The organism is Undibacterium sp. Di26W, from assembly GCF_049340265.1.
Classification (GTDB): Bacteria; Pseudomonadota; Gammaproteobacteria; order Burkholderiales; family Burkholderiaceae_D; genus Undibacterium.
Genome location: NZ_JBMPOR010000012.1, coordinates 1 through 115,343 on the forward strand (window position 1 = coordinate 1; position 115,343 = coordinate 115,343).

A 115,343-nucleotide genomic window follows, 5' to 3' on the forward strand; every position below is an offset into this window, starting at 1 on the left:
GCGGAACCTTGAATGATAGGCAGGTCGTCGCCCGGGAATTCGTATTTGGACAACAATTCGCGAACTTCCATTTCAACCAGTTCCAGCAATTCAGCGTCATCTACCATGTCGCACTTGTTCAGGAACACGATGATGTAAGGAACGCCAACCTGGCGGGCCAACAGGATGTGTTCGCGGGTTTGTGGCATAGGACCGTCTGCTGCGGAGCAAACCAGGATCGCGCCATCCATTTGTGCCGCGCCGGTGATCATGTTTTTAACATAATCAGCATGGCCTGGGCAGTCAACGTGGGCGTAGTGGCGAGCGGCTGTTTCGTACTCAACGTGGGCTGTATTAATTGTAATACCGCGCGCTTTTTCTTCTGGTGCTGCATCGATCTGGTCGTAGGCTTTTGCTTCGCCGCCGAATTTTTTCGACAGAACTGTCGCGATCGCTGCTGTCAGTGTGGTTTTGCCGTGATCAACGTGACCAATTGTGCCTACGTTTACGTGCGGCTTGGTGCGCTCGAACTTACCTTTTGCCATTTTGGACTCCTAACGATTTTGATGAGAATGCTCAGGCACGCGCCCGACAAATCAGACTTGAAAACACCAGACTAAACTTTGGTGCCCTTGACGTGGATTGAACACGTGGCCTCTCCCTTACCAAGGGAGTGCTCTACCACTGAGCTACAAGGGCAGCTTGTTTGCGCAAAAAAACCGCGCAAGTAAAACTGGAGCGGGTGAAGGGAATCGAACCCTCGTCATAAGCTTGGAAGGCTTCAGCTCTACCATTGAGCTACACCCGCAAAGGCCACCACTTCAGCCGCTAATTTCTAAATTCAATTCTTTACCTGTGGTGGAGAGGGCTGGATTCGAACCAGCGTACTCGCAAGAGAACAGATTTACAGTCTGTCGCCTTTAACCACTCGGCCACCTCTCCGCAGGGAACCCCGAATTATGGAGATGTCCGACCAAACTGTCAACACCTATTTGAGAATTTGCACCTCAATCCCACTCCAAACGGGTCAAAAATTGCTCTTAAGCATATGATTTTATTCATTTTTACCACAAGATACCGAATTACCATCTTTTGCAAAAAATCTCAGCTGCTATTTTTGGTCTGTTTTTTTGGGCTATCGGCACGGATGATCAACAGGAAGTTTTTCCCGCCGCGCCGATGTCGCTGTATCATGCAGGCAAATCATTTGCATATTTACCATGGCGCGCACACAGGCTTCCGACCACCAATTGCAACGCGATGAAATCCTGGAGCGGGCGGCGCAGGCCTTCGCCAGCCACAGCTATCCCGGCACCTCGATGAGTTTGCTGGCACAGGCTTGCGGCACCTCCAAAGCCAGGCTATACCACTACTACGTCAGCAAGGAGGCGATACTCTTTGATCTGCTGGACCGTTACACCAAAGTACTGATCCATCTGGCAGAAACCCATATTGAGCTGACCGAACTGATTGCCGCCTTTCTGGCGGAATATGAACATTCGCAGACCAGGCATATTGCCCTGCTGAACGATGTGAAATTTCTGGAAGAACCGCAAAGACTGCTGATACTGGATGCCCAGAGAAACATCGTGAACCTGTTCGCCCTAGCCATACAGCGCCGCTTTCCGCAACGGACAGATGCGCAAAACCGCAGCGCCATCACCATGCTGCTGTTCGGTATGATCAACTGGACCTTTACCTGGCTGAAACCGCAGCAGGAAAGCGACCAGATGTCCTATGCAGACTTTGCCGTACTGGTCACCCGGATTTTCATACACGGCATGGAAGGCTTGCCAGAATTACCGGCGGATGATCAATCAGCCTGAGCGGCTGATCCGGCATCCTGCTGTTATTCCCAGACATATCAGGTTAGGCTAATTTCTCGCATGAGCGAGATGGTAATTTTCTATACCGTCAAACGCCCCTAGTTCCGTCGCCAGCCCGCTCAAACGGGTGGCCAGCTTGCGGCTGATGGCCACGGCGACGAAACGCCACTCTATACGCCCTTCCTTGCAACTGATGGTCAGTGTACCGACGGCAATTTCATAGCCACGCGCCAGTGCCAGTCTGCGCAAAGCATCTTCATTCGGATTAAAGCCGGGCCGGAATTGCATGGTGATAGATACCGCAGGCCTGGAAGGTAACCAGGATTCCAGCTTGTAGACCCAGATCATGCAGGCCGCCGACAGCATTGCCAGCAAAATGGCTGCCGCATAAAAACCGACCCCGACCAGCACACCGATGGCAGATGAAGCCCATAAAGACGCTGCCGTCGTCAGGCCACTGATGGTGAAGCCTTCGCGCATGATGACGCCGGCCCCCAGAAAGCCGATACCAGTCACCACGCCCTGTATGGTGCGCGAAGGATCAAGATTCACCGGCGACAGTGCGCGTCCGCCAAACCAGAAATCAGGGTAACCCGCAATCACCACCAGCGCTGCGGATGCCATGCAGACCAGGCCATAGGTGCGCATCCCGGCCGCGCGCCCATGGTAGGAACGCTCATACCCCACCAGGAACCCGAGCAACATGGCACCTGTCAGATTCATGAAAATGATCAGGTTGGCATGCAGCTCGGACTGAGACCAGAAATGCATGGCATAGCTATAAAATGATTCCATAAAATATTATCTATATAATTTATCAAGTCATGGCTCCCAGTGTAGCAAGTCGCCCAGAGATCAGCCAGACAAACAACGACTGTACACCCAAAATTCCAACGGGGTTCACCACGGCAAGGTTTGCCCCAGATTGCGAAATAAGCGCCAAGCTGCGTTATAACGTTATAATGCGCCCTCACATTCATTGGGGAGTAGCCTGCTTCAGCTGCGGCTGAAGAAAGCGCATCAACATACTTGGCCGGCTGGCCATGGTGCGTTTAGGCCCGACAGTAAGTCGCTGTCAGGTTGGGGCAAGACCTTTGATAGTTATATTCTGCTGACCAGGGATGGGGCGGGATATGGCTGTCATTGGTTAAACGGCCCCATCCCGCACATCATCATGGAAGCTTTCCTCGTCTCTACTCTGGCCGTCACCATAGGTGAAATTGGCGACAAGACCCAATTGCTGGCCTTATTGCTGGCAGCCCGTTATAAAAACCCCTTGCCTATCGTGCTGGGCATACTGGTTGCCACGCTGCTCAATCACACCCTGGCCGGTTTGCTGGGGCAATGGGTCGCCAGCCAGTTTGACCCCACCCTGTTGCGCTGGCTATTGGGCCTGTCATTTCTGGCGATTGCCGCCTGGACCCTGAAGCCGGACAAGATGGAAGATGAAGGTATCGGCGAGCAGCCCTATGGCATCTTCATGCTGACCTGCATCACTTTTTTTGTGGCTGAAATCGGTGACAAGACACAACTGGCCACCGTCGCCCTTGCAGCCAAATACAGCAACCTGCCACTGGTCATTGCCGGCACCACGCTGGGCATGCTGATCGCCGATGTGCCCGCCGTATTTCTGGGCAAGATTGCAGCACCCAATTTTCCTTTTAAACTGCTACGCTGGCTGGCGGCAATCGTGTTTGCCATACTGGGCGTGCTGGTCCTGGCAGGCATAGGTCAGGGCTTTTATTGAAAAACACCATCGTGGCAGGCAGCGACACATAAGGCTGCGGCACACGGTGGATTTACCAGGAACGACACCTATCAACGATGATAACGATTTACCATAATCCACGCTGTTCCAAATCCCGCGAAACGCTGGCTTTGCTGACCACCATTGGCGAAGAACAGGCACTTGCCTTAAATGTCATTGATTATCAAAAAAATCCTCTAAATTTTGATGAACTGCAACAAATATGCATCGCACTGGGCGACAATCACGTGCAGGCCATGTTGCGCAATAATGAAGATGAGTATGCACGCCTGAAGCTGGATCATGCCGATACGACAACGGCCTTGCAGGCCATCGCTACTCATCCACATTTGCTGCAAAGACCTATCGTGACTTACCAAAATAAAGCGGCTATCGGACGTCCGCCGGAACACGTCCTGTCCCTGTTCAAGAAAGCCTGAGCCGCCATGTCAGAATTTAAACTTGCCGCTGGCAGCCACGTCAAATACGGCTGCATCTCGACTGAACTGTATCCCATCCTGCGCCAGGGTCTGGCGGCAGATATGCCCAGGCAGGGTTTCGATCAAGCCACAGCACCGGCACAGGAAGCTATACCTGCGCGTGGCATCATGGTCGGCGAACTGATGGCGTATTTTGCCGCCTGCGCCGCATTTTGCAAGGCCACCAGCGCACTGCATCAAGACAACGAACAAGTCATGGGAAGCTTTGTCAATGCCCTGCAAAGCCAGCATGGCGAAAAACCGCAGATGGCAGAACTGGAAAACATTGCTTTGACCGCAGGCTTGCCGGTCATACTTGAAATCGAGCTGGCAGAAGACTGCATCATCGAGGCAGACCATCAATTCACAGATGCAAGCGAAGCCGAAAAAAGCTGGAAACTCTGGCGTAGTGGTGCATTGCTGCGTGAAGGCGGGATACCGGCCAGCTGGATCAAGAAATTCTATTTTCCGCGCCTGCTCGACTATCGTGACGCCACCAGCTCAAAGAACCCGCGTACGCTGGAACAGACTACCGACTGTGCGTTGATGGTGGGTGGCCTGATGCAGGTATGGCATAAAGACACACCAGCCGATTTGCTGCATGCTTTTCGCAAGCAATATGGCCGCATCAATTTCTCGCAACACAGTAATTTTGATGACACGGCGCTGGAACGTTTTTTCAATCTGAATTCCATGCTCGATCCTGCCACTCGCCTGTTGAATCAAATGACAATCTGGCAAGATATCGATGCGCTGGCAAAAAAACAGCAAATTCCTTTGATGTAGACTTGCAGCGTCGCCGCTGGCTAGTCAGGCTAGCCAGCGGCCATTCTTATGCGCTTAATTGGCAGGACTGCGCTTCACAAAAAACAGCGCAGTACCTATTGCCATCAGGATGCCGCCAAAGAAACGGTTCTGGCTTTTCAACCATTTCGGATCACGGAAATAGCGCTGCATGCTGGAAGCGGCGTAGGCATAACCGTGCATCACCACCAGGTCTATCGCACACATCGTCACACCCAGTATCAGCAGCTGTGGCAGCAAGGGTGCGCCATGGGAAATAAACTGCGGCAATACCGCCACCATGAAAATAATCCCCTTGGGATTGGTGGCATTCGTCAGGAAACCGATGAGGAAACGTTTGGACATGGCCGGTGCCTGGGTGCTGGTGACCTGCTCGGTTTCTGCCTCATTCACCACATCCACCCGTGCGCGCCATTGATTGATGCCGAGATAAATCAGGTACAGCGCACCCACCGTCTTGACAATGCTGAATGCAAATTCGGAAGCCATCAACAGGGAACCGACGCCAGCCCCGGCGATGGCCAGTATCAACAATAAACCGGCCTGCAAACCCATGATGGTTCCGGATGCTTTTTTCACCCCATAATTCAGGCCATGCGACATCGACAACACCGCGCCCGAGCCAGGTGAAACCGCGATGACGCAAGCGGCAAAAAAGAAGGTGAGCCAGGTAGTGAACTGCATGAAGTGCCCCGTGAAAAGTAAACGCCAGCCATTGTAACCCGTAGGCTGACAGTGTGCTTTTCGTCATCATGAATGGCAGGATGGCTACCTGCTAACCGCGCATCATGGCAGCCAGCAATTGGCTCTTGAGAGTCTTGATCAGCGCGGTCTCATCCGGTGGTACGCCCTCATCTGCACTCACTGCACGGTCTGCATAGAACAGGCCCAAGGGTTTTTTCTGTATCACCAGCGGCAGGATGATGAAGCTACGCGCATCGGGCAGCAAAGTGCGATGCCATTCAGGCAGTAAATTCTGTATCTTGGGTACCGAGGCATCGGAAATCATCAGGTCGACATTATTCACCATGGCCAGATGAAACAGGTTCTGGTCAGGCTTGCCGGGAAAAGCAAAACCCTTTTGTCTTTCCACATAGTTTTCACCTATTGCCAGGCGAGCGACATAGCGCACTGATTGCAGATCACGCAGGCACACCGTGGCAAAGCGGAAGCCCATGCTGCTGTACAGGGTTTCCAGCACCAGCAGTATCAGGTCATTCAGTTTGAAGGATTCGGACGCCAGCATCTGGGTCACATCCTGCACGCCTGCCAGCAGCAAATCACGCGCATGGATGGGCTTGCCGCTGGGGTGACGCTGGTCGTTCTGAATCTCGCCGCTGTCGTAATCCTGCATCAGCAATTCATTCGGCACACCATTCAAATCCGAACCGTCGCTGTCACCGGTATGGATGTCAGACATGGCAATGTCCATGCTCTTGGCCAGTTGGCGTGTTTCCAGCTCCACCCTGCCCAGCATCTCATCCAGCATGGCCTGATCCAGTTCCAGGGCTTTGCCATAACGCTGCAACAGGGGGCGTGCTTTTTCCGTCATGTTGCCGCCCCCGGCAGTCATGATCACGGATGCCAGGGCATCACTGAAGCTGGCGACCTGGCGCAGCCATTCGGCACGGTTATTGACTTTTTTCAGTTCGCCGGCTGGCAAGGGTGCCAGCGATTGGATGATGGTGTCGGGTATTTTCCATTCCTGCAGGGCCAGTTCACCAAAACGCTCGTAGCTGCAGCCAAGTAATACGTCACTGGCCTCCTGGGAGCTGGTCTTGCCGGTTTGCAGCATCGCCTGTATGCGGCTATATAAAGGATGATCGAAAGAAGCCACCAGGATTTTTCCGACATTTTTGAACAGGGCAGCAACCGCTGCTTCTTCCCCATCCTGGAAACGCCCACGCTGGGCCATTTCACGCCCGACTATGCTGGCGCACAGGGCCTGTATCAACTCACGTCTGACACTGTTGGCGTGGCTTTTATCCTTGAAACAATCGACCAGCAACATCGCCATGGCACTGGTTTTGATACTGTTAAAACCGAGCAGGAATATGGCCCTGGAAATGGTAGTGACCGGTGCGCCAGAACTGGTGCGGTAATGGATGGTATTCGACAGACGCAGGATTTTCTGCGTCAATGCCACATCGGCAAGCACGAAATGCGCGAGTTTGGCGACTGGGTCTTCGCTGGAAGAAGTAATTTCCACCACTTTGGTAATTGACACTCCCAAAGTAGGTAAATTGCTCTCTTCATTGATTTTTACCAGTAAACGGTCACGCGCAGATTCCGGCGCATGCTCGTCGAGGTGAACAGAAGGTTGAATTGCCATGATCTCCGCAGTTGCTCTTCGCAGTTGCTATTTGCAGTCGCTATTATTTCAGAACCCGTTCCTGCTGGAGGAATGAATTCCAAATACGTTTTTATTTGGCCATGCGTACTGTAGTGATGCCGTACTTCTTCTGTAATTCATCATACAAGCCGCGGATTGCCTTCAGACGCGGATTCATGGGGTCGAGCCGACGTGCCGACTCAATCAGATTACGCGCCTGCTCACCGGTAGCCTGATCCCAACCCATGTTTTCCAGACATTTCAGGGCAGCCAGTGCCGCATTCAATACTACCTGCGGATTGTCTGGTGATTTACGGGCAGCAGCACTCATCAGTTCGACCGAGCCACGGAAATCGCCCTGCTTAGCTTTTTGCACACCCAGGGCCACCAGGTCCATCACCTCTCGCTGACTGCGTTGCGCCAGTTCCTTGCCGATATGGCCCTTGCCAGCGCTTTCAAACACCCCCATCGCACGCGACATGACGTTTTGGTCACTGGCGTTTTTCATTACATCCAGAATAATTTCGGACGCATTATCTTCCAGATCATTTTCGAGGCAACTTTTTGCCAGACCCAGCTTGGCATCGGTGGACAGACCAATGTCTTCTCGCGAAGCGACTACCGCTGCCCCCAGTTCTTCTGCCAGCCGCACATCGCCGGTCTTGGCATGCACCATGGCAGCAGAAATTGCTCTGACGGCGGCAGTTTTCTTCAGGCCCGACATGTTTTTTTCCAAATCGCGTATAACAGACTTGGCCTGCTCGGTATCGCCTTTCTTGACCAGGGCACTGACCAGGTTCATATGATCTTCAGGATCACGGAACTCGGAAAACTTGGCCTTGCTAACTACTTTTTTCAAGACATTTTCAGCAGTTTCTATATCACCGGTTTCCAGCGCGATTTTGCCCAGCTTGCGCAAACGCCGGACCGCGTGGGGCGAAACGCCGACAGCAATATCCAGAACATCCTTCGCCTCAGGCAACTCACCAGCCACTTCATGGGTCTTGGCCAGCCAGTCATAGGCATCCATGTACTTGTCGTTTTCAGCCACCAGGTTTTTCAGTATTTCTTCGGCTTCCTGGTATTTTCCCTGCATGAACAAGGTCTTTGCCAGACCCAGGCGAGCCCAGGCGACCGCTTTTAACTCAAATAAATATTTATATAATTCTTCGGCTTCTGTCGCTTCACCGTGAATGACATGCAATTCCGCCCGCAGGCGCATGAAGTCAATCGCATATTTGGGATGGTCGCGCTCGCCGTGGTGGCAGGCCATGATGGCTTCGGCCACAGCGCCCTGCTCCATCAGGTTATGCACGTCGACAAAGGCCTTGCGTTTTTCCAGTGCACGGATGACACGCTCCAGCAGCATGTCGGCAGTAAAGGGTTTGAGCAAATAATCAGAAGGTGCCAGTTCAGCCGCGCTGACGACCTTGGCATACGAACGTTCTGCCGTCACCATGATGAAAATCGTGGATAAGGGAGCCAGCTTGTGGTGGCGCATGTCTTCCAGCAGTTGCTGGCCATCCTGGCCAACGCCAAGATCGTACTCGCACAGAATCAGATCAAAGACCTTGGCTTGAATCGCGCGCACTGCCGTACCGGCGGACAACCCATGTTCTATCTTGGTAATGCCGCACAGATTCAGCATATTGTGCAAACTGACCCGCATGCCAGCATGCGGTTCAATGAGCAATGCCCGAATGTCGCTGAGTTCGCTCATTTCAACCTTTAGCGTAATTATTGTTTAATTATTATTTTATATCGCTGTCAGGCATGCCGCCCCCATCTCCCCGGGTCAGCACAGCCTCCAAATAGAAAGAAGTCTATTTCATTATATTAAAGTGACGGCGCATTCATATGGAAACTTTACCCCCAAGCAGCGACATTATTGCAAGGGTTTAACATATTTAATAGATTTGGGTGCGCCACGCACGCTTTTGCAACAGCTTCTTATTTGAAGATCTTCGCCAGCAGCAAGACCAGTAGAGAAATCAGGATGGTCGAGGCGAAAGGAAATGAAAAAGTCCGGCCAAACAGGCGGAAACGCAGATCACCCGGCAGGCGGCCTATGCCGAATTTTTCCAGCCATGGCAATAAGCTGGAAAAGACAACGACGACAATGAAGATGGTCACAACCCAGCGCAGCAAATGAAACTCCAGATCAAATTGTTTTGCACACTTATCGATAAATTTCCATGCGGAAACCTACCAGAAATATTTTTGACGACAGCCCATCATAAGCGATGGCTGCGGTCCAGGCGCAGTAAATTTTCCGGCAGTTCCAGCTGGTGGCCTACGATCAAAACTTTGAACAACTCACCCATTTCTGCCGGCGAAACCAGTTTTTGTAATGCGTTTGCCAGTGGCAGATACTGCATGGCCTGTTCTGCCGGGGTCCGTGCCAGCAAATCTGCAATACCCGTGCTCATCAAAAATCCGGCCTGGCTGCTGTAGTTCAGCAGTTCCAGTCCGCCTTCCAGTGCGGCCCTGGCCATGGCAGTAAAATCGACGTGGGCAGTAATATCCTGCAGGCCGGGCAGGTAAAATGGATCGGGATGGGCATGATGCCGGTAATGGCACATCAGGCTGCCTTGCAGTCGTTGCGGATGATAATACTCTGCAGCCGGAAAACCGTAATCGATGAAGATGGCAGCCGTAGCGCCCTGGCTTTTAGCCAGCATCCTGGCCATACTGCGCATGAAACCACTGGCCACCGCATGTACTTCAGTCAGGTAACCGACCGGCAGTGCAGCGGCATCCGGGATTTGCGCAATCTTGTCCGGATGACAAACCTGTCCTGCCTGTTCACGATAAATCAGCCTGGGGACGCTATCTTCATCGACCACTGCGACGCCAACCTCACGCCAGCCATCCGCAGTCTTGATGACCAGGTCCACCGGCATGGCATCCAGCACCTCGTTTCCCAGTACCAGACCGGAAAAAGAGTCTGGCATTTCTTGCAACCAGGCCACCTGCGGGAAGTCTTTCAACAATTCTTCCTGACGTGCACGCAGCTCACCAGACAATTCCACGATAAAATAGCGATCTATCGCTATTCCAGATAATTGACATTCCGACAAAAAATCGAGCGCGAGCTTACCTGTACCAGCGCCGAATTCCATGATTTCGGGCCGGGTTTGGGTAAAAATGTGGCTCGCCAGTGTAGCCAGCGCTGCACCAAACAAGGATGACATTTCCGGTGCAGTTGTAAAATCACCGTCTTTGCCCAGTTTGGTGGCACCACCGCTGTAATAACCCAGGTCCGGCGCATACAGTGCCAGTTCCATGTAACGCGAAAATGCTATCCAGCCCTGATGCTGGCGGATGTCGTCGATAATCAGTTGTTGCAGCGCAGATGAAGCAGCCAGGGCATCATCGCCCGGCACAGGTAGAGATAATTTATGCATAGCCGCATTGTATTAAAAACGCACTAACTTCTGTTAAGAATTTCCATGAGTGAATTATGACCAGCAATAGCCAGGCAAGCCGCACAGCACTGATTACAGGTGCCGCCAAACGCATAGGGCGGCATATCGCCCTGCATATGGCGCAGCAGGGCTGGGATATTGTTGTCCATTATGGCAATTCGGCGGAAGATGCGCAGACACTGGTGACAGAAATTCAGGCACTGGGCCGCTGTGCCCACGCCTTGCAGGCCGACCTTGCCAATGAAGCAGCAACACGGGCCCTGCTACCGGCCGCAATTGCCGTCATGGGCAACATCGACTGCATCGTCAATAACGCCTCGCTGTTTGCAGAAGACGACGTGCACAGTTTCAGTCAGTTGAGTCTGGATAAGCATATGCACGCGAATCTGGCAGCGCCGCTGATCCTGGCGCAGGCACTGCATGCAGCCACCGCAAGCGACCGGCAAGCCTGTGTCATCAACCTGCTGGACCAAAAACTGGTTAACCTCAATCCCGACTTTTTGTCTTACACCCTGTCCAAGGCCGCCCTGCAATGCGCGACCACGACGCTGGCACAAGCGCTGGCACCGACCGTACGGGTAGTCGGTGTGGCGCCCGGCATCACCATGGTTTCCGGCCACCAGAGTACGATGGACTTCCAGCAGGCGCATCAGGTGACGCCGCTGGGCCGATCGAGTACGCCGGAAGATATTGCCCGTACCATCTGTTTTCTGGCTGACAGCCCTGCTATCACCGGCACCACGGTACTGGTGGATGGCGGCCAGCACCTGATTCCCTTGCAGCGCGACGTCATGTTTCTGGCGACTGCCAACAACCCTATTCCATCTTAATCATCAGGACCATTATGTTATCCATCCTGCACCATCCCCAGCTCGCCGATTGCCGCCGCCTGTTTTTGCGTGATTATGAAATCTCCATCAACATCGGCGTGCACGAGTTCGAGAAAAAAGGCGAACAACGTGTGCTCTTCAATGTAGACCTGTATATCCCGCTGGCCTTGTCCACACCAAAAAATGACCAACTGGAAGAAGTCGTCGATTATGATTTCATGCGCTGCACGATCGCAGACCGCATTGCCAAGGGCCATGTACATTTACAGGAAACCCTGTGTGATGATGTTGCCAAGATCATGCTGGCGCATCCGCGCGTACGCGCAGTACGCATCTCCACCATGAAGCCCGATGTCTACCCTGATTGCGAAGGCGTAGGCGTGGAAGTATTCCAGATCAAAACCGATATTTAAGTCCGAATTTAAGCCCGAATTTAAGCCTAATCTAAAACCTATCATGCAAGCTCTGACTGAAACATTGATGGAAGCCCCGGTGGAAGTAAAAACCACGGCCAAATCACAAGAAAAAATCACTTACGAAAACAATAAGCTGCACAAGCGCTTATGCCGTCTGGTTGGCCAGGCGATCGGTGATTTCAATATGATAGAAGAGGGCGACAAGGTCATGGTCTGCCTGTCCGGTGGCAAGGACAGCTATGCCCTGCTGGATATCCTGATGACCCTACGTGAACGTGCGCCGATCAACTTCGATATCATCGCGGTCAACCTGGATCAGAAGCAACCCAACTTCCCCGATCATATTCTGCCAGCCTATCTGGAAAAACTGGGGATTCCCTACCATATCGAAAATCAGGATACCTACAGCATCGTCAAGCGCCTGATACCGGAAGGCAAAACCACCTGCTCACTATGCTCACGCCTGCGCCGCGGTATTTTGTACCGCGTGGCGGATGAACTGGGTGCGACCAAAATCGCCCTCGGCCATCATCGCGACGATATCCTGGAAACCTTTTTCCTGAACATGTTCTTCGGCGGCAAACTCAAGGGCATGCCGGCCAAGCTGCAATCCGATGACGGCAAGCACATCGTCATCCGTCCGCTGGCCTATGTGAAAGAATCTGACACAGAACGCTATGCCGAAGTGAAAAACTTCCCCATCATCCCGTGCGACCTGTGCGGCTCGCAAGAAAATCTGCAACGCAAGCAGATCAAGGGCTTGATGCGCGAATGGGACAAGAAATTTCCTGGCCGCGTGGATAATATTTTTGCTTCGCTGTCTACCGTTGCACCTTCCCATTTGATGGACAAGAAGCTGTTTAATTTTACTGATTTGAAAATTGATGGTGAAGCAAATCCAAATGGTGACATCGCTTTTGACGACGAACCTTGTGCGACACCGGCGAGCGGCGTGATTTCTCTGCATCTGGATCAGGATTGAAATAATATTCAAAACTGATTCCCCTGAAATATTGAAATATTGAGATACGGAATTATCTCAGTTTTTCTCTGATTTTTCCTCAGCAAGCGACGAAGACCGTACGAATCGTACAGCTTATGCCAACAGCGAGAACTACAATACAAAGCGGTATTCTTTTCGTAAGTCTAAAAAAACAGCAGATTACCTTACGGAAAATCTGCTGCTGAAGGAGGCCCGAGGGAACGGGAAATCAATTCTTTCTTGCTCAGCCTTTACGAGCATCCAGGCTCCAGCCACCGCTGCCGTGTATCAGCACATACAAGAGGCCGCCGCTCATGGAGATATTTTTCATGAAATGTATCATCTGGTTTTGTGCTGCATCGGCCGGCACACCCCAAAAGCCATGGAAGATGAAGGCAGCAGCCAGCGTGAACAAGATCATTGCTGCGGCCGCCCAGCGTGTGCGCCAACCGACGATGACCATGATGCCACCACCCAGTTCCACCACGATGGCAGCAATTGCGCCCAAGGCAGGCAAAGGCAAGCCCTTGCTGGCGATATAGCCGACAGTCTGTTCAAAGCCCGCAATCTTGCCCGCACCGGATGCCACGAAGATCAGGGCAATCAATACGCGGGCGATGAAGGAACCGAAGACGGGTCCTATGGTTTCTGTTTGTTTCATTTTTTTTCCTTATATGTAGATTCTTATTTCGTTGATTCGTCATAGTAAAAGGCAGTTTCGTAGGTTGGGCTGCGGGGTATCAGCCCAACACTCGGCCTCAAAATAACGTATACGTTTATTAAACGCCCAGTGTTGGGCTGGTAAACTCTAGCCTAGCGAGGTCCGGCCCAACCTACAACGACAAGTTCCTTCGTCCGTGAAAATAAGGCTTAACTCTTATATCAGGCAACATCCGCCAACTTACCCTCACGAAAATCACTGATCGCTTTAAAAATTTCCGCCTGGCTATTCATCACAAACGGACCATACTGCACAATAGTTTCACCAAGCGGCTGACCAGCAATCAGCAACAAGCGGCTATCCACCTTGGCCTCAATCACCACACCATCTGCATCCGGTGATTTTTTCAATATCGCCATACGCTGTACGGGTACATCGCGCCCGGCTATCTGCACTTCACCTTCATACACATACACAAAGGCATTAAAGCTGGCAGGCAGGCTTTGTGTAAAACTGCTGCCGGCTGGCATATGGATATCCAGATACAGCGGCTGAGTAACTTCACGCTGCACGGCACCTGCCACACCATGGCTGCTACCGGCGATGACACGTACTTTGACACCGGCTGCTGTCAGCAACTCAGGGATGCTATCGCTTTGAATATCGCGGTACCAGGGCGCTATCATCTTGTCCTTGGCGGGCAGGTTCAGCCATAACTGGAAGCCTGCCATGCGACCCTCTTCCTGTTCCGGCATTTCTGAATGAATCACACCACGACCTGCGGTCATCCATTGCACACCACCGTTTTGCAGCAAGCCTTCATTACCGGCACTGTCGCGGTGGCGCATGCGACCAGCCAGCATATAGGTAACAGTTTCAAAACCACGGTGTGGATGGCTGGGGAAACCGGCGATGTAGTCACCTGCCTCATCACTGCCGAAGGCATCCAGCATGAGGAAGGGGTCCAGCCGGTACTGCAGTGGCTGCGTCAATACCCGTGTCAGCTTGACACCGGCACCATCCGAAGTAGGCTGCCCTGCTACCAGTTGCTCTACCGTGCGTGAATTTGTTACTTGTTCCGCCTGTTGAACTGCTGTATTGCTTGCGACTACATCTGTCGTTTCCATGATCCATCGTCCTTATAGGTTACCTGTCAATTGTCAATTAATTAGGCAGGCAGTAAATCATTAATTTGTTGGTGTGCTGAAGCCAGTGAGGCTTTTTCTGCATCCGGGCCCATGGCCAAACCTTCTGCATAGACAAACTCTACATCGGTCATGCCCAGGAAGCCAAAGAAGGTTTTCAGGTAAGGCATCTGTGTGTCTTTTGGCGTATTGCGATACAAACCGCCACGTGTCAATACCACATACACTTTCTTGCCAGTCAGCAAACCTTCAGGGCCATTGGCGGTATAACGGAAAGTCACCTGGGCGCGGGATACTGCATCGATCCAATTTTTCAATTGGGCTGAAATACCAAAGTTATACATGGGTGCACCCAGTACGACCACATCGGCAGCCTGGATTTCTGCAATCAATACATCATCCAGAGCAACACGGGCTTGCTGTTCTGCCGTTCTTTGCTCTGCAGGTGTGAACAGGGCTTGCAATGCTGTTTCATCAAGTATCGGGTGAGGATTGCTACCCAGATCACGTACATTCACGGTAGCACCGGATGTGGATTCCAATAAAACCTCCACCAGGCTATTTGCCAATTGCGTGGAATGAGAGGCTTGGGCACGGGCGCTGGAGTTAATTTGCAGGATGTTCATTTTGTGTTCCTTTCAGAAAAAGAGTTGATGGACGTACTTTAGTCGTTCCAAAAATATTTCGGAAGACGTTAAAATGGATATCATTGTTCCAAAAATAGGAAAATAGCGTGAAGAAAAGAATGGAGAATAGACCATGACCCTGGAAGCCAATGACCTCTTGCTGTTTGCCCGCGTGGTCGAAGAAGGCAGTTTCAGCAAAGCCGCTGAGAAGCTGGGGGTGCCGAAATCGACACTGTCACGCCGCATCTCTGCCCTGGAAGCGCAATTGGGCGAACGTCTGATCTTGCGCACCACGCGTAAACTGGCGGTGACGGACCTGGGTCAAAATGTTTTGCTGCATGCACAACATGTGCAGGAAGAAGTGGATGCCACATTGGCGCTGACCCAGCACAGGCAGGCGGAACCAAATGGGAGGCTGAAGGTGTCCATGCCCGCCGATTTTGCCAATCATGAAATGAGTGAGCTGTTGTCTGATTTCATCAGCAAGTATCCTGCGGTGAACCTGGAACTGGATTTGTCACCGCGCAGGGTGGATTTGATAGGCGAAAATTTCGATGTCGCCATCCGTGTCGGCGACTTGCCCGATGATGCCTCACTGGCCGCACGTGGACTGGTGCGTTTCAGCATAGGTCTGTATGCCGCACCCAGCTATTTGCAGACACATGGCACACCGGCAGAACCTGAAGCCCTGATGGAACATGATTGCCTGCGTCTGACTGCTCGCAATGGAGAGTTGACCACATGGCGCATGGCAAAGGATGGCGCAGTGTGGGAAGGTATCCCGCCTGGCCGCGCCAGCGCCAATTCACCCGAATTGCTGACACGGCTGGCGGTACGCGGTAATGGCATCATCATGCTGTCTGACCACTTTGCCGATCACCATGTACGTAGCGGTGCTTTGTTGGCTTTGCTGGAAGACTGGAAGCTACCCGACGTCAATGTCTGGGCTGTATTTCCTGGCCGTCGTCTGATGCCGGCACGCACCCGTGTCTTTCTGGACGCCCTGCAGGCTGAATTTTCAGGTCCGCGCTGCCTGAAAATGCAGGCTCAGGTTGACGCTTGCAAGACGGAACACCGGACCTTAAAGGCGTTTTGACTATATCTGTTGCATATTACATATCGCATATTGGATATGCGCATCAAGTTTCAGTGCTGACTTTATCCCAGTCATTTTCTTCTTCATACTGGCACAGCCAGTTAGCTGCCTGATGCCATTCACGCACTGCATCTGCATTCAAATTGCCAGGTGCATCACGCCCGGTGATATGTGCATGACGGACCGCCCAGTGCAGACGGTACAATAAATCCGACCAATCCAGTACCTGGCCCTTGCGCCGTGGCTTCAGGGCCGCTTGCAAACGCTCAGGTGCTTCCATCGCATGTGGGAAAAATTTCAAGACTTGTTTCAGATTCGCTGCTTGCGTAGGCACAGCCAGCTTATCCGTCAAACCAGCGGCCCATGCCAGGAAATACAGGGATTCCTGCCTTTGCGCACATTGCGCACGCAGTTCTTCAGACGGTTCATCGGAAAATAAAAATGCGTATTCCTGCGCTGACAAACAAGCGCTCAAACCATGTGATTCGAGGTAATTGCGATAACTCGCTACATCGCCGCCAGTTGCAGCCCCAGTTACACCCCACAAGGCCAGCATGCGTTGCATCACTTCATCTGGCGTCCGCAATTCCACTTCTTCATCCGACTCAATCACGTGCAATTGCACATTGATACGGATACCACGTTTATGCAATTCCAGTTCGGAAGCTTCTTTGCGTTGCTCTGGGCTCATCATTTCTTCAATTTTATTAATCAATTCACTCGCTTAGAACGGGCAGGCAGATTATCCCAGATTTTTCATCCTTAAGGCTGGCAAGAACGGGCAGCTCCATGTCTCAACAGGCATTAGAATGTCTATCTGTTACCTGTCATTGCAAAGCGTATATGCCTGAAACCAGATCCTTCCCTGTGCTGCACACTCCACACTATCAGCTCCGCCAAATCGTCGCCTCTGATATGTCAGCAATTTTCCAGGGCTTATCCGACCCGCGCGTCAGTGATTATTATGGTGTCAGCTACGATACCCTGGCATCAACCCAGGCACAGCTGGATTGGTATGAAGAAGTCTGGCAAGTCGGTACCGGTATCTGGTGGGGCATTTGCAGCAAAGAAGCACCGGACCACCTGTTAGGCACTTGCGGTCTGCATGAATGGGAACAAGAACACCATTGCGCCGAAACCGGCTTCTGGCTGTCACCGGACCATTGGGGCAAGGCCATCATACCCGAATGCCTGAACGTCATGATCGCCCACTGCTTCCAGCACCTGGGCCTGCATCGCCTGCAAGCCATGGTCGAACCAGAGAATATTGCCAGTTGGCGTTTAATAGAAAAACTGGGTTTCCAGCTGGAAGGAGTACTGCGCGAATGTGAATACAAACATGGCCGCTATGTCGACCTTAAATGCTATTCCATGCTGGCGGCAGAGTTTCGTTCAGGCCAGGATTAAGACAAATTTGCAAGAACGGCAGGCCAGTCTTGGTATGGGAAGCAGCATCCTTCCCTGTTTGTGCATGCAGAAAGCAAGCAATCTTGAGGTTTGACCAGGTTTAAGAAGGATCAAGAAGGTTTGAGTATGTCATCAGGAAATCGATTAAAATCGGCGCATCTGCATCCCAGATGCTTATCTCACAACACGACAGCCAAGATTGGATACGCAATTGCCCACTGCCGCTCTGGATACCAGCCAGTTACAGAATTGGCTAGCCGCCGTCGCCCGTAAAGACGCGCAGGCATTTAAATCTCTGTATGACGCCACTTCGGCGAAACTGTTTGGCTTCGCGCTGCGTATATTAGTTAAGCGTGAGTTGGCAGAAGAGGTTTTACAAGAGAGTTTTGTCAACATCTGGAATAACGCAGGCAGTTATCAGGCCGGTCTGGCAGCGCCCATGACTTGGATGACAACTATCGTCCGCAATCGCGCTTTCGATCTCTTGCGTCGTGTCGGTCACGATGTGGAAATTGATGCTGATAATTTTGATATGGAAATCATGCAAGCCATGGAAAGCAGTGAACCGACGCCAGCGCAGACGCTGGAATTGACACAGGATGCCAAGGCACTGGCTTCCTGCATGTCACGTCTGGAAGGTTTGCACAGACAGGCGATGGCGATGGCGTTTTTCCATGATTTGTCACATAGCGAAGTGGCGGAACATATGAAACTGCCCATAGGGACGGTAAAAACCTGGATCAGACGCGGACTCGACAAGTTGCGCACCTGCCTCACTCGTCTGGAGGCATAATGAATTTGCAGCAAATCAAAAATAATCCGGGCCTGCAAGAAAAACTGGCTTCTGAATATGTGCTGGGAACCCTGCGTGGTGGTGCCCGTCGTCGCTTTGAAGCCTGGCTGAAACAGGACGCCGCCTTGCGCCAGGTAGTGGGGCAATGGGAAGCGCATCTGGTACCCATGGCTGAATTTGCACCTGCAGTCGCAGTACCGGCAAGCATCTGGCCCGCGCTGGAAAAACGCCTGAACCTGAACATCACCAAAGACCCATGGGCGTACTGGCGTAACTGGGGAAAATTGCGTGAAGACCTGGCTTTCTGGCGCGGCCTAGGCATGTTCTCGACCGCGCTTGCAGTGGTCTTGATATCTGTCTTGCTCAACAAGCAGGTAGACCAACCGGCAGCGCCACAAACTGATTATGTGGCGACCTTATCGGATGAAAAAGCACAGGCAATAGCCGTCATTACCGGTGACAGCAAACGCGGCCAGTTGCAGATACGCATGGTGACAGCGCAAAACATCGCCGCCGACAAGAGCCTGGAACTATGGGCAGTCGGCAAGGATGGCAAAGTCAAGTCGCTGGGCCTGGTAGCCGACAAGGGCATTATCACCCTGCCCATGCCTGCCAACATGACCACCGATAGCGTACCTTTGCTGGCAGTCACGCTGGAGCCAAAAGGTGGTTCGGGTAACCCTGAAAAACCATCGGGACCGATTATATTCAAGGGTAATTGGGTGCAGATTTAAGAGCGGGGGCTGTCGACACGGCAATCGTAATCCCGTCGCTCCTGCACAGGCATGAGAGACAAAACCACGAATACGTGTTTGATAAGCACAGTGTTGGGCTGATAAGACGTAGCCCAACCTACGTTGCTGGTGCTCCAGCGGCGTTCGTTGCATGTCGTACTTTAATTAAAACGATTGCCCTTCGTAGAACCAAGCCGGGTCTCGGCCCGGCGGCCGAATTCCTTTCTTTGCTTCGCCAAAGAAAGGAATCAAAGAAAGGCGACCGCAGACTCGCCCTTCGGGTGCTTACGCTGCGCTTCAGCATAATTTGTGCATCACAAAAAATGGGAATATCCGCAACTCGCCTGCGGCTCAAACATCGGATCTTCTTTTTCCATTTTCTGTGAAGCACAAATTACATCGTCCCAAGCGGTTGAAGGTCAACGGCAGCAGCAACGGCAACAGCAACAGCAAAGTCAAAACCAACGTCAACACAACCGCATTCACATTTATTTGAATGCCGTCGATCAACCATGGTGTTGGGGTTGTCGTTGTTTTTGAATTTGTTGTAGATTTTGACGTTGGGGTTGTTGTTGACTTTTATCCGCTTGGGACGAAGCCATTTGTGTAGTGCAGAAAATGGAAAAAGAAGGTCCGGTGTCTGAGCGAAGCGAGTTTCGGACCTTCCCATTTTTTTCGCTACATAAATGGGCACTCCCGAAGGGAGCGAGTCTGCGGTCGCCTTTCTTTGATTCCTTTCTTTGGCGAAGCAAAGAAAGGAATTCGGCCGCCGGGCCGAGACCCGGCTTGTGTCCACGAAGAGCAATCGTTTCAATCAAAGTACGACATGCAACGAACTCAACTGGAGCGCCAGCCCGGTGGCCTCCTGCCTTCGCTGGAGCGACGATAACTAGAGCACGGCGACTTAAATCCTGGCAGGCAACAAAGTTCCCACCACCTCACCAAACCCAATCCGCGCACATCCCTCTTTCTGTGCCCAGCCGCGCATCACAATGGCATCCCCATCTTCCATGAAAATACGCTGCTCACCATTTGTCAGCGTCAGCGCCTTTTTGCCCCCTCCCGTCAATTCCAGCAGAGAGCCGGCCTCTTCTGCCAAGGGACCAGATTGCGTACCCGAACCCAGCAAATCACCAGGATTGAGATTGCAACCATTAACCGTATGATGGGTAATGAGTTGCGCCACAGTCCAGTATGAATGGCGGAAATTCGACAGTGACAAACGTTCGGCAGATGCGCCTGCTGTACGCATTTTTTCTGTTTGCAACAAGACTTCAAGCTGTATATCGAAGGCACCGCTATCGCGCAAATCCGGGGAGTCCAGATAGGCCATGGGTTGCGGATCTTCGACATCGCGCGTCCAGGCATGGCGATAAGGTGCGAGTGCTTCCAGCGTCACTACCCAGGGCGAAATGGTGGAGGCGAAATTCTTGGCCAGGAAAGGGCCAAGCGGCTGGTATTCCCACGCCTGCATATCACGCGCCGACCAGTCATTCAACAGGCACAGGCCAAATACATGGGATTCGGCCTTCTCCATCGTGATGACATCACCCAAGGCATTACCGGGGCCGACGAAGATACCGATTTCCATTTCATAATCCATGCGTTTGGCTGGACCAAACACCGGTGTCTCGGAAGCAGGTGGCTTGGTCTGGCCGACAGGGCGGCGGAATTGCTGGCCAGATACGCCGATGGATGATGCGCGACCATGGTAGCCTATAGGCACCCACTTGTAGTTCGGCAACAAAGGATTATCCGGGCGGAATAATTTGCCGACAGCCGTTGCATGATGAACGGACGTATAAAAGTCAGTGTAATCACCAATCTGCGCCGGCAAGGCAAATTCTGCCGCGCTTTGCGCCAGCAGGCAGGCTTGCAATGCACCTTGCAGGCCTGCGCCTTCACGCAAGACACGCGACAACGCCAGACGCAATGCGGACCATACTGGTGCACCAAGCGCCATAAGGGCATTCAGGTTACTGGCATTGACCGCATTGGTAAAATGCCCACCCTGCAATTCGGTGTAACCGGCAAAGGCATGGGTGGCATGGGCCGCTGCCAGATCGAGTATCTGGTCACCGATGGCAATGCCGATGCGATAAGACTGGTTGCTGCCCTGCCGGCGGAATACGCCATACGGCAGGTTTTGCAAGGGGAAATCCGTGTCAGCCTGGTTGGCTGAAGCTACCCAGCTGCGCAAGCCTACGTCATGGGTTTCGTTAAGTTGTACCGTCATTTATTTTTGCTCCGGATTAAAATTTTTCTTGATGCCTTGCCAGCACTGGTAATAGTCAGCCTGCAGTTGTGCGGCTTCCATCGCCGCACGCGTTGGTTTGATGATAGTACGCGTTTCTATCATGAAGGCCATCGTATCATCGACTTTATGTGGCTGAGTGGTATCTGCTGATGATGCCTTGTCAAAGGTCGGGGCATCCGGACCATGGCCGCTCATGCAATTGTGCAGGCTGGCACCACCAGGGCGAAAGCCGGTCGACTTGGCATCATACTGACCATGGATCAGGCCCATGAATTCACTGGCGATATTACGGTGGAACCATGGCGGGCGGAAGGTGTTTTCTGCCACCAGCCAGCGTGGCGGGAAAATCACAAAGTCTATGCTATCCACACCGGGCGTATCGCTGGCTGCCTGCAAAACCAGGAAGATGGAAGGATCAGGATGATCGTAGCTGATAGAGCCTATGGTGTTGAAATGACGCAGGTCATATTTGTAAGGCGCGAAATTGCCATGCCAGGCGACGACATCCAAGGGTGAATGGCCTATTTTTGCTGACCACAAATTGCCGCTGAACTTGGCCAGCAATTCAAAATCACCTTCCCTATCTTCATACCAGGCAACAGGCGTCTGGAAGTCACGCGGATTGGCCAGACCGTTGGAGCCGATGACACCCAGGTCAGGCAACTTCAATATGGAACCAAAGTTTTCGCAGACATAACCACGTGCCTCGCCATCTGCCAGATGGACCTGGAAGCGCACGCCACGCGGTATCACGGCGATTTCTTGCGGCTCTATGTCGAGCAAACCCATTTCGGTACGGATATGCAGGCGGCCTTGCTGGGGAATGACGAGTAATTCAGCATCGGCGTTATAAAAGAAACGCGTCGTCATGTCACGGTTAGCCGTGTAGATATGGATCGCGCAACCATTCTGCACATCTGCAGAACCATTGCCGGCCATGGTCATCCAGCCATCAATGAAGTCTGTCGCTTCTGTTGGCATGGGCATGGGATCCCAGCGCAATTGATTCGGTGTACTTGGCATCGTGCCAAAATCATTGGTCATACGACCATTGCTGGTTTGCTGAAAAGGCTGGTGCATGGCTGCCGGGCGTATGCGGTACAACCAGGAGCGGCGATTCGCATGGCGCGGCGCAGTGAAGGCTGTGCCAGAGACTTGTTCGGCATACAGGCCATAAGCACATTTTTGCGGGGAATTCTGGCTCTTGGGCAAGGCATCTGGCAGTGCCTCGGTGGCGAATTCATTTGCAAAACCGGTCTGGTAGTGAAGTTGAACTTCTTTTGCGTCGTGCTTGCTCATGTCGGTTCCTACCATGTGAATATAATCAGAACCTGACTTTAATGCAAAGCTTGCCGTTTTACGATATAAATACAAAAATGTACTACATTCATAGTATCAATAATACTGGAATATTATGCTGGAACCCAAAGACATAGACCTGAACTTGCTGGTGGTGTTCCAGGAAGTCTATCAAGACCGCCAGATATCTTCTGTGGCCCGCAAGCTGAACCTGTCGCAGCCTGCAGTCAGCAATGCCCTGGCCAGGTTGCGGCGCTGTTTTGATGATGAACTGTTTGTACGGACAGCAACAGGCATGCAACCCACGGCACTGGCAGAACAATTGGCGGAACCCGTGGCGCTGGCCCTGACGCATATCACCCAGGCGCTGAACCGCCAGGAGAACTTCGACCCCGCCAGCAGCAAGCGTCACTTCACCATCGCCATGACCGATGTCGGCGAAGTGTATTTCATGCCTATACTGGCGGAACACCTGCATACCCAGGCACCGCTTGTACAACTATCGACAGTGCGTGCCAGTGATATCGACTTGAAAACGGAAATGGAATCAGGCCGGGTTGATCTGGCCATAGGTGCTTTTGATCATTTGTCAGATGCCTGGTATCAGCGCCGCCTGTTCCGGCAAAACTATGTCTGCCTGTTCCGGCAAAGCCACCCGCTGGCGGCAGACAAGCTGGACATGAAGGATTTTCTGGCCGCACGTCATTTGATTGTTGCGTCCAGGGAAAACCCGTATGCCAAAGTCAATCAAAGCCTGGAAAAGGCTGGTATCAGCGCCGCCAGCCATTTGCGTGTGCCACATTTTGTTGCCGTTCCGTACATTGTCAGTTGCAATGATTTGCTGGTAACGGTACCGCAAAAGTTGGCCGAACGCGCTGCCGCCCCCTTTGGTTTGCGCTATGTCAAATCGCCGTTGCGTTTACCGGCCCTGCAAACCCATATGTTCTGGCACCGCCGCTACAATCAGGATGCAGGCAACCAATGGATGCGCAGTCTGATATCTGATCAATTCCTTGAGTAAATAGGCGGTTTTCGGGCAGATATCATGAATGATGCTGAAAATCCTTCATCATAAGTCTGAAAGCTTTTCCGCCATGGCATTCTGCTTATCCTCTACACTTGCCGTATTGTTCAATTAGCTGGAGTAACCCCCATGCCCGTCATTACCTGTGTAGAAGACCTGCGCCTGCTCGCCAAAAAGCGCGTACCCAAAGCTTTTTATGATTACGCCGACAGCGGCTCTTACACGGAATCGACTTACAAAGCCAATACCAGCGACCTGGCCGCCATCAAGTTAAGACAGCGCGTCGCCATCAATGTTGAACACCGTTCTACCCGCACCACCATGATAGGCCAGGAAGTCAGCATGCCAGTGGCGATAGCACCGACCGGTTTGACAGGCATGCAATGGGCCAATGGTGAAATGCTGGGTGCGATTGCGGCAGAAAAATTCGGCATCCCGTTCACGCTGTCCACCATGAGCATATGTTCGATAGAAGATGTGGCCAGCGTGACCACCAAGCCTTTCTGGTTCCAGCTATATGTCATGCGTGACCGTGGATTTGTGAAAGAGATGATACAGCGCGCCAAGGATGCAAAATGTTCGGCCCTGGTATTGACGCTGGATTTGCAGATTCTGGGGCAGCGTCATAAAGACATGAAAAACGGCATGTCGGTACCGCCGAAACTGACACTGGCGAATATCCTTGATCTGGCCACCAAACCGGCCTGGGCCTTGCGTGCACTGTCTGGTCGCAAAACCTTTGGTAACCTGGTCGGTCATGTCAAGGGTGGAGACGGCATACTGACGCTCAGTCAATGGACCGCCAGCCAGTTCGACCCCACCCTGAGCTGGGACGATGTTGCCTGGATCAAGAAGGAATGGGGCGGCAAACTGATACTGAAGGGCATACTGGATGTCGAAGACGCAAAGCTGGCGGTAGCCGCCGGTGCCGACGCCATCGTCGTCAGCAACCATGGTGGCCGTCAACTGGACGGTGCCATGTCATCGATACAGGCGCTGCCAGCAATTGTCGATGCCGTCGGCCACCAGACCGAAGTCTGGTTTGACGGTGGCATACGTACCGGACAAGACATACTGAAGGCCACCGCGCTGGGTGCCAAAGGCAGCATGGTGGGCCGCGCCTTTTTATATGGTCTGGGTGCCATGGGCGAAGCCGGCGTCACCAAGATGCTGGAAATCTTGCAGAAGGAACTGGATGTCAGCATGGCATTGACGGGTACCAAGGATATTCGGGACGTGAATACTTCGAACATTATCCGGACTTAAGGTTTTAAATTTTCAAAACGCCACTTCTGTCCTCAACCCCGCTACCCAGGCTTTCTTCAGGCTGGCATCCATATTGGGGTTGAAGACGCATTGCACTACTGGCTGTATCACCAGCCAGGGGCGCGCTTGCATTTTATAAGTCGTCTCGACGATGGATTCATAATTATCCGATTTGTTCAGCAAGCGGTGTTTTTTGCTGGCATGGGCATAGGTCATACCTATGGCTAACTGATCTTCGTCACGGCCAGCAAATGGCCCCACATAATTCAATCCCAGATTGGCTGACCAATCAGATTGATTGACATTTTTTTGCGCCGTACCAAAACGCAGGAAACCCTGCAAGCCTTGACCAGGATGCCCGGCTTTGGGTAGTAGCGTGCGTTCAGTTAGCACATACCAGCCAAAATTCTTGCGCTGCAGGCGTTTGCCATGTGCATCCACACTACTGAGGTCATCATAATCTGCGCTGTAACGCCACATGCCTATAGCAGTCTTATGAATGGCTTTTTCATCAGCACCAGGCTTTTCACCAAAATGACCAAGCTCTGCCATCAGCAAGACGCCATCCCCTTTATCAAACTTGATGTGGCTGCCACGCGGATTGGCAGGGTCGCCTGGCACACCATCCAGCAGCGCCAGTTGAGCGTAGCTATTTTTGTCTGGGGACTTATAACGCAGACGCGTGCCAAAAGAAGCCATCGGGTAGATAGGCGGGCCATTTTTGCCAGTTTGTCCGACTGAAATATTCATTCCCATGGCGGGTTGCAGGAATACACCGGAACTGTCGGTGACATAAAATTCTGAATCGATGGCATACAGTCCAACGAGAACAGCAAGTCTGTCATCGAGCATGTTCTTTTCCAGCCACAGTTCAGAAAACTGAGCGGTGTTGGTTTTGACTTCGATATTGTCGACACCGATAAAGCTGCCGACTTTTTGCATATTCGGCTTGCCACCCAGCTCGCTGTGATATTGGATATAGGCAGCCCAACCCTCCCACCCTGACAATTTGTTCAAGTCGAGACGTATCCTGGCATCGGTATACGACAGCCATCTGGCGCCGGTGGCGATACCACCATTTTGATTGCGCACGATGTCGCTACGATGTGTGAAATCCAGACTGATGCCCTGGTCCAGCCAGGTTTGGCGCTGACCATTCCAGTCGCCAGTGAGTGTAGTCAGATTCAAGTCTGCGCCCTCCTCCACTGCCAGTGCAGGGGAATGAACGGCACAGTTCAGACATAGCAGCAGTCCCATCGAGAAAATGCCAGACTTCGGGGTCTTTCTCATAGGCAGCTCTATAAATTATTCAGGTCATCAACACGTCACAAGAATGTGCTTTTTAATTCAAGTGGAATGTGAGCTAAGTTATTGATTTTCGGCGCTATTCTACCCAAAAAAGAATACCTTGCCTGTAAAATTTTTATAAAAACCAATTATGATTTTTTTTATCCATTGTGACTTCAGATTATGACTTCAGAAAATAAGAAAGCATGGGCAAGCCCATGCTTTCTTATTTCATTTTTGGAAATCTAATCCGCACGTTTGCGCGGATCATGTTTATTGTCTATAGGTTATGCGACCTGACGTTGCAACTGATTTTGCGACTCTACCAATTGCAGATTATCGGCATCAATCAGGATGCGGCGTGGTTTGTGTGCTTCTGGAATTTCACGCACCAGTTCGATATTCAGCAAGCCATTGTCCAGACGGGCACTGATGACTTTGACGTGGTCGGCCAGGCGGAAACGGTGTTCAAAATCACGTGAGGCAATGCCACGATGCAGGAAGTTGCGTGTGCCTTCGACTTTTTGACGGCGACCGACGATTTTCAGGGTGTCACGTTCGGTTTCGATGTCAATTTCGCTGCGGTCAAAGCCTGCAACTGCCATGGTGATCGCATATTTATCTTCTGCAATCAGTTCGATATTGTAAGGGGGATAGCTGGGTGCGGTTTCAGCACGTTGAGCATCATCAAATAACTGGGCCAGGCGGTCAAAACCGATAGCGGAACGATACAGAGGAGCGAAGTCAAAATTGCGCATGATAATATCCTTTTAAATTGAAGCGATATAAATTAAATGTTTAGAAACTATTTTTTAAAACGGTTACTTCTGGACTGCTGCAGCAAACCTCCTGTTCGAGCATCTGCTGAGTAGAAAATGGCGCTGAGCCAAATAGTTTCAAGACCCCGATATCAAATTTTTTTTGCTTCAATAAAATCAACAATAAACCGACTGTTCTCACCAGCAACACTTGCAACAGTTTTAAGGAAACACGCATGGCCAAGCTCTACTTCAGATATTCAGCAATGAACGCAGGAAAATCCACGGCACTTTTACAAGTAGCCCACAACTATGAAGAACAAGGACAAAAGGTCCGTCTGTACACGGCAGCCATAGACAATCGTTACGGTGCCGGCAAAGTCACTTCACGGCTGGGGCCGCAACGACAGGCTGAAGTCTTCGATCCGCATTATGATTTTCTGGCAGAAATACCGAAGGTCAGTTGCGTATTGGTGGATGAAGCACAATTCCTGTCCGCCGATCAGGTCAGGCAATTACATCAACTGGCGCAAGTACGTGGTGTGCCGGTCATCTGCTATGGCTTGCGCAGTGATTTTCTGGGTGAACCTTTCGCCGGTTCAAGCTATCTGCTGGCGCTGGCCGATGACATAGAAGAATTGAAAAACATCTGTGGCTGCGGGAAAAAAGCCACGATGAATATCCGCGTCGATGCCAACGGCAAGCGCATGAAAACCGGCGAGCAGATTGATATTGGTGGTAATGAACGCTATCAGCACGTGTGTGGGCGCTGCTTCTACGCCGGTTAAATCCGGACTCACGCAAAACCAGCCCGGCTGGGTTGCAGTGGCAGGTCTAAAAACAAAAGAGCAGACTCAGAAGTCTGCTCTTTTTGTATCTGAAAAACTGTTTCAGAGCACCTTCAAGAACTCGGTCAGATCGACAATCTCCTGTGGCGTCAATCCGATATTGAAACGCTTGTCATAGAATTTCACGACATCGGTCAGCTCTACCATGCCGCCATTATGGAAGTAAGGTGAACGTGCTTCGATGGCGCGCAGGCTGGGTACTTTGAAGCGGCCGATATCCTGCCATTTGCCGGTGTTCATGGCCCTGCCGGGATCGGTGGTTTCCATGATTTCACCTGTCAGTTTATTTCTCAGCGTGTACAGGGGCATGTCTGGTGTGCGCAGGCTGGCGTCGGATACGCCGGTATTGAACAGCCGTGGCACTGAATGCGAGCCGACATTCCCTACGCTATGGCAACTGGTGCATGTTGCCCTTTGCAAGGCCACCCGCAATTCACCATTGAAACCGGCAACACCGGTGACATTGAAGGGTTTATTGTTAAAAATCTGCTCACCTCTGGCGACGGATGCCCTGGCAATATTGATGGCTGTTGGTGATTGCCCTGGCTGACCCGGCTGCCCTGCCCGTCCCGGACCTGGCGGGATTGGTGGGCTCGGCCTGTCGAGGCCACGCCATGCGGTAAACATGGCCATGACATTGCGATCAAATGGCGCACCGCTTACATAGTCGCCCGCATCGATATCATTGATCCCAAAATAAAAATTATTCTTTGCCAGTTCAAGCGGGCCGCCTTTGGCACCAGCATCAGTCAGATTGCCAGCGGCCAGGCTGGTGATCTGTGCGGTGAACAAGGTCTTTTCAAAATCCACGATGCTGCGCTGTTCAGCCGCGGTCAGGCCCTGAGCCGCTTGTGCATGACCGGTCACGGCACTGTTAGACTGATGCAGCAAATCAAAATCGGTAGTCGCAAAACATTGCAGGGGGCGGCTATTGCGTATGCACAGATTAGATCGTGCTTCGGCGAAAGTTTCGCGCGCATCCCACATCACGGTGCTGAGAAATTTCAGGTTGGTGGTTGGCATGGGGCGACGGAATAGCGACAATTCCTTGGCACTGGCATAACCATAGGGATCATCCACCTTAAGCAAAGTAAATTCTGCATCGGCAGGAATAGCCAGGCCCACCCTGATAAGACCCTTGGTCAACAGCATGCTATATGCCAGACGTTTTTGGTCTATGGTCGTGGCCAGGGCAGTGGGAGAATTCGCGCCGTCATTCAAGGCGAAAACCGGATCACTGCCACTGGTTTGGGTAAATCTTTCCTGCAAATTATCCGGGCGCATGCTCCAGCCCTGGCTTTCCTGATGACAGCTGGCGCAACTGCGACCATTACCGAAGGCTTTGAAGAAGGCATTGTTCTTGTCTATGCTGCCGGTAGTCGACACCGTCAATGCCGCCCCCTCTCCATTGGCAAGAGGTACCAGTGAAGGTGCTTCAACCGGCGTGGCGGGTGCAGGTGCGGGTGCCGCCAGCGCAGATGTGGTGCTGACTGGCGGTACTGCCTGCGGACCGGTAGTTGATCCCGTGCTGGCAGTGCCGGTATCACCACCGCAGGCAGCCAGATTGAATGCCAGGAGTATGGCAATGGATAGTTGCACTCTGCGACGGATGTCATACAGGTTCAATACCGCGCTTGATGCAGTATTTGATGCTGTCCGTGATTTCATTTTGAAGCCCTCCTTCGAGTTGGTTTTTTTACTCAGGAAGCCTGGCATTCTCTGCACGAAGTTCTGAGACTGGAGACAGGATGAAACCCGAATATGGAGAAAAAATGAAGATAGGGAGGTTTTTTTTGAAGACAAAAAAATAAAACCGCAGCAAATATTTATTCGCAGAATGACTTGTTTACTTCATGATTGCTCCATAATTGACTGGCAATATGGCAAGTTGATACCATTCTCAGCAAGGTTGTTACCGCATGCGTCTGACCATAGCCCGCAAATTAGCCCTGGCCATTACTGCCATTGTGATCATCAGCATAGGTACGCTGGCCTGGGTGACCAGTCAGAATCTGAAGAGTGGCTTCATTGCGTATCTGAGCGACCTGGAAAAACAGGACCTGGTCCGGCTCAGCAATATGCTGGCAGAAGATTACCGACAATACGGCAACTTTGACCGTTTCCAGGCGGACCGCCGCCCCATGCGGGATTTGCTGGATCAATTACGCAAGCCACGGCCTGAAAATGAAGACCCACAGCCCCCTCCTCCCAGACGGCGTCAGGCAGTTGAAGACGATGACAGACCGCCTCCACCACCGCCAGTCAGGTCCGGGGAAACACCACCGCCACCACCACCTCAGTCAACAGGGGATGCTCCGCCGGAGCAAAGGCCGCCACTGGATCCCATGCGGTTTGGGCAACGTCTGTCACTCATAGACAAGAATGGGCATGCACTGATCGGCCCGGCCGATGCACCGGGCAGCGTACAAGCCATTATGCTGGGGCCAGAAAAAGTCGGCAGCCTGCGGCTGGCACCTTTAAGACAACTATCCAATGCCAGCGCCATCGATTTTGTCAGTGTGCAGATACGTCATACGCTGTTGCTGGCAGGCGCGCTGATACTGGTTGCAGTCGGGTTTTCATTATGGCTGGCCAGGCATTTATTGCGACCGTTGAAATCCCTGCATGCAGTGACAGCACGCATTTCCAAGGGACAGTTTCAGGCCAGGGCCGACATCATCAGCCAGGATGAGCTGGGTGACCTGGCGCAGGATATCAATATCATGGCGCAAAACCTGGAAAGAAATGAGGCACAAAGAAGCCGCATGCTGGCGGATATATCGCATGAATTGCGAACCCCGTTGACGGTGATACAGGGGGAGATAGAAGCCCTGATCGATGGTATACGCAACATCTCGCCCGCCGCATTGGAATCCCTGCACGCCGAAGTGCGGCATCTGAACAAGCTGGTGGATGATATACGTCAGTTGACCCTGGCCGATGCCGGTGACCTGCATTATCAATTCCAGGCCATGGATTTGCGCCCCTTGCTGCAGGATATGTTGCAACGCTTTGCATTGCGCATCGAGCAGGCTGACTTGCGCCTTGAAAGCCATCTGGGCGAGATGCCAGCCTGGGTCAATGCCGATGGTGGCCGCCTGACCCAGGTGCTGGGTAATTTGCTGGAAAACAGCATACGCTATACCGATAGTGGCGGCGTGATCTTGTGTACACTGACACGCAATGCTGGCATGCTGGAACTGCGGCTGGAAGACAGTGCACCCGGTGTTCCTGACGCCAGCCACGCTTTGCTGTTTGATCGCCTGTACCGGGCGGACAGTGCACGCAGTCGCGCCAACGGTGGTAGCGGCCTGGGCCTGGCTATCTGCAAAGTCATCGTGGAAGCCCATGGCGGTTTGATCAGCGCCATCCCTTCAGCCCTGGGTGGGGTAAAAATAACCGTACAATTGCCCTACATCAGCCCCAGGAACCTATAGGACATCAACATGGACAGCGGTGCCCGCATACTCATCGTTGAAGATGACCAGAAGATCGCCGCCCTGCTCAAGGATTATTTGCTGGCCGCCGGTTATCAGGTCAGCCATGAAGCAAATGGCAGGCTGGCGCTGGCGCAGCTCAGGCTGTCGCAACCTGACCTGATCTTGCTCGACCTGATGTTGCCTGAACTTGATGGCATCAGCATCTGCCGGGAAGTGCGTCTGTTCAGCCAGGTACCCATCATCATGCTGACCGCCAGGGTGGAAGAAGTAGACCGCCTGCTGGGTCTGGATACCGGGGCGGATGACTATGTCTGCAAACCCTTCAGCCCGCGTGAAGTGGTGGCGCGCGCCAAGGTTCATTTACGCCGCAGCATGGGCAGCCATCCTGCTACGGGGTCATCCCGCTTTATCATCGACAAGCAGCAATTGCGCATACTGGTAGATGCCCAGCCTTTGAATCTGACACCGGTAGAATTCCGCCTGCTGTCCGAATTCATCAGTCATCCTGAACGGGTATTTTCACGTCAGCAATTACTCGACTTTGCGCATGAAGACCAGCGTGATATCAATGACAGAACCGTGGACACACATATCAAGAACATACGCAAAAAGATACAGGGCAAATTGCCAGGCAATGAATGCCTGCATTCTGTCTATGGCGTCGGTTATCGCTTTGAATTACCATAGCAGGCCATACAATCAAACCAAGCGGCGTTTTGCAAAACCAAAACACCGCTTTCCTGCACGATGCACAAGGCGAGTAAGGGTTTGATTATTTTGACGCAAGATAGCATCCCAACCATCCTGCATCAGGATAATCAGTTTGCCTTAAAGAAATAGTAAGTGGCTTTATAAGGCGTGCGCGTTTCTGCACCCAGTTGAAAATCCGAGCAGCCGGTCAATGGTGCTTTGCCACCCACGGTTACCACGCGCTGTACGCTGGTGATAGCGGAAAATGTCCCCGTGTCTGAGCTGGATTTGGCTTTCAGCAATAACCAGGGGATGGCGTTGGTATCCATACTCTCGCTTTTGGCGACAACTTCTGCCACCACTTTGCTGCCATCATTCGCTTCCCAGGTCGGGCCTTCATAGTGCTTGCCCAGCTTCACGCTGGTCACGTCGTGATTGGCATACAACTCAGCCAGAGGGGCGCGGAATACCCATTCAAATTTTTTGGGGCCGCCTTTGTTGGCCCTGCAATCATAAATCTGTACGCCTGTTGCGGCCATTTGAAATGCCAGCACTTCGCCAGCAGGTGCTTTCAGATTGACAGGTACGCTGACCACCTGGGCGGCTGGAGTAGCTACAGTCGCTGTTTGCTTGACAGGTGCGGTCGAGCAGGCGGACAAGACAGCAATGGCAGACAGGCCGCCGACAATAGCGATTTTCTTCATTTCTTATACCTTTCAATAAGATGTTCAAGGCGCGCCATTACCGCAACTTCCAGGTAATGTTTGATATATCCCAGGGTTTGACACCGCATCACACGCTGGCACGAGCATACGCTGTAATGAAACTTGCGGGGACAAAGTTGGAATGCGCAGATTTTAGCAATAGTGTTTCAAAATACATAAAACACTTACGGAATTTTACAACCTCGTCATGGGCATACAAACCCCCAGTTCTTCCATATGCCCGACAATAATTGCCTCAGATAAATAAGGTTCATTTTCTGACAAACGGTTATTCGCCCTTCATGGGACAATACTGGTCCAGCATCCTGCCTGAATCTCATCGGGCATTGCAAATTTGTGGATCAGGCTTCATGAGCGACAAAAACAACAAAGAAAAAAGAAATCAGACTGCCGGACAATTGCTGCATCCACGCAATCGTCATCAGGGCAGGTATGACTTCGCCGCCCTGATCAAGGCAGAACCGGCATTGCTATCGTGCCTCACGGAAAATCCGGCAGGTGAAGCGACCATCAATTTTGCCGATCCGCTAGCGGTCAAATTGCTCAACAAGGCTTTGCTGCAAAGCAGTTATGGGGTACGTGAATGGGATATTCCACCTGAAAACCTATGCCCGCCCGTGCCAGGCAGGGCTGACTATGTGCATTACCTGGCCGACCTGCTGGCGGGCAGCAATCAGGGACGTATCCCCAAAGGCAGGCAGGTACTTGCTTTGGACATAGGCACCGGTGCCAGTTGCATTTATCCCTTATTGGGGGGCAGCGAATATGGCTGGTCATTTTGCGCCAGCGATATCAATGCGGATTCACTCCTCAACGCCCAGACCATACTCGACCGCAATCCTGGCTTGGGCACGCAAATACAACTGCGTCATCAGGCCAATCCACAGGCCGTGTTCAGAGGTATCATCGCGGATGACGAATGGTTTGATGTCAGTCTGTGCAATCCGCCCTTCCATGCTTCTGCGGCAGAAGCGCAGGCGGGCAGCATGCGTAAATGGGAAAACCTGAAGAAAACCAGCCACCTGGACCACACTGGACCTGTATTGAACTTCAGCGGTCACGATGCTGAGCTCTGGTGTGAAGGTGGGGAGCTGGCGTTTATCAAGACCATGATCATGGAAAGTGCGGCTATATCCACAAAAATATTGTGGTTTTCCACCCTGGTGTCAAAGTCGGCCAATTTGCCAGCAATTCATGCGGCCTTGAAGCAGGTCAAGGTCAATGATCAGAAAACCATTATCATGGGCCAGGGGAATAAAGAGAGCCGCCTGGTCGCCTGGACCTTCCTGAATGCCAGCCAGCAAGCAGCCTGGGCCAAATTGCGTTGGTCAAATAACAAGAAATAAAACACAGACCAAGGAAATTAAACGCTGTACAGAATATAATTTTACCTGTGTGGGCAAGGGCTGGCTTACAATCTCGTTCGTCTTCCGGATTGCAGCCCGGATCGAGCAATGAATAAGCAATAAATAAGCAATGAATAAGTAAGTATGTACGTCGCGTGATTTACTTTTGAGCAAAATGTGTCAAGGATAACAATGAAACGTGTAGATGATTTCCGTCTGAAGCTGGGCAAAGATGAGCTGGTTCCTATCATGATCGGTGGCATGGGCGTCGATATTTCCACTGCTGAACTGGCTCTGGTTGCTGCACGTCTGGGTGGGGTTGGCCATATTTCTGATGCCATGGTGCAGGATGTCTCCGACCGTCGTTTTGACACCAGCTTCGTCAAGGAAAAGACCAAATTCTACAAATACAATATTAACAACTCCGACAAGACTGACATCAAGTTCAATCTGGAGCAACTGGCCGAAGCCACGCGTATGCACGTAGGCAAAACCATGGAAGCCAAGCAGGGCAAGGGCATGATCTTTGTCAATTGCATGGAAAAGCTGACCATGAATGGCCCGCGTGAAACCCTCAAGGTGCGTCTGGAATCGTCATTGGATGCCGGTATCGACGGCATCACCATGAGCGCCGGCCTGCATCTGGGTTCCTTTGGTCTGATCGCTGATCACCCTCGCTTCCGCGATGCCAAGCTGGGCATCATCGTTTCTTCAGTACGCGCGCTGCAATTATTTTTGCGCAAGAATTCCCGCCTGAACCGCCTGCCTGATTATGTCATCGTCGAAGGCCCGCTGGCTGGCGGTCACCTGGGTTTTGGCATGGATTGGGCCGAATACGATTTGCAGACCATCATGACTGAAATCGTTCAGTACCTGAAGGCAGAAAACCTGGATATTCCTCTGATTGCTGCCGGTGGTATTTTCACGGGTAGCGATGCCGTGTCCTTCATGGAAAACGGTGCTGCCGGCGTACAGGTGGCCACCCGCTTTACCGTCACCAATGAATGCGGCTTGCCTGCCAGTGTGAAGCAGGAATATTTCAAAGCCAGTGAAATTGATATCATAGTCAACAATATCTCGCCTACCGGCTACCCCATGCGCATGCTGAAGAACACGCCGGCAATTGGCGATGGCATACGCCCAGGCTGCGAATCTTATGGTTATCTGCTGGACGGCAATGGCAACTGTGCCTACATCACCTCGTATAACCGTGAAGTGGCAGCGCATCCCGAAGCCAAGAAAGTCTCGGTCATGGACAAGACTTGCCTGTGTACCCATATGCGCAATTTCAATTGCTGGACTTGCGGTCAGATGACATACCGCCTGAAAGACACGACCCGCAAATTACCGGATGGCACCTATGCATTGCTGAGTGCAGAACATGTATTCCGTGATTATCAATTCAGTGTTGATCACCAGATCGCCTTGCCAGTTTAAATTGCTGATCTGAATACAAGACGCCGCTTTGCCTTCTAAGCAACGCGGCGTTTTTCATAGTTAAACGCCCTGTTGTGCGACTCAACCTGGAACGGGTGGCTGCCGTCAGTGGAATACGCATATACTGTCAAACTACGATTGTTGACGGGGATGAATGCGGTGACCCAGGAGCAGGAAAAAAACAGCATGTTTGAAAGTGGTCTGACACCGCCTCAGCCGCGTGAAGCTTGCCTGGACGCGCTGGCCCGCGTCCTCGCCAGCCAGACCTTTGCCAAGAGCGCGCGACTGTCGTCGTTCCTGCGTCATGTCTGCGTCACAACCGTGGAGGGGCAAGCGGTGGTGCTGTGCGAGCAGCATATCGGCGTGGCCGTGTTCGGCCGCCCCGAGCACTTCAATCCCGCCGACGACACTATCGTACGCACTACGGCACGGCTGCTACGCCAGCGCCTGGCTCAATACTATGCCGAAGAGGGTAACGCGGATGCGCTGCGCATCGCGATCCCGCGCGGCACCTACGTTCCTGTGTTCGTCCTGGCCACTGCGATGCCGTCGCCAACCGCGGAAGAGCCGGCCTTGCCACTGGAACTTTCTGTCGCAGCCACTTCCCCTAAATCCGCTCCGGTCCTGCGCGACCGCAGACTGACACTGGGTATCGCCGCGCTGGTAGTGGTGATAGTGGTGGTAGTGCTGGCAGGTGCGACGGCTTGGCTGGGCCAGCGTGGTCCGTCCGGCGTGACAACCTTCTGGACCGCGCTACTGCCGGCCGACCGCGATGCCCTGCTGGTCGTGTCCGACGCGGGACTGGTGCTATACCAATTAGAGACCCGCAGCCAGGTCAGCCTCGAGGCTTATGCAGCCAAGCGGGTGGGTGAGCCCTTGGTACCGCCTGACTTGGGCCATGCAGAACATTTCCGTGCACGCCGCTACACCGGCATGTCCTCGGTCCAACTGGCGGCGGAGCTGGGCAAGCGCGCCATCGCTGCACCGCAGCGCCTGCATCTGCGCTTCGCGCGTGACCTTCAACTTGGCGATCTGAAACGAGCCAACGTGATCCTGCTCGGGGTAGCGCAGGCCAATCCTTGGTGGGCTCTATACCGCAGTCAACTGGATTTCCATATCGACTGGAATCCTCAGCAGCCGGACCAGTTCTTGATCCTGAACGACCATCCCCGCAGCGGAGAAGCTCTGGGGTATGCCTTCAAGATCGACGATCCGCAACGGCGCGGCTTTGCCACCATCGCTTACACCCGAGGGTTGGGCGGTGACGGGCATGCCCTGCTGATCGGCGGCACCACCTCGGCGGGGACGGAGGCGGCTATCGAGTTCCTGGTCGATCCGGCACGGCTGGCCCCTTTACTGAAGCAAGCCTCGCTAGCGGACGGTTCAGTCGGCAGCTTCGAAATCCTGCTCCAGTGTGTGCTGCAGGCAAACGGCAGCACCGACGTGCGCATCCTCGGTTTTCACCTGCACCAGAGCTGATTTCTCCTCGGTTTCACCGGGAAACTTCACCGTGAAACGCCTTACGGTGCCAAGTGCGCCCCCTATACTGCGCTGCAATCCGGCCTAGTCCGGTAATCACAACAACCAGCCAAGTCGAGGAAATCCGTGGTGAAGAATAAACAGAGAGACCGTAGCGCATTATCCATGCTCCTGCTCGGAGCAATCAGTATCAACGTCCAGGCGGCCGATGCGCCGATACCAGAACTACCCGCGTCGCAAGACAAATCCGAAACCGCTCAGCAAGAAGTCGTCGTGACCGGCACATCCGGCCGCAAGAAGAAATTCGAGACGCCGTACGCCATCTCCACCATCAGCGAGGCGGAAATCCAGCGCAAGGACCCCAAGAGCACGGTCGACTTACTGAAATCTGTCCCTGGCATCAAGGTAGAAAACTCCGGCGGCCAGGGCGGCGGCGAGAACGTGGTAATCCGCGGCCTACCGTTTTCCGGCTTCCGCCTGATGGACATGCTGGAAGACGGACTGCCCCTGTTCGAATCGAACTTCGAGCGCCAGTTACAGATCGACGAACTGTACCGGGTCGACCTGGGTACCGTCGGGGCCGAGATCGTGCGGGGCGGCACGGCACCGGTGTATAGCAATAACGCGTCCGGGGGCGTGGTCAACTTCCTGTCCAACTTCGGCACGACCGAGCCGGATCATGCCGCTAAGCTGACGGTGGGCCAACACCATCAGGTACGCGCTGACCTGGCAATGTCCGGCCCAGTCAACGACCGCCTGCTGTATAGCTTCAGCGGCTTCCTCCGCCAGGGCGATGGCTTGCGCGACCCGGGTTTCAGCAACGCCGACCGCGGCGGCCAGATCAAACTTGGCGCGACCTATCTGCTGGGTGGTGGCGACAAACTGTTTGTCAGCCTGAAGCACCTGGACGATCGTGCTATTTTCTACACCAGCATCCCGCTGACGGATACCCGCAACGGCAATTCGCTGGCCAACCAGATCGACCCGCACACCGGCACCCTGGATTCGGCCAGCTTCCGCCAGGTGCGCTATCGCGTGCTGGATGGGCAGGGCAGCAGTGGCTACGCGAACCGCGACCTTGCCGACGGCATCCATCCCAAAGTCACCACGCTGACGGCCGGCGTCGACTTCACGCTGCCAGGCGGCTGGAAACTGAGCGACAAGGCTCGCTATACCAGCGGCGAGGTGGGCTTCAACGCGCTCTTGAATGGTGCTCCATCAGACGCGGGGGCGCTGCTTCAAGCCAACCTGAGCACGGCCCAGAAGGCGTTCGCCGGCACCACGTCACTGCGCTATCTGTATGCGGGCAGCGGCCAGGTGTTCGACCCGGCTGCCACCGCCGGACTGACCATGACCAACACCTGGTCCAGTACCATCTCAACGATCCGCAACGCGGTCAACGACCTGCGCGCCAGCAAGTCCTTCGCCCTTGCCGATCTGGGTACGCACGACGTGGCGCTCGGCCTAAGCCTGAGCCGTTACAGTCTGGAGCAGCAGCAGATCGGTAACACCATCCTCACCAACGTCAAGAACAATGCCGACCTGTTGGACATCCAGGCACTGAACGCCGCTAGCCAGCCGACCGGCATGGTCACAGAAAACGGCTTCACCACCTATGGCAGCGGCGACCTGATCGGCCGCGTACACGGCCTGGCCTCGGCCGTCTACGCGGCGGAAAACTGGCACATCTCCAAGGATTGGCAGGTCGACATCGGCGTTCGCCACGAGGTGCGCCAGGAACGCGGCGAGCGCGGCGTCATCGGCAAGCAGGCCCTGTCCAGCACCGGCCCGTTGGCCGCGCAAAGCGTGACCGGCCTGACTGGCTACGTGCCCTACAGCGTGACCCAGCATGGCACGGCCTGGACCGCCGGCTCGCTGCTTCAGATCAGCGAGCCACTCAACGCCTTTGTGCGCTATTCCAGCGCCTACAGCTTGCCGCGTCTGAGCGATTACTGGGCCAACATCAACAACGGCGTGGCTGGCACCTTGCCCAACGGCCAGCCGGTGCCGGTGACACCAGTGCGCCAGGCCGAAGTGGGTTTGAAGCTGTCACAGCCGCAACTGCAGCTGGTGCTGATCGGTTTCTACAGCAATTTCAAGAACCTGAATTCGTCGACCTACTTCGCCGATGCGACTGGCGTGCTCACTAATCAGCCACTGCTGATCAATACCACCACCAAGGGCCTGGAGCTGGAAGGGACATGGCGTCCCTCCAGCGCGTTCGAAGTGAACGGTTCAGTCACCTTGCAACAACCAGATGTGAATGGCGGTGTGACCTTCACCACTTTGTCCGCCAACAGCCTGGCCGGCAAGCAGATCCCGCGCGTGCCGCGCACCATGGCCACGCTCAGTCCAGCCTGGCTGTTCAAGTTTGACGACCGGAGCGGACGCCTGTACGCCACCTTCAGCGCTGTGGGCAAGAGCTACCAGGACTTTGTGAATACCAGTATTTTGCCGGCCTATCGGACGGTGGACCTGGGATTCCAATACCGCCTGACGCCGGGAGTCAGCCTGCAATTAACGGTTTCTAACCTGACTAATTCCGCCGGGCTTACCGAAGGTAATGCCCGCGCGCCGTCCGGCAACGCCTTCAGCGTCGCGGAGGCGAGCACAGGCCGCCCGATCTTCGGCCGCAGTGTCGCCGCGTCGATCATGGTCCAGTGGTGAATGCCATGAACGCTCAAGCAAACGGTCAGCTAAGCTGGTCCCGGCGGCGCGCCCTGGCGCTGTTGCTGCAGGGTGGGATGGCGCTTGGTGCTGGCGCGGTGAACGCCGCGCCGAGTGCGACCACAGTGGCACCGAAATTCAACCCTGATGGCAGCGAGGCGCACTGGCCCGGTAACTCCATCATCTGTCATGTGGACAAGCGCAGCGAAACCTTCATGGCCTTGCTGGACATCCATCAAAACCTGATGCGCAGCGGCATGCTGCACCGGATTGCCGTACTGCCACCAGCCAGCTACCACATGACAGTCTTCAACGGTATCTCGTATCCGGCGCGGCATCTGGACTTTCCTACGGATATCCCGCCGGATGCCGATGAAGCCTTCTGCAACGCCTGGTGGCTGGCCAAGCTGAAGGTCTTCGATCTCGGGTGCGAGCTGCCGTTCCGCCTGCGTGTGTTGCCAGTGGAGCAGCAGACCAACTTGTACAACATCCAGTTCGAGCCGGTGGACGCAGCGGAAAACCGCAAGATCCGCAAGTTGCGCGACCGGCTGGCGCAAGCGCTGAACTACCGTCTGGCCGACCACGACAGCTTCCGCTTCCACATCACGCTGAACTACTTCTATTCGACGATGACCAGCGAAGAGCAGCGCCGCTTCTTCAAGCTGCACCAGGTGCTGGCCGGGGAGTTGATCCGGCGCGCGCCGGTGGTTGAACTGCAGAATCCAGAGTACGTGTATTTCGACGGGATGTACGAGTTCCGGCCCCAGTTGCTGTTACAGAATCAGCGTCCGGCATAGCAGCAAAAAAGCAAAGTGTACGCGGTCGAATTCATGGCCAAGCTTGGGCTGGAGGCAGTACGTGGGGTGAGACCAGGGCGATGCAGCACAGGATGGCGAAGTTCTGCGCTGCCTCACCCACACGAATGCCATGATCTCATTACTCTTGTCTGCGGCGCGGACTTGGCCCAACGTCAAACTGCTGATTTGAATACAAAACGCCGCTTTGCCGTCTCAGCAAAGCGGCGTTTATCATGGAGTCACGCGCAATACACGACCGGCATGCCTGCCATCCCTTTAGAAAACGGCTTAGCACCTTGGCCGTGCAAAGTCATGCCTCACGGTAATATTTGCTTACATTTTGGTGCGTGCATGCGCCATCCCCACCTTCACTGGTGGCACAACTCCCTCAAATAGCCAGCAACGACATCAAATCCACTGGTATCAGCCTTGGCATGAAAAATGCTGCGTCGCACACGATAATCGCAAACACTATTTGCAAACAATCTTGTGTGTCATTGACGATGTTTTTTGAAAAGGCCAGCTTTGATGAAAATACGCGTACTTTCCAACTTATTGCTTCCTCTTTCTTTCAGCCTGTGCCTGCTCAGTGGCACCTGTAACGCACAGGCTGAGCCGCCTGCCGCAGCTTCAGTCACGGCAGCGACCACAGCGGCCCCTGCTTCTTTGCCCGCTACAACCCTTGCTACACCCCTTACTCCTGCAGAAGCCCCGCCTGCAATGACCAAGCCTGGCATGATCGCTGCTGACAAGATCAGTGCGGGTGACACGGCCTGGATGCTGACCTCGACTGCACTGGTATTGCTGATGACCATCCCTGGCCTGGCCTTGTTTTATACCGGCATGGTGCGCAAGAAAAATGCCCTGGGCACGATGGCGCACAGTCTGGCGACCACCTGCATCGTCACGATCTTGTGGGTGGTGCTGGGTTATAGCCTGGTGTTCACTGCAGGTTCGCCTTATCTGGGCAGCATGGACAGGTTCATGCTGCATGGCGTGAGCTTTTTGAAAGAAGCCGGTCAACTTAGTGTGCATCAACTGGCACCGACGATACCGGAAAGCGTGTTCCTGATGTTCCAGATGACGTTTGCGATTATCACCCCGGCTCTGATCACCGGTGCCTTTGCCGAACGCATGAAATTTTCTGCCTTGCTGCTGTTCATCACACTGTGGTCATTGCTGGTGTATGTGCCGGTTGCCCACTGGGTATGGGAACCGGCGGGCTGGCTGGCGGCACGTGGCGTGCTGGACTTTGCCGGCGGCACAGTCGTGCATATCAATGCCGGCGTGTCTGGTCTGGTGGCTGCACTGATCGTCGGACCACGCCTGGGGTTCGGCAAGGAACCCATGCCACCCCATAATCTGTTGCTGACAGGTATTGGTGCATCCCTGTTGTGGGTGGGCTGGTTCGGCTTCAATGCAGGGTCTGCTGGTGCAGCAGATGGCAGGGCCGGTCTGGCGATGCTGGTCACACAGGTGGCAACGGCAACATCGGCACTGGCCTGGATGTTCGTGGAATGGCTGCGACGTGGCAAACCCTCGGTACTGGGCATCGTTTCTGGTGCCGTCGCCGGCCTGGTGGCGATCACCCCCGCTTCCGGCTTTGTCGATCTGACCGGCGCGCTGGTCATTGGTGCCGTTGCCGGCGTGGCCTGCTACTGGGGCGCGACTTCACTCAAATCCATGGGGGCTTACGATGATTCACTGGATGTATTTGGTGTGCACGCCATCGGCGGCATCGTCGGCGCCCTGTTGACCGGCGTGTTTGCGCTGAAGAGCATAGGCGGAGCCGATGGCAGCCTGGCGACGCAGGCATTTGGTGTCATCGTTACCGTGATTTATTCGGGTGCTGTGACTGCCATCATTTTATGGCTGGTCAAAGTTACCGTCGGCTTGCGCGTCACTAAAGAGCAGGAAAGAGAAGGGCTTGATCTTGAACTTCACGGGGAGCATATCTTATGAGCACCAGCACCATAGTCCAGAACGCCATGTCAGACAATCTTGCGTTTTCCCTCATGGCACGTCTGCATGTTATTTTGCGGCGGCAAAATGGCCGCGTCACTGATATTGAATACATGCGTGTCAACCCGGCATATTGCCGTGCGATACTGGATCTGTCGATGGGATTGCCACATGCCGATCTGCACGAAATTTGCCTGAAGCTGGAAGACATCTATTTTGGAGAAGACGGCCTGTTTGTTGCACCCGCGCCCGCTGGTCCTTTGCTGGCAAGACTGTCCGCCACGCAAAAATTGCGCCCCAAAGTCGCCAGCCTGGATGATGACAGTATCATGCCAGTGCCCATGCCTTTGCCTGACCACAATGCCATGGTCGATCAGACCTACATAGGCAGGCTGCGCTAAACCACGCAGGCGATACAGAACCGAGAGGCTTGCACACAAGCCTCGGTCAGGCTGATTTCAGGACACCTTCTTGTCCTGCATCACACGGGCCACGCTATATTCAATGTCATCTCTTGCCTGCTCCAGAACATTCGGCGCAGCAGGCGGTCCGTGCGGGGCCAATCACCATCAAGCCACATCAGTGGAATCCAGCCTGAGACTGGAAAGCGACCTGGTGGCAGATGTTATCGCTCAATGATTTCATACGACCCGGACTGGCGTCGCCCTGCGTCGAAAAGTAGGCGAATAAACTACAAAAATGCAATTCAGATAAGTGATACGTCATCATACAACATACGTATGATGACTTGATGTAAAATCAGTGCATCTTCGTAAGGCCAAACTTGACACAATGGAAACTCAACATATAGCCAATACCCCCCCCAGCGTAAGGCGCCACAAGAGTCTGTCTCAAGGGCTGGTTGAGAACATTACGAACAATATCAAAAATGCCGTGTTCAAACCCGGTGAAAAGCTTCCTACCGAATCCGCCATCATGCAACTGTATGGCGTCAGCCGGACTGTCGTGCGCGAGGCGATTTCTCACCTGCAGGCAGCCGGACTGGTACAGACGCGGCATGGCATAGGCACTTTTATACTTGAACCTGCCAGCAGCACCCTGGGTATTTCGCGTGAAGCCATTATTACCGTCAGGGACGTGCTCGACATACTGGAATTGAGGATCAGCCTGGAAACCGAAGCCGCCTGGCTGGCAGCATCGCGCCGTACAGAAGAACAACTGACCGAACTGGCGGCAGCCTTGAATGATATCCTGACCAAGAAAACCAGGGATACCGAATCGGTGAATGCCGATGTCCGCTTTCACCTGCTGATTGCACAGGCCACAGGCAATCGTTATTTTGTCGATATCCTCAGTGATCTGGGCACCACCATCATTCCACGCGCCAGACTGAATTCTACGGCGCTGAATCTGGGTACCACCAGCAGCTACATAGATAAGGTCAATCACGAACACGAAGATATCTATAGTGCCATCCTGCGCAAGGACCCGGAAGCGGCCCGCGCTGCCATGCGCACCCACTTGAGCAATAGCAGGGAAAGACTGCGCCAGGCACAACTACGCATGGAAGAAGAGGCCTCTTCCGGCCAGACGGAAAATCAAGCGACTTGATACCGTCAACATATTGGTATGGGCAACATACCAAATATGTAGTACTCCACCCCCAAAGCACGGCCATAACTACTGCAGATACACGGTAGTTATGGCAAGCCTGACAAGAATTCCCCTATACGCCCCTGCGGACTGAAAAGGCCACCAGGACGGCACATAAAATAAATCACCATAAATAAAAACGATGCTTGCAGTCTTTGATTTTAAGTTGTACGATGACGTACATCTTGACAAATATCTTCAGCATCAGGGCAGAAAGCATGCATCTGCGCTGGGCAAACCAATGAATAGGTGTCAAATTTGCTTCACCGACAGGCATCACCCAAAGATTATGCAAGACGAATACCTTTCCAACCGAATTCATCCTTATTTCACACTTATCGCTATTTAGCTACTTACTTTCAGGAGACATCATGAACCCACAAGATCTGAAACAGATACTTTCCGCTGGCCTGCTTTCTTTCCCATTGACCGACTTTGATGCGGCTGGTGATTTCAATGCAAAAACTTATGCAGAGCGCCTGGAATGGTTGTCTCCATACGGTGCCAGCGCCCTGTTTGCTGCTGGCGGCACAGGCGAATTCTTTTCTCTGACAGCCAATGAATACTCGGACGTGATCCGTGTAGCGGTCGATACCTGCCGCGGCAAGGTGCCTATCCTGGCCGGTACCGGTGGCCCTACACGTCAAGCCATCGCTTATGCGCAAGAAGCACAACGCCTGGGTGCCCACGGTATCCTGTTGTTGCCACATTACCTGACTGAAGCCAGCCAGGACGGCCTGATCCGTCACGTGGAAGAAGTCTGCGCGTCCGTGAATTTTGGCGTGGTTGTCTATAACCGTGGTATCTGCCGCCTGACTGCTGATTCCCTGGAAATACTGGCAGCACGTTGCCCTAACCTGATTGGTTTCAAAGACGGTATCGGTGATATCGAACTGATGGTTTCCATCTGGCGTCGTATGGGCGACCGTTTCAGCTACCTCGGTGGTTTGCCTACAGCTGAAGTGTATGCGGCCGCTTACAAGGCACTCGGCGTTCCGGTCTATTCATCCGCCGTATTCAACTTCATGCCAAAACTGGCAATGGACTTCTACCACGCCGTTGCAGCGGACGACAGCACTACGGTCAACCGCCTGATTGATGATTTCTTCCTGCCTTATCTTGAAATCCGCAATCGCAAAGCCGGTTATGCTGTCAGTATCGTCAAGGCCGGTGCGCGCCTGGTTGGTCATAGCGCCGGACCAGTCCGTGCACCATTGACAGACCTGACAGCAGCAGAAGATGAAATGCTGCATAAACTGATTTTGAAACAAGGTCCACAATAAGCTGTATAAAGACGAAGCTGCGCGGCGTGTGCTGTTGCAGTTTCGTTTTTGCGTTTGCAAAACCCATCATTACCACCATGCTGTCATCCCTGCATCTGATGCAGGAAAGAAGGAGAACATAATGCAAATTACCGGCAAAATGCTTATCGGTAAAAATTCGGTGTTTGGCCTGGCTGGCAACATTAATGCCATCGACCCATCCACCAACCAGCAAATCGAACCCGTATTTGGCTTCGCCACCGCTGAAGATGTGCAGCAAGCTTGCGCCCTGGCTGAACAGGCATTTGATACCTATCGCGAAACCAGTCTGGAGCAACGCGCCAAGTTCCTGGAAACCATCGCCACCGGCATCATGGATCTGGGCCCTGTCCTGATCGAACGCGCAGCACAAGAAACCGGCCTGCCAGTAGCACGCCTGGAAGGCGAACGCGGCCGTACAGTCAATCAGTTGCGCCTGTTTGCCAAAGTCGTACGCGATGGTTACTTCCTCGATGCGACCATTGATTCTGCCTTGCCAGAACGCGCCCCGCCACGGCCAGATCTGCGCCTGCGTAAAATTGCGCTGGGTCCGGTCGCGGTATTTGGTGCCAGTAATTTCCCGCTGGCTTTTTCCGTTGCAGGCGGCGACACCGCCTCTGCACTGGCTGCCGGTTGCCCGGTCGTCGTCAAAGCCCACAATGCCCATCTGGGTACTGCCGAACTGGTTGGCCGCGTCATTCAAAAAGCCGTCGCTGACTGCGGTCTGCCTGAAGGCGTGTTTTCCATGCTGGTCGGTGCTGGTAGCCAGGTTGGTCAGCAACTGGTCGGCCATCCTGCCATCAAGGCAGTCGGCTTCACCGGTTCACGTTCAGGTGGCCTGGCGCTGGTACGTACCGCCAATCAACGAAAAGAACCTATCCCTGTGTATGCAGAGATGAGCAGTATCAATCCGGTTTTCCTGCTGGATGATGCACTGAAAACACAGACCGCCCAGTTGGCACAAAACTTTGTTGATTCGCTGACACTCGGTGCCGGTCAGTTCTGTACCAATCCTGGTCTGGTTATCGCCATTGATAGCAACGCTGCGCGCAGTTTCCTTGAACTGGCAGGTCTGGCACTGGAGAAAAAACAGGCGTCCACCATGCTGACGCCAGGCATACACCAGGCTTACGTCAAAGGCAGCAGCCACCTGGCAAAAATCGCCGAGCTGACTGTAGTCGGCAAGGGTCAGCCAGCAGAATCTCCATGTGCGGCACAAGCCTTGTTATCGGTGTGCAGCGGTAGTACTTTCCTGACGACAGCAGCATTGCAGGAAGAAGTCTTTGGTCCATCATCGATCGCCATCCTGTGCAAAGACTTCAATGAAGTCCTGCAAGTGTCGGAATCGCTGGAAGGCCAATTGACCGCTACCGTGCATGCCACTGCAGCAGACCATGACCAGGCGAAGAAGCTGTTGCCAGGACTGGAAAGAAAAGCGGGACGCATTTTGTTCAACGGTTTCCCTACCGGTGTCGAAGTGGCGCATGCCATGGTACACGGCGGACCTTTCCCTGCCACATCCGACAGCCGCAGTACGTCGGTTGGTGCAACGGCCATAGACCGCTTCTTGCGTCCTGTGTGTTATCAAGCGATCCCTGCCGACTTGTTGCCGGCAGCATTGCAGGATAACAATCCGCTGCAACTGACTCGTATGATAGATGGAAAACTGACTTTGGCATGATGCCGGGCCGGGCTGGCCCAGGTGCCTATGCATCACAGGCCAGCCCGGCCAGTAAGTCGCAAGCAAGGACAAAAATGAACACGCGAGCACACAAACAAGATGTGCCCATCATGAACAACGACAAGGAGACGCTCAGATGAGCCAGCAATCCGTAGGCAAATACCGGTGGACCATATGTGCCCTGCTATTTTTCGCCACCACTGTAAATTATCTTGATCGTCAGGTACTCAGCCTGCTGGCACCTGATCTGTCCAAAGAATTTGGCTGGACGAATACTGACTATGCCAACATCACTGCTGCATTCCAGTTCGTGTATGCGATTTCCATGTTGTTTGCAGGTCGCCTGATCGACAAAATAGGTACCAAGAAAGCGTATCTGCTGGCGATTGCCGTGTGGTCGCTGGGTGCGATCATGCATGCCTACTCCATCGCTGTGGGTCAAAGTGTGGCCAATGCCTTTGCCGCATTGGGTCTGGCTGCTGTCCCGGTGTCGGTGGCCGGTTTCATGATTTCACGCGCTGTACTGGCCTTTGGTGAAGCGGGTAACTTCCCGGCAGCCATCAAGGCGACGGCAGAATATTTCCCTAAACAGGAACGTTCGTTCGCGACTGGTATTTTCAATTCCGGCGCGAATATCGGTGCCATCCTGGCCCCACTGACAGTACCGTGGATTGCAGCAACCTGGGGTTGGGAAACCGCCTTCATCGTCATCGGCGCCATCGGTTTTATCTGGATGATTTTCTGGAACATGTTTTATGAAAAACCAGAAAAACAGAAATACCTGTCGGCTGGCGAACTGGCTTATATCAACAGCGGCGACGTACAGAATCCTGAACCAGTCGTTACTGAAGAAACACCTGGCAAGAAAATCTCATGGATGAAACTGTTGTCGTATAAACAGACTTGGGCATTTGTCATCGGCAAGTTCATGACTGACGGTATCTGGTGGTTCTTCCTGTTCTGGCTGCCAAAATATCTGGAAGCGCAGTACCAGATGCATAAAACCGATATCGTGATACCGCTGGCTGTACTGTACAGCATGACGATGATAGGCAGTATTGGTGGCGGCTGGTTCCCCAGCTATTTCATGAAACGCGGTTATAGCGCCTATGATGGCCGCATGCGTGCGATGCTGGTGATTGCCCTGTTCCCGCTGGTGGTATTGTTGGCACAACCGCTGGGCTATCTGGGGCCATGGATACCGGTGCTGTTGATAGGCATAGGTACCTCTGCGCATCAGGCTTGGTCCGCGAATATATTCACTACCGTGTCTGACATGTTCCCGAAAAAATCGGTTGCTTCCATCGTTGGTATCGGTGGTATGGCCGGTGGTATTGGTGGTGTGCTGGTATCGAAAATCGGCGGCTGGTTATTCGATTACTACGGTAAGCTTGGCCATATACAAACTGGTTACACCATCATGTTTACATTCTGCGCAGTGTCTTATCTGCTGGCGTGGAGCATGATGAAGTTCCTGGTGCCTACCTATAAAGAAATCACCGACTTATAAAATCACGCGTCATGACTCAGCATTCAGCTCAACTCACCTCTCCGTTTCCAGATCTGGAAGCCATACCGGCAATCAGCTGTGCCGTGGGCGAAAGCCCCATGTGGCATGCACAGCAGGCTGCCTGGTACTGGGTGGATATCCCAGCGAAAACCATCTGGAAGCTGGATGCGGGCTCTGGTGAACTGCGCTCATGGCAGACCACTGAAATGGTTGCCTGCATTGCGTTGAAAGACGATGGTGATTTTATCGCCGGTATGGAAAGCGGTATCTTCAATCTGAATCTGGGTGCAGGGCCGCGTGCACTGCAAACCCGGCTGGCAGCACCAGATACACTCGGGGCCGGCATGCGCTTCAATGATGGCCGTTGTGACCGCCAGGGCCGGTTCTGGAGCGGTACCATGTTCATGGACATGGCTGCCGCCAAAGCGGTCGGCCAGTTGTATCGTTATTCACAGCAGCAAGGTTTGTCCACAGCTTTCGTCAGCAATCTGTTGACGCAAAATGGTCTGGCCTGGTCACCGGATGGAAAGACCATGTATCTGTCAGATTCCCATCCGGCCAGCCAGACCATCTGGACATTTGATTATGATGTGGATGAAGGCGTGCCACATGGGCAGCGTGTGTTCATGGACATGAAACCGCTGGCCGGACGCCCGGATGGCGCGGCCATGGATGTCGATGGTTGTTACTGGATATGCGGCAATGATGGCGGTTGTCTGTTGCGTTTTACGCCCGCAGGCAGGCTGGACAGAACCATTCCTTTGCCTATGGCAAAACCATCGATGTGTACGTTTGGTGGCACGAATATGGATACCCTGCTGGTGACATCCATCGGTGCCGGCAAGGCTGAACATGATCAATGGGCTGGCAGCCTGATATTGGTGCGCCCGGGCGTATGCGGTGTACCGGAAACCCCTTTTGCAAGTATCCTGAACTGATTTTTTTGCACATCGGGCCGACTCGTAATAATACAGCCTGTAGCAATCACTGCTTAGCCTTTGAATGCCGCCGTGCAGATAATCGCCCGGCGGCATTTTTTTCGCTAGAACCTATTTACGATCTGTAGCGAGCGAATGTGCGTGCATCAGCGGGGTAAAGAGCCGCGTAAAAAGCGGAATGTACACTAAGACCATGAGCATTTTGAGCAGCGCATGAGCCCGCGTGGACTCCATTGCGCTCGCGCTTAAGATCGTAAGCAGGTTCTTAGACGGACAGGATGCTGTTATGCAGCTTATCGCCTATCTTCACATTCTTCAATTCCAGACCCTTGACGTTGTACAGATACAGCGGGCTGTCGGCATTCACCGGCGTACCAAACTGGCAATCACTGATGGTGACATTGGTCACCGGGAATACCAGGGGATTTTTGTCGTCACCGTTATAATCCGAGGCAACCGGACCAAGGATCACGATGGCCTGGTAACAGGAAAACTGGCCTTTCTTGGTCGCCACGTTACCTACCGTGACATTCGAGATATGCACATTGTCAACAACGGGGGCGCGGGTTCTGACATTGTCGCTTACTGGCGCATAGTCACAGTCAAAGGTAATGACCGCACCAGCTGCGGTTGCCACGGTTTTTGAATGGATAGGTGAGTTCGGCAGGGATGTGTAGAAGGATGGACTGGTCTGCACGCCGTTCGGAATCGAGATATTGCGAACAAAGAAATTCTTCAGGTAACCGCCACGGTTCATGTTGGTCTTCAGGCGAATCGCAGTGTTCAGTGGATCCGTGTCCCAATGTACGTTTTCAAACAACAGGTTTTGTGCATAGACATTCTGTATGCCACCCGCCATTTCGCTGCCCAGCGTGACTGCGCCATGACCGCTTTGCATGGTGCAATTCTGGATCACGATATTTTGTGAAGGTCCATACTGGGTATCCAGGTTTTTACCGGCCTTGATGGCGATGCAATCATCACCTGAATCAAAGGTACAGGATTCGATCAGTACGTGATCGCAGGCTTCCGGATCAAAACCATCGCTGTTTGGGCCATGGCTTTTCGCCTTGACATTGCGGATGACCACGTTGCAGCAATGCACAGGGTGATGTTGCCAGAATGGCGTATTGTTGACCTGGTAACCCTGCATCAGCACATTGGTACAGCCAATGAACTGTATCATCGGTGGGCGCAGGTTATGACCCAAGCCAAAAATACGCTTGCCGATAGGCACCCCGGCTTCGGACAAGGCTGGCAAATAACTGCCGTCAGCGCGCCATTTATCGCCTTCACCCTGGATACGCAATCTCTGTTTTTCATCCAGTTGCGGTGCCAGTTTTTCCAGGGAAGCTGCATTCAATTCATTCGGTGTATTTTCCGACCGCTTGCCGCTCTTGTAATTCGGTGTGGAACCTTGTCCCACCGAATTGATGGTTTTTTGCTTGCCTTTCCAGGTCCACCAGCAATCACCACTGTCGTCAAAGGGGACACCCCCCTGGCCATCAAGTATGCTGGTCCAGTCATCACCTGTCAGCGCAATATGGTCTTGCGCATAGGCATACACCATGGGCGAAAAATTCAGACAATCATTACTTTGCCAGCGTGAAATCGTCAGCTTGCCATTCAGGCCGCAATCAAAATTTCCATATTTGGCATAGTCTTCCGGATTATTGCTGAAGTAGATATGCGCACCAGACTGCAAATGGACATTCACATTCGACAGAAAAACGATGGGGCCAGCGCAAAACCAGTTACCGGACGGCACAATGACACGGCCCCCACCAGCCTTATGGCAAGTGGCAATCGCTTCGGTGATGGAAGGGTAAATATCTTTGGAATTTGCTACCGGCGTCGACAGATTGTCTTGCGCCTCAAATGAAATCCAGGCTTTGACGGTTTTCAATTCACAGGGAAGGGCACCGAAATCGGTAATCCGGTAGTCTGCCCGGCGGAATTTGAGTGGCACCGACAGGCGGTCAACTATCGCCTGGGCTTTCAGCCACGGGTCTTCTATCAAGGGCGCGGCCAGCGCCTGTCCAACCGGCAGGGCTGCACCGGCGCTAAGCGATAATCCTGTCAATGACATTTTTTTCATGAAATCCCGACGGGGGGACGATGTGCCTTCGGTTTGTGTTGCGTATTTTTTCATTATAGTGTCTCTGTTCATTAAGTTGTCCAGTATCTTGGCCTGCTGTACTCGCCAGGCTCATTCATCGGTATTATTCAATTCTGCGAGGAACACGCGGCTCGGCGTCATCGGTCCGGCATAGCCCAGTTGCTTGACTGGATCTATCTTGCTGGCCTGCAGATTCGCCCAATAGTCATCTGAAGAATACTGGGCGGGGCGATAAGGCAAAGTGCCATACTTATTCCAGTCAGACCAGGGTTGCAATGGATTGATGTGGGCACCAATGACAGAATTCATGACCACCATTTTGCCGACTGATTCCAGCGTTTTTTTGGTGATAGTGCCGTTCGGTGCTACATATACGTCGACCTGTCCGAGCTGGCAGTCATAACCAGCAACTGGCACTACGCCATACGGTGTGCAACGTTCGTTATGGAACCACTGACGCGCCAGGTGAAATTTACCTGCCAGGGAATTGGCGCTGCCATCATGGGTAAAGCGGCAGTGATCAAAGACAAAGCCATATCTGGAATTGATATTGGTACTGGGTGCGGCCATATAGGCATTCCCACGATCCCCCAGCGCCTTGATTTCAGACTGGTAGAAATACGCCGTCGCATCACCGAAAATGAAATCGACATCGCCTTCCACATACGCATGATTAAAGAAATACCTGGCAGTCTCACCACCGGCACCTGATTTCATGTACAGGGTATCCTGGAAGCCCAGCATGCGCACGCCATCGAAATGTGTTTTATCTGCACCATCAAGCATGACTGCCAGCGCCTGGTGATGCACCATCTGCGTCTGCGCATAGACACCGGCATCAGGGCAGGCACCAGCCGGACAATCCGCCCGTGCATTGCCTGTGTCTTTGTTGTAGGCATTTTCTATGGTCAGATTCTTTGCTTCGAAACCTCGGCTCTTGACCCACAATACACCAGTACCAAACGTACCAAGCGCTGGCCGGTCTTTCAGGCTTTCATACATGGCGGTAATGCTGGCATGGGTCTTATTGAACTGGCTGGTAAAGCGTGACTGATAGACGGCACCTGTCAGCGCTGCATCCAGGTTGGCGCTGATTTTGGTCTTTGCCGCATCCGTACCATAAAGGGTAATGGGGCTATCTGTGGCTGGAACATAGACCAGCTCACGATACATGCCCGGTTTGATCAGGATATAAATGCGCTTGCCCTTGTCGGCTTTTTTCTCGATATCAGCCATCGCACGGCTGACGGCATCCTGTACACGGTTGAATACATGTACGTCATCGGCCTTGGTACTGGCATCAACCACATAGTCAGGCAGCAAATCAGGGTTGGCAGCAATCGGCGATGACAAGGGATCCCAGGGGGCGATCTGTTCATTGCCAGGTGTACCGGCATATTTTAATACCTCGGCATAAGAAAATTGCCGGGCTGCCGTCGCATCCAGTTGAGGTCGTTTAACTGTCACGACATGGTCAGGGAAAGCAGCAAATGCCTGTTCGCATTGTTTGGAATTAACCGATTCTGCATTGAAGCCAGATTGTGCCGCATCTGCGGTCTTGCCCGATGCGTCGTTCAACAACTGCACATGTTCACGCTGTATGGTACTGCTAGCATCAATCACCACGTCCTGCAAACGCACGGCCATGGGGTGACCCGCATCATAGCCTTGCAGGATGATACGGCCCGCTGTCAATACCTGCACATGTTCCAGCTTGATGTCCTTGTACTGGGGTATCTGCGATCCTTTGGCGTCTTTGCCGTAGTGGGTATCAAAATCTATCGGCGCCTTGACATTGCGGATGCAGACATTGCGATAACTGATATTCTGCACCAGCCCGCCGCGCGATATATCACTCTTGATACGCAAGCCGGAAGTCGTACCATCCATACTCAGGTTATCCACCAGCACGTTACTGACGCCGCCATTGGTTTCGCTGCCTATGGACATGCCGTGGCCAGAATAGAAATGGTTATTGCGTATGGTGATGTTTTCCGTCGGGCCATTATTACCCGCCTTGATGGCGACATTGTCGTCACCGGTACGAATATAACTGTTGGCAATGGTAATGTTGCGCGAAGAAATCGGGTCTATACCATCCGTATTTCTGGCATTGGCGGGTGTATCAATATGCACGCCCCACGCAGTAAAGCCATTCACCTGATTCAGCGTCACATGAAAATTAGGCGAGTTCCGGAGCGTGATGCGATGCAGGGTGAAATTGTCAGATTGATTCACTTCCAGCAGCCTGGGGACATTCTGGCGGTTGTTTTCTTTTTGCGCACGACGGGCAATCTGCCACCAGGATTCTTCCTTGCCCGCGATGCGCTCACCGCCCTGTCCATCAATCACGCCATCACCATACATGCCGCTACCCTGGGTGCGCTCAGCGGTGATAAATGGCTTGCATCCCCTGCCCTTGTCATCATTCGTGCCGCAAGTACCGTTTCCCCGGTCAAAATCCTTAGGATTGGTCGACGTATAGAGAGTGACATCGGCATCCAGCAAAATGGAAACACCACTGCGTAATTGCAAGGCACCAGACAGGAAGGCAGCTTTGCCATTGCGACTGATCAGCCTGACAGCCTGGCCAGATTGGCAGGTATCGATGGCGACTTGCAGGCGACCGGTATCCGGTGCGCGGGCGTCTGTTGATTCTGCTTTGCCGGATTCAAGCTGGGCTGGCACAACGCTGCAAATAGCCGGGGCTTGTGGTTCTTTTACCTGACGACTGTCCTGGGCACCGGCAGACACGGCATGCAGCGCCATCAGGGCAGCAGATACAACTGGCAAGGTTTTCAAGAGATTCATGGACGTGCTTCCTTGGCGACTTTGGTTTCCAGAGCCGGTACTGCTTGCAACAACTCGGTCAGGGCGATGGCAGAAAATTGCGCTGCGCCTTTGCTACCCAGATGCGTGCGATCAAACAAGGGACGGGCCGCACCGGCACGTTCAGTTTTGACGATGTCTGCACTGGGCGCGCCCGCTGGTGCTGGTGCTGATGCTGATGCTGGAGTTGGGGCTGCTGCAGGATCAGCGGCAGGCGGTGGCGGTGGTGCCATTGCCAGGGTGTCGGCCTCGGCTTGCCCCATGGCTTGTACCGAACGGTAGCTGCCTGCATTCAAGTCCAGCACTGGCACATGCTTGTTGGCGGCGACGGCCATGCTGGCTTCTGCCCATGGCCTGAGGTCGTTTTGTAACTGGGTGCCTTTGAAACTGCGGCGTGTCAGCGGCGTCACCAGGATGGCTTGCGCACCAGCGGCCTGCAAGTCATCCACATAACGTGCGATATTTACCGGGAATTCTGTCACCAGATCGGTAGAGCGACCAGGTTTGCCAGGTTGGTCGTTATGACCAAACTGTATCAACACGAAAGTCTGGCTAAATTGTTCGCGGTTTTTCAACAAATTCTGTACTACATCCCATGATCCTTCTGCCCGGTAACTGCTGGAACTACGTCCCCCCTTGGCAAGATTCAGACAAGTGACTTCGGGTTTGAAGCGTTTGCAAAACGCATCGCCGTAGCCGCTATTCGGTGCCATGGTGGAATCGCCGACCAGGATAATACGCACCGGTTTGTCCGCATTGCTGGCACTATCCGCGGTTGCGGCAGTACTGTATGCACCCAATACCAGGGCACTGATCGCGGTCAATATGAGGGAACGGGGAAACAGTTTCATATCATTCTCTATGTCGGTAAAATAAAAAAAGGGGACTGCACGCATACCCCTGTCATCAGTATCGGATCAGTTAAGCAGGTCGTGCCTGGCTATGGCGGATGCAGGGCTGCACGGCGCTTTTTCAATCATTGGCGTATTCGGGGATTCTTGTTTGCGGTATCGCAAAGACTGGACAAACTGTTGGATGAGGTAAGTGTCAGGCTTGCTGCTCACTGCCAGGACGGCGGTCGCAGGTACTGCTGGTAAAAACTGCCTGCGCTGGCTCTGCTTCAGATATAGCGCATTGTTCAAACGGGTGTTTCGCATTATCGCTCCACACCCCCCACGCGCTAACGTGGGGGGGAACTCTTTTTTAGAAGTTATAAGTCATGCGTGCATTGAACGCGCGACCTATTGGACTAGCTGCACTGCTCAGGTAACTATAGGTGTAACCGCTATGGTTAGTGATAGGTGGTCTTGCATTGGCCAGATTGGTGATACCGGCTGACAATGTCAGGTTTTTGAAACCACGGTAGCTTGCTGTCCAGTTCCATACCTGGTACGGCTCGATATCACGGAAATATTCAGCTGCAATCAGGTTTTGATCATGATAACCAGTGTTGTAGTTCTGCGTCAGTTGTGAAGTCCAGTTACCTTGGCTCCAGGACATGGTCAGTGTGTGTTTCCAGCGGAAAGTAATGATAGGCAAGCTGCTGGTTGTACCATTACTGGCCACACCGAAACGACCCACATTGGAAGTATAGACACCGTCTTTTTCCAGCTGGTTATCAAACTGTGTCAGGTAAGTACCGTTCAGTTCAAACTTGAAATTACCGACTGCTGTTTTAGGAATCGAATACGCCAGGCCAAGGTCAATACCGGAGGCTTTTTGGCCGCCCAGATTCATGGTGATGTTTTTGATGTAAGCCAGGGAACCATCTGGATTACGTACAAACAGATCAGCATATTTGGTTGGGTTCAGGAAGTACACTTGTTCTGGCAAGTTAGCCAGCATGTCCTTCATTTCGATATGCCAGTAATCAGCAGATACGGTCAGGTTTTGTACTGGTTCTGTGACGACGCCCAGAGTGAAGCCGCGGGATTTTTCCGGGATCAGATCAGGGTTGCTACCAGTCTGACGTGGCAAGGCAACATTACAGACAGTGGCCGCTACCAGGCCAGGCAAAGCCTTGCCTGTACCAGCTACACCAGGTGTGCCGCCTGGGCATTGTACCGGGTCATCCCATTTTGCAGCCGTAGTGGCATTCGCACCTGCTACGCGATAGCCATAACGGTCAAACAGTGTCGGTGCGCGGAAACCGGTGTTGGCAGAACCACGGAACATCAAGGATTTCATAGGCTGATAGCGGAAGCTGGCCTTAGGATTGATGGTATTGCCAAAATCACTGAAATGATCGTCACGTACCGCCACGTTGAAGTTCAATTCCTTGGTGACTGGGATTTCCATCTCGGCATACGCCGCCGCTACATTACGTGCACCTTGGCCGTGTGAGGGGCCAGAAGCAGCATACGTGACGATAGAGGTGATGTCCGTCTTGGTATCTTCTGTGGTATCACGATGGAAGTCAGTACCCAACGCCAATGTCAAAGGACCACCGCCAAGTGTCATCAATTCCGTCGTAGCCGTCAGATCCACACCAGTGTAGGTACTGATGGAGTGACGATTCAATGCGCCATCAACCGAGATACTCTTCAGATAAGCTTTACCTGCGGCATCTTGCAGGCCGAAAGGATTCAGTGAGCCATTCGCCAGGCCGGTCAGCAAGCCTGGGCCATTCACATAACCGGATTCATAGTAACCGTCACGCTGGCTATTACCATAGACAAAACCGAGTTTGTAATCCCAGCTGCCAATGCGGCCTTCGTCATTCACGCTGACGCGCTGATTGACTTGTACATCCTTGGTAATAGCTTCGGCAAGATCGGCGACACTCCAGGTGACTGTCAGTGGTTCACCTTTCAAACCGGTTACCGCAGGTACACCACCGCTACCACCTGGATACCATTTACTGGTGGATGGCAACAAGGCAGTAACGCCATTGGCTGCCAAGCTGGTAGTTGGATTTTTTGTACCGAGGATGTATTCCTGACCGCGCATGTAATCCACTGTCAGGATATGGTCATCAGTAAATTTCTTGGTGCCTTTGGCATAGAAAGTAACCTGTTCATTACCGTACAACGCTGTACCATAATAAGCGGCATTCAGGATACAGGTATTTTTTGCGCCTTGAATACTGTAAGGCCCCTGGCAACCAGCTGCATAGTAAGGATTGGCAGCAGTCTTGTTGGTCGCTGTCGTGAAGTTGGCTGGCATGGAAAAGCCACCGCTACCCAGGGTAGGGGCGCGACCTATGCTGGTCAGGATCTCTGTTGTGCTGAGGTCGGCACGGTCAGAAGCCAACAAGCGGGCGCGGCGATGTGCATCAATAGTTGCATACAAATTCCAGCCATCTTTTTGCAGATCACCGACACCCACAGTGGCGCTCAGGCGTTGCTCGTCACCACCGCCGCTTTGTTGCGGTTTGACATACTGTGCCGAAATAGTATTGCCGACTACGGTACGCTTGGTGATGAAGTTGACCACGCCACCGATCGCATCGGAACCATATATGGAGGATGCACCGTCACGCAGGATTTCCACCCTGGCGATCGCACTCATAGGGATCACGTCCAGATTGGCATAACCGTCAGCAATCGCTTCATTCGCCAGGCGACGGCCATTCAACAGCACCAGCGTACGATTGACACCCAAACCACGCAGGTTGATATTGGTACCGGAACCGGCGTTGGACGGTGCCAGCGAGCTGGATTCTGGCAGGGACATCATCAAATCTGCCAAGGTGGTCATGCCACGTTTTTCCAGTTCTTCACCCGTCACCATAGTGACAGGCAAGGATGCTTCTGATGCCAGGCGCTTGATGGATGAACCTGTTACTTCCACCCTTTGTACATCTTCTGCATGTGCCTGGCTGACCACCGTCAACACCGCCATGGCGATGGACGACAAAACAAATACTGGCCTGTGATTTTTCTTTACGTCTTTCATTTTCTAGTCTCCTCCGGATTTTCACATAAAATTCTTGCCCCCACGTCATGCGTGGGACAATACATGGAGCACCTCGCGTGCCCTGTGCCACTGCGACGAAGATGAGTGCGAAGCACCATCGAGGTCACAGCCGGTCAAAAATTTTTCTAAGAACCTGTTTACGTTCTTACTTCGGCAACAGTCGCAAATGTTAATCTTTGCTTTAGCTGTTATCCGCGCGAGAAAGTTCTTGTCACTCTCTCTAAATGTGCCCGCATCGCCTTTCTGGCCGCTGCAGGATCATGCGAAGCAATCGCTTCCAGAATATTTCTGTGATCTGTCAGCGTTTGCTGGCGTAATTCTTCTGTTTGAAAGTGCTCCTTTAATTTGTGCCACAGCCGGCCCCGTTGACTCCACAGGTATTCAATCGTACCAACCAGCGCACTATTGCCGGTCGCCCTGGCTATGGACAGGTGAAAGTTCCTGTCCGCGTTTTCATTACTTGAGTAATTGGCGTGGTGCTTTTCCATTTCCAGCACCGCCTTCAAAATATCGTCTATTGCTGCATCTGTTGCGACCCGTGCTGCGATGGCGGCTATCTCTGCCTCGATCAACCTGCGCGCCGACAGCACTTCAAACGGACCCGGACCCACTTCAGGCAAATCCGGCTGCTCCTCTGGCAACTCACTGACATACACACCAGAGCCGCCACGTACTTCGATTACTCCACCCAACTCAAGTGCGATCAATGCTTCCCGCAAAGAGGCACGGCTGACACTCAATTTTGTTGCCAGATCACGCTCAGACGGCAGGCGCTCTCCAGGCAAAATACTTTCCTCTGCAATCAACGCCTGAATCCGGTCTGCCACCACGCGGTAAAGACGCGGTTCGTGGGCTACAGATTCGCCGTGCGAATAATTTTTTTTCATCTTGTCTACATCAGGAAAATATGAACAGCCTATGAAAAAGCAATTCGGTCAGGCCATTCTAATGTGGTCAGACCAAATATGCAATGTGGACTAGCCAAAATTTTTATTTGGTGGCATACTCGCCACAGTTGCCCAGGCAAGAACCGAGCGCACACCGGCTTCTCTCGACTTGAAAACCAGTACTTCTTCTCTATGTCTCATAGGTAAAGTGTGATTTTTAAGAGAAGCGAAAGGCGCTATGAGGCGGTAGCAAGCCGGGCAAAAAAAAGATCAAAATTGTCGTATTTTGGTTAGACCAAATGTTGTAAAGAAATGATTTTCAGCTAAGAACGTGTTTGCGATCTGTCGCGAGCGAGTGTCAGCGGGGGTGAAGAACCGCGCAAAAAGCGGAATGTACTCAAGACCATGAGCATTTTGAGCAGCGCATGAGCCCCGTGTGGACTCAGATTGCGCTCGTGCAGTAAGATCGAAAACAGGTTCTAAAGAAGATATGTAAAAAAAACAGGCGGGACTGAAGCAAAATTGTCCCTGCAAGGCTCGGCAATGAAGACAGCGCGACCAGGAGTTGCAAGGCAACTGGGACGGTTTTACGTAATACCTATAAGACTAAAAGCAAGTAAGAAGGGAAAAAAATGAGTACATCCACCCCCAAGCCGCCACTCTATATACGCATGCATGACAACGACAACGTTGCGATTGTTGCCAACGACGGCGGATTACTTGCCAATACGGTTTTCCCCAGCGGTCTGCAACTTCTCGAAAATGTACCGCAGGGCCATAAAGTAGCATTGACGGATATCGCAGAAGGCCAATCCATCCTGCGCTACAACGTAACGATAGGTTTTGCGGTAAAGGCAATACCAAAAGGCAGCTGGGTTGAAGAATCACTGATACGCATGCCGGACGCCAGACAACTGGTGGATTTGCCCATCGCCAACCGTCCTGCCCCAAAAACCGAACCGCTGGAAGGCTATACCTTCCTGGGTTATAAAAATGCCGATGGCAGTGTAGGCACCCGCAATATCCTGGCCATTACCACCACTGTGCAATGCGTGGCCGGTGTGGTTGAGCATGCAGTCAAACGCATCAAGGATGAATTGCTGCCAAAGTTTCCGAATGTCGATGACGTCGTCGGCCTTGAACATACCTATGGTTGTGGCGTGGCGATTGATGCGCCCAATGCCGCCATCCCTATCCGCACCGTGCGCAACATCAGCCTGAACCCGAATTTTGGTGGCCAGGCCATGGTGGTCAGCCTGGGTTGCGAAAAACTGCAACCTACCAGACTTTTCCCCAAGGGCAGCATCCCCATACAAAGCAACAATAACGGTGGTGAACCTGCACTGGTCTGCCTGCAAGATCAAGTGCATGTCGGCTTCCAGAGCATGATCGCATCGATCATGACGACGGCGGAAACGCAACTGACAGAACTGAACAAACGCCGCCGCGAACCCTGCCCTGCTGCCGATCTTGTGGTGGGTGTGCAGTGTGGTGGCAGCGACGCGTTTTCTGGCGTAACAGCCAATCCAGCAGTAGGTTTTGCGACTGATTTGCTGGTCAGAGCGGGTGCCAGTGTGATGTTTTCTGAAGTCACCGAAGTGCGTGATGGCATTGATCAACTGACTTCCCGCGCCGCCAATGCGGATGTGGCAGCCGCCATGATCAAGGAAATGGAATGGTATGACGAATACCTGAAGCGTGGCGGTGTTGATCGTAGCGCCAACACCACGCCCGGCAATAAAAAAGGTGGCTTGTCGAATATCGTTGAAAAAGCCATGGGTTCCATCGTCAAATCTGGTACGGCCCCGATATCCGGTGTCTTGTCTCCAGGCGAAAAGCTCAAGCAAAAAGGCCTGATTTACGCCGCCACGCCAGCCAGCGATTTCATCTGCGGTACCTTGCAACTGGCTGCCGGCATGAACCTGCATGTATTCACCACCGGCCGTGGCACACCGTATGGTCTGGCCGCAGTCCCGGTCATCAAGGTAGCCACCCGGGATGACCTGGCACGACGCTGGCATGACCTGATGGACATCAACGCCGGCAAGATTGCCAGTGGCGAAGCCACCATAGAACAGATAGGCTGGGAATTATTTCATATGATGCTTGACGTTGCCAGTGGTAAAAAAACCTGGGCCGAGCACTGGAAATTGCATAATGCGCTGGTGCTGTTCAACCCGGCACCGATTACCTGATCGCCCGGCATTCCTTGTATACTTAATGACGTCTCGCAATACAGCTTTTGCATCACAGCTCTGCATCACAGATTATTTTTTGAAAATTTGAAGGAAGTTTCATGAATTCTACATCCTCGGAAAAACCATTTAACCGCATCTTGCTGACTGGTGCAGCAGGTGGACTGGGTCAGGTATTGCGAGACAGGATCAAGGCCTGGGCCAATGTGGTACGTCTTAGCGATATCAGCGACATGGGCGAAGCCAGGGAAGGTGAAGAGATTGTTCGTTGTGATCTGGCAGACAAAGCTGCCGTGCTGGCACTGATGCAGGATGTGGATGTGGTCTTGCATTTCGGCGGTATTTCTACCGAAGCCGATTTCGAATCCATCATGCATGCCAATATCCAGGGCACCTACAATATTTACGAAGCCGTGCACAAGTGCAAGGTCAAACGCGTGATTTTCGCCAGTTCCAATCATGCCGTCGGTTTTTACCGCACCACTGACCATATTGACGCCGACATGCCCACCAGGCCAGATGGCATGTATGGCATCAGCAAATGCTTTGGCGAATCCCTGTCACGTTATTACTACGACCGCTTTGGCATAGAAACCGTCTGCATACGCATAGGTTCATCCTTCCCGGTGCCGACCACACGCCGCATGCTGGTGACGTACTTCAGCTACGATGATTTGTTTGAAATGTTGCGCTGCTCGGTCTTCGCACAACGGGTAGGCCATACTATCAGCTTTGGTGTATCAGATAATCCTGGCAAATGGTGGGACAACAGAAAAGCCGCCCATCTTGGCTATAAAGCCAAAGACAATTCTACCCAGTTCAATCACCTGTTCCCTGAAACTGGCGAATATCCGCCTGCAGACGACATCACCACCATTTATCAGGGTGGTGGATTTTTGCTGACTGGCCCGCAATACAAATAAGCCAGACATACAAGTTAAACAGTTCAGGCAGGTTTATCCTGCCTTTTTTTATTTGGCCGTCAACAGTAAGAATTGATCGAGGATGTGGAAGTGGTCGTCGAAGAACAATTCTTCCATGCCTTCCAGTTTATCGATGGCGACCCAGGCGGCCTGGGCGGCATCATCTGCCGCGTGAATGTCGGGCAGGTGTTCGGTCTGCAAATCAAAGAAATGCGCATGGGTGATGGTGCGGCCACGCAGGCTGCGGCCCGGATGATCAAAGACTTTGACATCGACCAAAGAATGTTCCAGCGTGGATGCCAGTACCGCCAGATTGGTTTCTTCAAACAATTCGCGTATCGCGCCCTGGAATAGACGTTCATTCTGATCAAGAAAGCCGCCCGGCAAGGCCCATAAACCTTTGCCAGGAAAACCGCCACGCTGCACCAGCAAGATATGGCCAGCAGCCTTGACTACCGCATCCACGGTCACAAACATGGGCGCATAGGGCGCGGTCTTCCACGCAGCCTGATAGGCGAGTAGCTGAGTATGCTCTTTCACCAGCGCCGCATAATGTGGCAAGATGCTCCAGGCTTTCAGATACTGACGTATGCTCAAAGGCAGGTAGTGGGCAATCACATCAAGAGAGACACGCATGTCTTCTGCCTCAAACAGAACACGCCGGATGACGGTGGCATCAATCGCCAGCAATTGTTCCGCCGCGACCAGTTGCCATTGCGGGAAGCGATTCAGATAATAGCTGGATGCATCCTTGAAATGACCTATCAGTGCGACCCGCTTTGCATGGGGAAAGTACTGTGCCACTTTGCCCCTGACTGCAGCGGCCCAGCGCATATCGTCATAGTAATCACGCACTGCGATATACGACACCCTGTCGCGTTCGGACTGGGACAGAGTGGCATTGATCATATCTGCCCTTTCTTGCCAGGTGAACGGGTTCTTGGTACTGCGTGCATGGAAGGAAGAACCGAGTACGATCACCACTTCTTCCGCGGTTTCCAGTGCCAGTTGCAAGAGCGTGGCATGGCCATTATGGAATGGCTGGAAGCGTCCTATCAATACCGCAACATCGATTTGCATGGTTAACTTCTTAAAATACGGTTCAGGTTAATCTAAATTGCTGTACTTGGCCGCGATCGGCATTTGACGGCCACTGCCAAATGCCCTGGCACGCACACGTATGATAGGCGGCGCCTGACGGCGCTTGTATTCATTGCGTGCGACCATGCCCAGTATGCGGCTCAGGCTCTTCACGCCGGCTTCTGTCTGCTGTAATTGCTCTACAAAGCGCTGGGCCCTGGCAAATTCATGCGCTGGCAAGCGTTTGCCTTCTATATGCCATTTCAACATTTCATCCAGCTCTTCATAGGGCGGCAAGCTGTCCGTATCAAGCTGATCCGGTGCCAGCTCGGCTGACGGCGGCTTGATCAATACATCCTGCGGAATGATTTCACGCCCGGCCACCTGATTGATATGCTGCGACAAGGCATATACTTCCGTCTTGTACAGATCACCAATCAATCCCAGGCCGCCATTGGTATCACCATACAGGGTACAGTAACCGACCGATATTTCGCTCTTGTTGCCGGTGGTCAGCAAGAGTGCGCCAAAGGCATTAGAATATTCCATCAAGATGGTACCGCGTATGCGTGCCTGCAAATTTTCTTGCGTCAGCCCTTTTAAAGGCTCTGCAAATGCCTGCTGAAAACCCTGGGCATATTGTTCGACCAGACTCAATATCGGATGCGTCAATAATTTGACTTGCAGGTTGTCGCACAGCTTGACAGAATCAGAGACAGAACCCGTGCTGGAATAGGCGGAAGGCATGGTGATGGCAATCACGTTTTCTGCGCCCAATGCCTGTACCGCCAACGCAATGGTAAGTGCAGAATCAATGCCACCGGATGAACCCACCACGACTTGTGTGAAACCACAACGACGCGCATAGTCTTGCAGACCCAGGACGATCTGGCGGCGTGTGAATTCTGGTACGGACAACCCTGTATTGTCGGGTTTATCCAGGGCCTTGCCATCGATACCGGTGAACTGATCAGCATCAAATCCCAGCAATTGAAAATCTTCTTCAAAACGGGCCGCTTCAAAAACCAGGCCTTGCCCCGGGGTAACGGCAAATGAAGCGCCATCAAACACCAGTTGATCCTGGCCACCAACCTGATTCACATACAACAACGCTAATGCATGATGTGCCGCTGCCTTGGCAAACATCGCATGCCTTTGCTGGCGCTTGCCTATGTCAGACGGGCTGGCATTGATACTGATCACCAGATCGACCTTGGCTGCTGTCAGGGCATTGAAAGGGTTGACCTGATAATCCTGTTCGTCATCGTTCCAGCCATCTTCACAGACCATGAAGCCCAGCTTGTGCCCTGCGATATCCAGCGTGCAGGCAACTTCCTGGCCGGGTTCAAAATGACGGCGCTCATCAAAAATACCGTAGGTGGGCAACAACTGCTTATAGTACTCGGCAAGGATTTCGCCATTGCGTATCACCAGCAAGGAATTGTGCAAGGCTTTGCCCTGCCCCTTGTTTTTGCGTACCGTTCCTATCACGCTGACCAGGGCGGGATAATCCCTGGAAGCTTGCATGATGTTGCTCAATGCCTGTTCAGCCTTGAGCAAAAAGGTACTGTCTTCCAGCAAGTCGCCCGGGTAATAGCCACAAACACAGAGTTCGCTAAATACAGCAAGGTCAGCATTCGCTGCCGCCGCTTGTTGCATGTGGCTGATGATGGCAGTGGTATTGCCGGCGAAATCACCCACCGTATAATTCAATTGTGCAATTGCCAGTTTCAACATATTGATCGTCCTGAATTCAACCTGGTTCAAATAAGGGGATGGTGAAAAACCTGACGCAGATAAGCGAGGAAGGTTTCATCAGTACACAATGTCTTGCCAGCCGAATCGGATAGCTTGGCAACCGGCTGGCCATTGCAGGACTTGAGCTTCATGACAATATTCAGCGCCTTGATGCCGGTGTCATTCGTCAGATTGGTGCCTATGCCAAAGCCTGTCATGGTACGGTCCGCAAAGTGCCTGTACAACTTGAATGCTGTTGCCAGATCCAGTCCGTCGGAAAACACCAGGCGCTTGGTATGGGTGTCGATACGTAGTTTCGCATAGTGCGCCAAGGCCTTCTCACCCCAAACAACCGGGTCACCAGAGTCGTGACGCAAGCCATCAAACAATTTGGCAAAGTACAAATCGAAATCAGCCAGAAAGGCATCCATGCCGACCACGTCGGTCAGGGCGGTACCGAGATCACCACGGTATTCCTGCACCCAGTCTTCCAGCGCGGCTTTCTGAAAGTCACGCAGACGTACGCCAAAGGATTGATAAGATTGCAGGTATTCATGGGCCATCGTCCCTATCGGTACCAGCTTGTATTTCTTGGCCAGATAGACATTCGATGTGCCTTTAAAAAATTCTGGCACTTCACGCGCCAGTGTGGCCACTACCTCTTCATGCCAGGTACCAGAAAAACGCCTGCGCAAACCAAAATCAAAAAATTCAAAAGCATGGGCCCTGGCGGCTTCTTTGCCAAAAGAGCGCAATTGTTCTATCTTGGCGGCGAGCCTGCTTCTGGCTTCCGTCAGGGTTTGTTCAGTCTGCAAACGACGGAAATATAATTCATTGACGATATGCAGCACATAAATTTCAAAGCCCATGACATGCACTTGCGGGCCGGTGGCCACAATTTCCAGCGTATCGCCCTGGGTGCTGACACGAATGAATTTGCGCTGAAAATGGAATACCGTCAGGAAGTCAGTGAAGTCGCTTTTGATGAAGCGCAGCGAACGTAGGTAATCAAGTTCATCTTCATTAAAATTCAGAGCACACAAGTGATCCAGCTCGCGCTCTACATCTGCCTTTAATTCGGCCAGCGGATAAGCGGGGGTGTTACGACAGACGAAAGCATATTCTGTCTGTGCATTTGGATGGCTATGCAATAAAGCCTGCCACATGGTGAATTTATACAAGTCCGTTTCTAGCAAGCTTTGTACTACGGGTTTCATATTCTTCTCTATCTCAATATCGTCTTTGGCGATGCTGCTGTGTACCACATTGAAAGCTGTTGCCAGTATTCAAGCCTTAGCATTCGCCAACAACTCAGGCAGCACATCGGCCATATTGGCGATCTGCACACCTTTGGCAGCCATGTCGCGCACAAAGCCTTCAAACTGGGCATCAAAGCCACTGACAGCGCTCATGCAGTCTGTCAGCAAGACCAGTTTATGCAAATCGGTGACTGCAAAATTTTCTACCAGATGCTCTGTGGTTGCCTTCACACAATGGCTACCGGCCTCGCCGCAGATATACACGCGGTCAGCCTTGCTCAGATCACGGATCAGCGTCTGATTCAATTGCGTATCGGGATCGCTGGCATCCGGCACTTCCGCCCTGACTGCCGAGTAATGCTCAGTCCAGGGATTCGAGCCCTTGCTGATCTTGGTCACTACCGACAAGGTCTTTTCTTCCCAGGCATTATAGGCTGCACGCACGTCAGCATGCACATTTTGGCCCCATGAACCAATTTCACAATGCACTGGCCAGATCATCAACTGATAACGTCCTTCTGCTTCCAGCGCGTCCAGATAAGCAAGTGCACGTGGCAATGCCTGGTGTTGGCGTGGTTGAAATTCACCGGCGCGGACTGCTGCCGCAGAGATGCCAGTAAAAGGAGCCACATCCCCAGCCTGCGCCGTCATCCAGAACGTAGGGTGAGCAATGTCATAGCGATGATGCGCATCCAGGGTAATGCTGATACCCGTCAAGCCATCCGCGCCTGCACGTATCAATCCGGCGACACGCAACATGTCGGCATGGGCACCTGGTACCGGCAAGGCAGGTATCAGGCTAGCGCCACTTTGGGCATCGACCGGCAGATAGGCAAGCGGCAAATCACAGAAATCGTTTTGTGGATCAATGACCAGGAGTTGCAAATTGCGTTTCATGATAGATTCCTTTCTTCTGAAACTGAGTTCATTGTAGGATACTTAGTTTTATTTTGCAACTAAGTAAAACTACTGTGGCAGAATCGGTGCTAATGAAGCACGATTACAGGTAATACCTCGCACATTTCTATGGAAAGTATAAGAAGATGAATTGCCAGCTCAGGCTCTACTCAAGGGATTAAAGCTGGCAGATGCAAGCCCGGCACGTACGGCAAACAATTGCGCTGGTCGGTTGCTGCCCAGCCTTTGCCGGCCAGGCAATTCATCCAGGAAATCACCTTCCTTGATGCGTTTTCTGAAGGAGCTTTTATCCAGCGGGCGGCCAAGAATGATTTCGTACACTTGCTGCAATTCAGAAAGCGTAAATTCAGCCGGTAACAGATAAGCAGGAAGCGAAGTATATTCAACCTTGCCACGCAGGCGTTGCAAGGCAAGTTCCAGGATAGCCGAGTGATCAAATGCCAGTTCCACTGCAAGTTTTTTGTCATCCAGCGGATACCAGACCGCCTCGTCGGCCCCCGCACCGTGACGCAACTCCACAGTTTCAGACGAAATCAGGGCAAAATAGACAAAGGTGCTGGACCAGCCACGCGGGTCGCGGTCTTTACTGCCAAAGCCTTGCAACTGTTCAAGGTAGGGCGTTTCCACCCCGGTCTTTTCCCTGAGCTTTCTCAAGGCAGTCGCATCCAGATTGGCATCACGCTGCACATCGATAAAACCACCTGGCAAAGCCCATTTGCCTTTATATGGATGATCACCACGCTTGATCAGCAATACCTGCAAGAGATTATCCCTGATCGTAAAAATGACCAGATCCACACTCGTCAACGGAATGTCGTATTCATGGATATTGTATTGACGCAGAAATTCCTGCTCTTCACTGTCCTTTTTTGACACTGCCATGTTTTCATCCCGGTGTTATAGGCTTTCATTATAACTTGGAACGATTCTTAGTGCATATTTACAACTTTCTTAGTTTCATAATACAACTAAGTGTTTTATAGTGATGTTAACCTGATGAGAACTGGATAGGCGTTGAAAAAAGACCCTGACCAGAAACATCATAACAACTCTCCTGACTAATGAACTGGAATACGCATAAGGAATAAAAATGAATATCAATAACCTGGAAGAATTATTGCAGCAACTGAAAGACGGTAAGCAATTTGATTATCTTTACTTTTGGGGCCATAGGAAAAAAGGCACAGCAACAGACAAATCCTGCTTTAGCCAATGGTTTCCTGCCAGCTTTCATATAGACGGCATTCAGTATGCGACCGCCGAACATTACATGATGGCAAGCAAGGCGAGACTGTTCAACGACCACGCCATTCTGGAAAAAATACTGGCCACAGATCAACCGGATGCGGCCAAACACCTGGGCCGGAAAATCGCTGCCTATGACGAAAGCGTCTGGGTGCAACACCGCTTTCAGATTGTTGTGGACGCAAATTATGCAAAATTCTTGCAACATCCTGCCCTGGCGAAATTTCTGCTGGGTACTGGCGGCAGTATTCTTGTAGAAGCCAGTCCTGTAGACAGTATCTGGGGAATAGGACTGGCCCATGATCATGCTGACAGCAAAGACCCACACCAATGGCAGGGACTTAATCTACTTGGCTTTGCTTTGATGGAAGTCAGACAAAGGCTGCTTACAGAAAGACATACCTCTCAATAATGAAATTTAAAAACTATCTTGAACAAATCCCATCATGGCCAGAGTCAGGCAGGCATGTCATGGCGCAATTCGATGACACGTCTATCATTGTCTATCAGGCTTACCGGCATGAAATTGCCAATTTCGCGGTTCAGCATCAATACTTTGGCGGCGAATTCAGTTACAACCGTATGAGTTGGATAAAACCAAACTTTCTATGGATGATGTTCCGCTCCGGCTGGGCGCAGAAACCAGGGCAAGAGCACATACTGGCCTTACGCGTCAAGCGCGCATTTTTTGATGAGTTGCTGGAAAGTGGCGTCAGCTCAAGTCTCGATTTAAACAATTACCCAACACAAGCAGCCTGGCAACAAGCCGTGCAGGATTCTGACGTGCGCCTGCAATGGGACCCGGATCACGACCCTGCCGGTTTGTGCGTAGAGCGTCGTGCCGTGCAATTGGGCTTAAGAGGTGAGGCCCTGCGCAGGTATGGTCGTGAAGAAATACTCGAAATTATAGATGTCACTGCCTTTGTCGGAGAACAGCGTCAGCACGTGCAAGAGTTTGAGAATCTTGTCATTCCTTATGAGGCGGTTTATACCTCGGCCTGATCACCAATTGTATTTCACATTCCTTGTACGAATACGTGAGATGCAAAAATGTCGTTTGTGTACCCCCCCGGCATGGGATTCAATAGTAACTGAAGAAATACAACGCCACGCCCGGCTTATGTATTTCATTCCTGATCTTACTATTGGAGTTTCCATGATTGTCCAGACAGAACAAGACTTATATCAATTTCAGGGTAAACCATCATCAGATGATGGTCTGGTCGTCGCCAGCATGAGTTATGTCATTCCCTCAGGCACGCGGCCCTGCAGTTATACCTTCCAGCCACCGCCAGGCATCCCATGGGAAAGTGCTGACTACGATTTACGCCCCATCAGCATCCATGATGCCCGACAGGCAGATAGTGCGCCGCAACTGGAACGCGAAGGGTTTGAGTTGTGGGATGCCGCGACTTCTGTGAAGGACTTCTTGAATCTGGAGGAAATTCGCTCTGTGTATTATCAGGAAGCGCGGGAACTGGCCCTGGCGGCTACCGGTGCCAGGAAGGCGTATGTCTTCGACCACCTGTTGCGCAAGCGCGAAGCGTCGAACACGCCTCTGTCCTTTGGCAAAAGAGCCGCAAATGGCATGGCTGCAGCAAATGGTCGCATCCACAATGACTATACTGAAGCCTCTGGCAAGAAACGCCTGGACCTGGTGATTCAGGATGTGGAAGAACTGGCACAGGTACGCCGTTACAGTATCGTGAATATCTGGCGCCCCATTCGCAACACGGTAATGGATATACCGCTGGCGGTCTGCGATGCCCGTACGGTAGAACAAAAAGACCTGGTGTCCTGCGATGTCAGGTACCCCAACCGGACTGGGGAAATCTATCTGGTCAATTTCGCGGCGCGTCACCGCTGGTCTTATTTTTCACGCATGGAGCCGCATGAGGCCCTTGTCTTCAAGCAATATGATTCGCAATTCAATGGCTGTAGCCGCTTCACCCCGCATGCTGCATTTGATCACCCACATATCCCGGCACACGCCAGGCCGCGTGAAAGCATAGAACTGCGCTGCCTGGTCATTTACTGAAAGCTGCACCATGGATATCGCGATTACCGCTTTGCCTGTCATCGATTTCTGGTTTGAATTTGGCAGCAATTACAGTTACCTAAGCGTCATGCGGATAGAACAGCAAGCAGAAAGAGCCCGAGTCAGAATACGCTGGCAGCCGTTTCTTCTTGGCCCCGTGTTTCAATCAATTGGCTGGACGACTTCACCTTTCGTGCTGCAAAAGGCCAAAGGCGAATACGTGTGGCGGGACATGGAAAGGCTATGCCTTAAATACGGCTTGCCATGGAAGAAACCGGGCAATTTTCCGCGTTCTGCCGTATTGCCCTTGCGAGTGGCAGCGTTTGCTGTCGACGAACCCTGGATGGCCGAGTATTGCAAGCGCATGATGTTATTGAATTTCGCTCAGGATCGTGATATCGATAATGCAGAAGTGGTGATGGAAGTACTGCTTGCCATGCACCTGCCAGCGGCAGATATTCTTGAGCAGGCGGTCTCGGATAAAAATAAATTGAAGCTACGCCGACAGACAGAAACTGCCATCGCCAAAGAGATATTTGGTGCACCGACTTTCTTGGTGGGCGACGAGATGTTTTGGGGTAATGACAGGATGGACGATGCGCTACTGTTCTGCAAGGAGCATGCTGACTGCATCAGTTGACAGGCAATATCCACTCTCTGGTTTTACTGGCTTCATCCGTCAGCCAGTGCATGACTTGCTGGCATTCTGCGCCTGGTGTTTCCTGCGCTTGCAATAGCCAGTAGGCATGCCCGGCCTGACCTTGCGTTCTGGCCGGCATTAACTGCACCAGCCTGCCGTCATCCAGCGGATTCTGGATCAGTTCCAGCCGGCCCAGCGCAATACCCTGCCCTGCCACTGCGGCCTGTATCACCTGATCATATTGATTGAAGCGCAGGATGCCCTGGGTTTTGGCGTTCTGCATATCTTCCCTGTCCAGCCAGTCATGCCAGGACAACCAGGATTTCTGGCTTTCCTCAAATTCCAGCAGCGGCCATTTAACCGTCAGTTTGCCGGATTTTTTGGGTTTGATCGCCAGGGAAGGATGGGCAACCGGCGCAATGGATTCTTCAAACAACCGCACTGCATTGCCAGGCGCAAGTTTGGCATTGGTATAGCGTATCGCCAGATCAATGCCTTCCTTATTCAAGTCGCCCACCCGATTGCTGGCACTGAGTCGTATATCGATACCCGGATGTAGTTTTTGAAATGCATTCAATCTGGGTAACAGCCACAAGCCAGTCACACCGATACTGGCGCTGATGGTCACCGCTCTGGACTGGGTGCTATTGCTGATGTCACCCATGATGTCTTGCAACTGCCGGATGGCTGCATCGGCGCTGCGGAACAGGCGCTCACCATCTGCAGTGAAGGCGATGGAGCGATGTCCCCGTGCCAGCAGCTTCACACCCAGATGTTGTTCCAGTGTCAGTATCTGGCGACTGACCGCTGATTGCGTCAGGCACAGGTCGGCTGCTGCATGCGTGATACTCATGCGTCTGCCAACTGCCACAAAGCCTTTGATCTGATCCAGAAAAGCCAATTGAACCAAGGGTATTGACATTCCCATCGTGCATGCCTGATTTGGAAGTTGAAACAACTCCAAGCATAGCCAGCCACCGCTGGCTATGCAAGCTATCTGCCAGAAAAATGCATGTTCAGCTTGCCTGTACCATGTTCTACAATGAAACCCGTTGCAGCATCCACAACAGCAGGCGAACGCAGGATGCGTCTGTGCCCGGTGCCTGCCACAGGACGTAATTGCGCCTGTGGCCAGGCGGCTGCCAGGGTCCGACTTTCTTCGTAGGGCATTTCGCGGTCTTCCGGATCATGCAGGATCAGCGCGGGGTGCAAGAAGCCAGATTGCAGAGCTTGCAGGTCCACGTCGCTCAATGGTGCACCTATATGCATCGCCATCTGCTGTTCCAGTGCGTGCGCCTCTTCCGCATTCAGACCTGCCAGGTGAGCAGTACGTTGCACCACGCGACTGAGCGACGCCGGGCCGCATAATTGCACGCTGGCAGCAACCCGCAAGCCATGCGCATAGGCATACAGGCTGGCGGCTGATCCGGCAGAATGGCCGATAACGGCAGCCGGGGGGCCAAATTGATCTGCCAGTGCCAATACAGCTTTACCATAATCGACAACATGAGTGAGTTCACCCTGTGACTCGCCATGTGCCGGCCCATCCAGTGCAATGATGCCATAACCAGCCTGCAATAACGGCGCTACAAAGGATGCCATGTGACTGGCCCGGCTTTCCCAGCCATGCAACAATAGCACTATTGGATCAGTCTCTTGCCCCCAGCGCCAGGCCACCAGATCCAACCCGGCGTGGTCAACACTGAAGGGCCTGGCGGCTGACAAGGCCATTCTGTCATCGTCGCTGGTCGCCAGTCTGCGCGGTGTAATCAGGGCTTGCAACACTGCCGCTGTCGTTGGTCTGGAGGGCGGTGCCGAGGTAGATGAGGACGTTGCCAATGGAATATCGTTTTGTTTCATTGCCAGCTTATTCATACCAATCCCTTCAATTAGATGATAAACATAATCTCATAGATGCTGATTATCATCTAAAATAGAAACCTGTGTCAAATATCGCGACAAATAGCGACAAACAGCGACCACATGACTGGGCGGGCTGATTCAAAACTGCCGCCTCTTATGATCGCTTAACCGGAATAAAGCCATGAGAACTTCACGTGAACAAGCTGCGCAAACCAGAGAGCGCATCGTCGAGACTGCTGCGCGCCTGTATCGCGAGCGCGGTATCAACGGCATCGGCGTGGCGGATTTGATGAATGAAGCTGGCCTGACCCACGGCGGCTTTTACAAGCACTTTGAATCCAAGGAGGCATTGATTGCCGAAGCCTGCACTGCAGCGCTGGAAGTCACCAAGGCTGAACTGCAACGTAAAATTGCCGCCGCCCCCGACGAAGAAGCTTTAAGCACTCTGGTACACAGCTATCTGAGCAAGGCCCACAGCGACAACCCGGGCCTGGGCTGTGTCATCGCCGCCCTGGGCCCGGAGGCCATACGACATGAGGGCATAGGCAGGGAAACCATACAGCATGGCGTGAACAATCTGCTGGGCCTGATCAGCACTCAGTTGCAACGTGAAGGTGTGGATGATGTCGAAGCCAAGTCACACGCCGTGCTGGCATCCATGATAGGTGGCTTGCTGCTGTCACGCATGATGGATAGCCCCGCAAAAACCAAGGCCGTATTGCGTGACACCGGCAATTTCATACTGAAAGCGGTGTAGTGCTATCACCAGGGTAGTGCCTGATCCTGCCTTGCGCCAGACCAGAACTCCTTTTATCAACAAGGATAAAATGAGTTCTGGTACCGGATTTATATCAAGAAACCTGCCTGACCACTACAGCCTGATCATTCACAAATTTACTCATCTCTTACCTAAAAAATATCTTACAGAAATTTATTTCTTTATTGTGATCGCCTTGCCTTCGTAAGCCACAACTTTATCAGCACTGTCGAAACTTTCTGCACTGGAGATTCCGGCTTTGATGAAATGTATCTTGAACTGCCGCTTGCTGACCATTCCCTTATACTGTCCACTACGGTCGCCAATGGTGACTATGCCATTCTTGTCATCATAGCTAAACGGAATACGACTGAATTCACCGCGTGTATAGGCCTTGGTGACACCGTCGTCTTCATACAGACTGGATTGTCCGTTGGCACCCGTATAGATATTCAGCGTTATAGATGCGTCTGGATGCTCATCAACATATTGTGTTACTGGCCCCATAGGCAAGATGGCACCGGCCTTCACCAGCAAGGGGATACGGGTGACAGGTGCTTTAACAGTAACGGTAGTACCGCCTTTATACATATCACCGGTATGAAAGTCGTACCATGCGGCCCCCGCGGGCATGTATACCTTGCGTTCACGTGCGCCATATACATAGACGGGAGCAAGCATCAAGTCATGACCAAAGAGGTATTGATCCTTGATGTCCTTGACACTATCATCCTTGGGGAAATCCATCACCAGACCACGCATGATAGTACCGGAACTATAATAAATGTCTGAGGCTGCAGTATAAATATAGGGCATCAAACGATAGCGCAGCTTGTCATACCACACCATGGATTCGCGCATGTCAGAACCATCTGGCGAAATATTATAGATTTCGCGCTTGACGACTTCACCGTGTGAACGGAACAGCGGTGTAAAGGCCCCAAACTGGAACCAGCGCAAGTTCAATTCCTGCCACTCTTTTAGATCGTCAGAATTGACTTTATTGGTACCTGCACTACGATTTTCCTGCGCAGAACCTATGTCACCTACCTGGAAACGGTTTTCCTGGGCATAGCCACCGATGTCGTGTGTCCAGTTGGGAATACCTGACATGGAAAAACCTACACCTGCCGAAATCTGGTCATACAGATTGTTCCAGCGCGCCACCGTGTCGCCACTCCAGACAGCAACCGCATTGCGCTGAATACCGGCGAAACCTGAGCGTGAAAGAATGAATTGCCGGGTATCGGGCTGATCACGATTAAGGCCATCAATCAGTGCCTTGGTATGCATCAGGCTATAGGAATTAAAAGTGATTTCACCTGCACCGTAAACGGTAGGCCCTATCAGTTTTTTAAAGTCTTGCGGACGTGTATTAGACAGAATGTCAGGTTCACTATTGTCCATCCACCACGCATCAAAACCCAAATCGACAAGCTTGCTCTTTATCTGTCGATAATATATGTCACGGGCTTCTTTTGTATAAGGATCATAGTGACTGTTTTTGTAACCCGGGCCGACCCAATCCAGATCGCCGTTTTCGACGTTCCTGGTCCACATATGTCCTTTGGATTCGAACTCTTTATAGTTGTCGGTATTGGAGTAAAATTTACCCCAGATAGAAAGCATGACGCGTGCGTGGTTTTTGTGGATTTCATCAACCATGCCTTTGGGGTCCGGGAAGCGCGCCTTATCGAAGTCATGCGAGCCCCAACCGTTCTCTGGCCAATAAAACCAGTCTTGAACAATATTATCGAGCGGCCAGCCGCGTTTGCGGTATTCGCGAACCGTGTCTAATATCTGCTCCTGGGTTTCATAGCGCTGGCGCGATTGCCAATAGCCGTAAGCCCATTTCGGCATCATCGGCGCTTGTCCCGTCAAATGACGGTAACCAGCTATCACATTGTCGATATTGTCGGCATTGATCACATAGTAGTTGATACCTTGCGCGATCTCGGAAGAGAAGGTCAGAGAATGGCGTTCTGACTCAGGCAAGGGATCATTATGGGTGACGGCGACCATACCACCGGCGGGTTTCCATTCCAGATGCAGCTTAACTGGCTTGCCCTTGGTAAATTTCACTTCAAAATTATGGTACCAGGGGTTCCATCCCTGACGCCAGACATCGAGAACTTGTTTGCCATCCAGACTTAAAGTCGCATAATCGGAAGCATACAACTGCATCTTGTGAACGCCGGTTTTATCAGAACTCAGGCTGGCATCCCAAACAACTTTGACCTCTTTCAGGTCTTTCAGTGCACCGATTTCTTTTGGCCAGTTTTCGGCCACGTCCTTGAGAAACTGATAGGCAATATCATGCTCATGACGAGTCAACACCAACTTGCCTCCGACATAGTAGCGTGCTGTCAGGCCACCAGACTTACCTTCATCGTCCAGCAGTTTCAGATCGCGCCCCATGGGACCATAGGGCTTGGGATCACCAAACCGGGATATGGAATTATTGTCCCATAAGATGCCATAGTTTTTGTCTGACACGACGAAGGGAACAGCCACATCCATATTGTGCTGCGCCAGGAGTACGTCTTCCCCATTCAGGTTCATCTGCCCGTTCTGGTGTTGACCAAGGCCATAAAAGGCATCTTTGGTGCCGGGGTTAAACGCTTCCTTGATGGCCAGGAAAGCTTGCCCGTCTACGCTAACCGGGGTCAGGCTTTCAGATGACTGATTCAAAAAAATTTCACCTTTGCTATTGTAAAACTGCACCCGTCCTGTCGTCAGCGATACCTTGACCGATATCTTGCCGGCGTCGAGCTTGACCGCCGGTCCCTCGCTGGCCTGTTCCAATTTGGTAACGGTAAAACTACAGGCGCAGGGTGTAGCAACGGTCATCATTGAAGGCGTAAGTTGTTTGCCTGGCTGGTCAAGCTTAAGGACATGAATGATATTGTCGCGCATGACTTCCAGTCTGATTTCCTTCACCACGCCATGGTCTGGCTTTACCACGATGCCACTGGCATTTTTTTCAAAACTGCCCGCCCGGGCATGGCTAGCCGCCGCCAGGGCCAGGCTTATGGCCAAAGTCGTCATCGGTTTAATTCGCATTGCGTTGTCTCCTGTATTTTTTATGGCAGCACTGATCTTCAGTGGCACTTTGTATGGCTCTTATGGCGCTAATATTATGGCTCTAATACATACCCATTCTGACTTTAAGGACCACCGGGGTACCTGTCAGATTAAGTCCATAGTCGGTTTGGTCACCATTCCAATTGCGTTCCATGATCCATTTTCCCGACGCATCATAGTGCCCTTCTTCCACCCGGCCCCACATGGAGGTCTTGCCATCGTTAGCGCCTGCCCAGTCAATTCTCACTCGCGCATATTGCCCGACGATGATAAATTCATTGTTGCTAATTTGGGCAATAGCGACCCCGCCATTAGGTATATCTGTATGTTCAGGTAAGTCTTTTATACCTGGGAACATCCCTTTGTCACCAAATTGCCATTCACGAAAAGAGATCGTGGCCTTCCAGTTTTTAAGACTGATCGTCTGGTCTGTACGTGCATCATTTTCTGCAACGCCGTAGGTACGACCTTCAAAAGCCCACTGTGCCCATTGCCGCTCCATCGGCCTGAAAGCTGCATAGATCTTGCCGAACGGTTCCACCATAGGTTTGCCGGTCATCTTTGAACCTAAAGGGAAGTTGCTGTATTCGGTATAGTCGATACCAAAGGGAGAGAAGCCCAAAGCACCACGACCCAAAACCAGGTAGGCATACCGGACATATTCGGCGGCATTGCCCATTTCCGGCAGCATCAGGGCATTGTCCTGACGTTGAAACCGATCAAGGGTTGCCTTGAATTTATTTGAATCAGCGCTGTAGATATCAGGCGCAGCGATATCGATATGGGGTGCGGCGGCTTTATAAATGTCGATTGCATCATAGGTCGGGCCACCACTGGCGAAATTATCTTTCCAGGGTGCCATAGGCTCCAAAGGATCACGCAAGGAATTGTTGACATACATGGGCAAGTCATAAACCGCACGTCCTGCCTTGGCAATTTCTTCAATATAACTGGCTATCGCATAGGTATGGAAATATTGATCTGCATAATCGCCATATACTTCTGACCAGCTGCCTTTTGCAGCTAAAGCAACTGGAGATTTTTTATGATCCAGCACCGCTTGAGGCACGTCTTGCTTGAATCTGACCTGTGCCTGGGGGCTGAAATCACGCACCAGACCGTAGGTTCCAACTTCATTTTCCACCTGCATCATGATGACAGTATGATGTAGCTGATCACGGTTTTTGATGTGATTCATCAATGCAACAAAGGCTTTCTTGTCGGCCTTCAAGGTTTCTTCACCAAAAGGTGAAAGGCAATAGCTCACTTTGCCATTCTTATCCATCATGCGCGGGAAACGCTGATTGTTAAACTTGACCCATTCAGGCGTGTATTGCGGCCCTGTGTTTTTCCAGGTCCCGAACCACAATAACACTAAACGTACTTTGTGTTGACGTGCCTGCTCCAGTAGCGTATCTACATAGCTAAAATCAAATTTTCCCTCTACCGCTTCTATCTGTTCCCAGGCAACCGGAATTTCCACCGTATTTGCATGCATATCCTGAATAGCAGGCCAGACTTTCTTTAGCGCTTCAGGATAATTGCTTGAATTATGTACTTGCGCACCTAACATCACAAAAGGAGCGCCATCAACCATCAGGGTATAGCGTCCGTCTTTTTGAATCAATTGTGGTTGGTTTGCAGCACGTGCAGCTGGCACAGTTGGCTCGGCCGCCAGGCTGCTGGTAGCCAGGGTCAGCACGCTTAAAAAAGTCAGGAGATGGCCGGTAACATTATTCATGCGTAGATCCCATTGTTTATATAGATTTCACGTGATATCAATTGATATCGCCAGGAAAAAATCACGGATGCAATGACAGATCTGCCGATCTGAAAACCAGACCGGCAGTCCGCCAGAGGCCGTTTTTTAAAAGGTGTAACGCATTTGCGCCGTATAACGCGGACCTGACACAAACCAGGCCCTTCCTTTGGTACCTGTATGCTGATCCATCAACTGCTTGAACTGTGCGTCATTGATGTTCTGCGCTTCCAGCCCGAATGACCATTGTTCATTGATTTTATAGAAAATAGACGCATCCAGCTGACCATACGCATCAGCCCAGGTCGGCAAACCCCAGGTTACGTTATGCTGGCCGTAAGTCGGGCTCGCCGGATTGCTATCTGTACCGTCGCTACCCTGAGTGCCATTGACGTTAACCGCTTGCAGGCTTTTGGAACGCCAGTTGTAGGCCAGACGGGCGGATATCGGCCCTTTGTCGTACATGAGAGCAAGGTTGTAAGACTGACGCGACAAATTGACCAGCGGCAGATTACCAAAAGTGAGTCCATTGACGTCGCAGCCATTGAGATTCAGATTCAAATTATCGGCAGTGTTACCTCCTGTGCAGTAAGTCTGGTTAACTGGCTTGTACAAATCCTGATGGCTGTCTACGTAGGTAAAATTGGCTTGTATCCCGAACCCTGACATCCAGCCAGGCAGCTTATCAAAATACTGCTGATACGCCACTTCTATACCGCGCGCCGTACCCTTGGCACCGTTAATCGGCCCGGTAACGGTAAAGCTTTGCATCGTCCCGGTCACGTCCGGTATAGGGTAGCTATACACACTATTGATGATGATATCTTTAAGTCGTTTGTTAAAGACGGCAACCGTCAATGAACCTGCTGGCGCAAAGTACCATTCAGCGGTGAGATCAATCTGATTTGAAGTGGCGGGCTTCAAGTTGGGATTGCCGGATGCTATCCCGGTTAAACTAACCTGGTCGACTCTCACGGTACTGACATTGCCTACGGTGGTGGTGGTTGTTTTAACGTCTTCCGAAAGTGCGGTGTAGCCTTGCAGTTGACTGAAATCAGGACGTGACATGGCAGAAGCGGCAGCAAACCGGAACTGCAGTTTGTCACTGACTTTCATCCTCAGGTTCAGGCTGGGAAGAACATTGCTGTACGAATTAGTGTAGTTCTGATCCTTGGCAAAAACCGGGATGTTTGGCACGATACTGCCGGCGACGGTGGCACCTGCGGGTATGGTCGGCAGAGTCGATTTAAAGACCGTGTAACCGTGCGCGGTCGCATCCGTGCTGACATATCGCACACCAATATTGCCATCAACCGGGAATTTCAGGTCATCAAAGCCAAAGCGAAGCTGGCTGTAAAAAGCTTTGGTTCTTTCACTCTGACTGTTGGTACCCGACGGGTCCGTGCCAAAGCTTGCTGGTACCCAGGGATCGCAACTACCCCAACCCTGCGCCTTGACTTGCTCTGCACACAAAATGTCATGATACTTGTGCAAGGCAGCATAACTGTCAGGATAGCCCGTAGCCAACGCCACGTTAGGGAAAATCAATGATGGTACAGCGACTTTACCGTTGAAGAAATTGTCGAAAACATGAAGATTGGTATTACCACTGAAGCGAGGATCGCCAAGCGAGGCCAGCTTGCTGATATTCCAGCCAACTTGCCATGGTTGTGAAATGGGAGACCAGTTAAAGCTGGGATTGGAATTCTGTGTCAGGGAATCGCGATCAGTGAGGCGGGCACCAAAGCGAATGTCGCGCAGCACAGAGTGATCAAATTCATATTTGGCATCCCCCTTCCAGGCCTTCTCATGAGCGACACTCTGGTCCTTATGCTCCATGGTAAACGCCCAGTAATAATTGTTGGGATCCGCCATATAGGCTCTGTCCGCCGCATCAAAAATCAAGTTGGGAATATTGCCAGACAAATCCAATTTTTCCTTTGGTAACTGCACGCCAGTGGCAACAGTGGAATCGAAACTCTGTGTGGTGGCGCGGATGACCTGGAAATCTGATGTCAAGGTCCAGCTATTGGTCGGCCTCCAGCGCAGGTTCCAGGATACATCTTGCGTTTCTGATTGACGGTTGGCTGACCTTGTATCACCACCAAAATTGATGCCGCCGTCTTTAGGATCAGTGAGTGTGCCAGTGAGCAAATTACCGCTGGCATCATACGTCGCATCTTTGCTGACGTTGATGTTATAAGGACTGGACTGGGCGAAGATCGCATTCTCGTCCCACTGCATTTTATAGCGCGATTTGAAGACTGTCAGTGAAGACTGGACATCAGCATTCTTCCATTGCAATGCGCCATATGCCCCTTCACGCTTACGATCAAATTCCAGCGTCCGCCACTGAGCGCCCTTGGGAATCCAGACGGTTTTTCCATCCACGACGTCTGTGCGTGGATAATACGGTTCTACCTGGAACGCATCAGTACGGGTCGCGCTTTCTGAATAGGCCAGGTCAACCAAAACACCGATTTGACCAATGCCGGTATCCCAGCGGTTAGAGAACATGCCTGAAATCGAAGGTGAAGTCTTGCCACCTTTAAGCGTGGAATAAGTTCCCTGAGTGGAAATCGCCGCCTTCATCCCCTTGAAATCAAACGGCAGTGCAGTACGAAGATTGACCAGACCGCCGACGGCCCCTTCAATCTGTTCTGCAGAAGGATTTTTGTAGATGTCTACGCCGGCCATCAGCTCAGGCGGAACATCCTCGAAATTCAAAGAGCGGCCACCATTGGCAGAAAATGAATCCCGACCATTCAGTTCTGAACGCACATAGTTCAGGCCGCGAATTGAGACGCCAGATCCTTCCACCGAAAAATGCTCGGGATCGCTTTTGCTCATGGTGCGGTCTATGGTCACGCCCACAACACGCTGCAAGACTTCTGTCACCGAGCGATCTGGCAGTTTGCCGATATCGTCAGCAACGATAGAGTCGACGATTTCGTCAGAATTTTGCTTGATTTTCTGTGCTGAATTCAATGCTGCACGCTGCCCTGTGACAGTAACAATTGCAGGTTCACTGGTTGCAGGCGCTGTGCCTGCACCAGTTGCTGGAGCCACTTGCGCTATCACTGCACTACTCGACATCAAAGCAATCTGTGCCACTGCCAGTGCTATAGCGGTTTTATTATATTGTTTCATCTTGTCTTCCCCCGTTTGACTCGGTTTGCGATTTTTTATCTATTGGATTTTCTACGCTCTTCACATGCCTTATTTACTGCAAATTTGAAATTGAAAAATCAATACCTCCCTCATTAGATCGTGCTGGTTGACAAAGTAAAACCGGACAATTCATCTGTAATAGAACTTACGCAAAACCGCCCCAGCTGCGTTGCAGCTCCTTGCCGTACTAAAGTACTGTCTTCGTCGCTGGCGCCATGCTGGGACAATTTTGCGTAAGTCCTATATAAAAACCTTTTATTTAATTTGGTAACGTTTCCATTTTTTGATAAAAAAATCCAGATGGCGATATACGACCAAATTTTATGCCTGCGTCATGATTCGCCGCTTTTTATCGGCTGGCCGCATTGACGCCGGACAAAACATCATATACCCCTATTGCGACCATGCAGGGTATAAACGGACGACTACAAAAAGGGAAAAGATGGCCCGATCGTCGTTACCGACGATGGGCCAAATAACACGTGCGCTTCATTTTCATTGAATTGTCTCACTCGTTTTATCGCGTTCCAGCTGATGCTGGCAGCATGGCAGACCACACTACGCATTCATTTTGTTTGTCATAAATTACAAGCTAGGCTATGAGGTAGCAATTGTGAAAACCACCAAGCAGGCGAATGATATTCGGCAAGGAGATAATTGGCAGGCAAACTCCCGTGGTGTTCCCGCAATATCCTGCCCTCTGCCAGAGCGACTTCCCAAGTCTGTCACCGCAATTTATATTATTTGTCAATCGAACTGATTCTTAAGCTGATGAAACTATAAATACAGAAGCGTATGTTTAAAAACCACATTAATTGCGTCAAAATCGATACCCCTCCTTGAAATAACAAACATCGGTAGTACCGTGCCAGTTCCATCTGCCATACCGTTGCATCATCAGGTACTTATCGCTCTGGCAAGGCCTGAATTGATCAAGCAGAAGATGTGGCATATCAAATGCCCCACGTCGTTTCGCATCTGATCATGCCTCAATATCATTCGCCTGCTTGGTGGTTTTCACAATTGCAGCGAACTACAGCCGATTTAGAATTGATTGAAAGCGCTACTATGGACTATGCAAACTCCGCATCTGTAGAAGCGCAATAATAAATATGGTGAGACATAGTCAATAAATACCCAGCATGTGCTGGCCACGTGATGCAACGCCGCTGCGGCGGTTTTGCGTAAGCCTTTATGCGCTCTCATTGCAAGTCTAAGCTCTGCACATGAGGAAGCTTGCGCATGAAAAAAGCATTGATATCCTCGGGATTTTGTCAAAGAACATGGTGTCAGATGTATTACTTTACTTTGAAGAGACAGGCAAAAATCTTGACTAAATCAACAAATGAACATGTCAGCGAGCGAGCATGAAAACTGTCTTGGTGTATATCCATCGTTACCTGGGACTATTGTTTGTCATAGCTGCATGTAATATCGCCAACGCCCAGAGTTACCACTGGAACAGCGTAGCCATTGGTGGTGGTGGATTTGTGTCAGGAATTATCACCAGCAAAACTGAGCAGGGATTAATTTATGCCCGCACAGACGTTGGCGGTGCCTATCGCTGGGATAAACTGCATTCGCGCTGGATTCCATTGACTGATTGGGTCTCTGACCAAGAAACAGGTTTATTGGGTATCGAATCCATCGCGATTGATCCTACTGCAACCAACAAGGTATATCTGCTGGCAGGCATTAGTTACCTTAATGGCGGCCGTAGCGCCATTTTAAAATCCAGCGACTATGGCCAGACTTTTACAAAAATTGATGTAAGCAGGCAGTTCAAGGTAAATGGTAATGGCATGGGGCGCAATACCGGCGAGAAATTGCAAGTAGACCCCGCCAACGGCAATATCTTATACGCTGGTACGCGTGCCAATGGAATATTCAAAAGTGTCGATGGCGGTTTGTCCTGGGAGCATCTCGCCAACCTGGATGTGAACACCACGTCAAATCGCAATGGTATAAGTTTTGTGGTGTTGGACCCACACAGCATTTCGGACAAGGCGACACAAAGACTATTTTTGGGTGTATCCCGTTATGCTCTTGCAGGTGACAATCTGTACATGTCGGCAGATGCTGGCCAAACATTTACGGCTGTCACTGGCGGGCCAACTGCTTTAATGCCGCACCGCGCAGTAATTGCTGATGACGATCTCATTATTACCTATGCCAACGGTGCTGGCCCCTGGGGAGACAGTCGCAATAGCGAAGGCATGGATCAGGGGCAGGTCTGGAAATATAAAATATCTACCGGCAACTGGACTAATATCACACCAAGGCTGAATCGTGCTTATGCAGGTATTTCTGTTGATCCAAATAATAGTAGCCGCATCATTGTCTCCACCATCAATTACTTTCAATCTGGTGGCCGTGGAGATAAGATTTTCTTGACCACAGATGGTGGCAAGACCTGGATTGATATTTATGCACGTGGATTTACATTAGACACGAATGGCATAGCCTGGATAAAGGCTAATTCTATCCACTGGGCGGGCAGCATCGAGTTCGATCCCTATGACACCAAAACCGTGATGGTGGTCTCCGGCAATGGCGTTTTTAAGACATCAAATATAGACGCCGTGCCTGCGACATGGAAATTTAATGTCGCGAATCTGGAAGAAACAGTGCCATTAAATTTAATCAGTATTCCCGGCGGTCCTATCATTTCTGCGATAGGCGACTATGATGGTTTCCGTCATAGTGATGTGGCACAGTACGCCACCATCAATGCACCAACAATGGGTACCACAACCGGTTTGGCTTTTGCAACACAAGCCACGCATGTGATCGTGCGCGTAGGTAGCGCCATGTATATATCGACAGATATGGGCATTAGCTGGACAAAAACCGCAAGCATGAATGGAAAGAATGGCCAGGTCGCTATCAGTGCCGATGGAAAAGTTATTTTGCATAGCCCCGAAGGATCAACGACCAGTTATTACTCAACTGACTCAGGGACGAGCTGGACTGTGATTGCCGGACTCGACATCAGCAATGCGAGACCGGTTGCGGATGCAGTCAACGGCAATAAATTCTATGCCTTACATGGCGACCGTCTTTTGGTCAGTACAAATGCGGGTATCAGTTTCTCTGAAGTGGCCAGAATCTCGTCAGGGAAAAGTTCAAAGCTGATGCGTGCTGCGCCAGGGAGGGAAGGTGATATCTGGCTGCCTTTATATGATGGTGGCCTGGCACGTGCTACTGATTCGGGAGCAAGCATTGCCTACTTGAACAACGTCAGTTATGCGGCAGCTGTTGGATTTGGCAAGGCGGCAGCGGGATCAAACTACCCCACGGTCTACATATGGGGTACTGTTGCGGGTACTCGCGGCCTATTCTGCTCGAAAGATGTTGGAGCAAGCTGGGTGCGTATCAATGACGATGCCCATCAATATGGCGGGCCAGGAGATGGTCAGTTTGTGGTAGGTGACATGAATAAGTTTGGCACCGTGTATATGAGTACAGCAGGGCGCGGAATCGTGTTCGGTACACCGGTGACAGGACAAGACGGTTGTTAAATTGTCCGGATTGCGAGCGCAAACATTCATTGTGTTCAATTTGCTGCTTTGTCCGCTGTTCAATATTTCCAAGCCCATCATTTCCTTGAGTAGAATCGCAATGTCTTGTTATAGTCAGGTTGGATAAGATCGACAATGCAATGCTGTGGCATCCGGACGGCACAAAGTGGTGCTTAGGATGTACATTGGGTGTGCATTGTTGGCAGGCACGCCTTGAGCAACAACTAATCGCAAGTATTCTACAATTTTTCGGTGTATTTACGCTATATGACTATCCTGTTGCGCTGTGTATTGTTGCTCACACTTTTCTTTGTCACCGTCGTGGCCGGGGCCAGCACTGCCAACGATCTGACCTTGCGTTACCTTGCGCCAGCTCCTGACACACCACAAGGGTGGGAGCGCGAGGCACTTCCCATTGGTAACGGACGTATAGGTGCCATGATTTTCGGTCAACTCGCGCGCGAGCACATTCAATTCAACGACATTACGCTCTGGACCGGCGACAGCAAACTCATGGGTGCCTATCAGGCATTTGGCGACGTCTACATAAATCTGCCTGATCATGATAAGGCAAGCAGCAACTACGTACGCGAACTCAACCTCAAACAAGGTGTGCACAGCGTCACTTACACACACGATGGCGTCAGATTTCACCGTGATGCTTTTGCCAGTTATCCGGCACAAGTCATTGTCATGCGACTCACCGCCGACAAACCGGGTCAGTACACAGGATCGATAGCAGTCACGGACATGCATGACGCACATATTTCAGCCACGGGAAACCGTATCTACGCCAGCGGATCGCTCGCTGGATATGTACTGCCTCAACAGCGAAAAAATAACCAGTCAGCACCGCCGCCGCAGTCCGGCAACGTCATGGATTATGTGAGTCAGGTTCAAGTCTTGAATGAAGGCGGCACTGTCGTCATCAGTGATAATCAAATCAACTTTACCAACTGCGATTCGCTTACCCTTATCCTTGGAGCAGGTACGAGTTACATCATTGATCCGACAAAGAACTTTCAAGGCGCACATCCATTGCCACGCGTGACGGCGCAGGTGAGTGCTGCTGCGGCCCGTACAGTGACTGCGCTCCGTACTGAACACCAAAAAGATTTTCATGCACTGTTTGACCGCGTCACCATCAATCTGGGTGAAACATCACCACTACGCCGCGCACTGCCGACTGACAAACGCATAGAGGCTTATACGACAGAAGGCGGTGACCCCGGACTTGAAGCGCAGTTTTTTCAATTCGGACGCTACCTGCTGATCTCCAGCTCACGCGACTCCCTGCCAGCCAATCTCCAGGGGCTCTGGAACAACAGTTTGACCCCGCCTTGGAATTCGGATTACCACACCAATATCAACATCCAAATGAATTACTGGCCAGCAGAGCCAACCAACCTGCATGAACTGGCGCAACCCTTCTTTTCTTTTGTGCAGGGAGTCACACCTATCTATCGTCAGCTGGTCTCTGCAACCGCAGCGCATGCAATTGCTCACCCTGCCAGACCAGTTGAAAGCAATGGAAAATCTCATCCTCCTGAAGAAACATTTCTCACCAAAGACAAAAAACCTGTGCGCGGCTGGGCTGTGCGTACAGAATCCAATCCATTTGGTGCCACGGGCTACATATGGAACAAGACGGGCAATGCCTGGTATGCGCAACATTTCTGGGAGCACTATGCTTTCACACAAGACCTGAATTTCTTGCGTACTGTCGCCTACCCAATGATGAAAGAAGTTTGCACATTTTGGCAAGATCATTTGAAAACCTTGCCAGATGGACGTCTCGTTGCCCCACAAGGCTGGTCACCGGAACATGGCCCTATCGAAGACGGTGTCACTTACGATCAGGAAATCATCTGGGATTTATTCACCAACACCATTGAAGCAGCCGACATACTTGGTAACGATCAGGCGTTTCGCAATCAACTGGCAGCCATGCGGGACAAACTCGCTACACCACGCATCGGCAGTTGGGGGCAGCTGCTGGAATGGTTGAATGAGAAGAAAGATCCCGTGCTGGATACAGTTGGTGATACCCACCGCCATGTTTCCCATTTATTTGCATTGTTCCCCGGACGCCAGATTTCCCCTACCAAGACGCCAGAACTTGCCAGCGCAGCACGCAAATCACTTGAAGGCCGTGGCGATGCTGGCACAGGTTGGTCTATGGCCTGGAAAACGGCTTACTGGGCACGGCTGCTTGACGGTGATCACGCTTATAAAATGCTGCGCGGCCAACTCGCCAAGCCGGGCGCACGTGCGGCCCAGCAAGCTGGAACTGGCAGTGAGGGCAATAATGCAGGGGGCACCTACCCCAATATGTTCGACGCCCATCCACCATTTCAGATCGATGGCAATTTCGGTGCCACCGCCGCCATTTGTGAAATGCTGGTGCAGTCACAAACTGGTGAAATTCACCTGCTACCGGCACTGCCATCCTCATGGCCAACAGGTTCAGTGAAAGGCTTGCGCGCACGCGGTGGCTTTGAAGTTGACATCGCCTGGGTGAACGGCAAACTCAGTACAGCAACGATACGCTCTGTAGCAGGGTCTGGTGCTGGAAAAGTTCGCTATGCCGACAAAGTGATTGATATACAGCTTAAACCCGGCGAAGCGATACATCTGGAAGGAAGCCTTTGAGACACGCAAGACTTATACACTTTAAAGCAGACGGACATCCTGCCTTTGCTATGTCAGGGGGTAGCTAGACAATTGATTTTACACAAGTGCTTCGCATTATTGGAAAGCTTCCCATTTCAATATTTATTAAATTAGAATAGCAGGACTTACGCAAAATCGTACTGGCAAGGCATCAGCGACGACAGTTTTTATACGGCCAGGAGCTACAACGCAGCCAGGGCGGTTTTGTGTAAATCCTACATAGTTTTTTTACCCATTGTGTCAGTTGCTGACACCTTATAAACGACTAAATTACTATTTCCCAACTTAGGTAGGAACCATGTTTAAGCTAAAAATTTCAGTACTTGCCGTCGCTGGCATCCTGTGCACTGCAAGCGCAAATTCTGCAGATCTGCACCCGGTAAACACGGTGGTGACATCCATACCATGGATGAATACGTCTCTCACTGCCGATCAGCGTGCGGATTTGGTGCTGAAAGAAATGACGCAGGATGAAAAATTGAAACTGGTATTTGGCCATTTCGGTTCAGAGCTTGCCTGGAAAAATTTGAAGATGCATCCTGCCGCAATACCCCACTCGGCTGGTTATGTAGAAGGCGTGCCACGCTTGGGAATTCCCGCGCAATTTGAAACCGATGCAGGCGTTGGTGTAGCGACACAGGGAAGCGGGCCAACAGCACGTGAGCGTACTTCATTGTCTTCGGGTATGTCGACTGCCGCAAGCTGGAACCAAAAGCTGGCCTTTAAGAGCGGTGCCATGATAGGCGCTGAAGCGCGTGCGTCCGGTTTTAACGTCATGCTTGCGGGTGGCGTCAATCTCATGCGTGAACCACGCAATGGCCGCAATTTTGAATATGCGGGCGAAGACCCTTTACTCGCAGGGACAATTGTTGCAGCACAAATCAATGGCATTCAATCCAATCATGTCATTTCCACTTTAAAACACTATGCTGTCAATAGCCAGGAAACCGGGCGCTTCACACTCAATGCCAAGATCGATGATGCCAGTGCCCGCATGTCGGATTTATTGGCAATGCAAATTGCGATTGAAAAATCTGATCCCGGTTCTGTCATGTGTTCCTATAACCGTTTGAACGGTGTCTATGCCTGCGAAAATGATTACTTGCTCAACCAGGTATTAAAAGCTGATTGGGGATATCATGGCTATGTCATGTCCGATTGGGGCGCGACCCACAGCACGGTGGCAGCGGCAAATAATGGCCTGGATCAGGAATCAGGTTGGGAATTTGACGCCAGTCCCTATTTTTCCGGTGCCTTAAAAGAGGCCGTGACAAATGGCGCAGTTCCCCAGGCACGTCTCGATAACATGCTTAAACGCATCCTGCGTACCATGTTTGACAAAGGCCTGTTCGATTACCCGGTTCCCAAAGACAACACCATTGATTTCGCCGCACATGCACTGGTCAGTCAATACGGTGCGGAAGAAGGCATGGTCCTGTTAAAAAATGATGCGAATGTATTGCCTCTGCATAAGGACTTGAAAAAGATAGCGATTATTGGCTCGCACGCAGATGTGGGTGTACTTTCGGGTGGAGGATCATCGCAGGTCTATCCAATTGGTGGTAATGCAGTCAAAGGCCTGGAGCCTGCTGCCTGGCCAGGGCCGGTTGTTTATCACCCTTCATCACCATTAAAGGCAATACAGCGTTACATGCCGCAGGCGCAAATAAGCTACGATACGGGCACAGACATCAAAGCGGCAACTGCCCTCGCCGCGCAATCTGATATCGTTCTTGTCTTTGCAACGCAATGGATAGGCGAAGCCAATGACGCTGTTTCCCTCTCGCTTCCATCTAATCAGGATGCCTTGATTACAGCACTTGCTGCTGCCAATAAAAAAACCGTGGTCGTACTGGAAACCGGTGGACCTGTCACGATGCCATGGATTAACCAGGTTGCTTCTGTGCTGGAAGCCTGGTATCCCGGCACAAGTGGTGGCGAAGCAATTGCACGCGTACTGGTTGGCGAAGTCAATCCGTCTGGTCATCTGCCGGTAAGCTTCGCAGCATCAGAAAGCCAATTGCCCCGACCAGTTCTGGATGGTGATCCAGCCAAGCCAGATCAGCGTTTCGATGTCAGTTATCATGAGGGTGCAACGATAGGCTATAAATGGTTTGATGCAAAAGGACTTAAACCTTTATTCGCCTTCGGTCACGGTTTATCGTATACAAAGTTCGCTTATTCTGGCTTTAGCAGCAAGTACATCAACAATACTATGCAAGTTAAATTTACGGTTACCAACACCGGTAAAGTAGCTGGCAAGGATGTGCCGCAAGTATATGTCTCGCCGACTGCCGGTAAATGGGAGGCACCAAAACGTCTGGTTGCATGGGATAAAGTTGAATTGCTTCCCGGCGAGAGCAAATCAGTCAGCCTGAACGTCGATCTGCGTTTGCTGGGTATGTACGACAGCAAGACAAAAACCTGGCAGATTAATGCAGCAGCCTATAAAGTCATCCTCGCACGCAGCGCCGGTGACAGTGATGCTGCCAGCATCACTGTCAATTTACCGGCCAGCAGCTTAAACGTGTTGGGGAAAAAAATAAAATAGCTCTTTTGGCAGTCTCATAAATTTCAGAGGGGAAACTGCATTTGAGTGTGTTTCGACTGAAATGCAGAATTCCATAGCCGGGCATTTTATTGCGCCACGTGCATGCCCAACTGTTGTAGCTGAAAGCAGAATTATTGTGCAGTGTTCTTCATGACTTATCCGAATGAAGTCATGAAGAATAGCTTGCAATGTCAGGCCCGCAGATTGGTTTTAAAAAACTCTACTGTGCGCTGCCAGGACAATGTTGCGGCTGCCTGGTCATAACGTGGTGTCGTGTCGTTGTTAAATCCATGCTGCACACCGGCGTAGACATACGCCTGGTATTTAACCCCTGCCTTGATCAGTGCGGCTTCATATTTGGGCCATCCGGCATTGATGCGCTCATCCGTACCGGCATAATGTATCAAGAGTGGTGTCTTGATTTTTGCAGCATCTTCTTCACTTGGCTGACCGCCGTAATAAGGCACTGCAGCAGCCAGGTCGGGGATTCTGGTCGCCAGGAAATTGGCTATGCCGCCGCCAAAACAGAACCCGACCACACCTACCTTGCCGTTGCCTTCTGGTAGTTTTTTCAGTATCGCAGCGGCCTCAATAAAGTCTGCACGTATCTTGTTCTGATCCAGTTTGGGAAACAGTTCACGCGCTTTGTCTTCATCACCAGGGTAGCCGCCCAGCGACGCCAGCGCATCCGGGGCAAAGGCAATAAAGCCATCCAGCGCCAGGCGTCGGGCTATATCCTCGATATGTGGGTTCAAGCCCCGGTTTTCATGCACTACCAGCACCGTCGGCAATTTCCCCTTGATTTCGGCGGGAGTGACCAGATAGCCACGCAAGCTGCCAGAACCCTGGGGTGAAGGATATTCAACATACTTGGCCTGTATCCGCGCATCCGTCTTTGGTACTTGCTGGGCCTGCGCGAAATTGGGGCTAAGCTGTTGCAATAAAGTCTCTGCAGTCACTACACCGACTGCGTATTTACTGGCCGAATGCAAAAAAGCACGGCGATCAATAACGCCATGCACATACTGATCAAATAAACGCAGTACTTCAGGTTTAAAATCATTTGCGGTCTGACGTGTCATCTTATTCTCCTGATTCTATAATTTATTTAAACGGACGGTAACTGTCGGGGCGGGCGCTACAGGCTTTGGCAATACTGACGCCCAGCGCCCCTTATCATAATCCTGTTTCTTGACGCTTGCACTAATACCAATGATCGCAGCGGCCTTCTTGCCGACAGTCGTAACAATGAAGGTACTGGGTCTGGTGTGTGCATGATCAATGTCATGGCCATGTGTATTTCAGCCACAGGGCCAGGAAAAACTCCAAGCCCACACATACCAGGTGTAACATCCATGGCCCGAAACCCGGATCAGCTTTACCATTTCATGCTATGGACGCTGTGAATGTCCTGACCTGGTTGCTATGCCGTTCGCGATCAGGGATAGGCAAAGTGGGTGCACCTGTTCGCCGACTCATCCTGATTGGTGATTGCCTAAAAAAAATGGCTCGCCACACTGCGCGAGCCTGAAAATCCTCTAGGGGTAAAGACAGCTTGAATATACCGTGTGTACGATAAAAAGTAAGCGAATTAATTCAGATATGCATATGCAGGACGCTGCTGCATTTCAAGTGGATTACAGCAGACCACAGCAGATTGCTGCCACCAAAGAAGGTGAATCTGCTCGATATGGATGTCACTCTCGCCTGTGCTGTGCTTGATTTCAGCAAGCATATTGTTGCTGATGCAGATAAAAAAACGCTGGCACACCAAGGCTAGCAGGCCTGGCATGACCAGCGTGTAAATGCCTTGCTTCAATTCCTTTTTTGATTTGCCAGACGGCGTACCACTGCCAGCAGGCGATCAATTTCTTCACATGTATTGTAGAACGCAAAAGAAGGACGTACCGTGGCCTCGACACCAAAGCGACGCAAGATAGGTTGCGCGCAGTGATGGCCGGAGCGGACAGCAATACCCTCTTCATTGAGTGCCTTGCCAACTTCTTCGGTCTGATACCCTTCCAGGACAAAGGAAGCTACACTGGCCTTTTCCTGCGCTGTGCCTATCAGGCGTACACCGGGTATGCTCTTCAAGCCATGCGTTGCGTATTCCAGCAAGGCATGTTCATATAGAGCGATATTTTCCAGACCCAGGCGTTCGACATAGTCAATCGCCGCCCCCAGACCCACTGCATCGGCAATATTGCCGGTACCGGCTTCAAAGCGTGCTGGTGCCGGTTGATATTGAGTACGCTCGAAAGTCACGTCAGCGATCATGTTGCCGCCGCCCTGCCATGGCGGCAACTGATCCAGCAATGCCTTCTTGCCATACACCACGCCTATGCCGGTAGGGCCGAATACCTTGTGTCCTGAAAACACATAGAAATCGGCATCCAGCGCCTGCACATTCACACGCAGATGTGACACCGCCTGTGCACCATCGATCAATACACGGGCACCGGCACTATGCGCCAGTGCAATAATTTCCTGCACTGGTGTAATCGTACCCAAAGCATTCGAGACCTGGGTCACCGCGACCAATCGCGTTTTGCTGTTGAGCAGCTTGCGATACTCGTCCAGGATGACCTGGCCACTGTCATCCACAGGGATAACGCGAATGACAGCCCCCTTCTCTGCCGCCAGTTGCTGCCATGGCACGATATTGGCATGGTGCTCCAGCTGCGACACGATGATTTCATCGCCAGCACCGATAAACTTTTTACCAAAGGTATTGGCAACCAGATTGATCGCTTCTGTTGCGCCACGCACGAAGATGATTTCATCTACCGATGCGGCTCCCAGAAACTTGGCAACCTTGCTGCGTGCATCTTCATAGGCATCAGTCGCCCGCGCTGCCAGTTCATGCGCTGCGCGGTGGATGTTGGAATTCTCATGCTGATAAAAATAGCTGAGCCTGTCTATCACCGACTGCGGTTTCTGGGTTGTCGCCGCATTGTCGAACCACACCAGTTGTTTGCCATTCACCCGTTCTGCCAGGATGGGAAAATCCCGGCGCACCGCATTGATATCAAATGGTGCTGCCAGTGCAGGGTTGGCCGCCCGCGGTGCGGTATCCCAGTAATCCTGCTCGCCCTGTTGAAAATAATACGCAGGACGCGCATCTGTACCTGCCCCTACGCCCGTTGCCGCTGCCGGGGCGGATTGAGTGGTGGCCGGATACAACTCTCCCAGCAGTTGCTGTAACTGATCTTGTCCTGGCAAACCAAAAGAGCGCGCCTGCGTCTGATCCGACTGCTTGCCAGTCCCCTGCGCAGCGAGACCATCCAGACTGCCATCTGCCACCGGATAGCCATTGTCTTCACCGATAAAATAATAGGGTGTAGTCGATACAGCTTGTGTTGCATGTGCAGCTTGTGTTGCCGGAGGCGCGCCACCGGCCTGTGGACGTGACGGTGCAATACTGCTGCCACCGTTCTGTGGCACGGCGCTCGCATAAATGGATGGTTGTGTATGCGCTGCACCGGCATTGCTGCTGGATTCGCTGACAGAAGATACGCGACCGGGTGCAGCAGGTACAGGTGCACTGCCCGCTTCCGCAAAACCCGGCAAGAACTGTGCCGCAGCTTGCGCCGCCCCCGGCACCAGAGCAAAGAACTCCGACGCCATGCGATTCAGCAAGGCTTCATCCGGCAAACCTGCATTTGCCGCGCCAGTATTACTTGTAGGTGTCAGGATAGTCATGGTACTTACCGATCTCTACGTCATCCAGAACAGCAACCGCATCATCCGTCAACACCGCCAGCGAGCAGTACAGGGAAATCAGATACGACGCAATGGCATTGCGGTTGATGCCCATGAAGCGCACCGACAGGCCGGGGCTTTGTTCGCCAGCCAGACCAGGCTGGAACAGGCCAACCACGCCCTGACGTTTTTCACCTACGCGTAACAGGATGATCTTGGTCTTGCCATCTTCAATAGGTAATTTGTCTGAAGGTACCAGCGGCACACCGCGCCAGGTCAGGAATTGGGAACCAAACAAACTCACCGTTGGCGGTGGCACACCACGGCGTGTGCATTCACGACCAAAGGCAGCAATCGCCAGGGGATGGGCCAGGAAGAAGCCAGGCTCTTTCCAGACTTTGGTCAACAGATCATCCAGATCATCGGGAGTAGGTGCACCGGTCAGTGTGGAAATACGCTGCTCATCATGCACGTTCGCCAACAAGCCGTAATCAGGATTGTTGATGAGTTCGCTTTCCTGACGTTCCTTGATGGTTTCTACCGTCAGGCGCAGTTGTTCCTTGATCTGGTCATGCGGGCTGCTATACAGATCAGAAATGCGGGTATGTACATCCAGTACGGTTGCCACCGCATTGAGGAAGTATTCACGCGGCTGTTCATCATAATCCACAAAGGTCTGTGGCAATTCGGACTCGTCACGCTGGGAACAGGCCACCCTGACATCTTTAGGATTTTTGACTTTGTTCAGACGATAGATACCTGCCTCTACCGGCAGCCATTGCAGCAAATGCACCAGCCAGCGTGGTGAAATGGTGGATAACTGAGGAACGGTTTTTGTTGCATTCGCTAACTGCCTGGCGGCGTTATCACTGAGTGCGAAATTACTGGAAGACACATCGGTCATTGCTTACTCCATAAAAAAATACGGTGGATCGGAACTGTTGAAAATCTCAAGAATAAAAATTTCAGGCACATCAAAAACAGGCAAAGCCTGTTGTAAAAAAAATCTGCGAGGTTTATATATGCCTGGTCTGCCTACAATGCAGGGGAAGGAAGTGCTCCGTGTTCATGACGCAGGCTGGCCTGGCTGACATGGGAACCGGCAGCCACATCATTCGTTACCCAGACATTGCCACCTATAATGGCACCACGCCCCAGCGTCACCCGCCCCAGTACGGTGGCACCGGCATAAATGACCACGTCATCTTCCACCACCGGGTGCCGTGGCAAGCCTTTTTGCAACTTGCCTTCGTCGTCAGTAGGGAAACGCTTGGCGCCCAGGGTCACGGCCTGATAAATACGTACTCGCTGACCGATAATGGCGGTTTCACCTATCACCACTCCGGTGCCATGGTCGATGAAAAAACCTGCGCCGATACTGGCCCCCGGATGAATGTCGATGCCGGTTTGGGCGTGGGCGATTTCTGCCACAATGCGTGCCAGCAAAGGCACGCCGGACTGGTATAACTGATGGGCTATGCGGTGGTGTATCATGGCCAGAATACCGGGATAGCAGAGCAGCACCTCGTCCACGGTACGTGCTGCCGGGTCACCCTGATAGGCAGAAATCACATCACTATCCAGCAGTGAACGAATCGCCGGCAATGCACGCGAAAATTCACGTACAATATGCAGGGCGCGGTCTTCGATGTGCAAATCTTCCTGCTCGTAATAACGCGAGGTGTAGCTGAGTTCCAGCCGGACCTGACTCAGCAGCGAATGCAGCACCGTGTCCAGCGTGTGGCCGACATAAAAATCTTCACTTTCCTGACGCAACTCAGGTGGCCCCAGGCGCATGGGGAACAATGCACCACGCAGGTCGGAAATGATTCTTGCCAGCGCATCGCGGGATGGCAATTCACGCCCGCCCGGTTCGGATGAACGTTGCTGACGACGTCGCCATGCATGCCTGACGGCCGCCAGTTCATTGACAACCTGCTCTACGCCAAACAGTGAAGCACGCTGATCCCTGACCGGCGTTACTGACTGTGTGGCTGTCTCTTCTGTATAGCTGACCATCTGCTTTTACCTTTCTTTTCTTGTAACAATGGAGCGGATGACGTCGCTTTAATCCTGTATCCACGGCAATTGGTGAAAGCGCCAGCCGCCAAGCTGGCCGCGTTGCTGGTCTGGATTCAGGTCACCTTCAAAGCCCTCTGCCACATTGAAAATATTGCTGAAACCTGCTTTGGCCGCGGCTTCAGCCGCAGCTGTCGAACGTTTTCCGCTACGACACAGCAGCAGGATGATCCTGGACTTGTCTTTGACCTTGGCTTCCAGTTCCTTGACGAATCTTGGGTTGCGGGTCAGCGCTGTGCCTGTGGCCCAGGGCACGTGAACGGCATCGGCCACATAGCCGACAAACTTGCGTTCTTCCGCCGTTCGCACATCTACCAGGATGGCTTGAGCGCTCTGTAGCAGACGCCAGGCATCGGCCGCGGCAAGACTGCCTGAAAACGCCAGGCCTGCTGCCAGGGCAGATGACCTGGCATTGGCCAGGGCGTGGTCTTCACTACCAGAAGACCTGGTTTCACCCGTCTGATTGGCAGACGGCAATTCGGTAGATGCATATGTAGAATCGGTCATAGAATACTCTGGCTAAGAACCTGTTTGCGATCTTACTGCGCGTACGTGATCGGGACTCATGCGCTGCTCAAAATGCTCATGTACTAGTGTACATTCCGCTTTTTGCGCTGCTCTTCATCCCGCTGACGCCCGCTCGCTACAGATCGTAAACAGGTTCTAACAACAAAAACGAATTTGGTTCGTAACAGAGTTTCAATGTACCGAATTTATCTAAGGCGTAAAACGAATAAAAATGTTGTTATTTATCTGAAAAACAGATATCAAGCTCCCTGCAGTAGCGGCACTTGCACTTAAAACCAGGGAGCGTATCCACTACGTGCAGGGAAGGTGGCAGCGTCGGTTTGGAATCAGGCATCGATGCAGGCAGCGAATTCTTCTTCAAACTGCAGATGCTACCGTTGGTGCCGGCATCAGCGGCAGACGACAACAGCTAAACAAGCAGAACGTATGTCGCTAACAGGTATACGTTCTGCAAAGCTGTTTAGCCAGGGCGATCAGGCAGCAGCCAATGCCTGTTCCAGATCAGCGATCAGGTCATCCACATGTTCAATCCCGATAGACAGGCGCACTGTATCTTCAGTCACACCGGCTTTCGCGAGTTCATCCGGATTCAACTGTCTGTGCGTAGTGCTGGCTGGATGGCAAGCCAGTGACTTGGCGTCACCAATATTCACCAGACGCGTAAATAACTGCAATGCGTCCTGGAAACGGCCACCCGCTTCACGACCACTATCGCGACCACCATCCAGACCAAAAGTCAGGATGCCTGAAGGTTTGCCACCCAGATATTTTTGCGCCAGCGCATGATCCCGGTGCTCTGGCAAACCGGCATAGTTGACCCATTTCACCTTGGCGTGCTGGTCCAGATAATGCGCAATCTTCAGGGTGTTGTCTGTGATCCTGTCCAGGCGCAGGGCCAGCGTTTCTATGCCCTGCAAAATCAGAAAGGCATTGAAAGGTGACAGCGCAGCACCGGTATTGCGCAACGGCACCACACGGGCGCGACCGATATAGGCTGCCGGACCCAGTGCTTCGGTGTACACCACGCCGTGGTAAGACACATCGGGTTCATTCAGGCGTTTGAAACGCTGTTTATGTTCCGCCCATGGAAACTTGCCGGAATCGACGATGATGCCACCAATGGAATTGCCATGCCCGCCCAGATATTTGGTCAGGGAATGCACGACGATATCGGCACCAAACTCGATAGGGCGCAACAGATAAGGGGATGGCACGGTATTGTCGACAATCAGCGGAACACCGTGGCGGTGTGCCACAGCGGCAATCGCTTCGATATCGGTGATATTGCCCAGGGGATTGCCTATGGATTCAACAAATACCGCCTTGGTTTTTTCATCGATGAGGCTGGCAAAAGATTCAGGATCACGGTAATCGGCAAAACGTGTCTCTATACCAAATTGCGGTAAAGTATGGGCAAACAGATTATAGGTACCACCATAAAGGTTGGAAGCAGAAACGATATTGTCACCTGCTTCGGCGATGGTTTGTATGGCATAGGTAATCGCCGCCTGCCCAGATGCCAGCGCCAGACCGGCAATCCCGCCTTCCAGTTCAGCCACTCTTTTTTCCAGCACATCGTTGGTGGGGTTCATGATGCGCGAATAAATATTCCCTTGCACCTTCAGGTCAAACAGGTCTGCGCCATGCTGGGTATTATCAAAGGCATAGGCTACCGTCTGGTAAATGGGTACAGCCACCGCACGCGTGGTCGGGTCAGGTGTATAGCCACCATGAACTGCTATGGTCTCAAGTTTCATCTATCTATCCTTATTGTGATGGTTAGCACTTATTTCAACAATAGATGTGAAATGAGTACAGTGGACCATAACAGTTCAAACAGAAATTGCAGTCCACTGGTTCGCTGATCATAAAAACTGTGCCCGCAAATCACAAGGAAGCTTTTCAGCTTTACATAGTTGGAAAATGCGATAACACCCGACATCAGGAATGATGTGAGTGACTTCATCAATGAGGATAAGATGCCTTGCAAAGAAAAAACGGCTTGTTAACAACAAGCCGTGGATACACGACATGGAGGGAGGAGTCTCCATGTCGCATAAAAACCGAATCTCTTTCAAACCAATGAATATCAGGGTTTGAGTATGCGCTGTGCCTGTGCTTTCTGTGCGTCCGACAGACGTGGTTCCAGTTTCTCAGCCGCGACTGCTGCCGGTGCGCGGCCCAGTTTGGCAGCCAGTTTCAACCAGACATAGGCCTTGACGGTATCTTCATCACTGTTTCGGGGTTTGTCGGCTGCGGCACCTTCTCCCTTGAGTAACATTGCCGCCAGATTCACCATGGCATCCGGCTGGCTCTGCATTGCCGCGCTTTGAAACAGGTTGCGCGCTATCCTCAGGTCCTTGCTGACAATCTGGCCAGTATAAAAATAGGTTGCCAGGGAATTTTGTGCATCCGGATGCCCCGCAATCGCAGCCTCCTTGTAAAAGGCCAGGGCTTTAGCCGGATCAGCGGCAACGCCCTGCCCCTGATCAACCATCAGCGCCAGGGCATACAGCGCCTGCGGTTTCTTGTGCTTGGCCGCTTGCTGATACCAGGCAAATGCTCTCGGCAAATCCTGTTTGACTTCATCGCCATAATAATAAAGATTGGCCAGGGACAGTTGTGCCGGTACGTAGACATATTCTGCCGCATTGGTGTAGAGCTTCACTGCCTCCTGGATGTCTTTGCTACCGCCATAGCCGGTCTGATAAAAACGTGCCAGTACGTAACGGGCCGGAACAAAATTCAATTCAGCCGCAGCCTTATACCAATACCTGGCTTTGACTGGATCTTTAGGTACGTCATAACCCGTCATGTAGATGCGCGCCAGCCGCAACTGTGCCTGTACACGCAGTGATGCCCGCTCCGGATCTTTGGGGTCGAATGGACTATATTGAGATGCATTAAAGCGGGCGTCCGCCAGCTTGTCATACCAGATCATGGCCTGGCGCGTATCGCGCGGCGCGCCTTGTCCATACAAATACATATTCCCCAGCATCACGGCTGCTTCGTCGTAGCCTATTGCGGAATAGGAAGTCTTGAACGCTTCCAGGGCCTTGGCATAATCGCCGGCATCATACGCGGCGAATGCCTGGTCCAGGGTCTTGTCCTTGCGGGCAATATAATTGCGACCAGCAGCAAAGTTTCTATCCGCCTGTGAACAGCCAGCACCGGTCTGCGAGCTGTCTTCTGCCGGAGTAATCAGACGCTCACCCCCTGCTGCCGAGCCATACGGACTGCTGTCGAGGAAACCTTCGGTGCGATCGCCCAGGCCTGGTGGTGCCTCCATACCCATATTGGTATTGTCGGTACTGCGACCACGACCTTCAAAATGGTCGAGATAATCATCGATGATCTGGTCTTGATAAGACGTAAAACTGAAAGCACATGAGCCTGCGGAGCTACGATCAAGACGTCTTACTGTGCTACCAGGACGCTTGGTCAAGCTACCAAATATGGTGACTGCAGTAATCGGTGTATCTGGAACAAATGTGGACTCTGTCTGTTGCGTCTGAGCATGTACCATCGGCAAACCCGACAAGCCAAGCATGGTCGCACTCAAGCACAATTTGATCGTGATTTTCATAGATTCCTGGATGTTACGCTGGTTAACGATACCGTGCACATGCATTTCAATAACAACAATGCAGGCTGGCTGATTTTATGTATCAGCCAGCCTGCATAGGCCACACCAGTGCTGGTTTAGTTTCTCATATTGACGCCTACCATGATCCTGCGGCCAGCGTAAGCATAGTCATTCAGGCTAGGGATACCGTTGGCAAAAGAAGCGTATTGCGCCTGGCTGCTGCTAGTGGTTGCAAGACCCAGGTTACGGGCTTCTGCAAACAATTCCAGACCATTCTTGAAACGATAGCCGATCTTGGCATCAATAAATGCCGTGGCATCCTTGAAGTTAGGCGCACCCGGGTTATACGGTGTGCGATAAAAACCACCACCATCGTTCGGATAGGTATAAGTCGATGCAATATTATTGCCGCAACCTGCGATACAGGTGAAGTAATTGGCTCGTGCCTGGTAGGCTATACGCGCACTCAATGCACCATCGTCATACCACAGGGACAGATTGGTGGTATAGCTCGATTCCAGCGTTGGCGGCAGAGAATCACCGCTGATCAGGTCACGTACGGAAATCGAATCGGATGATTTCAATTTGGAGTAATTGAAATCGACACCGGTATACTTGAAGTACCATGGCAGGAAAGTAAAGGCTAACTTGCCACCTATTTCTATACCCTTGCGTGTGGTTGCCGGACCGTTTTCCCATGTCGAATAACCAAACTCGAAATCAGACAGCTTCTTGCCGGTGACAGGGTCGACATCGTTGGTACCTGAGAACAAGGCAACGTTCGATTTACCAACAGCAATCGCAGGACCTATCTTACCGGTTTGTCTGAAAGTACCGACACTCAGCATCGTATCCTTATTGGGATACCATTCTGCACTCAGGTTTTGATTGATGTTCGATTGCGCCTTCAGATTTGGATTACCAATGGTGCCGGTACACCCCATATCTGCACCAGTACCGTCTGGATCAACGGCCCCTACGCGACGTTCGTCATAAGTACAAGTCCCGGTTGGCAACAGACGTGCGATCGGTGGCCGGGCAACTGTTTTGGCATGGTTATAACGGACTACAAATTTATTCGGGATGACCCACAGAGACAGGTTGGAAATCGGCAAAATATCCGTGGTGTTGCTGTCGAGTGAGGTATTCTTCATCAGAGTACTGCTCTGTACACCAGTGGCAATAGTCGGATTAGCCGGATCGAAGGAAGCTGTCTTGGTAATCGATGTAAAGAACATTTGTCCGGTTGCATGAATTTCAGTATTCACATAACGTACACCGAAGTTGGCAGCAAACTCCATACCGAATGGCAGATCATCCTTTTCAAAGTCCATCATGAAGTAACCAGCCTTGGTTTTTTCACTATTCTGGCTCACAGGCTGTGCATACACTTTGCCATCGCTGGCCTTGCACGACTTCATACAGTTGAAGTTCATGTTGGGCACGCCAAGCAGGTTGAAAGCCTTGGCAACATCTATTTGGCTCCAGCCATTGATCAGATTGGCTGGTCGATCTGGCAGGCCGGCCATAAATTGCGAAGACGCTGGTATCATGGACTGGGCAATCACATTCTGGAACTGCGCCTGAGTCAGCGTCGTGGTTCCATACAGAACGTTCGACAAATTGGTATTCGGTACATAACCATAATTACATGGCGCACCGCCTGCACCTAAAGATCCAGGTGTATTTTCACAACCGACAAAACTGCCGCGCAAACTATTGGTTGGCAAGACGATAGGCGCGACATAGCCAGCTGTGCCATAAGTACCGATTGCTGATTGAATCGTTGCACCACCACCACCCCAGCTTGAAGCGTCGCTGTCACGTAAATTGAAACCTGTCTTGATCTGCGTCAGCCAGGGCAATTTGTCGGTCATGTTATAAGTCAGGTCCAGCTTGGCGGTTTTCTCGCCGGTTTCTATCAGTTTTGGCGAATAAGATATTTGCGGTGCCTGTGTCAACAATGGCTGCTGCGCGATCGTGTACGCTGGTATAGCTGGGTTATTGATCGACGCTGCCACTGCCGCACGTACTGATGTAGGTGCATTCAGATTGGTATATTGTGCAGGATTAGCCTGGTCAAAAGTCGACGTCGCCGGGAAAGAGTAAGTCCAGAGACCGTTGGGCAAGACACTCAGGGTTGCCTCACCATAGGGTGTGCTCCAACTGGTGCGCTTGTCTGCACGGAAAAAATCTGATTTGGCGTCAGCAATAAAAAACTCTGCTTTCAACCGGTCTTTCTTGTAAAGGCCACCAGCCTGCAGATACGTAGACTTGGTTTCCATCGAGTTTTGTATCTGATCGGTGCCGGCTGATCCATCCGTGATGGTAAATTTTGTCACATGATGATTGGCATCCACGACCACAGAACCAGGTATGACATTGGCTACCGCGCCTGTGGCAGGTGCCAGGCCAGCGCGACCGCTGATATTGTCATACACATAGTAGCCAGAGCCCGGCACCGCAGTACGGACACCGGTAGCGGAATCGACAAAACTGACCCCTTGGTAGGTCGGCGACAGTACATTGGCATTGTTGATGTTCAGGCCGCCCAGACCATAAGTCAGGAAATTATCTTCGACCTTGCGGCTATTACCACTACCTTTGACATACACAGACAGATTATTGTCTACCTTGAAATCGAAACGCAGATCAAAAGATTTACGCTCTTCTTTTTGTCGTTTTTCGATAAAACGTACCAATGAAGGTGTGTAATCATTCCACTGGTTGAGACAGGTTTCCAGCTCAGAAGTGCGTTGCGCAATAGCGGCATTTCTCGCGGTAGCACCGTTCACCGCCCCGGACTGGGCGCTGGTCAGTGCAGGGAAAGTCGAATAACAGTCAGCCTTGGTCTTGGCCGCAGCGGACTTACTGACCAGGCTCATCGGTGTTTCAGAATTGAAGACACCACCAGCAGTCAATGGCGATGCCACGATAGGGTTGGTTGCCGCCAGATCAGTGGTGGATACTGTGCTGGGGTTGAAGGCGAAAGTCTTGTTGGGTGAATTATCAAAATCCAGGGAACGCGCATAGCCTGCGATACCTGTCGTGGATATCTGGGAAGAATGGCCATCGTTGGTAATTCTGGATGCAGACACGTTCAGCAAAACACCCAGACGACCGTCCAGATATTTATTTGCCAGCACCAGATTCATGTCGGGTGTCCATTCCTTGTTGATGGAATTCTGGGTGGTAGCCAGACGCAGGGACGCATATGGTTTCTTGAAATCCAGACCGGTACGTGTCGTGATGATGATACCGCCACCCAAAGAACCTTCGGTCATGTCAGCGGTCGAACCCTTGACCACGTCCACGCTCTTGATCAGATCAGATGACAACTGACGAAACTCAACCGCGCGGCCAAAGCCCCCACCATTCATGTCGGAACCACCAGCGGACTGCACGGCCTGTCCGTCAATTTCGACGCGGGTCAGGTCTGGTCCATTGCCGCGCACGGTAACGCTGACGCCTTCACCAAAGTCACCACGATCCAGTGAGATGCCTGAGATGCGGGAAATGGCTTCGCCTATATTTCTGTCAGGGAAAGCACCGACATCTTCAGCAACGATGGAATCTTGCGCAGTAGTCGCATGTTTTTTTCTGTCGATGGCAGATTGTTGTGATGCACGTGTACCGACCACGACGATAGTTGTTACTTCTTCGTCTGTGGATTTTTCGGCTGGTTTGGTTGGTGCCGCTGGTGCCGCAGGTTCTGCAGCCTTGCTGCCCTGGGTTGTTGCCGGCTTGCTGTCTTGCGCCAAGGCGAGATCATTTGCCATCATGGACGTCAGGGCAAGCGCGATGGCATAGCTCAGACGTTTCAATTTCAGACCTTCATTTGCGGCCTCATTTGCGGCCTCATTTACTGCCTTATTTGCTGCATTCCCAGTTGCGTCCGACGTACGCGACAAGTCTTGCCCTATACCCTTCTTGTATACGGTTTTCATGCTTTCTCCTGAATTATTCTAAGTATGCAATTTGTGAGTTATTGCATTTTTTGCGCTCGATATTGAGTGCTTATGGCGATCTTATTTGATTTGAAAATTTCATTTATATAGATTTTCTCGCTTAACGTATGTTGTTTTCATATAGCAATCAAACAACTGATCGATAGCAAAAAGTCGGGAAATCGCTTCCGTCGGTGTGAAGTAAAAATGATGGAAAAAACCTCCCCTCTTCCCATCTATCTGCATAGGGGAAAGGCCATATGCCCCGTCTTTGGAGCTTGAAGAATTGCGCTGTCAATGAAGCGAATGCCTGATCACATCACCGTCATACCCATCCAGAAAAAAACCGGAATTGGTGGACTGTGAACAACACTCGGGTCCATGCCAAACCATCGATTTGCAAGGTGCAAACCAGACCTGTTAATACCGTGATGCTGAGAAAAGCACATGTCGCCCGTAACACCCATCGGACTGACATTGGTATTTGAAGAACGAGCGACAGATAAATGCTAGCGCTATCAATAGCAAGCGTCAACTCACCGGCCAGTATCAGGATCTTGATCAATTTGTGCGTTTTCCCCTCTGAAACTGGTGCATTTTCAGTAAAATCGCATGCGTTTCTGAATCAAGCAGGAAAATGATTATTTGATCATGCGTGCATAAATGATACTGAATGAAAAAGTGGTATGTATGGCATCAATGGCCTCTATGATTTCAGAGACGATCAATAAGGCCTGGACGTAGAGGTCGCTTAAAAAACGACCTGTGGGTCGTCCCATCAGATTTTTCATTATTGCGCACTGCCCTGACTGTCGGTCAAAACAGCGCCCTGTCATCACCAATTTGCAGCGGCACCGTTTACCTGAGCCTGGCATTTTCTTTTGATGCGTTGAACATGCTGTAGATCGCGACGAGGGGAAAATGTGTATCAGAATTTCCTGCATCCCGGATACCAGTCAAGATTTTGATTGTTTCTACGCGCAGCTTCAAGCCTGCGCATACTCTCATAGAATATCTTGCGCCTCACCTGTTCCTCATCATTCCGCTCCAATGGATAAACATCACTACAGAAAATATGACATCAATCACCACATCAGTCAGACTGGGATGGAGGCTCTATGCCATCAGTATTCTGGTCCTGTGCTCGTCCCTGTTTTCATCTCTGGCCCTTGCCGATAGCGGGCGTGAGCGTTTGTCGCTGGACCGGGGCTGGTTATTTCACCTGGGGGATATCCCCATGCCGGAAATAAAAGGGCATGGCGCAACCTATGGCAATGCCAAAGCCGGCAATGCCCAGGGTGCGGCGGCGACCAGATACAATGACGGTGACTGGCGCAAACTGGACCTGCCGCATGACTGGGCAGTGGAAGGGCCATTCGATCCCAAGGCGAATGTGTCACAAGGCTACCGGCCACGCGGCATATCCTGGTATCGTCGTTATCTGCGGGTGGATGAAAATGAACGTGGCCGTTATTTTGAATTGCAGTTTGACGGTATTGCCACCCATGCCAGCATCTGGGTGAACGGCAATATCGTGCATCGCAACTGGTCAGGCTACAATGCCAGCAATATTGATATCACGCCCTATCTGCGTTATGGCGACACCAGCAATACCATCGCCATCCGTGTCGATGCCGAGCAGATGGAAGGCTGGTGGTATGAAGGTGCTGGCATCTATCGCCATGCATGGCTGCTGAAATCGAATCCTGTACACATCATTACCGACGGTGTGCATGCAACACCCAAGCAACTGAATGACAAGCAATGGCAAATCCCGGTAGAAGTAACGCTGGATAACAGCGGCAAACAAGCCGCAGACGTCAAGGTAGAAGTCACCGTCTTCAGTCCCGACAATAAAGCCATCGCCAGCAAGACACAAACTGTCAGAGTCCCCTTGCTGGGGAAGACCACGGCCAGTTTGCCTGTAACCATCAAACAGCCGGAACGCTGGACTTTGGAAAAACCTACGCTATACAGCGTTAAAACCGTGGTACTGCAAGACAGCAAGACGATTGATGAAGTCCATCTGAAGACTGGTTTTCGCAGCATACGCTTTGATGCCCAGCAGGGCTTCTTCCTCAATAACCAGCATGTCAAGCTGCAAGGTGTTTGCCTGCATCAGGACCATGCCGGAGTGGGCGTAGCCGTACCAGATTCCATCTGGGAATACCGCCTGCGCCGCCTGAAGGAACTGGGCGTGAATGCGATACGCTTTTCGCACAACGCACCGGCACCCGAGGTGCTGGACATGGTAGACCGCATGGGTTTCCTGGTCATGGATGAAAACCGCAATTTCAATCCCTCGCCAGATTATATGAAGCAACTGGAATGGATGGTGCGGCGTGATCGTCATCACCCAGGTGTGATCCTGTGGTCAGTATTTAATGAAGAACCGGTACAAGGTACAGAAACCGGCTATGAAATGGCACGTCGCATGACAGCTGCCGTCAAAGCCCTGGATGATACCCGCCCGGTAACAGCAGCGATGAATGGCGGTTTCTTTACCGCATTGAATGTGTCGCATGCGGTTGATGTACTGGGGGCCAATTACCAGGTGCCGGATTATGATCGCTATCACAAGGCCAATCCAAACAAGCCCTTCACTAGCTCAGAAGATACGTCAGCCTTCATGACGCGCGGTGAATTCACCACGGATAACAGCAAGAACCTCATCGCCAGCTATGACGATGATTTTGCCAAATGGGGCAATAGCCACCGCGATGCCTGGCAAGCCATAGACAGCCGCCCCTATGTCGCCGGCGGTTTTGTCTGGACCGGCTTTGATTATCGCGGCGAACCGACGCCGAATGAATGGCCATCGGTCAGTTCGGTATTCGGCATCATGGATTTGAATGGTTTTCCCAAGACTGCCTACTATATGCACCAGGTCCAGTGGATCAAAGATCGCCCGCTGATCCACATCGCCCCGCACTGGAACTGGCAAGGCCAGGAAGGCAAGGAAATCCGTGTCATGGTGATGGCCAATGTGGAACGCATCAAACTCTTGCTGAACGGCCGTGAGCTGGGCGAGCAACAAGTTGACCCTTATCGCATGAATACCTTCAAGGTCGCGTATGAAGCTGGCAAGCTGGAAGCATTTGGCTACAAAGGCGGCAAGGAAGTAGTCCGCACCAGCGTCGACACCACGGGCAAGGCGGTCGCGCTGGAATTGTTGCCAGACCGCGCATCACTGGCAGGCGATGGTCGTGACGCCATGCCGATTACCGTGCGTGCACTGGATGCGCAAGGCCGCGCTGTCCCGATAGACCATAGCGAGGTCAGCTTTGAAATATCCGGTGCTGGCCAGTCCATAGGTCACGGCAATGGTGACCCAAATTCGCATGAGGATGAAAAAGGCAAGACACGCAAGCTGTTTAATGGTCTGGCACAACTGATCGTGCAAAGTCATTTTGACGGCAGTGGGGAATTGCTGGTCAAGGCTACCGCACCTGGTTTGCAAGCGGCCAGTGTACGCATCCCAGTGAAGAAAACGGCGGTTATACCCTTTGTCGCGGTGAGCGATGCCCCCATGCTGTACTTGCAGAACTGGCGCATCTCGCCAGCCTATGCAACACGGCCAGACCCTAACCAGGCACTGGCAGACAATGACATGAATACCTGGAACTGGGGCCAACCACCTCTGCTGGAAGTTGCTGCCAAGGGGAGTGATGAAAAGGCGAACCATTTCCATCTGTTCCGCAGCAATTTTACCCAGGATAAAAGACTGGGTAGCGGCAAGGCGCGCCTGCTGTTTGCACGCATCAATGGCAAGGCAGAAATCTGGCTGAACGGGAAATTGCTGGGATCAAAAACCTCGCTGGGTACAGGTGACCTCAGTGTTGACTTGCCTGTCGGCGAAGGACCGGCACAACTAACGGTACTGGTGGAAGCCGAGCCCGGCAAAAAAGCCGGACTCGAAGGAAATATTATTGCAGAACCCAAAAAATAGGTGCTGCCATTCAGGGCGCCTTGACTGTGCCGCATTCACGAACAAGCTGGGTATTTGTGTGCAACAAGCAAACAGCTACCCAGCTCATCAAGCTCATACTCTGATCAGATCGTAAACAGGGGCTCAGGGCTTTGCAGGATTGAAAACAAACAGTTTCAAATCTGTGGCCGGTACGATCTCTGTCAATGGCAGGTCACGGTGTGGTGCCTGCGTCGTCCATGCCAGCCGGTATATCTGTCCCTTGCTATCTGTCGTAGCTGTCGTATTGATCTGCATGTCTGGCATAGTTTTCAGATAGGCGCTGAACATTTCGTTCACACCAGACACTGCGTTTTCTGTCACTGGTTCCAGTGATCTGGAATCTAGCGTGAATTCCAGTCTTTGCCCAAGGCGTGTCACTGCCACCAGCAATTGTCCGGGCTTGCCTGGACGTGCGCCTTCGACAAAGATTTCAGAATTCAATGATCCGTTACCTTTAAAGTCCCAGCGATAATTAGTCCAGGCGCTGATCTGCTTCAATTTCCATCCAGCCTTTTCATGCCGCGCCAGCCAGATTTGCGTATTTCCTGCAGCATCGTATTTATGGTAAGTGATGATGGCACGCCCAGCTTCATCAAAACCCAGCACCGTATTATTATTGATCATGCCACCACTCACGGGCACGGGGTCCACTATCTCGGCCTGCTTCAGACGTATCGGCAATGTCAGAGCGCTGCCGTCGGCACGTTCCCAATGCACGAGATCGCGGCTTTTTGCATAAGACAGGTCATGGTTGGTTTCGGCACTGGGCGATTCACGCCATACCCAGGCGACATGAAAATACCCATCACTCCCCCTGGTCGGCCCCATGAAGTAAGCATTGCGCTGCCCTTCACCGTCTGTCAGCGGACTATTTGTCAGGGCTTTCCAGCTTTGTGATTTTTCATCATAGATGGTATAGATTTCATTGCCACGACCACTGCTGCCATCACGGTATTTGAAAATCAATTGCCCCTGATGGTTTTTCAAGAATACCGGATAGGTCATCGCTTTTTCACGCGCCATGTCCAGCAATTTCGGCACCCGCTGCAAGCTACGGACATCACCTGATGCATCCGAACGAAACATCGTCAACGGGTCCACATGCATATTGGCGGCAATATGCATGGCACCAGACGCATCCAGTGCCATTGCGATCAGGTTATGACTATCCCAGCCCAGCCAGGTATCAAGTTTGTGATAGACCCAGTGGCTGGGTGCATTCAATGGTCGCTGCGCCACTGTCAGTTGACGATTGGCATCATAGTAAGCCAGATACAGATGGTCTTTACTGGTAGTCATGGCAAACGGTACCGGATGCCCTGACCAGACCTTGTCTATCGCTTCTATCGATATGGGTACCTGAGCAGGTGCCGAAGCAGATGCAGATACAGGTGTAGGCGCTGATGTATCAGCAATTGCCAGATGACTGGACGCCAGTGCCAGCATGAATACCAACGGACGGCTGATCTTCAGCATAGGTGATCTCCTTGATTTTTTTATCCGACAGCAATGCTGTTTTTCCAGCTGACTGTCATGAACCTGTCCTATAGACGGCTTACGATTATAGGTTTAAGGACCAGGGCAATGACCATGATCACCTTCTTCAGACGCATACGCGCAAAACTTTGATTGGAACGGAAATTTGGCACTGTTCACGAAGAAAATCAAAATAAGGTCTAATATGGTCTTGACTTAGAGCGCACTCTAACTTCTACACTCCTTGCCATGACGACACCCCTGACCATACAGCAAGCTGCTGCGGTAACCGGATTAACTGTTCACACCTTACGTTATTACGAACGCATAGGCTTGCTGGACCCGGTGACGCGGCAGGACAACACGCACAGGCTGTACCGCGAGGAAGATATCCTCTGGATACAGTTTTTGCTGAAGCTGCGCACCACCGGCCTGCCCATACGCGACATGCTGCGGTATGCCGAATTGCGCAGGCTGGGCAATACACCAGACAGTCTGTCAGCACGGAAAGACTTGCTGCAACAGCATACCCATACCGTGGAAAAGACGCTCGCTGAACTGCAAAGCAATCTGAAAGTCTTGCACCAGAAGATCATCATGTACGATGCGCTGGAAGCAGCCCTGCCAGCGAACGTCGTCACTCAACCATCGTTTTCCGAGGACGTTTCCAATGAGCACAACAAACAAAATATCAGCCAATATTCCGAACCACATACCAAGGCGCCGACTGGGCGTTGACGGCCCCCTGGTTTCTGCCATCGGCCTGGGCTGCATGGGCATGAGTGAATTTTATTCCCATCGCGATGATGCCGAATCCATCGCCACCATACACCGCGCGCTGGAACTGGGTATCAACTTCCTGGACACGGCAGATGTCTACGGCCCGTACACCAATGAAGAACTGGTCGGCAAGGCGATCAAGGGCAAGCGCGAGCAATGTTTTATCGCCACCAAGTTCGGTATAGTACGCAACCCGGCGAATATCAATGAACGCGGTGTCAGTGGTCGCCCGGAGTATATACGGACATCGGTGGAAGCCAGCCTGAAACGCCTGAGCATAGAAACCATAGACCTGTATTACCAGCACCGTATTGACCCCACTACACCGATAGAAGAAACCGTTGGTGCACTGGCAGAGCTGGTGAAAGCAGGCAAGATCCGTTACATAGGTTTGTCCGAAGCCTCACCTGCCACGCTGGAGCGCGCCCATAAAGTACATGCGATTACCGCGATGCAAAGCGAATATTCACTCTGGACCCGGGACCCGGAACAAGGCGTGCTGGCCATGTGCCGTAAGCTGGGCGTGGGTTTTGTGCCATACAGCCCTTTGGGTCGAGGCTTTCTGACGGGTGCGATTACCCGGCCAGACCAGTTTGCGGAAGATGACTACCGTCGCAATAGCCCACGTTTTCAGGGTGACAATTTCAACAAAAATCTGCTGCTGGTCTACAAGGTAAGGCAGCTCGCCACGCGTTATGCCTGCACACCATCGCAACTGGCACTGGCCTGGGTGCTGGCGCAGGGTGATGATATCGTGCCTATTCCAGGCACCAAGCGCAGGACCTACCTGGAAGAAAACAGCAAGGCCCTGTCAGTCCAGCTGACGGCCAGTGATCTGGAAGAACTCAATCTATTGTTTCCCATGGATGCAGCAGCCGGAAGCCGTTATACCGCAGAAGGCATGAAAATACTGAATGGCTAACGTGGCTAAACCCTAGCCGTCAAGGCTGATGCGAGCAAGCCAACTGGCTTCATGAAGTGTACTGGGGGCATGAGCAATTTTGCTTCCGGTACCAGCCATCAATAATTTTCATTGATGTTCTTGACCCATTTGTTCCATGCGCCTTTATTATTATTCTGGAACACCGCTTCATCCCCTGAATCGATATAACTCTGTATTTCTTCGGCACTGTCTTCACTAATCGACAATTGTTTCAAATTCCAGACCAGCGTGGTCATGCCCAAGGTGCTCTTGCCTGCATCTATGCGCATGCGCTCTTCCACGTCCTGCTCTATCGGCCGGTAGCCAATCGGTGTCTTGCCTTCAGAGTATTCGATATCGTCATCAGTAAAGTTGGTGTCGTCACTCATGGCGGCTTTTTTATTATCAAGATTGCTTTCGTTTTCCGCACTGGTCGATGCATCCGGTTCGGAATGCACTTTCAGCTTTCTCAGCCATTGGGTGTCGTTGCCATCTGCATCAACCGGTGCCAGTTCACATTCAAAATCGGCGATACCTTTTGCGTCATCCCTGCCGGTCACCTTGACTTCATACCTGAGCCAGCTTTTCAAATCATTAATCCAATACTTTGCCCGTTTCTCTATATATTGGTAGTGATGCGAATTGGCTTGTGCAGTAATGGGAAAAAGATTTTGTTCCGATCCCGGGCCGCCCAGATCACCATTCAATAAATGTCCGCGAATATTGACGCCATTTTTTTTCATATGCGTACTGAAATGTTTTCTGGCAACAAAAGAATTTGGCTCGCCTCCCTGGGGGTGATCCGGCCCCAGGGGGTTAGCCACCATGGAAAGACCAACGGTCTCCTTGGAGGTAGTTAGTCTCCCGGTTTCAAAACTGACTTTGGTTTTCTTTATATTGGCCGTACTGGCTTTATCACTATAGCCTTTGAGTTTGGCACTACGGCTATCATCACTATCGTATGCGATCGTTGCCGCAGCACGCTGAACCACAGAGCTTCCATCGCCAGCCATCTGCAGGGTAGGTCTGACCCGGCCCTGGGCCTGTTGCACGACATGCCAGGCTTCATGCGGAAGATGTTGTTCTTGCCCCGGCGCGACATGAATGTCACTTCCCTGGGCATAGGCGTGTGCCTGCAACTGTGCCGGTTGTGCGGAATCATAGTGCACCTTGACATGATCCATGCTCATGCCGGAAAGCGATTCGATGCCGGCCTTGAGTTGATGGGGCAAGCCTGCATCCTTGGCAGCTTGCTGGCCATTCTGCTGGGCTGCATTCTCACCATCAAATTTCATCTGGCCAGGCTTGCCCTGCAAGTAGCCTGGCATGGTGCGTGCCGACCTGGCATCCATCATGGCCTGGTAGGCCTTGAGTTGCATTGCCTGTGGGCTATTGGCCGCCATTTCCTGCAGCTTGCGCTGTGCAATGGCTTGCGGACGCAGATCCACGAACCCAAGCGGATTGGCGAATTGTTGCAAGGGTTTATCCTGTGCAAACGCATTCTGTCTTGAGTCTTCAGCAGGTGTACTGACGCGCGATTTCATGTGTGCCCTGATGACAATTCCCGATGATGGCAAATTTCCATCATAATTTAACACGCACAAAAAGTCAGGTAAAACATGAGGCCAGGATTTAATCCCTGCCCGTTACCCACAGTTATAGATAGCTACAGCGCAAGCCCAACCAGATCACACGTGGTGCGCTGTGAGAGTATAGTAGTTGGTACCTTTAGCCTCGGAATAGCTGTAACCACTGCTGGCAGTGATGGCACACGATCCCAACTGGCCAGCCCCAGCCTGACAATGCTGTAGTGCCTATGATTTCCACCACCGGAGTCGCGGCCATGTCGGTCAGAAGCGTGGTCCAAATGCAGGGAACATAGACATGGATAAACGCACATTCGTTTTGCAAAAAAAGCATTAATTTAACATTGTCGAAATGTCATACCATGAAAACAATAATGTGAACAATTCTGCATAATCTTTCAATTAGACAACTCATCGCATACAATTTAGTGCGCGAATCAGCACAAACCAATTAGCGCCATGGGAGCCAAGCATGCACGTATCGCAGACCGTTTTCCACGCCGGCCAGTTACCGCTGTTCTCAACGGCTCCTTCGCATCACGCCAATCAACTGATCCTGCTTTTCGCGAGTACAGCGCTGCTGTCTGATCCCGCCAATTTTCTTGCCGTCCGTACTGCGTTTCCAGATGCCCTGATTACAGGTTGTTCCACGGCTGGCGAAATTCATGGCACCACCGTCAGTGACGACACGATCGTGGTGACTGTTATCAATTTTGAACACACCCGGCTGCGGCTGTCCAAAGTTGATATCACCGATGCATCACAAAGTTTTAGTGCAGGCCAGGCAATCATTGAAGGTCTGCCGCCAGATGATCTGGCACATGTGTTGATCTTCTCTGATGGATTGAAAGTGAATGGAACAGAGTTGACGCGTGGCCTGAAGGCCAGTCTGGCTCCACATGTTGAAGTAACTGGTGGTCTTTCAGCAGACGGCGCCAATTTTGAGAAAACCCTGGTCTGTGCCAATGATATTCCGGCGGATAGCCAGATCGTGGCTATCGGCTTGTATGGACAACGTATCAAGGTCAGCTATGGCTCACTCGGCGGCTGGGATTCTTTCGGACCAGACCGGCAGATCACTCGTTCCAAAGGAAATGTTCTTTACGATCTGGATGGCAAGCCTGCCCTGGAGTTATATAAAAATTATTTGGGTGAACACGCCGCTGGCTTGCCATCTACCGCCTTGCTATTTCCACTGTCGTTAAGAAATGCCTGGCAACATGGAAGCGACGCCACAGGAAATAACGGCCTGGTACGCACCATACTGGCTATTGACGAAACCGATCAAAGCATGACCTTTGCCGGAGACATGCCAGAAGGTGCCTATGCACGTTTGATGAAAGCCAATTTTGAGCGACTGATAGATGGCGCCAGTGGTGCTGCACAAATTTGTGCCGGATCATCATCCAATCCGGCTGAACTTGCCTTGCTGATCAGTTGTGTCGGACGCAAACTGGTACTCAAGCAAAGAATAGAAGAAGAGGTCGAAGCAGTGCACGAGGTACTGGGTGCACAAACCATGCTGACCGGTTTTTATTCCTACGGCGAGATTTCTCCCCACATGTCTGGCGGCCCCTGTGAATTGCATAATCAGACAATGACTATCACCACCTTCCTAGAGATCTGATCTATGCACAATCTGCTTAGACGCCAGATCAACCGTTTTATGGGAAGTGTTGAAGCGCTTCCGGCAGAATTTGACAAACTTTTCGCAGCGATTGATGCCACCTACAAACAGGCAGACATCGACCGCGAGATGACCGAACGTTCACTCGATATCGCGTCACAAGAAATGCTGGCACAAAATAGTAAACTGGCAGAAGAACTGAAAGTGCGCAAAAGTGCCGAATCGAAATTGATCTACCTGACCAATTACGATGATCTGACTGGTCTGGTCAATCGCAATCTTTTAAATGATCGCCTGGAGCATGCGCTGGCCAGCGCCGCAAGACATACACACAGGGTGGTACTGCTGACTTTGGGGCTGGA

The 115,343-nt window shown here is 51.9% G+C and carries 89 protein-coding genes, 3 tRNA genes and 1 riboswitch (1 of these 93 running past the window's edge); of the genes, 43 read left to right on the top strand and 49 right to left on the bottom strand.

Going from position 1 to position 115,343, the window contains the following annotated elements:
* From ACO0LM_RS15210 to ACO0LM_RS15225, 4 genes are all read right to left on the bottom strand, one after another.
* On the bottom strand, positions 1–524 hold a 524-nt coding region (locus ACO0LM_RS15210), incomplete at its 3' end, for a GTP-binding protein (RefSeq protein ID WP_423038126.1).
* A gap of 79 nt (positions 525–603) precedes the next feature.
* Positions 604–678 (bottom strand) — tRNA-Thr (locus ACO0LM_RS15215).
* A 35-nt stretch (positions 679–713) separates the two neighbouring features.
* Positions 714–787, bottom strand: a tRNA-Gly gene (locus tag ACO0LM_RS15220).
* Between the two features lie 48 nt (positions 788–835).
* Positions 836–921: transfer RNA gene (locus tag ACO0LM_RS15225), tRNA-Tyr, on the bottom strand.
* A 278-nt stretch (positions 922–1,199) separates the two neighbouring features.
* Here ACO0LM_RS15225 and ACO0LM_RS15230 point away from each other — a divergent pair.
* Positions 1,200–1,805 carry a TetR/AcrR family transcriptional regulator gene (locus ACO0LM_RS15230; protein WP_423038127.1) on the top strand — a complete coding sequence of 202 codons (606 nt, stop codon included), beginning with the start codon at positions 1,200–1,202 and terminating at the stop codon, positions 1,803–1,805.
* A gap of 48 nt (positions 1,806–1,853) precedes the next feature.
* Here ACO0LM_RS15230 and ACO0LM_RS15235 read toward each other — a convergent pair whose 3' ends face one another.
* A complete protein-coding gene (locus tag ACO0LM_RS15235; RefSeq protein ID WP_422984357.1) occupies positions 1,854–2,600 on the bottom strand; it encodes an MgtC/SapB family protein in 747 nt (248 codons plus the stop codon).
* A 174-nt stretch (positions 2,601–2,774) separates the two neighbouring features.
* Positions 2,775–2,964, top strand: a riboswitch (yybP-ykoY riboswitch).
* A gap of 15 nt (positions 2,965–2,979) precedes the next feature.
* On the opposite strand from ACO0LM_RS15235, the gene ACO0LM_RS15240 reads away from it, so the two are divergent.
* The 3 genes from ACO0LM_RS15240 (at position 2,980) to ACO0LM_RS15250 (ending at position 4,817) form a co-directional block, all read left to right on the top strand.
* Positions 2,980–3,552, top strand: coding sequence for a TMEM165/GDT1 family protein (locus ACO0LM_RS15240; protein ID WP_423038128.1), 573 nt, complete (start codon positions 2,980–2,982; stop codon positions 3,550–3,552).
* A gap of 77 nt (positions 3,553–3,629) precedes the next feature.
* Positions 3,630–3,992, top strand: a complete 363-nt coding sequence (arsC, locus tag ACO0LM_RS15245) for an arsenate reductase (glutaredoxin) (RefSeq protein ID WP_423038129.1) — start codon at positions 3,630–3,632, stop codon at positions 3,990–3,992.
* Positions 3,993–3,998: 6 nt separating this feature from the next.
* Entirely contained in the window at positions 3,999–4,817 is an 819-nt protein-coding gene (locus ACO0LM_RS15250; protein ID WP_423038130.1) for a hypothetical protein, read from the top strand.
* A 54-nt stretch (positions 4,818–4,871) separates the two neighbouring features.
* Here the strand turns inward: ACO0LM_RS15250 and ACO0LM_RS15255 are convergent, their stop codons facing one another.
* From ACO0LM_RS15255 to ACO0LM_RS15275, 5 genes are all read right to left on the bottom strand, one after another.
* Positions 4,872–5,519 carry a LysE family transporter gene (locus ACO0LM_RS15255; RefSeq protein ID WP_423038131.1) on the bottom strand — a complete coding sequence of 216 codons (648 nt, stop codon included), beginning with the start codon at positions 5,517–5,519 and terminating at the stop codon, positions 4,872–4,874.
* A 91-nt stretch (positions 5,520–5,610) separates the two neighbouring features.
* Positions 5,611–7,167 (bottom strand): HDOD domain-containing protein, encoded by a 1,557-nt coding sequence (locus ACO0LM_RS15260; RefSeq protein ID WP_423038132.1) that lies wholly within the window; start codon positions 7,165–7,167, stop codon positions 5,611–5,613.
* A gap of 91 nt (positions 7,168–7,258) precedes the next feature.
* Entirely contained in the window at positions 7,259–8,887 is a 1,629-nt protein-coding gene (locus tag ACO0LM_RS15265; RefSeq protein ID WP_423038133.1) for a tetratricopeptide repeat protein, read from the bottom strand.
* Between the two features lie 230 nt (positions 8,888–9,117).
* Positions 9,118–9,315, bottom strand: coding sequence for a DUF2905 domain-containing protein (locus tag ACO0LM_RS15270; protein WP_186946268.1), 198 nt, complete (start codon positions 9,313–9,315; stop codon positions 9,118–9,120).
* A gap of 86 nt (positions 9,316–9,401) precedes the next feature.
* Entirely contained in the window at positions 9,402–10,574 is a 1,173-nt protein-coding gene (locus tag ACO0LM_RS15275; protein ID WP_423038134.1) for a class I SAM-dependent methyltransferase, read from the bottom strand.
* A 56-nt stretch (positions 10,575–10,630) separates the two neighbouring features.
* On the opposite strand from ACO0LM_RS15275, the gene ACO0LM_RS15280 reads away from it, so the two are divergent.
* The 3 genes from ACO0LM_RS15280 to ttcA all read left to right on the top strand — a co-directional run bounded on the left by ACO0LM_RS15280 (position 10,631) and on the right by ttcA (position 12,823).
* Positions 10,631–11,425, top strand: a complete 795-nt coding sequence (locus tag ACO0LM_RS15280; protein WP_423038135.1) for an SDR family oxidoreductase — start codon at positions 10,631–10,633, stop codon at positions 11,423–11,425.
* Between the two features lie 14 nt (positions 11,426–11,439).
* Complete coding sequence (locus tag ACO0LM_RS15285) at positions 11,440–11,838, top strand: dihydroneopterin aldolase (RefSeq protein WP_422977435.1); 399 nt, start codon at positions 11,440–11,442, stop codon at positions 11,836–11,838.
* 67 nt (positions 11,839–11,905) lie between these two features.
* Entirely contained in the window at positions 11,906–12,823 is a 918-nt protein-coding gene (ttcA, locus tag ACO0LM_RS15290) for a tRNA 2-thiocytidine(32) synthetase TtcA (RefSeq protein WP_423038239.1), read from the top strand.
* Positions 12,824–13,067: 244 nt separating this feature from the next.
* Here ttcA and ACO0LM_RS15295 read toward each other — a convergent pair whose 3' ends face one another.
* The 3 genes from ACO0LM_RS15295 to ACO0LM_RS15305 form a co-directional block, all read right to left on the bottom strand.
* Positions 13,068–13,484, bottom strand: a complete 417-nt coding sequence (locus ACO0LM_RS15295) for a DoxX family protein (RefSeq protein ID WP_423038136.1) — start codon at positions 13,482–13,484, stop codon at positions 13,068–13,070.
* Between the two features lie 221 nt (positions 13,485–13,705).
* Positions 13,706–14,611 (bottom strand): pirin family protein, encoded by a 906-nt coding sequence (locus ACO0LM_RS15300; RefSeq protein WP_423038137.1) that lies wholly within the window; start codon positions 14,609–14,611, stop codon positions 13,706–13,708.
* A 41-nt stretch (positions 14,612–14,652) separates the two neighbouring features.
* On the bottom strand, positions 14,653–15,255 hold the full coding sequence (locus tag ACO0LM_RS15305; protein ID WP_422984327.1) for an FMN-dependent NADH-azoreductase: 603 nt from the start codon (positions 15,253–15,255) through the stop codon (positions 14,653–14,655).
* 133 nt (positions 15,256–15,388) lie between these two features.
* Between ACO0LM_RS15305 and ACO0LM_RS15310 the strand changes: the two genes are divergently transcribed.
* Positions 15,389–16,351, top strand: a complete 963-nt coding sequence (locus ACO0LM_RS15310; protein ID WP_423038138.1) for a LysR substrate-binding domain-containing protein — start codon at positions 15,389–15,391, stop codon at positions 16,349–16,351.
* A gap of 43 nt (positions 16,352–16,394) precedes the next feature.
* Here ACO0LM_RS15310 and ACO0LM_RS15315 read toward each other — a convergent pair whose 3' ends face one another.
* Positions 16,395–17,066: a DUF4272 domain-containing protein gene (locus ACO0LM_RS15315; protein WP_423038139.1), complete on the bottom strand. Its 672-nt coding sequence runs from the start codon at positions 17,064–17,066 to the stop codon at positions 16,395–16,397.
* Between the two features lie 128 nt (positions 17,067–17,194).
* On the opposite strand from ACO0LM_RS15315, the gene ACO0LM_RS15320 reads away from it, so the two are divergent.
* The 3 genes from ACO0LM_RS15320 to ACO0LM_RS15330 all read left to right on the top strand — a co-directional run bounded on the left by ACO0LM_RS15320 (position 17,195) and on the right by ACO0LM_RS15330 (position 19,285).
* On the top strand, positions 17,195–17,758 hold the full coding sequence (locus ACO0LM_RS15320; protein ID WP_423038140.1) for a GNAT family N-acetyltransferase: 564 nt from the start codon (positions 17,195–17,197) through the stop codon (positions 17,756–17,758).
* A gap of 211 nt (positions 17,759–17,969) precedes the next feature.
* Positions 17,970–18,551 (top strand): sigma-70 family RNA polymerase sigma factor, encoded by a 582-nt coding sequence (locus ACO0LM_RS15325; RefSeq protein ID WP_423038141.1) that lies wholly within the window; start codon positions 17,970–17,972, stop codon positions 18,549–18,551.
* Positions 18,551–19,285, top strand: coding sequence for an anti-sigma factor (locus ACO0LM_RS15330; RefSeq protein ID WP_423038142.1), 735 nt, complete (start codon positions 18,551–18,553; stop codon positions 19,283–19,285). The genes ACO0LM_RS15325 and ACO0LM_RS15330 overlap by 1 nt, the downstream gene beginning before the upstream one ends.
* Before the next feature lie 394 nt (positions 19,286–19,679).
* Here the strand turns inward: ACO0LM_RS15330 and ACO0LM_RS15335 are convergent, their stop codons facing one another.
* From ACO0LM_RS15335 to hmgA, 3 genes are all read right to left on the bottom strand, one after another.
* Positions 19,680–20,099, bottom strand: a complete 420-nt coding sequence (locus ACO0LM_RS15335; protein WP_423038143.1) for a hypothetical protein — start codon at positions 20,097–20,099, stop codon at positions 19,680–19,682.
* 90 nt (positions 20,100–20,189) lie between these two features.
* Positions 20,190–21,521, bottom strand: a complete 1,332-nt coding sequence (gene fahA / locus ACO0LM_RS15340; RefSeq protein ID WP_423038144.1) for a fumarylacetoacetase — start codon at positions 21,519–21,521, stop codon at positions 20,190–20,192.
* Positions 21,522–22,841: a homogentisate 1,2-dioxygenase gene (gene hmgA, locus ACO0LM_RS15345; protein ID WP_423038145.1), complete on the bottom strand. Its 1,320-nt coding sequence runs from the start codon at positions 22,839–22,841 to the stop codon at positions 21,522–21,524.
* A gap of 115 nt (positions 22,842–22,956) precedes the next feature.
* Here hmgA and ACO0LM_RS15350 point away from each other — a divergent pair, with 115 nt between their 5' ends.
* Positions 22,957–23,862 (top strand): LysR family transcriptional regulator, encoded by a 906-nt coding sequence (locus tag ACO0LM_RS15350; protein WP_423038146.1) that lies wholly within the window; start codon positions 22,957–22,959, stop codon positions 23,860–23,862.
* 132 nt (positions 23,863–23,994) lie between these two features.
* Positions 23,995–25,131 carry an alpha-hydroxy acid oxidase gene (locus ACO0LM_RS15355; RefSeq protein WP_423038147.1) on the top strand — a complete coding sequence of 379 codons (1,137 nt, stop codon included), beginning with the start codon at positions 23,995–23,997 and terminating at the stop codon, positions 25,129–25,131.
* A gap of 12 nt (positions 25,132–25,143) precedes the next feature.
* Here ACO0LM_RS15355 and ACO0LM_RS15360 read toward each other — a convergent pair whose 3' ends face one another.
* The 3 genes from ACO0LM_RS15360 to ACO0LM_RS15370 all read right to left on the bottom strand — a co-directional run bounded on the left by ACO0LM_RS15360 (position 25,144) and on the right by ACO0LM_RS15370 (position 27,414).
* A complete protein-coding gene (locus tag ACO0LM_RS15360; protein WP_423038148.1) occupies positions 25,144–26,421 on the bottom strand; it encodes a carbohydrate porin in 1,278 nt (425 codons plus the stop codon).
* 284 nt (positions 26,422–26,705) lie between these two features.
* On the bottom strand, positions 26,706–27,176 hold the full coding sequence (locus ACO0LM_RS15365; RefSeq protein ID WP_423038149.1) for an Hsp20 family protein: 471 nt from the start codon (positions 27,174–27,176) through the stop codon (positions 26,706–26,708).
* Positions 27,177–27,216: 40 nt separating this feature from the next.
* On the bottom strand, positions 27,217–27,414 hold the full coding sequence (locus tag ACO0LM_RS15370; protein WP_423038150.1) for a hypothetical protein: 198 nt from the start codon (positions 27,412–27,414) through the stop codon (positions 27,217–27,219).
* On the opposite strand from ACO0LM_RS15370, the gene ACO0LM_RS15375 reads away from it, so the two are divergent.
* Positions 27,413–27,964: a thymidine kinase gene (locus ACO0LM_RS15375; RefSeq protein ID WP_423038151.1), complete on the top strand. Its 552-nt coding sequence runs from the start codon at positions 27,413–27,415 to the stop codon at positions 27,962–27,964. The two genes, ACO0LM_RS15370 and ACO0LM_RS15375, sit on opposite strands and share 2 nt — an antisense overlap.
* Before the next feature lie 102 nt (positions 27,965–28,066).
* Here ACO0LM_RS15375 and ACO0LM_RS15380 read toward each other — a convergent pair whose 3' ends face one another.
* On the bottom strand, positions 28,067–29,692 hold the full coding sequence (locus ACO0LM_RS15380) for a cytochrome C (RefSeq protein ID WP_423038152.1): 1,626 nt from the start codon (positions 29,690–29,692) through the stop codon (positions 28,067–28,069).
* Between the two features lie 251 nt (positions 29,693–29,943).
* Between ACO0LM_RS15380 and ACO0LM_RS15385 the strand changes: the two genes are divergently transcribed.
* Both ACO0LM_RS15385 and ACO0LM_RS15390 read left to right on the top strand, forming a co-directional pair.
* A complete protein-coding gene (locus tag ACO0LM_RS15385) occupies positions 29,944–31,461 on the top strand; it encodes an ATP-binding protein (protein WP_423038153.1) in 1,518 nt (505 codons plus the stop codon).
* Between the two features lie 9 nt (positions 31,462–31,470).
* The gene (locus ACO0LM_RS15390; protein ID WP_423038154.1) at positions 31,471–32,151 is read left to right on the top strand and encodes a response regulator; all 681 of its coding nucleotides are present in this window, start codon (positions 31,471–31,473) and stop codon (positions 32,149–32,151) included.
* A 131-nt stretch (positions 32,152–32,282) separates the two neighbouring features.
* Here ACO0LM_RS15390 and ACO0LM_RS15395 read toward each other — a convergent pair whose 3' ends face one another.
* Positions 32,283–32,858 carry a DUF3455 domain-containing protein gene (locus ACO0LM_RS15395; protein ID WP_423038155.1) on the bottom strand — a complete coding sequence of 192 codons (576 nt, stop codon included), beginning with the start codon at positions 32,856–32,858 and terminating at the stop codon, positions 32,283–32,285.
* 371 nt (positions 32,859–33,229) lie between these two features.
* On the opposite strand from ACO0LM_RS15395, the gene rlmF reads away from it, so the two are divergent.
* The 12 genes from rlmF (at position 33,230) to ACO0LM_RS15455 (ending at position 49,611) form a co-directional block, all read left to right on the top strand.
* Positions 33,230–34,225: a 23S rRNA (adenine(1618)-N(6))-methyltransferase RlmF gene (rlmF, locus tag ACO0LM_RS15400; RefSeq protein ID WP_423038156.1), complete on the top strand. Its 996-nt coding sequence runs from the start codon at positions 33,230–33,232 to the stop codon at positions 34,223–34,225.
* Positions 34,226–34,417: 192 nt separating this feature from the next.
* Positions 34,418–35,662, top strand: coding sequence for a nitronate monooxygenase (locus ACO0LM_RS15405; protein ID WP_422984281.1), 1,245 nt, complete (start codon positions 34,418–34,420; stop codon positions 35,660–35,662).
* 150 nt (positions 35,663–35,812) lie between these two features.
* Entirely contained in the window at positions 35,813–37,141 is a 1,329-nt protein-coding gene (locus tag ACO0LM_RS15410; RefSeq protein WP_423038157.1) for a hypothetical protein, read from the top strand.
* Positions 37,142–37,270: 129 nt separating this feature from the next.
* Entirely contained in the window at positions 37,271–39,808 is a 2,538-nt protein-coding gene (locus tag ACO0LM_RS15415) for a TonB-dependent receptor (protein ID WP_423038158.1), read from the top strand.
* Positions 39,809–39,813: 5 nt separating this feature from the next.
* Positions 39,814–40,605 carry a DUF1868 domain-containing protein gene (locus ACO0LM_RS15420; protein ID WP_423038159.1) on the top strand — a complete coding sequence of 264 codons (792 nt, stop codon included), beginning with the start codon at positions 39,814–39,816 and terminating at the stop codon, positions 40,603–40,605.
* A gap of 528 nt (positions 40,606–41,133) precedes the next feature.
* The gene (locus tag ACO0LM_RS15425) at positions 41,134–42,567 is read left to right on the top strand and encodes an ammonium transporter (protein ID WP_423038160.1); all 1,434 of its coding nucleotides are present in this window, start codon (positions 41,134–41,136) and stop codon (positions 42,565–42,567) included.
* Complete coding sequence (locus tag ACO0LM_RS15430) at positions 42,564–42,968, top strand: hypothetical protein (RefSeq protein ID WP_423038161.1); 405 nt, start codon at positions 42,564–42,566, stop codon at positions 42,966–42,968. Before ACO0LM_RS15425 ends, ACO0LM_RS15430 begins: the two co-directional genes overlap by 4 nt.
* Before the next feature lie 391 nt (positions 42,969–43,359).
* Positions 43,360–44,139 carry a FadR/GntR family transcriptional regulator gene (locus ACO0LM_RS15435; RefSeq protein ID WP_423038162.1) on the top strand — a complete coding sequence of 260 codons (780 nt, stop codon included), beginning with the start codon at positions 43,360–43,362 and terminating at the stop codon, positions 44,137–44,139.
* A gap of 413 nt (positions 44,140–44,552) precedes the next feature.
* Positions 44,553–45,464: a 5-dehydro-4-deoxyglucarate dehydratase gene (kdgD, locus tag ACO0LM_RS15440; RefSeq protein WP_422984267.1), complete on the top strand. Its 912-nt coding sequence runs from the start codon at positions 44,553–44,555 to the stop codon at positions 45,462–45,464.
* 121 nt (positions 45,465–45,585) lie between these two features.
* Positions 45,586–47,163 (top strand): aldehyde dehydrogenase (NADP(+)), encoded by a 1,578-nt coding sequence (locus ACO0LM_RS15445; RefSeq protein ID WP_423038163.1) that lies wholly within the window; start codon positions 45,586–45,588, stop codon positions 47,161–47,163.
* 136 nt (positions 47,164–47,299) lie between these two features.
* Entirely contained in the window at positions 47,300–48,673 is a 1,374-nt protein-coding gene (locus ACO0LM_RS15450) for an MFS transporter (RefSeq protein WP_423038164.1), read from the top strand.
* Positions 48,674–48,684: 11 nt separating this feature from the next.
* Positions 48,685–49,611: an SMP-30/gluconolactonase/LRE family protein gene (locus ACO0LM_RS15455; RefSeq protein ID WP_423038165.1), complete on the top strand. Its 927-nt coding sequence runs from the start codon at positions 48,685–48,687 to the stop codon at positions 49,609–49,611.
* A gap of 265 nt (positions 49,612–49,876) precedes the next feature.
* Here ACO0LM_RS15455 and ACO0LM_RS15460 read toward each other — a convergent pair whose 3' ends face one another.
* From ACO0LM_RS15460 to ACO0LM_RS15480, 5 genes are all read right to left on the bottom strand, one after another.
* Positions 49,877–51,763 (bottom strand): glycoside hydrolase family 28 protein, encoded by a 1,887-nt coding sequence (locus ACO0LM_RS15460; RefSeq protein WP_423038166.1) that lies wholly within the window; start codon positions 51,761–51,763, stop codon positions 49,877–49,879.
* Between the two features lie 57 nt (positions 51,764–51,820).
* On the bottom strand, positions 51,821–54,541 hold the full coding sequence (locus ACO0LM_RS15465) for a pectinesterase family protein (protein ID WP_423038167.1): 2,721 nt from the start codon (positions 54,539–54,541) through the stop codon (positions 51,821–51,823).
* Positions 54,538–55,410 (bottom strand): rhamnogalacturonan acetylesterase, encoded by an 873-nt coding sequence (locus ACO0LM_RS15470; protein WP_423038168.1) that lies wholly within the window; start codon positions 55,408–55,410, stop codon positions 54,538–54,540. The genes ACO0LM_RS15465 and ACO0LM_RS15470 overlap by 4 nt, the downstream gene beginning before the upstream one ends.
* A gap of 352 nt (positions 55,411–55,762) precedes the next feature.
* Positions 55,763–58,456: a TonB-dependent receptor gene (locus tag ACO0LM_RS15475; RefSeq protein WP_423038169.1), complete on the bottom strand. Its 2,694-nt coding sequence runs from the start codon at positions 58,454–58,456 to the stop codon at positions 55,763–55,765.
* Between the two features lie 209 nt (positions 58,457–58,665).
* Positions 58,666–59,364: a FadR/GntR family transcriptional regulator gene (locus ACO0LM_RS15480; protein ID WP_423038170.1), complete on the bottom strand. Its 699-nt coding sequence runs from the start codon at positions 59,362–59,364 to the stop codon at positions 58,666–58,668.
* Positions 59,365–59,996: 632 nt separating this feature from the next.
* Here ACO0LM_RS15480 and garD point away from each other — a divergent pair.
* On the top strand, positions 59,997–61,559 hold the full coding sequence (garD, locus tag ACO0LM_RS15485) for a galactarate dehydratase (protein ID WP_423038171.1): 1,563 nt from the start codon (positions 59,997–59,999) through the stop codon (positions 61,557–61,559).
* Between the two features lie 101 nt (positions 61,560–61,660).
* The gene (locus tag ACO0LM_RS15490) at positions 61,661–62,482 is read left to right on the top strand and encodes an NAD-dependent epimerase/dehydratase family protein (RefSeq protein ID WP_422984247.1); all 822 of its coding nucleotides are present in this window, start codon (positions 61,661–61,663) and stop codon (positions 62,480–62,482) included.
* A 48-nt stretch (positions 62,483–62,530) separates the two neighbouring features.
* On the opposite strand, the gene ACO0LM_RS15495 is transcribed toward ACO0LM_RS15490, so the two are convergent.
* From ACO0LM_RS15495 to ACO0LM_RS15515, 5 genes are all read right to left on the bottom strand, one after another.
* Positions 62,531–63,562 (bottom strand): bifunctional nicotinamide-nucleotide adenylyltransferase/Nudix hydroxylase, encoded by a 1,032-nt coding sequence (locus ACO0LM_RS15495; RefSeq protein ID WP_423038172.1) that lies wholly within the window; start codon positions 63,560–63,562, stop codon positions 62,531–62,533.
* Positions 63,563–63,589: 27 nt separating this feature from the next.
* Positions 63,590–65,299: an NAD+ synthase gene (locus ACO0LM_RS15500; RefSeq protein ID WP_423038173.1), complete on the bottom strand. Its 1,710-nt coding sequence runs from the start codon at positions 65,297–65,299 to the stop codon at positions 63,590–63,592.
* Between the two features lie 26 nt (positions 65,300–65,325).
* Positions 65,326–66,516 (bottom strand): nicotinate phosphoribosyltransferase, encoded by a 1,191-nt coding sequence (gene pncB, locus ACO0LM_RS15505; RefSeq protein ID WP_423038174.1) that lies wholly within the window; start codon positions 66,514–66,516, stop codon positions 65,326–65,328.
* A 69-nt stretch (positions 66,517–66,585) separates the two neighbouring features.
* Positions 66,586–67,455, bottom strand: coding sequence for a cysteine hydrolase (locus tag ACO0LM_RS15510; RefSeq protein ID WP_423038175.1), 870 nt, complete (start codon positions 67,453–67,455; stop codon positions 66,586–66,588).
* Positions 67,456–67,614: 159 nt separating this feature from the next.
* The gene (locus ACO0LM_RS15515; RefSeq protein WP_423038176.1) at positions 67,615–68,358 is read right to left on the bottom strand and encodes an NUDIX hydrolase; all 744 of its coding nucleotides are present in this window, start codon (positions 68,356–68,358) and stop codon (positions 67,615–67,617) included.
* 208 nt (positions 68,359–68,566) lie between these two features.
* Between ACO0LM_RS15515 and ACO0LM_RS15520 the strand changes: the two genes are divergently transcribed.
* The 4 genes from ACO0LM_RS15520 (at position 68,567) to ACO0LM_RS15535 (ending at position 71,399) form a co-directional block, all read left to right on the top strand.
* Positions 68,567–69,133 carry an NADAR family protein gene (locus tag ACO0LM_RS15520; protein WP_423038177.1) on the top strand — a complete coding sequence of 189 codons (567 nt, stop codon included), beginning with the start codon at positions 68,567–68,569 and terminating at the stop codon, positions 69,131–69,133.
* Between the two features lie 59 nt (positions 69,134–69,192).
* A complete protein-coding gene (locus tag ACO0LM_RS15525) occupies positions 69,193–69,723 on the top strand; it encodes a DUF4291 domain-containing protein (RefSeq protein WP_423038178.1) in 531 nt (176 codons plus the stop codon).
* Between the two features lie 154 nt (positions 69,724–69,877).
* Positions 69,878–70,759, top strand: a complete 882-nt coding sequence (locus ACO0LM_RS15530) for a CmcJ/NvfI family oxidoreductase (protein ID WP_423038179.1) — start codon at positions 69,878–69,880, stop codon at positions 70,757–70,759.
* Between the two features lie 10 nt (positions 70,760–70,769).
* The gene (locus tag ACO0LM_RS15535) at positions 70,770–71,399 is read left to right on the top strand and encodes a 2-hydroxychromene-2-carboxylate isomerase (protein WP_423038180.1); all 630 of its coding nucleotides are present in this window, start codon (positions 70,770–70,772) and stop codon (positions 71,397–71,399) included.
* On the opposite strand, the gene ACO0LM_RS15540 is transcribed toward ACO0LM_RS15535, so the two are convergent.
* Together ACO0LM_RS15540 and ACO0LM_RS15545 are read right to left on the bottom strand one after the other, a co-directional pair.
* Positions 71,392–72,321, bottom strand: a complete 930-nt coding sequence (locus tag ACO0LM_RS15540) for a LysR substrate-binding domain-containing protein (RefSeq protein WP_423038240.1) — start codon at positions 72,319–72,321, stop codon at positions 71,392–71,394. The two genes, ACO0LM_RS15535 and ACO0LM_RS15540, sit on opposite strands and share 8 nt — an antisense overlap.
* Positions 72,322–72,392: 71 nt before the next feature.
* Positions 72,393–73,274, bottom strand: coding sequence for an alpha/beta hydrolase (locus tag ACO0LM_RS15545; RefSeq protein WP_423038181.1), 882 nt, complete (start codon positions 73,272–73,274; stop codon positions 72,393–72,395).
* 169 nt (positions 73,275–73,443) lie between these two features.
* Here ACO0LM_RS15545 and ACO0LM_RS15550 point away from each other — a divergent pair, with 169 nt between their 5' ends.
* On the top strand, positions 73,444–74,019 hold the full coding sequence (locus tag ACO0LM_RS15550; RefSeq protein ID WP_423038182.1) for a TetR/AcrR family transcriptional regulator: 576 nt from the start codon (positions 73,444–73,446) through the stop codon (positions 74,017–74,019).
* A 174-nt stretch (positions 74,020–74,193) separates the two neighbouring features.
* Here ACO0LM_RS15550 and ACO0LM_RS15555 read toward each other — a convergent pair whose 3' ends face one another.
* The 3 genes from ACO0LM_RS15555 to ACO0LM_RS15565 form a co-directional block, all read right to left on the bottom strand.
* Positions 74,194–77,082: a TIM-barrel domain-containing protein gene (locus ACO0LM_RS15555; protein ID WP_423038183.1), complete on the bottom strand. Its 2,889-nt coding sequence runs from the start codon at positions 77,080–77,082 to the stop codon at positions 74,194–74,196.
* 82 nt (positions 77,083–77,164) lie between these two features.
* The gene (locus ACO0LM_RS15560) at positions 77,165–78,844 is read right to left on the bottom strand and encodes a DUF5597 domain-containing protein (RefSeq protein ID WP_423038184.1); all 1,680 of its coding nucleotides are present in this window, start codon (positions 78,842–78,844) and stop codon (positions 77,165–77,167) included.
* Positions 78,845–78,970: 126 nt separating this feature from the next.
* On the bottom strand, positions 78,971–82,012 hold the full coding sequence (locus ACO0LM_RS15565; protein WP_423038185.1) for a TonB-dependent receptor: 3,042 nt from the start codon (positions 82,010–82,012) through the stop codon (positions 78,971–78,973).
* A gap of 1,388 nt (positions 82,013–83,400) precedes the next feature.
* Here ACO0LM_RS15565 and ACO0LM_RS15570 point away from each other — a divergent pair.
* The 3 genes from ACO0LM_RS15570 (at position 83,401) to ACO0LM_RS15580 (ending at position 90,778) form a co-directional block, all read left to right on the top strand.
* A complete protein-coding gene (locus ACO0LM_RS15570; protein ID WP_423038186.1) occupies positions 83,401–85,554 on the top strand; it encodes an exo-alpha-sialidase in 2,154 nt (717 codons plus the stop codon).
* 267 nt (positions 85,555–85,821) lie between these two features.
* Positions 85,822–88,206, top strand: a complete 2,385-nt coding sequence (locus ACO0LM_RS15575; protein WP_423038187.1) for a glycoside hydrolase family 95 protein — start codon at positions 85,822–85,824, stop codon at positions 88,204–88,206.
* A gap of 319 nt (positions 88,207–88,525) precedes the next feature.
* On the top strand, positions 88,526–90,778 hold the full coding sequence (locus ACO0LM_RS15580) for a beta-glucosidase family protein (RefSeq protein WP_423038188.1): 2,253 nt from the start codon (positions 88,526–88,528) through the stop codon (positions 90,776–90,778).
* Between the two features lie 191 nt (positions 90,779–90,969).
* On the opposite strand, the gene ACO0LM_RS15585 is transcribed toward ACO0LM_RS15580, so the two are convergent.
* From ACO0LM_RS15585 to ACO0LM_RS15630, 10 genes are all read right to left on the bottom strand, one after another.
* The gene (locus tag ACO0LM_RS15585; RefSeq protein ID WP_423038189.1) at positions 90,970–91,860 is read right to left on the bottom strand and encodes a dienelactone hydrolase family protein; all 891 of its coding nucleotides are present in this window, start codon (positions 91,858–91,860) and stop codon (positions 90,970–90,972) included.
* Positions 91,861–92,369: 509 nt separating this feature from the next.
* Positions 92,370–92,597 (bottom strand): hypothetical protein, encoded by a 228-nt coding sequence (locus ACO0LM_RS15590; protein ID WP_423038190.1) that lies wholly within the window; start codon positions 92,595–92,597, stop codon positions 92,370–92,372.
* Positions 92,594–94,480, bottom strand: coding sequence for a family 2A encapsulin nanocompartment cargo protein cysteine desulfurase (locus tag ACO0LM_RS15595; protein WP_423038191.1), 1,887 nt, complete (start codon positions 94,478–94,480; stop codon positions 92,594–92,596). The genes ACO0LM_RS15590 and ACO0LM_RS15595 overlap by 4 nt, the downstream gene beginning before the upstream one ends.
* Entirely contained in the window at positions 94,455–95,384 is a 930-nt protein-coding gene (locus ACO0LM_RS15600) for a family 2A encapsulin nanocompartment shell protein (protein WP_422984193.1), read from the bottom strand. Before ACO0LM_RS15600 ends, ACO0LM_RS15595 begins: the two co-directional genes overlap by 26 nt.
* A gap of 131 nt (positions 95,385–95,515) precedes the next feature.
* The gene (gene epsC / locus ACO0LM_RS15605; protein WP_423038192.1) at positions 95,516–96,499 is read right to left on the bottom strand and encodes a serine O-acetyltransferase EpsC; all 984 of its coding nucleotides are present in this window, start codon (positions 96,497–96,499) and stop codon (positions 95,516–95,518) included.
* A 48-nt stretch (positions 96,500–96,547) separates the two neighbouring features.
* Positions 96,548–97,066 carry a rhodanese-like domain-containing protein gene (locus tag ACO0LM_RS15610; RefSeq protein WP_423038193.1) on the bottom strand — a complete coding sequence of 173 codons (519 nt, stop codon included), beginning with the start codon at positions 97,064–97,066 and terminating at the stop codon, positions 96,548–96,550.
* 494 nt (positions 97,067–97,560) lie between these two features.
* On the bottom strand, positions 97,561–98,844 hold the full coding sequence (locus tag ACO0LM_RS15615) for an O-acetylhomoserine aminocarboxypropyltransferase/cysteine synthase family protein (protein WP_423038194.1): 1,284 nt from the start codon (positions 98,842–98,844) through the stop codon (positions 97,561–97,563).
* A 332-nt stretch (positions 98,845–99,176) separates the two neighbouring features.
* Entirely contained in the window at positions 99,177–100,673 is a 1,497-nt protein-coding gene (locus ACO0LM_RS15620) for a tetratricopeptide repeat protein (protein ID WP_423038195.1), read from the bottom strand.
* A 116-nt stretch (positions 100,674–100,789) separates the two neighbouring features.
* A complete protein-coding gene (locus ACO0LM_RS15625; protein WP_423038196.1) occupies positions 100,790–104,620 on the bottom strand; it encodes a TonB-dependent receptor in 3,831 nt (1,276 codons plus the stop codon).
* A gap of 641 nt (positions 104,621–105,261) precedes the next feature.
* Positions 105,262–105,399 carry a hypothetical protein gene (locus ACO0LM_RS15630; protein WP_423038197.1) on the bottom strand — a complete coding sequence of 46 codons (138 nt, stop codon included), beginning with the start codon at positions 105,397–105,399 and terminating at the stop codon, positions 105,262–105,264.
* Between the two features lie 296 nt (positions 105,400–105,695).
* Between ACO0LM_RS15630 and galA the strand changes: the two genes are divergently transcribed.
* On the top strand, positions 105,696–108,569 hold the full coding sequence (gene galA / locus ACO0LM_RS15635; protein WP_423038198.1) for a beta-galactosidase GalA: 2,874 nt from the start codon (positions 105,696–105,698) through the stop codon (positions 108,567–108,569).
* Between the two features lie 123 nt (positions 108,570–108,692).
* Here the strand turns inward: galA and ACO0LM_RS15640 are convergent, their stop codons facing one another.
* A complete protein-coding gene (locus ACO0LM_RS15640) occupies positions 108,693–110,066 on the bottom strand; it encodes a BNR-4 repeat-containing protein (RefSeq protein WP_423038199.1) in 1,374 nt (457 codons plus the stop codon).
* A gap of 249 nt (positions 110,067–110,315) precedes the next feature.
* On the opposite strand from ACO0LM_RS15640, the gene ACO0LM_RS15645 reads away from it, so the two are divergent.
* Positions 110,316–110,804 (top strand): MerR family transcriptional regulator, encoded by a 489-nt coding sequence (locus ACO0LM_RS15645; RefSeq protein ID WP_423038200.1) that lies wholly within the window; start codon positions 110,316–110,318, stop codon positions 110,802–110,804.
* Positions 110,737–111,768 carry an aldo/keto reductase gene (locus ACO0LM_RS15650; RefSeq protein WP_423038201.1) on the top strand — a complete coding sequence of 344 codons (1,032 nt, stop codon included), beginning with the start codon at positions 110,737–110,739 and terminating at the stop codon, positions 111,766–111,768. The genes ACO0LM_RS15645 and ACO0LM_RS15650 overlap by 68 nt, the downstream gene beginning before the upstream one ends.
* 98 nt (positions 111,769–111,866) lie before the next feature.
* Here the strand turns inward: ACO0LM_RS15650 and ACO0LM_RS15655 are convergent, their stop codons facing one another.
* Positions 111,867–113,312 carry a DUF4157 domain-containing protein gene (locus tag ACO0LM_RS15655; protein WP_423038202.1) on the bottom strand — a complete coding sequence of 482 codons (1,446 nt, stop codon included), beginning with the start codon at positions 113,310–113,312 and terminating at the stop codon, positions 111,867–111,869.
* 514 nt (positions 113,313–113,826) lie between these two features.
* Here ACO0LM_RS15655 and ACO0LM_RS15660 point away from each other — a divergent pair.
* Positions 113,827–114,981, top strand: a complete 1,155-nt coding sequence (locus ACO0LM_RS15660) for an FIST signal transduction protein (protein WP_423038203.1) — start codon at positions 113,827–113,829, stop codon at positions 114,979–114,981.
* A gap of 3 nt (positions 114,982–114,984) precedes the next feature.
* Positions 114,985–115,343 carry the 5' portion of an EAL domain-containing protein gene (locus ACO0LM_RS15665; protein ID WP_423038204.1) on the top strand. Its footprint extends 1,729 nt past the window's final position, so only the first 359 of its 2,088 coding nucleotides appear in the window; the start codon lies at positions 114,985–114,987; its stop codon lies off the right edge, out of view.

Coding starts and splice junctions, on each gene's coding strand:
- ACO0LM_RS15230 (WP_423038127.1), top strand. CDS start 1,200: ATGGCGCGCACACAGGCTTCCGACCACCAATTGCAACGCGATGAAATC.
- ACO0LM_RS15235 (WP_422984357.1), bottom strand. CDS start 2,600: ATGGAATCATTTTATAGCTATGCCATGCATTTCTGGTCTCAGTCCGAG.
- ACO0LM_RS15240 (WP_423038128.1), top strand. CDS start 2,980: ATGGAAGCTTTCCTCGTCTCTACTCTGGCCGTCACCATAGGTGAAATT.
- arsC (WP_423038129.1), top strand. CDS start 3,630: ATGATAACGATTTACCATAATCCACGCTGTTCCAAATCCCGCGAAACG.
- ACO0LM_RS15250 (WP_423038130.1), top strand. CDS start 3,999: ATGTCAGAATTTAAACTTGCCGCTGGCAGCCACGTCAAATACGGCTGC.
- ACO0LM_RS15255 (WP_423038131.1), bottom strand. CDS start 5,519: ATGCAGTTCACTACCTGGCTCACCTTCTTTTTTGCCGCTTGCGTCATC.
- ACO0LM_RS15260 (WP_423038132.1), bottom strand. CDS start 7,167: ATGGCAATTCAACCTTCTGTTCACCTCGACGAGCATGCGCCGGAATCT.
- ACO0LM_RS15265 (WP_423038133.1), bottom strand. CDS start 8,887: ATGAGCGAACTCAGCGACATTCGGGCATTGCTCATTGAACCGCATGCT.
- ACO0LM_RS15275 (WP_423038134.1), bottom strand. CDS start 10,574: ATGCATAAATTATCTCTACCTGTGCCGGGCGATGATGCCCTGGCTGCT.
- ACO0LM_RS15280 (WP_423038135.1), top strand. CDS start 10,631: ATGACCAGCAATAGCCAGGCAAGCCGCACAGCACTGATTACAGGTGCC.
- ACO0LM_RS15285 (WP_422977435.1), top strand. CDS start 11,440: ATGTTATCCATCCTGCACCATCCCCAGCTCGCCGATTGCCGCCGCCTG.
- ttcA (WP_423038239.1), top strand. CDS start 11,906: ATGGAAGCCCCGGTGGAAGTAAAAACCACGGCCAAATCACAAGAAAAA.
- ACO0LM_RS15295 (WP_423038136.1), bottom strand. CDS start 13,484: ATGAAACAAACAGAAACCATAGGACCCGTCTTCGGTTCCTTCATCGCC.
- ACO0LM_RS15300 (WP_423038137.1), bottom strand. CDS start 14,611: ATGGAAACGACAGATGTAGTCGCAAGCAATACAGCAGTTCAACAGGCG.
- ACO0LM_RS15305 (WP_422984327.1), bottom strand. CDS start 15,255: ATGAACATCCTGCAAATTAACTCCAGCGCCCGTGCCCAAGCCTCTCAT.
- ACO0LM_RS15310 (WP_423038138.1), top strand. CDS start 15,389: ATGACCCTGGAAGCCAATGACCTCTTGCTGTTTGCCCGCGTGGTCGAA.
- ACO0LM_RS15320 (WP_423038140.1), top strand. CDS start 17,195: ATGCCTGAAACCAGATCCTTCCCTGTGCTGCACACTCCACACTATCAG.
- ACO0LM_RS15330 (WP_423038142.1), top strand. CDS start 18,551: ATGAATTTGCAGCAAATCAAAAATAATCCGGGCCTGCAAGAAAAACTG.
- fahA (WP_423038144.1), bottom strand. CDS start 21,521: ATGACGGTACAACTTAACGAAACCCATGACGTAGGCTTGCGCAGCTGG.
- hmgA (WP_423038145.1), bottom strand. CDS start 22,841: ATGAGCAAGCACGACGCAAAAGAAGTTCAACTTCACTACCAGACCGGT.
- ACO0LM_RS15350 (WP_423038146.1), top strand. CDS start 22,957: ATGCTGGAACCCAAAGACATAGACCTGAACTTGCTGGTGGTGTTCCAG.
- ACO0LM_RS15355 (WP_423038147.1), top strand. CDS start 23,995: ATGCCCGTCATTACCTGTGTAGAAGACCTGCGCCTGCTCGCCAAAAAG.
- ACO0LM_RS15360 (WP_423038148.1), bottom strand. CDS start 26,421: ATGAGAAAGACCCCGAAGTCTGGCATTTTCTCGATGGGACTGCTGCTA.
- ACO0LM_RS15365 (WP_423038149.1), bottom strand. CDS start 27,176: ATGCGCAATTTTGACTTCGCTCCTCTGTATCGTTCCGCTATCGGTTTT.
- ACO0LM_RS15375 (WP_423038151.1), top strand. CDS start 27,413: ATGGCCAAGCTCTACTTCAGATATTCAGCAATGAACGCAGGAAAATCC.
- ACO0LM_RS15370 (WP_423038150.1), bottom strand. CDS start 27,414: ATGCGTGTTTCCTTAAAACTGTTGCAAGTGTTGCTGGTGAGAACAGTC.
- ACO0LM_RS15380 (WP_423038152.1), bottom strand. CDS start 29,692: ATGAAATCACGGACAGCATCAAATACTGCATCAAGCGCGGTATTGAAC.
- ACO0LM_RS15385 (WP_423038153.1), top strand. CDS start 29,944: ATGCGTCTGACCATAGCCCGCAAATTAGCCCTGGCCATTACTGCCATT.
- ACO0LM_RS15390 (WP_423038154.1), top strand. CDS start 31,471: ATGGACAGCGGTGCCCGCATACTCATCGTTGAAGATGACCAGAAGATC.
- ACO0LM_RS15395 (WP_423038155.1), bottom strand. CDS start 32,858: ATGAAGAAAATCGCTATTGTCGGCGGCCTGTCTGCCATTGCTGTCTTG.
- rlmF (WP_423038156.1), top strand. CDS start 33,230: ATGAGCGACAAAAACAACAAAGAAAAAAGAAATCAGACTGCCGGACAA.
- ACO0LM_RS15405 (WP_422984281.1), top strand. CDS start 34,418: ATGAAACGTGTAGATGATTTCCGTCTGAAGCTGGGCAAAGATGAGCTG.
- ACO0LM_RS15410 (WP_423038157.1), top strand. CDS start 35,813: ATGAATGCGGTGACCCAGGAGCAGGAAAAAAACAGCATGTTTGAAAGT.
- ACO0LM_RS15420 (WP_423038159.1), top strand. CDS start 39,814: ATGAACGCTCAAGCAAACGGTCAGCTAAGCTGGTCCCGGCGGCGCGCC.
- ACO0LM_RS15425 (WP_423038160.1), top strand. CDS start 41,134: ATGAAAATACGCGTACTTTCCAACTTATTGCTTCCTCTTTCTTTCAGC.
- ACO0LM_RS15430 (WP_423038161.1), top strand. CDS start 42,564: ATGAGCACCAGCACCATAGTCCAGAACGCCATGTCAGACAATCTTGCG.
- ACO0LM_RS15435 (WP_423038162.1), top strand. CDS start 43,360: ATGGAAACTCAACATATAGCCAATACCCCCCCCAGCGTAAGGCGCCAC.
- kdgD (WP_422984267.1), top strand. CDS start 44,553: ATGAACCCACAAGATCTGAAACAGATACTTTCCGCTGGCCTGCTTTCT.
- ACO0LM_RS15445 (WP_423038163.1), top strand. CDS start 45,586: ATGCAAATTACCGGCAAAATGCTTATCGGTAAAAATTCGGTGTTTGGC.
- ACO0LM_RS15450 (WP_423038164.1), top strand. CDS start 47,300: ATGAGCCAGCAATCCGTAGGCAAATACCGGTGGACCATATGTGCCCTG.
- ACO0LM_RS15455 (WP_423038165.1), top strand. CDS start 48,685: ATGACTCAGCATTCAGCTCAACTCACCTCTCCGTTTCCAGATCTGGAA.
- ACO0LM_RS15460 (WP_423038166.1), bottom strand. CDS start 51,763: ATGAAAAAATACGCAACACAAACCGAAGGCACATCGTCCCCCCGTCGG.
- ACO0LM_RS15465 (WP_423038167.1), bottom strand. CDS start 54,541: ATGAATCTCTTGAAAACCTTGCCAGTTGTATCTGCTGCCCTGATGGCG.
- ACO0LM_RS15470 (WP_423038168.1), bottom strand. CDS start 55,410: ATGAAACTGTTTCCCCGTTCCCTCATATTGACCGCGATCAGTGCCCTG.
- ACO0LM_RS15475 (WP_423038169.1), bottom strand. CDS start 58,456: ATGAAAGACGTAAAGAAAAATCACAGGCCAGTATTTGTTTTGTCGTCC.
- ACO0LM_RS15480 (WP_423038170.1), bottom strand. CDS start 59,364: ATGAAAAAAAATTATTCGCACGGCGAATCTGTAGCCCACGAACCGCGT.
- garD (WP_423038171.1), top strand. CDS start 59,997: ATGAGTACATCCACCCCCAAGCCGCCACTCTATATACGCATGCATGAC.
- ACO0LM_RS15490 (WP_422984247.1), top strand. CDS start 61,661: ATGAATTCTACATCCTCGGAAAAACCATTTAACCGCATCTTGCTGACT.
- ACO0LM_RS15495 (WP_423038172.1), bottom strand. CDS start 63,562: ATGCAAATCGATGTTGCGGTATTGATAGGACGCTTCCAGCCATTCCAT.
- ACO0LM_RS15500 (WP_423038173.1), bottom strand. CDS start 65,299: ATGTTGAAACTGGCAATTGCACAATTGAATTATACGGTGGGTGATTTC.
- pncB (WP_423038174.1), bottom strand. CDS start 66,516: ATGAAACCCGTAGTACAAAGCTTGCTAGAAACGGACTTGTATAAATTC.
- ACO0LM_RS15510 (WP_423038175.1), bottom strand. CDS start 67,455: ATGAAACGCAATTTGCAACTCCTGGTCATTGATCCACAAAACGATTTC.
- ACO0LM_RS15515 (WP_423038176.1), bottom strand. CDS start 68,358: ATGGCAGTGTCAAAAAAGGACAGTGAAGAGCAGGAATTTCTGCGTCAA.
- ACO0LM_RS15520 (WP_423038177.1), top strand. CDS start 68,567: ATGAATATCAATAACCTGGAAGAATTATTGCAGCAACTGAAAGACGGT.
- ACO0LM_RS15525 (WP_423038178.1), top strand. CDS start 69,193: ATGGCGCAATTCGATGACACGTCTATCATTGTCTATCAGGCTTACCGG.
- ACO0LM_RS15530 (WP_423038179.1), top strand. CDS start 69,878: ATGATTGTCCAGACAGAACAAGACTTATATCAATTTCAGGGTAAACCA.
- ACO0LM_RS15535 (WP_423038180.1), top strand. CDS start 70,770: ATGGATATCGCGATTACCGCTTTGCCTGTCATCGATTTCTGGTTTGAA.
- ACO0LM_RS15540 (WP_423038240.1), bottom strand. CDS start 72,321: ATGTCAATACCCTTGGTTCAATTGGCTTTTCTGGATCAGATCAAAGGC.
- ACO0LM_RS15545 (WP_423038181.1), bottom strand. CDS start 73,274: ATGAATAAGCTGGCAATGAAACAAAACGATATTCCATTGGCAACGTCC.
- ACO0LM_RS15550 (WP_423038182.1), top strand. CDS start 73,444: ATGAGAACTTCACGTGAACAAGCTGCGCAAACCAGAGAGCGCATCGTC.
- ACO0LM_RS15555 (WP_423038183.1), bottom strand. CDS start 77,082: ATGCGAATTAAACCGATGACGACTTTGGCCATAAGCCTGGCCCTGGCG.
- ACO0LM_RS15560 (WP_423038184.1), bottom strand. CDS start 78,844: ATGAATAATGTTACCGGCCATCTCCTGACTTTTTTAAGCGTGCTGACC.
- ACO0LM_RS15565 (WP_423038185.1), bottom strand. CDS start 82,012: ATGAAACAATATAATAAAACCGCTATAGCACTGGCAGTGGCACAGATT.
- ACO0LM_RS15570 (WP_423038186.1), top strand. CDS start 83,401: ATGAAAACTGTCTTGGTGTATATCCATCGTTACCTGGGACTATTGTTT.
- ACO0LM_RS15575 (WP_423038187.1), top strand. CDS start 85,822: ATGACTATCCTGTTGCGCTGTGTATTGTTGCTCACACTTTTCTTTGTC.
- ACO0LM_RS15580 (WP_423038188.1), top strand. CDS start 88,526: ATGTTTAAGCTAAAAATTTCAGTACTTGCCGTCGCTGGCATCCTGTGC.
- ACO0LM_RS15585 (WP_423038189.1), bottom strand. CDS start 91,860: ATGACACGTCAGACCGCAAATGATTTTAAACCTGAAGTACTGCGTTTA.
- ACO0LM_RS15595 (WP_423038191.1), bottom strand. CDS start 94,480: ATGACTATCCTGACACCTACAAGTAATACTGGCGCGGCAAATGCAGGT.
- ACO0LM_RS15600 (WP_422984193.1), bottom strand. CDS start 95,384: ATGACCGATGTGTCTTCCAGTAATTTCGCACTCAGTGATAACGCCGCC.
- epsC (WP_423038192.1), bottom strand. CDS start 96,499: ATGGTCAGCTATACAGAAGAGACAGCCACACAGTCAGTAACGCCGGTC.
- ACO0LM_RS15610 (WP_423038193.1), bottom strand. CDS start 97,066: ATGACCGATTCTACATATGCATCTACCGAATTGCCGTCTGCCAATCAG.
- ACO0LM_RS15615 (WP_423038194.1), bottom strand. CDS start 98,844: ATGAAACTTGAGACCATAGCAGTTCATGGTGGCTATACACCTGACCCG.
- ACO0LM_RS15620 (WP_423038195.1), bottom strand. CDS start 100,673: ATGAAAATCACGATCAAATTGTGCTTGAGTGCGACCATGCTTGGCTTG.
- ACO0LM_RS15625 (WP_423038196.1), bottom strand. CDS start 104,620: ATGAAAACCGTATACAAGAAGGGTATAGGGCAAGACTTGTCGCGTACG.
- ACO0LM_RS15630 (WP_423038197.1), bottom strand. CDS start 105,399: ATGGGACGACCCACAGGTCGTTTTTTAAGCGACCTCTACGTCCAGGCC.
- galA (WP_423038198.1), top strand. CDS start 105,696: ATGACATCAATCACCACATCAGTCAGACTGGGATGGAGGCTCTATGCC.
- ACO0LM_RS15640 (WP_423038199.1), bottom strand. CDS start 110,066: ATGCTGAAGATCAGCCGTCCGTTGGTATTCATGCTGGCACTGGCGTCC.
- ACO0LM_RS15645 (WP_423038200.1), top strand. CDS start 110,316: ATGACGACACCCCTGACCATACAGCAAGCTGCTGCGGTAACCGGATTA.
- ACO0LM_RS15650 (WP_423038201.1), top strand. CDS start 110,737: ATGAGCACAACAAACAAAATATCAGCCAATATTCCGAACCACATACCA.
- ACO0LM_RS15655 (WP_423038202.1), bottom strand. CDS start 113,312: ATGAAATCGCGCGTCAGTACACCTGCTGAAGACTCAAGACAGAATGCG.
- ACO0LM_RS15660 (WP_423038203.1), top strand. CDS start 113,827: ATGCACGTATCGCAGACCGTTTTCCACGCCGGCCAGTTACCGCTGTTC.